Raw genomic sequence first — 115,343 nt, forward strand, 5'->3', positions numbered from 1 at the left:
GGTGGATCCGCCTCGAAAGGTGGAGAGGGTGGTGGTGGCGGTTCCGCTGGTTCCGTCTCCCTCGGACTCTCCTCACAGATTGCGGAACTCGCTATCCAAACCAAGGGCGACAACGCCCATGCCGTCTTCCTTCAGTCCATCGGTGGTGGTGGTGGTGCCGGCGGCCTCGTCAACAACGCCTCCTCCGGTGGCAACCTCAACGCCTCCTTCTCCATGGGCGGCACCGGTGGTTCCGGTGGTTCCGCTTCCAATGTCAACTTCTACGCCGACGGCACCTTCATCACACAAGGTGATGCCTCCTACGGCGTCCTCCTCCAGTCCATCGGTGGTGGCGGTGGTCAAGGTGGCTCCGTTACCTCAAACGTTGCTGCAGGCACTGGCAACAAAACCGCCAACTCATCCTTCACTCTTGGTGCCGCCATTGGCAAAGGTGCTTCCGGTGGTGGTGGTGGCAATGCAGGTTCCGTCAACGGCTCCATTGCTGGCGCCATTGCAACCACAGGTGCTGGCTCCGTTGGTTTCTTTGCTCAGTCCGTCGGTGGTGGTGGTGGTGCCGGTGGCTCCATCACCAACAGCGCTTCTGCAGAAGGGGAGGCCAAGTTTGCCGCCTCAGCCACCTTTGGCATGGGCGGTTCCGGCGGCAAAGGCGGCAATGCAGGTTCCGTCAGCTTCCAGGTTCCTCAAAAGCTGACCATCACCACAGGTGGAACAACGGCTGCTAATGCCTCCACCTCCATCGGTCGCATCGGTGCTGGTGGTGCTGGCGCCGGTGCCCATGGTCTCCTCCTCCAGTCCATCGGTGGTGGTGGTGGTAAAGGCGGCTCCATCATCGGTGCCAATTCAGCCACAACCACCTCCAACTCCTCCTTCTCCATGGGTGGATCCGCCTCGAAAGGTGGAGAGGGTGGTGGTGGCGGTTCCGCTGGTTCCGTCTCCCTCGGACTCTCCTCACAGATTGCGGAACTCGCTATCCAAACCAAGGGCGACAACGCCCATGCCGTCTTCCTTCAGTCCATCGGTGGTGGTGGTGGTGCCGGCGGCCTCGTCAACAACGCCTCCTCCGGTGGCAACCTCAACGCCTCCTTCTCCATGGGCGGCACCGGTGGTTCCGGTGGTTCCGCTTCCAATGTCAACTTCTACGCCGACGGCACCTTCATCACACAAGGTGATGCCTCCTACGGCGTCCTCCTCCAGTCCATCGGTGGTGGCGGTGGTCAAGGTGGCTCCGTTACCTCAAACGCCTCGGCATCCGCCAAGAGCGCGAATGCAAGCTTCACGATGGGTGCAACCGTGCCGATTGGTGCTGCGGGTGGCGGTGGCTCCTGGGGACAAACCGTTCAAGGCAGTATCTCCGGGGCGATCCAAACCTCAGGCGATAACTCGATCGGCTACTTCGCCCAATCGATTGGTGGTGGTGGCGGCGTTGGCGGCTCAGTCACTGGTACAGCAAAGGGTTCAGGCAACGCCAAGATGCAGGCCTCAACAGCGGTCAGCATGGGTGGTGCTGGCGGTTCCGGTGGCTCCGGCGGTCGTGTCAACATCAACGTGCCCAAGACCCTCACCATCGTCACCGGTAATGCCAGCACCGGTACCGGTGCTGGCGCCCATGGTCTCCTGCTCCAGTCGATCGGCGGTGGCGGCGGTCAGAGCGGCTCTGTTCTGAGCTCCAAAACCTCATCAGGGAACTCCCAGACGTCCTTCCAAATGGGAGCTTCCGGTGGTCTGACCAAAGCTGGTGGAGATGGCGGCAGAGCTTCCGCCGTCACCCTTGGCAGATCAAGCCAACTCGCTGATCTCGCCATTCAAACCGGTGGTGATGGCGCTCATGCACTCTTCCTCCAGTCCGTCGGTGGTGGTGGTGGTGCAGCAGGTTCGATCAACACCGGCGCTGCTGGTGGCAACGTCTCCGCCTCAATGGCCATGGGTGGTGCCGGCGGCACCGGTGGTGGGGCTGGCGCTGTCAACCTCTTTGCTGATGGCACCTTCATCACCAAAGGCGACGGCGCCTACGGCGTCCTCCTCCAGTCCATCGGTGGTGGGGGTGGTCAGGGCGGTTCGATCACCGCCAATGCATCTCCTTCTGCAACAGACGTCAACTCCAACTTCTCCTTTGGTGCAGACGGCACCAAGGCCGGGGATGGCGGCGCTGGCGGGCAAGCCGATGACATCACCGCTCGCCTCTCTGGAAACATCGTCACCACAGGCACCCAGTCCACAGGTGTCTTTCTCCAGTCCGTGGGTGGTGGTGGTGGCGCCGGTGGCTCTATCACGAACACCGCGACCAACAGCGGCAACGCCACCTACTCCGCTTCCGCCACATTCGCGATGGGCGGCAAAGGCGGTGGCGGATCCACCGCAGGCGACGTGTCTCTCACAACCAATCGCGCGAAAGCCCTGCGCGTCTCCACTACTGGGGAGTCGGCCAAAGGCATCCTGCTCCAGTCCATCGGTGGTGGTGGTGGTCAAGGTGGTTCCATCCACAACAAAGCCGCGAACAGCACCACCAAGGCGGAGCTCGGTGGATTCGCAGCCGGTGTCTCCGGAGCTGGCGGTGGCGGTGGCAACAGCGGTTCGGTCCGCCTGAACGCCAATGACCTCATCATCACCACCACTGGTAACAACGCCATCGCTCTGATGGCTCAGTCCATCGGCGGTGGCGGCGGTAGCGCTGGCAGCAACGTCAATAACGTTCAAGGCGGTGACGTCAGCGTCAACGTTGGCATCGGTGCCAGCGGTGGAGACGGCGGCAATAGCGGTGCCGTGTCGATCAACATCCAAGACGGCACCATCCTCACGTCTGGCGATAACGCCACAGCCCTTTACATCCAATCCGTCGGCGGTGGTGGTGGTAGCTCCAGCAGCTTTGTTGGCGGCACCTCCTCCTCCAAGATCTCCCTCAACGGAACCATCGGCGGCTCAGGTGGTTCCGGCGGCAACAGCGGCAGCGTCTCCATCACCAATGCCGCCGACATTCAAACCACAGGCGCCAACGCCATTGCCATCTACGCCCAGTCCGTCGGTGGTGGTGGTGGTGAAGCCTCCCTCGCCACGCCTTCATCCGCAGAAGGCAACACCATCAGCGGCACCCTCCAGGTCGGTGGCACCGCCGGTGGCGGCGGCAGTGCCGGCAATGTCTCCGTCACGAACAACGGCATCGTCATCACCAAGGGGAGCCAATCCCATGGTGTCTTCTCCCAATCGGTTGGCGGAGGTGGCGGTCGTATCAGCATCGCCACCCCAAGCGCCAGCGCAGGCACTGATGCCTCCATCAGCTTTGGCGGTTCCGGCGGCGACGGTGGTAATGCCAGCAACGTCTCCGTCACCAACTCCGGGGTCATCGATGTCAGCGGCAATGCTGCCTACGGCATCTATGCCCAGTCTGTCGGTGGTGGTGGTGGCTCCCTCTCCAGCACTGCTGCCATGAGTGCATCTCTCGGCGGATCCGGCGGATCCGGCGGTAATTCCGGCAACATCACCATTACCAACAACGCTGGTGCTGACATCGTCACCCGTGGTGACAACGGTATCGGTGTCTTTGCCCTCGCCATCGGTGGTGGTGGTGGCGACATCGGCAGCAGCCAAGACTCCCTCAGCCTCGGTGCATCCGGTGGTAAAGGCGGCAGTGCGGGCAACGTCACACTCACCAACGCCGGCAATATCACCACCTATGGCACCGGCTCCTATGGCGTCGTCGCGAAATCCATCGGTGGCGGTGGCGGACGCGCCACCGCCAACATCAATCAAGGCACCCTCAGCCTCGGCGGGTCTGGCGGTTCAGGTGGTGGCTCAGGCACCGTCACCCTGCGCAACAGCGGCGACATCCTCACCTTTGGCAGCTCCTCCATCCCCGTCTATCTCCACAGCGTCGCTGGTGGTGGTGGTGATGTCCAATCTGGCTTTGGCAACGCCACCCTCGGCAGCAATGGCGCCACCGGTCGCTCTGGAAAAACCGAACTCTTCAACACCGGCACCCTCCAATCCAACTCGGAGTTCTCCCCCGCGATCCTCTATCAAGCCATCGGTGGCGGTGGTGGTTCCGCTGACAGCGCTAAGGGCACCGTCCAAATCGGTTCAAGCAATGCCGCTGGGCTCCAATCCGCCCAGGCCATGGGCTTACGCAACGAAGGCAGCCTCATCACCCTCGCCCGCTATTCCCCCGCGATCTTCGCCCAGTCCATCGGTGGTGGTGGCGGTCGCATCGCCCAGACCTCTGGTGGCTCGGTCACCATCGGCAGCATTGATGCCGCAGCCTCTGCCGATCTCTCTGGCGGTGACATCAGAATCAATAACTTGGGGAAAATACTCTCCACCAAAGGCGATTACAGCCAGGCACTTTCCGCTCAATCCATCGGTGGTGGTGGCGGTTGGGTCGGACCCGTCGAAGGGAATCTGATCCTCGGCGCTCAAAACAGTGCTGCTCCCATGGATGGCGGTGACATCACTGTGATGAACCGGTCTGTGATCACCACCACAGGCAACACCTCACCAGGCATCAGCCTCCAATCCATCGGTGGTGGTGGTGCCTATACCGGACAAGTCGACGGTTCGGCTCAGTTCGGCAGCATCAGCAGTTCTGGTAGCCACAACGCAGGCAAGGTCTACCTCATCAACTCCGGCTCTGTTCAAACCAGCGGCAACTTCAGCCCTCTGATCAACGTTCAATCCATCGGTGGCGGTGGCGGCCGTGCCGGCGACATCGGCACCAGCCTCAACCTCGGTGCTGTCAACCTCATCGGCGCATCCGCCAATGGTGGTGATGTCACCGTGCGCAACAGCGCAAAACTGCTCATCAGCAAAGGGCTGAGCTCACCCGCTCTCCTTGCCCAGTCCATCGGTGGTGGTGGTGGTGCCAGCGCTGAAGTCACAGGCAACGTCACGATGGGTGCCAGCGGCACCGGCAGCGCCAACGCTGGTGCTGTGAACGTCACCAGCTCCAGCCTGATCCAGACCACCGGTAACAATTCCATCGGTCTGCTTGCCCAATCCATTGGTGGTGGCGGTGGTGTGGCTGGACTCTCCGTCGGTGATGCCGTCATCCTCGGCGGCTCCCTCGTTGGCAACGCCTCCGGTGGAACTGTCAACGTCACAAGCACCGGTGACATCACTACCACCGGTATTAATGCAGCTGCACTCCTCGCCCAATCCATCGGTGGTGGTGGTGGTGCAGCGGCCAAGTCCCTTGGCACCCTCAGCAGACTCGGTGCCAGCGCTGGCAACATCGCCAACGCTGAAAACGTCACCGTCACCAACAGGGGCATCCTCCAAACCGCAGGCAATGGCTCCCCAGCCCTGATGGTTCAATCCATCGCAGGCGGCGGCGGATACATCGCTGAGACGAACGCCCTTGCCCGCTACAGCGTCACTCTCGCGGGGAGCAACCTCACCTCCGCCAACGCAGGTGACGTCAAGCTCACAAACACCGGTCGGTCTCTTGTCACCGTGGGTGCCTACAGTCCCGCCCTCGTCGCCCAATCCATCGGTGGTGGCGGTGGTTGGTCATTGCTGCGCAGCACACCCAATGCCCAGCTCGGTAGTGAAGCTGGCACCAGCCTCAAAGGCGGCAATGTCACGCTGACGAGCACCAGCACGATCGGTACAGCAGCAAACTTCTCCACCGCTGCGGTGATTCAGTCAGTCGGCGGCGGCGGTGGAGTCACCGGCAATGCCCTCGGCAATGTCACCCTTGGCGCCTCCAAGGTGAGAGGCAACCTCAGCGCTGGTTCCATCAACGCCAAACTTACGGGCAACGCCATCACCGAAGGGCAAAACTCGGCTGCACTGGTGGTTCAGTCGGTTGCAGGTGGTGGTGGATTTGGTGCTGAAGTGAAAGGCAATGCCGTTCTCGGCATGACAAGCACAGCCAGCAGTGCTGCCGACGCAGGTTCAGTGACCTTCTTAGGTTCTGGAGAACTGGTGGTGACCAAAGGCATCGATGCCCCGGCGATTGTTCTTCAAACCATCGGTGGTGGTGGTGGTTGGATCGGAAATGTGGGCGGCAATGCAACGCTGGGAGCCACTCAGATTGGCAGTGCCAATGCAGGCTCCATCCAGGCAAGCATCAATTACAAATCGATTCAGACCATCGGAGAAAACTCCACCGGCATCTTGGCTCAGGCCATCGCTGGAGGTGGTGGATTTACCGGATCAACAAAAGGTAGCGTTCTGAATCTGGGTGGAACAATTGCGGGCAATAGCACAAGCAACGCAGGCGATGTGACGCTGACGAATAACGCCATAATCATCACTTCAGCTGGAACCGATAACATTTCAGGGATCAATTCGGCAGCAATCATTGCCCAGTCCATCGGCGGTGGGGGCGGTGCATCGGCCACGAGCAAGGGAGACGCTATCCGCTTAGGCGGCATCTCCACCGCCACAGAGTCGGGGAGTTTGCCAACAATCACAACAGGCAATGTGGAGATCACTAATAAGGGAATCCTGAGCACAAGTTCAGTAGGGTCAGCAGGTCTAATTGCCCAGTCCATTGCTGGCGGTGGTGGCTATATTTCACAAACTGGTGATTACGAAGAATACTCAGTCTCTTTTGGCAGCAATGGAGCGATCAATGCCAAAGCCGGGAACGTCAATGTCAACAACACTGGTGCTCAAATTGCAACATCAGCCAACTTCTCACCCGCACTTGTGGCTCAATCCATTGGTGGTGGTGGTGGATTCTCACTGCTAACAGCCAGCGGGAATGGAACAACACAACTTGGAAGCCTGAACAATTCTGGCAGTGCCAGCTCAGGCGATGTGCAGGTCACCGCTCGCTCCATTCTCTACACCCAAGGAGACTATGCATCAGCGCTGACGGCTCAGTCGATCGGTGGCGGCGGTGGTTACACAGGAAGTGCACTAGGAGATGCCAACTTCGGAGCCAAGCAAGTGAGCGGCAATCTCAGCGCAGGAAATGTTGTGGCCAATCTCACAGGAAATGTCGTCACTGAAGGAAAGAACTCTTCCGCCATGGTGATTCAATCGATCGCCGGAGGTGGCGGCTTTGGAGCTGAAGTCATCGGAAACGCCACACTTGGGATGACAAGCTCAGGGCCAGGAACTGCCAACGCCGGTTCGATCACCTTTACTGGATCTGGCAAAGCAGTAGCCACAGAAGGGAATGACTCACCAGCACTCGTGATGCAAACCATCGGTGGAGGTGGTGGCTGGATTGGAAATGTGGGAGGAAATACAACACTCGGCGCCACACAAATCGGCAGTAGCAATGCCGGGTCGATCGAGGCCAATATCAACTACACAACTATCCAAACAAAAGGAGACAACTCAACAGGAATCTTGGCGCAAGCAATTGCCGGAGGTGGCGGCTTCACCGGCACACAGACTGGCAATATTGCGACGATGGGCGGCACGATTGCAAGCAACAGCACGAGCATTGCCGGCGATGTCAAAGTAACCAACAAGGCAACGATCGCGACATTCGGAGTCAACTCTGCAGCGATCATTGCTCAATCCATTGGTGGTGGTGGTGGCTCTTCCGCAACCAGTGCGAGCAGTACCGTGCGAATGGGCTCTATTTCCACTGCAGCGGAGTCAGCAGATATCCCAGTCATCACGACCGGCAATGTCACGGTCAGCAACACAAGCAATCTCAGCACAACAAAGGTCGGGTCAGCAGGCCTCCTCGCACAGTCCCTAGCTGGCGGTGGTGGATACTTGGCTCAAACAGGCAGTGACAAAAAATACAAAATTACGTTTGGCAGCAGCGGGGAGCTCAACGCAACCGCAGGTGCCGTCACAGTCAACAACTCTTCCAAGGCAATTACTACCAAAGGGAATTATTCACCTGCTTTAGTCGCGCAATCGATTGGAGGTGGCGGTGGCTATAGCTTGCTGAATGCAAGTGGCTTGGGAGAAACACGAATCGGCGCCATTAACAACAACAGCGGCAGCGCCAACTCCGGCAACGTCACTGTGGAAAATAAGGCAATCCTCTGGACCACCGGTGCATTCTCCGCAGCCCTAACGGCCCAAACAATCGGAGGCGGTGGCGGCGTGATTAGCTCCGCCGCTGGAGATCTTGCGCTTGGCACTAAAAACCATCTTGCCGCTGCAGCATCAGGTGACATCAAGGTCACCAACACGAACCTTGTTCAAACCGATGGGAACTATTCGAGTGGAATCATTATTCAGTCGATTGGAGCCGGAGGCGGATACATTGCCGGGTCCTCAGGCGGAAAAGCGACACTTGGAGCAGTGAATGGCCTTAGCGATACGTTAGGTACAGCGGGCAGCATCACTCTCTCTTCAACAGGACAGTCGATCCAAACGTCAGGGATTGGTTCAACGGCAATCCTGGCTCAATCCATTGGCGGCGGTGGTGGATTCATTGGCTCTTCCAAAGATGGGGTGACATTCGGAGGTACTAATCTGAAGAACATCAACGCTGGCAATGTCAACGTCACCAATACCAGCTTGCTCAGCACAACAGGCGGTGCATCAGCGGCCCTTGTTGTTCAGAGTATTGGTGGTGGCGGTGGTGTCGTCAGCCTCACCAGCAATGAGACAATTCAGCTGGGGGGTGACAATATAATTGACTCCATAGCAGGCAATATCAATATCAAAAATAGTGGAAATATCTCTACTACAGGGGTTACATCACCCCTGATCATGGCGCAGTCCATCGGTGGTGGCGGTGGCTACGCCACCCTAAACAATGAAATCGCGAAGGCTGACAACACACAAACTCTGCAAATGGGTGATAACGGCTCTCTTCGTGCACGTAGCGGATCAATCACCCTCACCAATTCGGGCAATCTCTCATCCAAAGGCATCTCTTCGTCTGCGATGGTTGTGCAGTCGATTGGTGCAGGTGGCGGCAACGTGCGCCGGCTGGACCAAAAGGAGCTCGCATCCAATCTTCAATTGGGAGCGAGTACAACCGGCAATGGCTCAGGAGGAGATATCACGGTAAGCAACACCGGCAACTTCATCACAACTGAAGGCGATTATGCCAGAGGCATCCTGATCCAATCCATCGGTGGTGGTGGCGGTTGGCTGGCAGGGAGCACAGCAGAAGATACAACCGTCCAAGTCGGATCGCTCTCGCCATATGGAACTGTCAAAGGCGGAAACATTGACGTCATCAACAGAGCCAACATCACAACTACTGGATTGAGTGCAGGGGCTATTACTGTTCAATCCATTGGCGGCGGCGGCGGATTGATTGGCAATAAAGTTGGCACCCTTCAGTTGGGGATTGCCAAAGGGTCTGGACAGAGTGATTCGGGATCTGTAGACGTAACAAACTCTGGGTCAATTAGCACCAAGGGAGTTGATGCACCAGCTCTCCTACTTCAATCGATTGCTGGTGGAGGTGGTCGTGCCGATCAGTATTACGGCAATGTTCAGGTCGGACTCACAGGCCGAAACGGTACGCTCAGTGCGACCAGCGGCCTGGTTAAGCTTATCAATACTGGCAAGTCTATTTACACAGAAGGCAACAGCTCGCCTGGTATCGCAGCACAGTCAATTGGCGGTGGTGGTGGTTTCATCGGAGAAAATAGATTCACAGGAACACCACCTAGCTCATGGAAAGGGCATATGGGAAGTGGCGCCTATCAATGGGACAAACAAGGTTCTGTCGTTCCCGATGTCTATGGAGACATGGACAATGCCGGGAATATTGAGATCACAAACACGGCCTCAATCACTACAAAGGGGGAAATTTCACCCGCCTTGGTTGCACAATCGATCGGCGGTGGCGGGGGTTATGCCGGCAGCATGAATGCAGCAAAAATCTCACTCGGAGCAAATGGATTCATTTCTAGCGATGCTGGCAATGTTGTAGTTAACAACAGCGGAGATATCAGCACCACAGGGGCAGGCTCCGGTGGCATCCTTGCCCAATCAATTGCTGGGGGTGGTGGTTTCCTCAGCGCAAGAATCATCAGCCAAATGTTCCTGGGCTCTCTTTACACAGCCAGTTCCACCAGTGGGAAAGTTACCGTCACAAACTCCGGAAACATCAGCACAACGGGTCGAGGCTCCATTGGATTGCTTGCACAAAGCGTGGGTGGCGGTGGCGGTGTCAACGCCTATGCTCAATTAAAGGGGGATTTGCTTACCGATACTGAAGGGAGCTATCGCCTGTTCCTCTCTGGTCACAAAGCATTTAACTCAGGTTCAGAAGACATCACCGTTAAAAATACAGGTGATTTCATTACAACCACGGGAAGAGGTGCTCCAGCTCTCTTGATCCAAAGTGTTGGTGGTGGCGGTGGCTGGACGGACCTCCAATCTGCAAGCAACAGCAACTTACGCCTGGGCAGCCAAGATGGCTCTGTTGGCTTTGGTGGCAACATCGACGTCAACAACACAGCCAATCTCTCCACCACAGGAAATTATTCGCAAGCCATCCGCGTGCAAACCGTAGGCGGTGGTGGTGGTGCCGTGAGCGCCAAAGCAAATTCGGTACGGATGGGCGCCAAAGACATGGCTGGCAACAGTAGTGGTGGCGTCATCACATTCAGCAATAGCGGCAACATCTCAACAACGGGTGATGGCTCCACAGGCATCAACATCATGAGCTTGGGAGGAGGTGGTGGAACCATTTTCGGGACATCGACCGCCCTGGCAAACATGGGAATGAGCGCACAAAATCTCACCGTTGACGCCAGTGGCGGCAACGTCACTGTTGAAAATACTGGTAGCTTTATTACCACCTCAGGTGAAGCGGCAACTGCTATCACTGCTGTCAGCGGTGGCGGCGGTGGTGGATTCATCGCTGAAATCGGTGGCGATCTGTTGGTTGGTGCCAACACCAAAGGCAACACAACAGCAGGCAATGTATCTGTCACCAATACAGCCGTACTAAACACGCTTGGTGACGGATCAATTGGTCTTGCAGCTGTCAGCCATGGAGGAGGACAGGCACTCACAGGACCGGTAACAAAAGGGGAGAATCTGATATCAGTAGGAAACGTCGGCGGCTCCGATGGATCCGGTGGCGCAGTCACCGTCAACAACACCGGTGTCATCACGACAACTGGAGCTGCTGCACCGGCGATTCTTGTGCAATCGGCTGGTGGCGGTGGCATCTATGCACCAGTGGCATCTGATCCAAAGTTCTTCTGGCTTGGCAATGCCAGCACGAATACTGAAGGCAATGCCGGCAGCACAATCACCATTAACACCAAGGGAGACATCACCACTAAAGGCATAGGTTCACAAGCATTGATTGCTCAATCCATCGGTGGTGGTGGTGGCTTCTTAGGAGACATCACGCCTGCCAAAGGCGGATTGAGCGCTGCTCTTCTCGGAAGCCAAGGTCCACAAGGCATCGATAAGAAAAAGACAGCTATCGATTGGTACGAAGACTGGGAAAAAATAATCAATGAAGAAGCTGCTGGTGACAGTAACTACTTCAAATCGCTGGGAAAACTGGACCGAGTCGACGCGATGATCGTCAAAAATAAAACAGTTGGCATAGGTGGAGGCGGCAATGCCAATGCCGTCAATATCACAATCAACGCCGAGCAATACTACACACAAGGCGACAATTCGTCCGTAGTTCTTGCACAAAGCATTGGCGATGGTGGAGGGTGGCTCCTACTCGACCAAGGAAACAATTACTCCTTCCTCGGCTCAATCCAAGCCAATGGTGGAAAAGGTGGCGCCATCACCATTAACAGCAAAGTTAATTTGTTTAGCTTAGGCATCAACTCCCCAGCCCTTGTCGCCCAATCGATTGGCGGTGGCGGTGGTGCCACTGGTGACTCTCACAAATTTGCAAGGATCGGAACTCTGCAAGGACGAGGAGACACCAGCGCAGGCGATGTGACAATCAAGCAAACCGGCAATGTCAGCACCAAAGGCATCTACTCCAGCGGCCTGCTAGCCCAATCCATCGGCGGTGGCGGTGGGCTCGTCGGCATTGTTTCAGGCGCTGTCAGCGTTGGATCGATACAGTCCCGCGCCTCGCAGACATCGAGCGCAGGCAAGGTCAATGTCTCCACAGACGGGACGATTCAAACAACAGGCAACAACTCCCCTGCCTTAGTGGCGCAGTCCATCGGTGGTGGTGGTGGCTGGATCGGCCAGGCTGACGGCCAAGTTGACATTGGTTCGTTCGGCACACTCGCAAGCAACAACCAAGGGAATTCGGTTGCAGTCAGCACGAATGGTGCGATTCAAACTTTCGGCAGCAACAGCACAGGAATCCTTGCCCAATCCATCGGTGGCGGTGGCGGCTTCCTAGGCATCAACACAGCAAATGATTATCGAATGCTCCTAGGCGCCACTAACTCAACAGGCTCAAACAACTCTGCCGATATTTCAGTTGACAACAAAGGCGCTATTACCACAACTGGCAATAACTCAGCCGCCCTCATCGCGCAAAGCATCGGCGGTGGCGGCGGCTCAGGGGCCATCAACTGGGAAAAATCAGATAACCGGAACGGGAACGAATCAACTCCTCTATTCCTTCTTGGTGGGATCAATGGAAGATCTGCCAATTCAGGCAACATTACAGTCAACAATCAATCCAACCTGACCACGACCGGCCTGGGATCGCCAGCACTGCTCATGCAAAGCATTGCGGGAGGAGGAGGCTCCATCCAATCGTTGAATGATGCCTACGCTGGCCTAATTCAATTCGGCTACGACTCAGGCACCAGCAGCAACACTCAAGCCTCCGCAGGCTCGATCAACTTCAACTCCAAAGGTGGCAGCGTCATCTCAACATCTGGAGAGCGCTCAGCGGCTGCCATCCTGCAGTCGATTGGAGGAGGCGGTGGCTGGGGATTAGTAACTTCCAGGACACAATCCATGCTGGGCAGCGGATTTACTTTCGGGAAATATTTCACCGACACAAAAAATGTACGTTTTACGGGGATAGCAACAGGCGGACCAATCACTTCCAATGTCAGTGGAACCCTGCAAACCAGCGGCAATAACAGCCCTGCTTTTGTCGTTCAGACCATCGGCGGCGGCGGCGGGTTTGCAGGCAATGCAACAACTAATGGCTGGTTAGGGGCTTACATCAATGCTGCCTCCGTCGGCATCACCGGTTCGAGCAATCTGCCAATGCCGATCGCCTGTCGCTTCGGGTCTTGCGAAATTCAACCGGTTGAACAAACAGTTCTGGCTGATATTGAAGGTGACCTGATCACGCAAGGTTCCACATCCCCGGTCATGCTTGTCCAGGCCATCGGTGGTGGTGGTGGCCGTCTTGGCACTGTTGGCGGTAACGCCACCCTCGGCCTCGACAGCCTTGGTGTCAGCAAAGGAGATGGCGGTGCCATTCGCGTGGTCAGCAATGCCGGTGCCTCTCTCACCTCCCTCGGCAATGATTCCGCTGCTCTGGTGATTCAATCCATCGGTGGTGGTGGTGGCTCAGTCAATTCCATCGGCGGAAACGCCACTCTCGGCGGCTCGGGCACCGGTAGCTTCCGTGCTGGTGCCATCACCCTCAACGGACCCTTCACTGCTCTCACCAAAGGCATCAACAGCCCCGGTGTAGTGATGCAATCCATCGGTGGTGGTGGTGGTCTCGCCGCTAATGTGGATGGCGATCAAATCAACTTCGGCACCGTCAGCACAGGCAACACCTCAGCCGGTGATGTCACTGCCATCAGTCAGCGCTGGAATATCTCAACGCAGAAACTCAACTCACCGGGCCTCATCCTCCAATCCATCGGCGGAGGCGGCGGCGTTGCCTACACCTCCAAATCCTCCGTCAGCCTTGGCGGCGATGTAGTTGGCCAAACCAGCTCCGGATCGATCAGCCTCACCTCCAAGAGCAACTCAAGGATCCAAACCACAGGTGTTTCTTCCCCAGCAGTAATCGCCCAAACCATTGGCGGTGGCGGCGGTTACGTCGGTGGCGACGGCAGTGGTGATTCAGCTGCTGTGGAACTGGGTGGCAGTGGCCAAATGATCGGCAATAGCGGTTCGATTGATCTTTACTTCAGCAGTGCCAGCAACCTGGTTACCACGGGCGTGCAATCGCAAGGGGTGATTGCCCAATCCATCGGTGGCGGCGGCGGTTTCACCTCCCAAAGCGGAGACATCATGCGCATCGGCATGGATGGCGGTATCGCCAATGCTTCCGATGTGCTCATCACCCAACAAGGCACGATCATCACCACCGGCAAACACTCAGAAGGCATCGTTGCTCAATCAATTGGTGGTGGTGGCGGTAGCGCTGGAGCCAGCAGCACCAGCCTTGTGATGGGAGCCGCCAATGCCAGCGGTAATGCCGGCAACGTCACCCTCAACAACACCGGCGGAACCATTCAGACCACAGGCGATTACAGCATCGGTGTGGTCGCCCAATCCGTTGGCGCCGGTGGTGGTCGGATCGGCAGTGCCAGCGGCTCTCTCACCCTTGGAGCTAACGGAGCCAGCGGCAATGCTGGCAATGTCACCATCAACAACACGGGTGGAACGATTGCAACCAGAGGCAATTACGCACCCTCTTACCTGATGCAATCCGTCGGTGGTGGCGGAGGCATGGTCGGCCTTGGTGACAGCAACGGCAGCGGTACCGTCATCCTCGGTGGTGGCAGCAGCGGCACCGCCGGCTCCGGCGGCAAACTCACTCTTATCGAAGGCGGTGGCATTCTCCAAGCCACGGGGCAATTCTCACCTGGCGTGATCCACCAATCCATCGGTGGCGGTGGTGGCTGGATCGGCAGCGTTCCCGCTGGCACCGTCCAACTCGGTGGCCTCACCACCGGGACCTCCACCAGCGCTGACCTCGAACTCACCCTCCCCTTTGAGATTCTCACCACCGGCGCTGCCAGCCCTGGAGCCGTTCTCCAGTCCATCGCTGGCGGTGGCGGCATCGTCGCTGATGTGGGCGGCAACGTCACCATCGGTGGCACCCAGCAAGCCAATGTCGACGCCTCCGCTGGCTCCCTCAACTACACCCAGCTCTCCCGCAGCATCACCACCGGTGGTGCTGACAGCCCCGGTGTTGTCCTCCAGTCCATCGGTGGTGGTGGTGGTCTCCTTGGTGCCGTCGATGGCAGCGTCACCACCGGCAGCACCTCAGCTGCCGGCAGCGATGTCCGCGGTGGGGCCATCACAGCCACCAGCGCTGCTCCCATCACCACCATCGGCATCAGCTCTCCTGGTTTCACCATCCAATCCATCGGTGGCAGTGGAGCCCTCATCGGCAGTGCTCCAACCTCCGTCACAGCAGGCGGCAGCGGTTTTGGCGATAGCCGCTCAGGCGCCATCACCTTCACCAACTCCGGTGAGATCAAAACCGCCGGTCTCAATTCCACCGGTGTGATCCTCCAGTCCATTGCTGGCGGCGGTCTCTACACCACCTCAGCTGGCAGCAACGCCGTCAGTCTCGGCGGCTCGGTGATCGGCAACAACGACAGCGCTGCCATCACCTTCACCAACTCCGGAGCCATCACGACTGTCGGCAGCAATTCAGCAGCGATCGTCGCCCAATCCATCGCCGGTGGTGGTGGTGCTGTATTTGGCCTCGAAAACGCCACCGCCACATCCATCACGCTCGGTGGCGAAAACGCCAGTGAAAACAAGGCCAGCGCCCTGAACCTGACCATCACCGGAAACCTCACCACCACAGGCAATCTCTCCCCTGCTCTGCTCGCCCAGTCCATCGGTGGTGGTGGTGGCTATGCACCTCTGCCCTCTGCCAACGCCCGCGCCGGTGCCATCAACAGTCTCAACCTTGATGGCAGCAGTGTTGAGCTCAACCTGAGCGCTGATGTGCTCACGACGGGCTTTGGCAGCGACGGCCTGCTAGTCCAATCCATCGGTGCTGGCGGTGGTGTCGTGGGCTCCTCCACAAGCTTCCTCACCATGGGCGCATCGAACCTCGCCAACGGCGATGCAGCTGACGTCACCGTCAACAGCACAGGCACCATCAGCACCACCGGTGCACAATCCATCGGCATCTTTGCCCAGTCAATCGGCGCCGGTGGTGGACGCGCTGGCACCGCCGCCGGCAGCGTCACCCTCGGTGCCAACGGCGCCACTGGTGATGCCGGTAACGTCTCCCTCAACCTCGCCGCTGACGGCGGTAACGGTTCAATCATCACCACAGGCGCGCAATCACCCGCCTTTGTGCTCCAGTCCGTCGGCGGCGGCGGTGGCCTGGTCTTCCCAAGCACCGACACCAGCAGCGGCGATCTTCTCCTCGGTGGTGGAACAGAAGGCAGCCAAGGTTCGGGCGGTGTGATCAGCTTCACGGCCGGAGGGAACAGCGCCATCACCACCATCGGTGCAGGATCCAGCGGCCTCTCCTATCAATCCATTGGTGGCGGCGGTGGTTACACCGGCAGCACCAGTGCCAATGCCCAACTGGGCGGCCGATACCTCGGCACATCCTCCGCTGCTGATCTCAGTCTCAGCAGTCAGATCAATGCCGCCACCAATGGAACCGATGCGGCAGCCTTGATGCTCCAATCCATTGGCGGCGGTGGCGGCCGCGTTGGCGACGTTGGCGGCAACGCCAACCTCGGCGGTACATCCGGCCTGCTCGGTACTCCGGAAGGCACAGGTGGTTCCCTCAATCTCACCATCGATTCCAACCTCATCAGCTCTGGTGATCGCGGCGCCGGTGCCATCGTTCAAGCAATCGGCGGTGGTGGTGGTGTCGCTGGCGCCATCGGCGGCAATGCCATCCTTGGCGGACAAGGCCTTGGCAATCGCAGCGCAGGAGCGCTGACGCTCACGATCAACAACAAGGTGGGCTCCGCTGGCAGTCATGCCCCTGGCCTGATCGCCCAGACCGTCGGCGGCGGTGGCGGCAGCGTCGACACCGTGGCAGGAAACCTCAGCCTCGGCCGCACCTCTTCGGTCGCCAACACCGGCAACACATCCGCCGCTGCCATCGAGCTCACGATCAACTCCGGTGCACAGCTGTTCAGCACTGGTAGTACCAGCCCGGCACTGATGGCTCAGACCATCGGCGGAGGCGGCGGGTTTGCCGCATCCACCACTGGGACCGTGCAGCTGGGCAGCGGCGGCAGCGGCACCCTCAATGCCAATGCAAGCGCAGGCGGCATCACGTGGAGCAATGCAGCCGGAGGCGTCGTGACGGAAAACACAGCAACGGGCGTGAAGGCCACCGAAGTGCCTGGAATCTCAACCAGCGGCAATTTCTCTCCTGCCGTTGTGCTCCAATCCATCGGCGGTGGTGGTGGATACACCACCGGAGGTAGCAGCGTCAGCTTCTCCGCTGCTGACCATGGCGGCAGCTCCACAACCGCAGGTGACATCAGAGTCACCAATAGTGGTGTGATCACAACCAGCGGTGACAACAGCTTTGGCATGCTGATCCAAAGCATCGGTGGTGGTGGTGGTGTCGGCGGCTCCTCCTCGGGAGTGGTCAGTCTCAACAACACCAATAAAGACTCCAGCTCTGGCAACATCTGGCTCACCAACACCGGCACCATCCGCACTAGCGGCAAAGGCTCCCATGCTGTCGTGGCTCAGAGTCTTGCCGGTGGTGGTGGCTTCGTCTTTGGCGGCGTCAACAAGGCCAGTGCCCATAAAGCCTTGAGCACCCCAAGCGGGACATCAGGCAACCTCACCTACAACAACTCAGGCACGATCAGCGCCACCGGCGAGAACGCTGTGGCCTTGCTCTTCCAAACAGCCACAGGCGGCGCCTACCTCTACCAAAACCCTGATGGGACGGTGAGCAACATCACTGAAGGCAGCACCGATACGGTCCAGTACACCGATGAATTCACGTATGACGAACGTCAATACTTCGGTGCACGTGCCGGTGAAGTGAAAGTGATCAACACCGGTGTCATCATCTCCAGCGGGGAAGGTGGCATTGGCATCACCAAGAGCACAAGCGCCATCAGCGGCAACTTGAACGTTGTCAATGAAGCTGGTGCTGTCATTCAAGGTGGCACTGGCAGCGATGCGGCCGCCATCGTGCTGCCCACAAACACCGTTGAACGCGTCACCAATTACGGCACCATCATTGGCGGCAGTGATGGCAGTGGTGAAGCCATTCGAGGCCCAGGTGGTCCGGATGAAATCAAAAACTACGGCGAAATCTCTGGAGACATCATCATTCCAGGGCTCACCAAGAACATCTACAACGCCCCGGATGCACGCCTCGAGTCGAACCTCGTTCTAGCCAATGGCAATGTCACCCTTTATCAGCGTGGCGTTGTGAACCCCGGCGGTGAGTACCGCATCGGTGATCTCAAGGTCTACGCCAACTACGGAACCACCCACACCTCCCTCTACGAGGCAGACCTCGTTCTCCGCTCCGGCAAAACTGACAACCTCACCACCCACTACCGCGCTGATCTCAACGGCACCGTTGAACTCCTCGCCAACCAGGTCGGTCAGGCCATGCCTGGATCCTTCGTCTCAGAAGGCATCATCAATGCCCAAGAAGGCATCACCATCGGTGATCTCAAGCTGATCGCTCCCAAATCAGCCGTTGCCTCCTTTGACTTCGAGCTCACCAACAACAACACTGATCTCGCCTTCCACTACGACGTTGACTATGCACCAGGCGGACTGGATCCCAACTCCACCGCCGTCGGCAAGGCCGTCAACACCATCCAAGCCGCTGGCAGCACAGCAGACTTCAACGCCATTGCTGCGCTGATCTTTGCCAAGGAGACCAAAGGCGAGCTCAACAAGCTCTACCGTCAGCTCTCTGGTGCCACCTCCGCTGCCTTCCCGCAAGTGGCTCTCGCCACTGGCCAGGCCTTCCAGCAAGAAGTCAACACCAGCCTTGATTCCGCTGTTCTCTCACAGCTGCAGCGGTGCATCCTCAACGTCCAAACTCTCCAGCCTGGTGACACCTATACGGGTGATCCAAGCGACTGCGGCAAGTGGCGCACATGGGTGGAAGCCGGGGGTTCCGATGCATCAACACCTGGCAGCGGTAGCTCAGCCAAAGCCGGCTACAACACCTCCGCCTTCAAAACCTCCGTCGGTGCTGACACCCTCGTGGGTGACAACACCCTGATCGGTATCGCTGGTCGCTTTGACAACCTCTGGACCACCACCGATGAACCCACCACCTTCGGGAAAACCGAGGGCTGGAGCGGAATGCTCTATGCCAAGCAGCGCCTGTCCTCCTCCACCTGGCTCACTGGATCCTTCTCCGCTGGTGGTTTCGCAACCGACACCACCCGTCAGGTCAACATCCAGGGCTACCCCTCCACCGAGGAAGGTTCCTCCAGCAGCACCGCCATCGGCGGCAGCCTCCGCCTCAGTCATCTGATCAGCACCGGCAACCAGGGCAGCCTCACCCCAAGCCTCGGCCTCAGCTGGCTGCAGCTCAACCAAGCGAGTTACTCCGAGAGCACGACAACCAACAACCGCGCCTATATCCAGCCCGGTAACCCCCTGATCAAAACCGACGATCCAGGCAAAGCCAGTTACTCCCTTAAGTACGACGCCGCCACCTACAACTCCGTTCCACTCGAACTCGCCATCGCCTTCAAGCAACCCTTTAAGACCGGTAGCACCACCTTCATCCCCCGAATCAGCCTCGGCTATGCCTGGGATCTCGGTGATACCAACCGGGCCCTCACCGCCAGCTTCCGCTCGGCTCCAAAGGGCTCCTTCACGGTGGATGGCACACCGGCACCGACCTCCTGGTTCAACGTTGGGCTCGGCCTAGACGTCGCACTCAACAACCGCTTCTCGCTCTACTTCAATGGCCTTGGTCAGATTTCACCAGCTAGCACCCAATCCATCAACTACAACGGTGGATTTAGGTGGAGCTTCTGATTTCGATCCAAAAGAAATCTAGTAACAAGCAACCACTGTCTTTGCGAACAACTAAACCTCAACAAATCAAAACACTACCGCAATGGACAGAACATGAAGACAGCAAAAAGCCTATACACCACTACCACTACAACTACAACTGGAAACACCTTAAATAGCGACCAGATCGCCACTTATAGAAAAGACAAATATCGTAGCTAAAATCAAAACTAAAGCATATGAAAAACTTAAAAACCAAAATTGGATAACGACTTGAGAGTCTGTATAGGCAACTGAATCGGCTCGAAGCCTTGGCCAGTGTTCTCAAGGAGCAGAAAGCGGTAACCACCACTCTGCTTGGCAGATTAAAAGAAGGGACTCATTACCAGACCCTATAAACCAAACGTCCAAGCAGCTCCCGTAAAGCGCGGGAGCTTTCATCTAAGGCGTGTGCACTGGGGAACCACTGGGTAGGATCACGCCAAAGAGGACCGGCCCAACCTGCACGGGATTGAAAATCTACAGGGAAAGGCTGAACACCAAGACCCTGGCGTTGAAACACTCGCTGCGCTCGTTTCATGTGAAAGGCACTCGTGACAAGCAAAATCTTGGGAGGTGCAGAATTAGCGTGGAATGTCGGCGTGGAACTCTCATTCGCTTCGAAGAGATTTCGAATCTGGGAAGCTTCTTCTGCGGTATTAACAACGGCTGAGGTCACCACGATTGAATCTGATGAAATACCCTGTCTCTCGGCTTCCTTCCGATACAAATGACCTTCCAGGGGCTGCCCAGGTCGAAACGGGCTGGTTCCGCCAGTGAAAAACAATAGCGGCGCCTTACCAGCCCGATACAACTCCAAACCGGCCAGAAACCGATCAGGATCCTGCCATTCGCTAAAACGAGCCGAACCAAGTGCGGGGTGAAGTCCACCACTCAACACGACGATGGCATCTACATTTGACACTGCTTCTACACGTCTGCGCTGCCAGGGTGACTCCAAACAACGCCATAACATCTGGCTGACAAAACCAAGGGAAAAGAACCACAAAAGCAGCACAGCGGTGATCACAGGCCAGCGCCATCGAGCGATTAACCCAACCAGCAACAAGAGCAGGCTCAGCCCCAGTGGCAAAACCGCAAGGGGCATGATCTTACTCACGAAATAACCGATCACAGCAATCTCGAAGACTTCAGGTTGAAGGAGGCAGCCGACTTGCCATGGGACAATGTACTCAAAGCAATGTGGAAGAGCATAGTGAGCTTGTACTAAAATTTGGACGAAAGGAATCTAAGACTTTTGATTTGGATAAAACAATCTCAAAGCAGGGACGCCTGACATCCTGTAGAAGCAAAGAATCAACAATGAGAACACAGGGGAAGAAGAAGGCGGGATGAAACTCAACATCAGAAAAGAAAGAAAGAACCAAGAAAACAACTAGGAGGTTCGAAGTCATGATAAGATAGAAAAAAGCTCGGCAAATATCATGAGCAGTATTGAAAAAAAGGACAATTCTAGAATTGTATTCATTAGCGATAGCTACCCACCAAGCATTGACGCCACCTCAGCACTGAATGCTGACATTATAGAAAAGATATCAGAAAGGAATGAAATTACACTAATACTACCCTCGGAACTTAGGGAAACATTAACCAAAAAAACAAGTTTATTCAAAAGGGAGGGTAATAAATACACAAGGCTACTGCCGATACCATTTGCCAAAACTAAGAGCAAAGGACTTAAAATAATAAAATTTCTAGCATATGCAGGAGGCTGCTGGGCATACGTAATGCTAAAAAGGCATCCTAGAAACACGTATATAATACACTCTTCGCCACCAATAAACATACCGCTGTTCGCAATTCTGATAGCCTGCCGCAACCTTGTTTCACGCAAAAGGCGAAGGTCAATCGCCTACATACACGACCTGTATCCTGACATTGTGCAAGAACTAACAAAAACAAATGCAATGCTAAGGCTAATATATAGAGTCACAAAGAGAATATACAGCATATCCTACAACTCTTTCGACGCTGTGATAACTTGCTCAGAAAGCATAAGCAAAGTCATAAACAAGAATTACGACGTACCAAAAAGAAATATAATAACGATTTGGAACTGGAGCTTAACAGAAAGCGTAGAAGTAAAGGAAGTACCCATTCGATCTAGAGAAAAAGGTGGGAGGAACCCTATCTACTGCATAGGAAACTTTGGGATATTACACATGCCGGAAGATTCAATAGACTTACTTAGCACAATCGCCAAAAATACTGATCAGAAGATAAATTTATACTTGCGTGGAACACATGCAAGAAGATTGAACTCGAGGTTTAAGGAACAAAAAAACAATGTGCGAATATGCAAGTACATGACACTGGAAGAGCTAAAGCATACTTACTTAACCGAAAACCCGATTACATTTGTGTCACTGAATAGGAAATCATCTCTATACGCATTCCCCAGCAGAATAGCCACAGCTATATCACTTGGGTCACCAATAATATTCTTTAGCGATGACCATGAGCAAAATCCAATAAGCAGGATAATATGCAGAGAAAAAATAGGGGTATGCTTAAAGAAAACCGAAAGCAGTGCGGAGATCGAAAAGAAGATATTAGAAGTGAAGATCAACTACAAAGAATATTCTCTAAGATGCATTGAATACTATAAAGCGATTATGTGCAAAGAAAAGAACATAGAAAAAATAACAAGTCTAATAAAGAGCCTAGAATAACTTATTTATGCCAACAATAAAAATTGATATAGTCAATATAACCTAGAACAATTCTGAGCACTTTTTTAGAGACATTTTCAGAATGATAATCAGAAACGGTGCCGATTCTTGATTGAATAGAAGAAGATTGGGATAAAACAACTGATATATTATGTAAAACGGAGTCTGGGTCTAAGGAGGAAAGATATAACGTACCTGAATCGATTCCTTCAGGCCTCTCATGTGCTGAACGGACTGTGATTGATTTCAGGTTGAGAAGAGAAGTTTCCTCTGAAATAGTTCCACTGTCGGATATTATTAGCTTAGCAGACTGCTGAAGTTGGATATAGTCGGTGAAACCAAATGGCTTTAAAAAACGAATTAATGGACTGAGTTCTAGATCAGTATTGCAAGAAAGAAGCTTTTTTTTAGTTCGTGGATGAGTAGAGACAATAACTGGGAGGTTGTATTTATAAGCGATCGAGTTAAGCGAAGATAACAACATAGCTAAATTAGAAGGTGAATCAATATTTTCCTCTCGGTGAAGACTAACAAGAAAGTAAGAATCAGAGGAAAGGGAAAGTTCGCGAAGTATGTTTGAAGAATTAATTTTGTGCATATAAAAATCTAAGACTTCTTTCATGTGAGATCCTGTCTTAAATATAGTCTCAGGTCGAATACCCTCAGAAATCAAATAACGCCTTGCATGTTCAGAAAGTACAAGATTTACATCAGAAAGATGGTCTACAACTTTACGATTGAGTTCCTCAGGAACGCGTTGGTCAAAAGAACGGTTGCCAGCCTCCATATGGAATACAGGTATTTTTCGACGTTTTGCTGGTATAATTGAAAGGCAGGAATTTGTATCTCCATAAAGGAGAATAGCATCTGGTTTAACTTGGTCCATAATATTATCGGCTTTAGCAATAATTAGGCCAATTGTCTCTGCTACAGAATCACCGACTGCGTCTAAATAATGATCGGGCTGACGAAGCTCCAAGTCATCGAAAAATATCTGATTAAGTTCGTAATCATAATTTTGACCTGTGTGAACTAAAGTGTGGTCAGTAAATTTGTCAAATTCAGAGATTACGCGGGAAAGCTTGATAATCTCAGGGCGTGTTCCTACGATAGTAAGTATTTTTTTCATGAAATAAGAGACCTAATGAATGGAAGAGATGATAGCAGGTCTACAAGAGAGTCAATACCTAAGCGTGTTGTATTGTGAGAAGTGTAGTCAGATATTGGGTCTAACGATGAAGAACCATCGCTAAAATAAGAACTATAATTAAGATCACGTGTATCAGGGGGAATTCGATAATAGCGACCAATATCTACCGACTTTGCCATCTCTTCTCTAGAGACTAGGGTTTCATAAAGCTTTTCACCATGGCGAGTTCCAATGACCTTAAGTGGAACATTTTTGTCAAAAATAATTTTCAATGCATTGGCAATATGTTCAACTGTAGCTGCTGGTGATTTTTGGACAAACAGATCACCTTGGCCTCCATTGGCCATTGCATGGAGTACGAGATCTACAGAGTCATCAAGGGACATTAGAAATCTGGTCATTTTAGGGTCGGTAATGGTTAGAGGCTGACCATTGAGGATCTGGGAGGTAAATAATGGGATAACCGAACCTCTTGATGCCATCACATTTCCATATCGAGTTGAATTAAATATTGTTCTATCAGATTGATGGTGACGGGAATGTGCAATGAGAATTTTTTCAGCCATAGCTTTAGATAGACCCATGGCATTAATAGGGTAAACTGCCTTATCTGTACTGAGTAGAACCATACTTTTAGCAACACCAACGGCAGAGACTGCTCTAAGTAAATTTTCAGTTCCAAGAATATTGGTTTGAACAGCTTGTGATGGAAAGAATTCACAAGAGGGAACTTGTTTCAAAGCTGCGGCATGAAAAATATAGTCGACACCCTTGACGGCATCGTACAAACTATCAAATGAACGAACATCACCAAGATAAAAAGATACATTGCTAGTATTTATACTGTTGCGTAGATCATCTTGCTTTTTTTCATCTCTACTAAAAATTCTAATTTCGGAAGCATCATAATCATTAACTAATCTATTCAATAATGTACTACCAAAAGATCCCGTGCCACCAGTAATCAAAAAGACTGAATTAGAAAATTGCTTTGTGTCCATCGTCGTTATGGTGAGCATGCATGGCTTTAATCATGTTTAGCCAAGTAGGAGGATTGTAGCACAACAAACTTTGCAATCGCTTGGAGTTTAGACTCCTGTCGATAGAAACGGACGAGTCGGGCAGAATACAAATGTCTCGATTGTAAACGTTTTTGACTATATCTAATAGAGTGAATTTATCAATTTTTGGTCCGGCGAGATTTAACAGACCTGAGACACGTGATTTAGAGAGGAGATAAGTGTGCAAGAATTGAGAAAGTTCTAAGGTAGTAAGCCCGGAAAAAAAAGCATTTTTAAAACCATTACATTTGTCTTGTCTCAAGAACCATTCCAGCAAGCCATAAGAGGTAGAAAGCTCATGTCCGACTGTTGAGGTACGCAGGGTGAGCACATTGGGAATGTTGGATACTTCGCCTAAGTGCTTACTTTTACCATAGACATCTAACGCATCAGGAGAATCAAGCTCAGAATAATCACCACGTGATCCTGCGAAGACACAATCAGAAGAAATATGTATAAGATGAAAGCCAAATTCTATAGAGTTATTGGCAAGAAAATGTGGTAAATATGAATTAACTGGGCAAGCGTATTCAGTAAGACTGGAGTTTGGTAAATGCTTAGTTAATCCGGCACAGTTAATAACAACGTCAAAGGAATTGAATTTAAGATAGTCTCGCAGCTGATTAAAGTTAGTAGCATCAAGTTGAGCAGACCTGATTCGATCAGGTAGCCGCCGAGCAAGAATATCTGGTTTTCTGCAGATTGTGTGAAGATCGTAAATATTATGGTCAGCAAAAAAAGATAATATTGTAGATCCGATAAGTCCGGAGCCACCCAGAATGAGAGTTTTCATGGGTGAAAAAGAGTTGAAATAAAATCTGAGGTATCCATAATAAAAGGAGGTGAAGGTTTATGCTTAAGAAAGCGCATTACACAGTGAGCAATAGAGAGTGGGGAGCATGAATTAAAGGTGTCAAAGGGAATTGAGACATCATAGACGTAGTCAAGATCAGAGGAAAGGATGGGTAGCTTTTCCAAACTTGACTCTGCTAAGGGCATGCCGAAAGACTCTGTAGTAGATGGATATATAAGAGCATCAGAAAGCTGCATATAACATAGTACGTCGGATCTTGAAATAGACCCTAAATTGACAATATTTAAATCAGAGGATGAAGATGTATCGGATATTTGCTTGAATAATTTTGGGTAGTCAATTCGTGAAACAGTTAAATATAGGCAGGGGTTAAGGCCATAACTGGATAAAATTTTCCACGCAATAAGGAGATTAAGATGATTCTTATGATACTCACCAGAAGCAGGGTAGAAAAAAGAAAAACTATGACTTTTGGTTTTTGATGGAACCAAGTTTAAAGATTCGGAATTAGATTGAGAAACATGCATATATGGAATAAAAGGTCGGAGATGGACTGGATTGAAGAATCTAGGATACGCTTTCTTGAAAATATTAAACATCGTCTTTGATTGGACAAAGACTTGATCAGCATTTCGCAAAAAGAAAGCGAAGTGGATTCGTTCATATAACAACCTAGGAATAATTTTTAAGCGGCTGCTGAATAATTTGAGCAGCGAACAAACAAGCAATGAATTATGAAGATACAGTATTGTTTTACAGTCAAGCTTTAATATCGGCGGTAGATTTCCAAAACACAAACATACATCATAATAGCGAGAGATTCTATAAATACTATAATAGGAGAAAATACGATTAGGGAGTGAAGGATTGATTGGGTAAAAAACTATTTTTGAAGTAAGGCTAGCAGGGGGAATATAACGATTGTCGCATACAACCAGAATTCTAGAAATACAGCTATTTACATCTAGAGAGGTCAAAAGGGAACCCAGTAAGATATTAGCGCCGCCTGAATGGATGTTATTGGCAAACAATAGAAGAGAGTGGTTACTCATAGAGAATATGATGCTAGGAAAGAAGAAATATGGAATGATAAGGGAAATATTTTAAATGCTCATTACTATAAACTATATTAAAAGAGAGCATGGCAGGAAGAAAAACGAATAGAGCAAAAGAAAATTTGGTTTTTAGTGAAGAGGACCTCGCTAGGGCAAAGAGAAGCAGCAGAAAGACAACAAGTGAGGTACCTCTGGTTGCTAGAATTTGGTAACCAAACAAAATGGAGAATCCATACATCAAAACAATAAGAATAGAAGCAATTATATAGAATTTTTTTTCGTGGTAAAAGGGTGCACAACAAACCAAGAGTGAAATAATAAGTCTTTCGGCGAAACCAAAGAAACTAGCGCCAAAACTTAATGATTGATAAGTCGCAATGGAAGTAGAAAAGCGTGCATAAAATACGACAAATACTAGAAATAGTATAAAAAGAACTGGGATTATGTATGGAATAGAATGCATCAATCGATATGCCCTTAAACGTAGGGCAGAATAAAACAACAATATAGATGCAGATTTCTTAGTAAGGAGCTTGTTGAATAATGAAAGGCTGATATAGAAGAATAATGCGAAGCAAAAGGAGGGAATGTGGGCAAAAAATGCTGCAAATAATATGACATATCTAAAATCTGCAATGAACTTTGAAGGTTCTCGGAAACCTAAGGCAGAGCACCAAGAAACTTGAGTTGTTAAAAACAACAGGAGTAAGGTAAGTGATAAGGCTTCTTTTAGAAGACCGAACGATGGAACATATAGAATAAGGAAATAGAGTGAAGAAAAGAGAAGTGGAAAATAATGACGTGTGGAAATATAAAATATCAGCAGCGAAATTAAGAACAGGTAAAGAACCCTGTAAGATAAACAGTCGAGAAGAGAAAGATTTACCATATAACTTCCCAACGAATACAAGGAGCCCCAATCCGCAAGAACAAGATTATTAGAACATATTAATTGATAAGATTCAAAATCACTGCCTAGAAAGATAGAGGAGCCATAAACGAAGAAGAAAACAAGACTTGTGAGTATATTGAGATAATGAGAACGTGGGTAAAATATACTAAGTCCGCACAAAGTCCAGGCAAAAGAGTAAGGTAAAAGCATAACAAGGATGAATAAAACAATGGTTCAATTTCAAAATCTTGATGTAGAGAAACCTAAAAGATTAGATATCGATGAGGGGCTGCATTAATCTAGGAAAGAGGATTTTTGTCTTGAAGTAGGTAGCAAAAGAGGTGGAAAGCAGTACTTGGTGAATGCTACAAGCAAAAGACTATGATGACGTAATTCTGACAAGCAGCTCATTAATATCATACAAATGACAAGTTTGACAACTCAGATATCGCGTCGTCAAGTGGAAAATGATGATTACCGATGAACAAACCATAGTTGTGGATATGGTCGGCATTAGGTAATGCTGTTGGAACCTCGGCATGAAAATACTTCATGACATCATTCCTTGTAAAATTTCCAGCAACTATAGGACGACATTCGAATCCAAGTAGATTTAGTTTATCTAGCAAGTCCTTTCTTCTAACCGTTGAACCAGGACGGATAGTGAGGCTAAAGCCAAACCAACTACTCTGACCTATTTCTTTTTGTATTAATAAATCTGGATGACTTTGGAGTTTACGTTGAAACTTAATTCCATTTTCACGACGTTCCAGTACAATCTTTGGAAGCTTTTTCAATTGTTCCAGACCAATCGCACCAGATAACTCTAGTGGGCGGAGGTTATATCCAGGAAGTATGAATCTGAAAGATTCCATAAAGGGATCCTGATCATTTATTTGGCATAATTGATTATGACGGGGTAAATTACGTGTCCATCCATGGGCTCTGAGGCATTTCATTATGTGATATAGCTCCTCATCATCGGTGACGGTAAGTCCACCCTCCATTGTCGAAATGTGATGGGAGAAGAATGAACTAAATGATCCCATTATACCAAAACTGCCTGCTTTTTGATTCTTATATGTTGCCCCAAGGGATTCGCAATTATCTTCAATAAGGATGGCTCCAACATTGGAGGCTATTGATTCAATAACCGAAAAATTATTTGGATTTCCTAAAAGATTTACGCACATAATTAAACGTGTGTTCTCTGAAACAGCATTTGCTAGTTGGTCAAGATCATAGTTTAATGTTTCCAAATCAATATCAACAAATTTAAGCTTAAGCCCATATTGTAGCAATGGGGTGTAGGTAGTACTCCATGAAACAGCAGGTACAATGACTTCATCACCTTGCTTTAGTGGATTCTCGTTTGTAAAAAATAATGCTGCCACCATCAACAGATTCGCTGAGGAGCCAGAATTACTCATGACACAATATTTACTACCTATATATTGTGCAAATGACTTTTCAAACTGCTCAACATGATTGCCCATTGTGAACATGCGAGAATCAATAACACGCTTCATTGCATTGATCTCATCTGAATCCCAAGTCGAGAGTGCCAAGGGGAATTTGAAGGTCATCCGTTAATGGTGGAAAGGAAGTATTCGTAAGTTAATTTTATACCATCATTTAAACTAAACATGGGACGCCAGCCCCAGGCAATCTGTTTATTGGTTGAAACTTTTTTTCTCCTCATGCCTACTGGCATGTCAGTATTATGAACAAAGAAACCATCAAAGCCGATTATCTCCGCAGCTACTTCATAGTAATGGTTGATCGTGAAATCCTCACTTAAGCCTATGTTCATCAAAGGTGGTAATGAGTCATATCGATCAATACATTCAAATATACAATTGGCCAAATCTGTCGCATACATAAATTCTCTCTTGGCGAGTCCATCACCCCATATCTCAATATTTTGAACGCCAGATTGGACTGCTTTATGTATTTTATATATTATTGCTGGAATAAGATGCGACTTAGGAGGGAGGAAAGAATCATATCTACCATATATGTTGCAAGGGATAATCGTTTTGTACTGATAATTGGGATCCCTAGATATATATTGACAGAGACGTTGGCACATTATTTTGGCCAGGGCATATCCTTCATTGGTAGGCTCAAGTTCACCAGCGAGTATCATATCTTCAGTAAGTGGATCTTGACGACCTTTTGGATACATACACGAACTGCCTATATTTAGGAATCTATTAATGCCCAATGAGTGTGAAGCAAGGATAATATTCTTGCCTATATCAATATTTTGAACCAAAAAGTCTACGGGAGAGGCTATATTAGCCTGAATACCGCCAACTCGACCTGCGGCATGAACAACAATATCAGGTTTGCAATCGGAAATATATTTAAGTACTGATGAGTATTGAGTTAGGTCTAAGTCTGTTCGTCTTGGTGCAAGGATTTCGTGGGAATGATTACCACTAATTTCGAGTATGTTTGAACCGACAAGCCCACTGCCACCAGTCAAAAGGATTCGCATGACTAAAGATATTTTTTAATATAAAATGAAACGAAATGAGCAAGGCTGATTAAAAGCATTTTTAATTACAGGTATATAGTCAAATTTTTGGCGCATCGTTGAAACGTAACTAATACCATAATACACTATTAGCTATATAGAAGACTGCTTCTCTGGAGAAGCTAGGTGAGGATGCTGTAGCGACACAACCAATGATGTGTAGTGCTATTGGAAAACAGCAAGAAAGATGTGACATGCTCATTCTATTTCTTCTAGTGAGAAAGTTTTAGAGTGTTAGGTAGAATCAGGAGTTAGTAAAAAATTATTGAGATTGATTAGATATAAGGGGTAGGGGGGCAAGAGTTCAAGAGGGTGTTGGATTATAGTTACTTGTAAACTTATCTAATAAGTATTCGCTATATTGAGCAGCAGTGTAGGGATAATAAGGATTTAGCAGCAATATTTAGAGTGCAAGGTTCTTGCCTTAAGATAAAATGAAGTTAGTTTTTAGGGACTAAGGGCAATCGATAGAGATAATATTATCTAATTCATCTAGTAATCCACGACTACAATTGTACAATGTGCCACCCGAGGAGATGTGCAATGATGCAAGATACTCAAAGTCAGCTTTGATCGAATCACGATCAGCCATGAAGATTGATGCTTCAGTTTTTTTAATTAAAGGAAATTCAGGCAAGTAACGGATAGCTTGATTGATAAGAATTGTCAAAATATTCCTTGATGAGGTACGCAAAATAGCTTTGGATTTCGAAAATATATTGTCGTGATTGTAATAAGGTCCGCAAGAGCCATAAAGATGCACGGAATTGTCGGATAGATCCTTGTAAATATACTCTTTCTGATAGGAAGGAATTTCTACGCCAATAATAGTAATGGGGTTACACCCCATAAGGATTGCGAGGGCTAATGCATGCAGAGAGACTGTAGCGCCGGTTGAATAGGTGTTTCTGTAGCCATATGTCTTGGAGAGTAATGATTGAAGTGAGTTTTGAATACCAAGCAAAGCTCGTGCCTTCTCTATAGATTCTAATGATTTATTCCTCGGGCAAGATAATGAATTCTCTAGATGATGGTTATAGTAAATAAGGTTTCCATCAAAGTAGGAATAAGAAATTAGTAATTTACGAGAAATTGATCTAGGTGCTTGAAAGGCAAACGTCGACAAACCGACAAATACCTTTTTAGGTGAAATAGCCCTTATTGCAGCAGCGTGTTCAGTCAACCATGGTCGAATCCAATGTGGATTAGCAAATACCCAGTAATCTGTCTTGAAGTAGTTTTGGGCTCTTAAGGGAGTATCGCCAACAGAAAATATAACTCCATTAAATGTGCTATATGAATAATTAGCCCACGAAGGTGCGCCTCCAACAATTAAAGCAGGCTCACCAGAATGGGCACCGATAAAAGAATCTAATGTTGGATTGTCCATAATAGATAAATAATTTTATAATTAAGATAATCGAAAAGAGTAAAAGAAGATGGAATGTTCCTAAGGATCTAGATGAGATAACGTATAGACACTAGTTACCAGACACTCCTACCTCCATCCATAATCATATTATGCCCATTCATATAAGACGAGGCATCTGAGCATAAAAACTGTATAGCAGATCTATATTCACTATTATGGGCCATGCGACCAAGAGGAATTAGCGAAGATAAACGAGTAACAAACTCTTTGTTTTGATCGGTAAATACACCACCAGGTGATAATGCATTACATCGCACACCTTTATCGGCCCAATAAGTAGCTAGATATCGAGTTAAACCAATTAGTCCTGTCTTAATTACAGAGTAAGTCACAGGCTTAACGGCTTGCCTTTGCTCCTCTACGTCAGATTGTTGATACAAACGTTGATCAGGAGCTATTATAGATAAATCGGAGGCAATATTTAAAATAACTCCATCATCTGGACTTAATGCCATTTGATGACCGAAAATCTGACTACATAGAAAAGATCCAGTTAATCCAACCGCAATTTGTGAATCCCACTGCTCCCTCGGGAAATACTCAAAACGGGATGTATTTTCAATTAGATCATTTGCTTTTACCTTGGGATCAATAGCAGCATTATTTACAAGTATATTAATAGTCAGGGTAAGTCCTTCCACTTTTTGCTGGACGGATATAATTGAATCAATAGAGGTCACATCCATTAGAAAAGATAAGATCTTAGCTTGAGGAAATTCGAGTCTTAGTTTATAGAGTGCTTGATCAAGTGCATTGTGAGAAACATCAGTAAGGATTACACATGCACCACACTCCAGTAAAGCTGCAGCATGCTGCATTCCTAAAAGACCAGCAGCTCCAGTAATAAGAGCTGTTTTACCACGCAGATCAAAGGGCTTAAGCATAGCTTGAATAGGTGAGGGATTAGGACTTAGTTTGCCCACCATCAATAGTCCAGATAGCGCCAGTAACAAAATCTGCTTTTGGAGAGAGAAGATAATGAACAAGCTGAGCAATATTTTCGGGAGATCCGAATTTATTCAAAGAGACTTCTTTTTTTAACATGTCATAAACATGGACTTGATTCTCTTTAAGTTTAGATCTCCAGATAGAACCCTCAAATAGAATGTTTCCAGGTGCTATAGCATTAATTCGAACACCCTTTACGCCGAGGGGCCGAGCAATACCACGGACATACGCATTTAATGCGGCCTTTGCTGAGGAGTAAGTTACAGGTGCACCATTAACAACTTCTAGCCCACAGATTGAGGAAATACAGACTATAGACCCATTTGATTGGGTTAGAAGAGGAATTGAAGCTTCGACAACATTTGTAGTAGACAGAAAGTTATTGGCAAATACTCGTTTCCACTCATCAAAACTCTCCTCACCAGGTGGGACCGAGCGACCACTCCCAACATTGCAAACTAGAGAATCAAGACAGCCAAATTGCCGCTTAATATGAGTGATTAATCTTTCGGCTTCATTAGGGACAGAAACATCCGCAATATATCCGACAGAGCCTGGGAGAGAACGGACTGCTTGTTGGAGAGTGGTATTTTGGCGACCATTTAAGACAACATCATAACCCTCTGTATGCAGTTCTTTAGCAATAAAATATCCGATACCTTGGCTCGAACCAGTAACCAAGGCGACTTTTTTGGGAGTGAGTACATCAGAGGGAGGTGCCATAATTATTATAATTAAAAAGCCTTGGAGGATACGAGCAAACTAGAGATTGAATTAAAATACTGAGAGATTAAGTTAGCGTGATCACCATCTATTGAACGAGCAGTCTGAAGTATATAATTGCCATGATATTTTATCTTAGCCAACTCTAGAAAAACTAGATTGAAATCAGCATTCCCGGAGCCTAATGGAACAGTAGTTCCACCCAACAATCTATCCTTTACGTGTACATTCACAACTCGTTTTCCATATGTAGACAATTCCTCGACGGGATTATAGCCAAGAGAGGCACTGTTACCGATGTCATAATTGATCCCAAAAGAATGATGAGGGAAGCGACTAATAAAGCGACCTAATTCTTTAGGAGGGAGATCACTTTCGAATGCAACGCGTAAACCCTGGGCCTTGAAAAAATCTTCATATTTTACCATAAATTCAACAAAAAAATCTTCCTCTTTTGAGCTATTGATAGCACCATCATCAACTAGGGGTATAATTATTAGTTGAATTCCTAGCTTAGAACAAGCGCGAGCTATTGAAAAAAAATCCTTTATGAGCTCAGACTGTTCTACCCCTTTAGACTTCCAGAACGGTGCTTGCATAAAGCAATCTCCAGTCAAAGAAGGGATCGCCAGATCATAACATTTTGACAGATAAAGAATTTCTTGCTGGCCATCGAGTGTCATCAATGGGTTTTGATAGAGATAATCTTGATCTAAAGTCCATTCCATAAGAGAGATGCCAATATCTCTTGAGATGATGAATTCATCCCGCCAAGACTTCCAAGGGAATGCTTGTATTTTGCCATCTACAAGATCAGAAAGGCGACCTTGCATAAAACCAATTTCTTTAGCCATGATTCAACCTTATTAAACTTATAGAGGTGTACTTGGAATTGCCAAACATAGAAACATGTGGGGGGTGAGATGGTTGTAAGTTAATCTTAAATCATATAGTTTAATTTTCTGGAGTATCATCTTGTCCTTCACTAAGTGGCTGGGAGACTCAGACTTGGGAAAGTACATTGAAATATACACCTGGAGTAGCCGCACTAACTGTGTCATGATTTTAGTAATTCAACAAGTTCAAGGAGCACTCCTTCAGGACCTTGCGCATAAATCACTTTAACAAGTCCATCTGGAGAGTACTGAGGGGGCGCGGGAAAAATCACTTCTTCCATTCGAAGCTTTGAAACCAAGCTATCTAAATCAGTAACTGTTAAGGCTATGTGTGTCAAACCAATTGAGTAGGGTGTTCCTTTCCAAAAAGTGGCGTTATCATGAGAATGAAATTTAAGCAATTCGATCTGACCACTGACAGGGGCTGATAATTTGACAGTGGTGACATTCACATTTGATAAACCCATCATAGAATCAATATGAGTACCAGATTCTGTCATCTGTTTTACAATAGTAAAGCCAAGAATATCGCACCAAAAACGCAATGCTTTGTCGAGATCGTTAACCACAAGTCCAGTATGTCGAATCGATGTGATCATTTTGATGCCTCCTCAGCAATAGCATCTGCGAGTACATCAATTCCTTCCAGTAAAGCATCATCCTGAATAATAAGAGGTGGGCCTAACTTGATAGACTCACGGCCAGTATGTACAACAAGCAAACCCTTTTGCATACAACGCTCAGCGACTCGGCTTGTAAATGTACTATCAGCAGCACCAGTATCAGGGGAACGAAACAAAATGGCTGCGATTAAGCCCTTACCCAGCACTTCCGAGATGCGGTCGGGAAAACGGCGTTGGAGAGATCGTAAACCCTGAAAAAGCAGATTCCCCTTACGCTCCGCCTCATTCACTAAATCACGAGCCTCAAGCTCCTCTATAACAGCTAAACCAGCAGCACATACAAGTGGGTTAGCCGAGTGTGTACTACTCATATTTCCTATATCGGGTAAATCCATGACATCAGCGCGTCCAATCACCCCAGACAAAGGTACTCCTCCTCCCATTCCTTTTCCTGTGCAAATCAAATCTGGCATAACATCATAATGTTGGTAACCAAAGTTTTTGCCTGTACGTCCAAATCCAGATTGCATCTCATCGAAGGTCAATAGAATATTATATTTTTTACATATAGCTTCTATAGCTTTAACAAAATCATGAGGATAAAATACAGCACCCCAGCCTTGAAAGGTTTCAAGCATAAAACCAGATATGTCCTTGCTTATATCGATTCCTTGATCGAGAAGATGAGACAGTCCTCTCTGTAAGAACTCTTCCCCACAACCTTCATCCACAAGCCATGGATAAGGAAATGGGATATGATGTATATTTTGATCCTGATAGCCGATCCAATCACGCTGTTTGAAGTTACTACTCATCATCTGAGCACCAAGAGTTCGCCCATGCCAATTATTTTCTATACAAATTATCCCCTTTCGGCGCTTGTTGGAGCGCTGTCCATGCATGCGCATGAGTTTTAGTGCTGCCTCTGTCGCTTCAGTTCCTGCAGACAGCAAAAATGCTTTCTCAAAGGGTGTACCAGCAAATGAAACTAACTTTTCAAGATAAGCTGCTCGAATAGGATTGCAATAAGCATAACAGCTATATAGAGGTTGATCTAAAGAAGATTTAATGGCAGCAGAGACTCGCTCATTGGAATGACCAACGTTAGCTACAAAAATTGTTGAGGTGAAATCAATCCAACGATTGCCTGCAATATCTTCAACAAAAGAGTCTTTAGCCTTGGCCCAAACAATAGGGAGTTGGCCATGCATTGAACGAGATTCCACTTGATTTAAGCGCTCGAGAAGTTCAACAGTTCCAGGAGCTGGTATAGCTGTTTTAATAAGACGATAATCTGTATGAACAGTAGGGACTACTACAGGATTGACGGAGAAAACATGATCTGACATTCTCAATCCGGCCCAAATATAGATGACGATATACTAGGGTCTATTTCGATCAGTTGCTCAAGGCCGACAAAATCACTTTCTGTATCGATCTCAGGAGCTGGCGGGGTGAGAAAAGGTAGGACATAGTCTCCATGAATTATTTTATTGCGCAGGATAAAGCTCACAGATAACACATCGACATAGCCATTTGCAGAATAAGTATCGGGGAACACTTGTCGAGCATTATTTGCCATATCTAATTGTGTACTTTCGCTAAAAAGCCTCTTTAATCTTCCGTCCGAAGATAATTCAAACGTTTTATAGGCAGACTCAGACATTAAATGAACTGAACGAAGGGCAGTTGCTTGCTCTGATTCAATAAAAGCTTCTATTGCGTCATCAACTACGCGGGGATTACGAAAAGGTGTGGTTGGTCTTATATGAACGATGTATTCAGGCAATGTATTATTGGCGTCAAGCCATTCAAGGGCGTGCTTTATGAATTCATAATCTGTAGAAGTATCACCCGATATACTTGCAGGCCTAATAAATGGAACTTCTGCGCCTAAACCTATTGATAATGAAGCATACTCTGGAGAATCAGTAGAAACGATTGTCCTTTCAATTAGACGACTCTTTAGAGATGCTGCTATTGACCATTCGAGCAAGGAACGGCCCCCGAGAAGCCTAACATTTTTATTTGGTACACCCTTAGATCCAGACCTTGCTGGTATTAAAGCTATTATTTTTACCATAGATCATTAATGATTTGCTTCTAGCTCAAGGTGACCTCGAAGTTTTGCTGCTATAGGAACCTCAGCATCAATAACTCGTTTCTTACCATCTCCCATCGCTTTCTCAATCTTGCGGACTGCACCGACCAATTGGGTAAGACCAGAAGGCTCAATAGATGCAGATTGATCACTGCCATACATTGCACGATCTAGCGTAATATGTCTTTCAAGTGAAGTTATTCCCATGGCTGATGCCGCGTACGAGACTGCCAACCCAACTTCATGACCACTGTAACCTACATTACACTGATATCGCTCTCTCAAAGTATGTATCATGCGAAGATTGGCATCTTCATCCCGCATTGGATATGTAGAAACTGTATGCATTAGTTCAAAGGGGCAATTAGCGGCTCGAAAAATATCAACCGCATTTTGAATATCGTCATAGGTACTCATGCCAGTAGAAATAAAGGTATGTTTTTTTTCGTCTGCAACAAGCTTTAGGAGATCATCATAGACGAGCATTGCAGAGGCAATTTTATTGTACTTACAATTAAAATATCTTAAAAACTTTTGACTTTCTAGGTCCCATGCTGATGCAAACCAGTCAATATTTTGATCTTTACAGTGTTGAGATATTGCTTGAAAATTATCCTTGTCAAATTCTAGTGCTTGTTTTTGATCCCTTTGAGTATTTCCCCAAGGACTCACTCTTGGTTGACTCAAAAACTCCTCACCGTAGACTAGATTAATATCACGCTTTTGGAACTTAACTGCATCACAACCTGCTGCTGCTGCTACGCTCACTAATTCCTTTGCAATATCAAGATCACCGTTATGGTTGATCCCTACTTCAGCAATGATCGTGATACCCATGCATTCAAATTGGTTTACTTAATTTAAACCGATGACACGCCCAGATGTCAAGACAGCGCGCAAACCTCATCGACACTGAGATCACTAAGTTTTATTAATTTTTCAACAAAACTCCTGACAAAGCCGTTTCCACCATTCTTATCTATCGCTAAATCACAATACTGAAGGATCAGTGGATGTGCATCCTGGGGAGCAACAGAGAAGATTCCTTCTTTCAACATAATTGAGAGGTCATTTAGATCATTGCCAAGATAGATAGTGCCCAAGGGAGTCTTCGAGTGATTTATTAAATAGCTGCAGACGAAATCAAACTTATTGCTCTCAGATTGAAAACATTTAAGGTTTAGTTTTTGGCACCTTTTCTGCACGACGGGATTTGATTCCTTCGATAAAACAAAACAGTCAGGGATCCAATTGTTAATGACTGAAAAACGCCGTAGAATATCGAATGCTAACCCGTCAGATCGATCACACGCTACTGATTCAACACCGGTTTGATCTAGGTAAACTTTATTGTCGGTGAATACCCCGTCGAAGTCGAAAATTATGGTATGCACAATTTCCCAATGCGGTAACGAATTATTCATGAGAGACTAGGCCTAGATTTTTTTCTATCATATCGCATAGGATATGCGCCAATAAAATGTGTGTCTCCTGGACTCTTGCTGTTGAATAACTTGGAACAACTATTGAGTAATCAGCAATTGGTTTACAGACACCCCCATCTTTGCCAAGAAATGCCAGAGAAGATACTCCCATAGACTTAGCCTGTTGTATAGCAGCTACTACATTGGAACTATTTCCAGAAGTGGAAATTGCAAATAAAACATCTCCTTGTCGCGCAAGAGCCTCTACTTGACGCGAGAAAATATCCTCATAAGAAAAATCGTTAGAAATGCAAGTGATGGATGAGATATCTGATGCTAGGGATACTGCTCTTAATGGTTGTCTATTAATAGAAAATCTTCCCAGAAGTTCAGCCGCTATATGCTGACTGTCGGACGCACTACCACCATTTCCACATACAAATATCGTACCGCCTTTTTCAAGTGAGCTGACTAAAACGGATGAGAACTGTAAGAGAGGTTCCAGAGATAGATCAAGAGTGGATTTGATGACAGAAATATGCTCACAGAAATGAGCTTCGACAGCATGAGCACTGGTCATAAGGATAATAAGCGAAATGCTATTCTGAGAAGCCTATTTTTAAAGGAGAGAGCTGAATGGAACCATTGAAAGCATAATCATAAGAAAACAATTAGATCCAAGCAGAGGCACCTAACATAGCATAAAATCATAGTAAGAAATTAAAAGGCATGGAAGATTACTAATAAACCTTTAAGTCTGAAGGACTTTTGAGGGTGGGCCTTCATCAGTTATTTTACCTTCTTCAAGGTGAATAAGGCGATCACAATTCTCTACTGTGGTTAGGCGATGGGCAATCATAATTATTGTCATTTGCTCCTTAAGCTTACTCAAAGATTCAATAAGGAGCCTCTCAGTTCTATTGTCTAGTGCGCTTGTAGCCTCATCAAAAATTAGAATACTAGCCTGTTTATATAGCGCCCTAGCTATACCTATGCGCTGACGCTGCCCTCCACTTAATCGTATACCCTGTTCACCAACTACAGTATCGTAACCATACTCACAGCTCTCGATAAAACTTGATATCTGGGCTTGTTCGGCTGCCTTACGTACGCGCTCTAAGTTGACAAGGTGTTTAGGTACACCAAAAGCAATATTCTCTGCAATGGAGCTATCGACAAGATAAATTGACTGTGGTACATGGGCTATGGAAGCTCTCCAATCATAGAGAAGTTGAGGACAAGCAGAATCATAGAGATCAACACCATCTACCAAAATTGAACCAGAGGTGGGCTTAAGCAATCCCATTATAAGGTCCAGGGTTGTCGACTTTCCTGAACCAGTACTACCTATAAATCCAATACTTTCTCCAGATTTAATTTCTAAATTGAGATCATGGAGTATATAATTTTGATTAGGGTGATAGCGGAAGTCTACATTCCTGAATATCAACTTATTTTGAAGCTGTATAGTGTTTGCTTTAGCTGCACGGAGTGGCAAAGGCAGAGAGAGCATTTCAAGCACAGTTGCCATTGCTGCAGAGCAGGATTTTAAAACTGCCCACCCACTATAAATCTGTTGCAAAGCCGGAAGCAGGCGTTGAGCTCCTAAAGCAAGCGAGCCTAAAAGTGGTATGACAGATGCTCCACTTCCCCTTTGGAGAACAAGGAGGAAACCAAGGATTGCAATTGAAACCATGCATAAAGCCTCAAATGCATAACGAGGAAAGGAGGCTATAAAAACATTTTTGGCTTGAAACTGCCTACGAGGACGATCAGCATATCCATAAGATTTCAAATATGCATCTTGAGTGCCATCCAAAAGAACGTCTCTAATCGCACCCAAGCCTTCTTGAAGAGCTTTTAGTTGCTTAGCAGATGTCTCTTCAATTTTATGACCATTACTCCTTAATTCTCGACGTGCCACAAAGGCTAAAACCATATAAGCACAACCAAAAACAATCGTAGTTGCGAGAGCAACTTGAGCATCAATTAGCAATAGGCCAACTATAAGAGCAGTGGCAATTATAGATGCTGTTATTAGTTGAAGAGAAGCATTTAGAGCTGAGACAGCCAGATCCACTTGGGTAGATATACTAGTGATCACTTCACTACTGTTTCGCCGTATGTGGACTTCGTAGGGCTGATAAAGAGTTTTTTTATAAGCATCATGGCCTAAATCTGACCCAACCGCTGCAACCAGTCGACCATTGAGCCAAACATTTAGAAGTCTGATGCATCCTGCGAATACAGCAGTAGAGGCAAAAATAAGGGTTGCAAATAAAAGTAATTGATTGGGTCTGGTTAGGCCAATTAAACTTACCAAGTCCTGGACATCAGCACGTTGCAAAAGGACATCCGGCTCACTAAGCAAGGCCAAAAAGGGCAGCACTGCGCCTAAGGACAGTAACTCTGCAGCAGCACTTACAATCATTACGATTGAAAGCATTGCAAATTGAATACGTCGACGACGGCTGAGATGGTGCCAAATAGATGCCAACAAGCCAAGGGTTGATTCTGAGCGCTCTAGGTGTTGCATAGATTCTCTCATTGCTTATTGATTAGCGCAGACAACGAGTTAAGCTTGTTCTAATTTTTCCCAAAGTGCGCACATAGAAATGCATGAGGCCTAAAATCATGCAACAAGAGATCAAAAGAATGATATAATTTTATCACAGCCCAATGAATACGCCAACGCCTAAGGGCAATGCCTTAAATACTGACTTCTAACAGCCAAAAAAAACAATAGTCAACCATAAAAGGAAAATATATGCAATAATAGAATTACTTATATTTTTTAGAAGGACGTGAAATAATTACTCCCTTGCTCCAACAACAGAATAACCTCGTCTTTTTAAAAGGGCCTCCTTCCGAGCCTCATCTAAGTCAGAAGCTACCATCTCTGAAACAAGCTGCTCTAAAGTTGTATTAGGAGTCCAACCTAACTTTTCGCGAGCTTTAGCTGGATCTCCTAGTAGTGTTTCTACCTCAGCAGGTCGAAAATATCGAGGATCAATTTTTACAACTTCTTCACCTGTGTCACTTCGTTTGCCAACTTCATCTAAGTCCTTCCCTTCCCATAGAATTGAACCCCAACCAAGCTCAAGTGCTGCCAATTCAATAAAGCGTCGCACGCTCTCTTGCCTACCAGTAGCGATCACAAAATCTTCAGGTGGCCATTCTTGCTGGAGCATTCGCCACTGCATCTCTACATAATCTCGAGCATGTCCCCAATCGCGGAGGGAATCAAGGTTACCCATATAAATACATTCATCCAGTCCTGCTTCAATCCTGGCCAAGCCACGTGTAATTTTTCGAGTAACAAAAGTTTCACCTCTCCTTGGACTCTCATGATTGAACAATATCCCATTACAGGCATACATTTCATAAGACTCCCGATAATTTACTGTAATCCAATATGCATAAAGCTTGGCGACCCCGTATGGGCTACGTGGATAAAAGGGAGTACTTTCTTTCTGTGGCACTTCCTGCACTAAGCCGTACAACTCACTAGTACTTGCCTGATATATTCTAGTTTTATCAGAAAGTCCTAATATTCGAACTGCTTCCAATATACGTAGAGTACCAAGTGCATCGCTATTAGCAGTATATTCAGGTGCTTCAAAGCTAACGGCGACATGGCTTTGAGCACCCAAATTATAAATCTCGTCAGGCTGGACCTGCTGAATAATGCGAATGAGGTTTGTACTGTCAGTAAGATCGCCATAGTGAAGCACTAGGCTGGGATCCTTTTCATGGGGATCCTGATAAAGATGATCAATCCGAGTAGTGTTAAAACTGCTAGAGCGACGCTTAATGCCGTGAACTTTATATCCTTTCTCTAAAAGTAACTCTGCTAAATAGCTACCATCCTGTCCTGTAATACCTGTGATTAAGGCTGTCTTTGTCTTCATCACGCTTCGAAGGCTCGGGGAGAATTAGAGGGGATAACAACGTACAGACACTAGGAAAGTGTCTGTTGTCACAGCAAACGGAAGAAAAGGTCAACCGTCGAAACCATGACGTTTCTGAAAGAGTTTGCCACGGCTCTGCCAAAGACAACCCTTCAAGCTCATAGCTGGGAAAGTCTCTAGTGACTTGCAATGAGTAATTATCATAATGGCCAAAGGCATAAGCAACGCAACTGACACGTAATAGTGCCATATACGCTACGGAAAGGTCGGTCAGGGCTGATCACGAGAGTTTGCTCAGATCCAAATCAGTTCAATCTGCAAATGATTCGATCGCCTTGCTGGAAGAATCCACTCCATGCCCTGACCACTGACGGCCAGCGAACCTCGCTATTTGGCGTAAGTTTCGAAACATGAGAAGCTACCTCTTAAAGCCTGTGCAGCTCTACATACGCATTGCTTTGCTTGCTGGAGTTGCCTTAGGTACCACTTCAATGCTTAAGCCTGTCCAAGCAGAGGCAGTGGAAGGACTTCCAAGCGCTGGAAATTTCCCGAATAGACCTCATTCTGCTTCACCGATTAACGACGAATATATACTTGGGCCTGGTGATTCATTAGTCGTTGAACTAGTAGACATACCCGAGTACTCGGGCATTTTCACAATTGGCCCTGACGGGACACTCTATCTACCACGGATCAGATCTCTCTACGTAGAATCACTAACTGTGGAAGAGTTGCGGAATTTTTTAACTCAACAATTCAGTGCTTTCGTTCGTGATCCCCAAGTATACGTGAGCCCAGTCGCCTACAGGCCTATTCGTGTCTACATCGGCGGTGAAGTGCATCGTCCCGGTTTTTATTACCTCACTGGGCAGCAATCTACTACTAGCAATGTACCGTCAGGTGCTATGTCCCAGCCAAATTCAATTAACCTCTCTACTGGCATAGTAAACGTTTCTAAAACAGCAGCAGATGCCGCCTTGGCTGGCACAGAAGTGCTCAAAATTGGTGGAGTAAGAATTAATGAAGGCTTAAGGCTGCCAACCGTTTTTGATGCTTTGCGTTCTGCTGGTGGCGTTACTCCATTCTCTAAGTTGAGCAAAGTTTCTGTTACTCGAAAACGGTCCCTAAGCAGTGGTGGAGGCAAAATACGCACACATCTTAACTTTCTAAGCGTAATTATGGAGGGAAATGATTCTCAAAATATCCGTCTTTTCGATGGCGATACTGTTATCGTCGGCAGATCTCCTGTCGAACTTCGCGAACAGATCATCAAAGCAGGTCAAACAAATTTAAGTCCTGATTTTATTCAAGTATATGTTACAGGCCGTGTCCGCGATCCAGGCTCAAAAATATTACCACAGGGAGCCAGCCTTGACCAAGCTCTTGCATCTGCTGGTGGCCAAAAAGTCTTACGCGGCCAGGTAGAGTTTATTCGTTTTAATCGTGACGGCAGCACCGACAAGCGTAGTTTTTTTGTAGGAGGCACAACTTCTGCAGGTTCCTATAAAAATCCAATATTGATGGCAGGCGATGTGGTGCGTGTTAACGAATCCCCACTTTCGGCAACCTTAAGTGTTCTCAACGAAATCACTTCGCCTGCACTGGGAGTCTATTCCATCTACAGCATCTTCAAATAAGCTGATCCAGCCATGACAACATCCCAATCCCCCTCGGACAAAAGAGTTCAACAACTTGCCAGAACTGATGATGAGATAAATTTGCAAAATGCTGCTGCTGCAATGCTGCGACGCAAATATTGGATTCTGGGTGGTGGCGTTTTAGGGCTAATGATATCTAGCCTCTACTTGATTAGTTCCAAACCGGTTTATCAAGGTGAATTCAAAATAGTGCTAGCTGGGGAGTCAGCCGGAAGCGGCGTTGCCTCCTTACTCGCCTCTAATCCAACAATCGCAGCTATTGCTGGACTAAATGATAGTAGCAACGATTCGATAGGGACCGAAGTAGAGATCCTCAATAGTCCCTCAGTTCTTCTACCTGTATTTGAGGCTGTTAAAGCAAGCAAATCATCTGAAGATGCCAAAGGAATGCGCTTTCATAAATGGTCAAAATCTGCTATAACTGTCAAAGAAGAAAAAGGAACTACTGTTCTTAGCGTTGAATTTAGAGACCATAATAAAGAGTTAGTGCTTCCGATTACCAAAATGATCTCTGAAGCCTATCAGAGCTACTCCAACCGAGGTCGAGCACGCGAACTTAACAACCTAATTATCTATCTGAAAGAACAGATCTCGCTAATTAAACCAAAAGCAGATGCAAGTTCTCAGGCTGCTCTTGATTATGGCTATGAAAATGGCCTTGGAATAATTGATGGTCTACCTCTTGCTGGCAATGTTTCAGGTGCTGGCGCAACAGAAGGTTCAGGAGAAAAAGTTACCGGCAATGGCGGCAGCATCGAAGCTGAGCGCACCGCCACTCAGCAGAAAGTAAAAGCACTAGAAATCCAAATCCAGCAAGCCTCCAAAGCAGGAGGCGGGTCTCTTTATTTTGCCTCTCAACTAGCATCACTTACAGATAAATCGTCAACCTTCGACCAGCTCACAACTGTTGAAACTAAACTCGCCGAATACCGTTCACGGTTCAATGAAAATGATCCCTTAGTGCAGAAGTTAAATCGCGAGCGGAAAAGCCTAATCAGATACATCAATCAGCAAACTATTGCACTACTAAATGGTGAGCTGGATCTTGAAAGAGCTAATCTCACTGCACTCAACCGCCCCAAGCATGTTGTAGCCCGCCATCGCGAACTCACTCAACAGGCCCTTCGAGATGAGGCAACGATGGTAACTCTGCAAAACCAACTCAAACAGTTTGAGCTCGAGCAAGCCCGTTCAACAAGTCCCTGGGAGTTGATCTCCACACCCACACTCCTCGACAATCCGGTAAGTCCACGAAAACGTCGCAACCTTGCTTTTGGCTTATTGACAGGCCTGTTTCTCGGCAGTGGAGTTGCTCTGATGGTAGATCGTAAAAGCGGCAGGGTTTACAGCCTTGACGAACTGAAGCGCGATTTACCCGGTCCCTTACTTGAACGCCTTCCCTATCACAATGGGATTTCCGGTGACTCCTGGGCTTCTGAGATCCAATTGCTTGTTGAGGGCCCCCTAATTGGCAGTGGATCAGTCGCCTTGATTCCGGTTGGAGACATCGAAACGTCTGTGCTCGATTACTTTGCATCAAAACTGAACTTCTCTCTTGGCCTTGAACGTGACTTAATCGTGAGTCGGGATCTGCTCACCACGCGAAATGCCAATACCCAGCTGCTGCTGACCGCGCCCGGAGCTGCCAAACGCGAACAACTGCGTCAGCTGAGTGAACAGCTGGCTCTCCAGGGTAGGCCCTTGGCTGGATGGGTTCTCCTGGACCCTGAGCTTGAGGCTTGATACTTCCATGGCCCATGTTCTTATCACCGGCGGTGCCGGATTCATCGGCAGCCACTCCTGCGTGGTACTCCTTGAGAATGGACACGACCTTCTCGTTCTCGACAACTTCTCCAACAGCTCTCCCGTGGCGCTTAAACGCGTGCAAGAGCTGACCGGACGGTCGCTGGAGTGTGTGAAAGGTGATCTGCGCGATCCCGCATTACTTCAGAAGCTATTCGCCGATGCAAAAGCTGCGGGAGCACCGATCGAGGCTGTGATCCACTTCGCCGGCCTCAAGGCCGTGGCTGAATCTGTTGCCGATCCACTGCGCTACTGGGATGTGAACGTGGGGGGCTCGTGCGCCCTGCTCGCTTCCATGGACGCTCACGACTGCCGCACCTTGGTATTCAGTAGCACCAGCACTGTTTACGGAGAGTCAGAAACGTTTCCTCTCACCGAAACGACCCCCACGAACCCCATTCACCCCTACGCCCAGACCAAGAGGGCCGTAGAACAGATGCTGACTGCTCTCGCCCAAACGGGCACATGGCGCGTAGCGTCCCTGCGCTACTTCAATCCAGTGGGTGCCCATCCCTCCGGGCGCATTGGTGAAGACCCCCTTGGGATCCCAAACAATCTCTTCCCATTCATCACCCAGATCGCTGCAGGTCGAATGGACAAACTGAGGGTCTTCGGTAACGAGTACCCCACCCCCGACGGCACCGGCATCCGTGATTATCTGCATGTGATGGATCTGGCAGAAGCGCATGCAGCTGCCATCAATCATCTGCTGCAATCAGATGCCCCCCTTAGCCTCACCGTCAACCTCGGTACTGGCAAGGGATTGAGTGTGCTGGATGTGGTGCATGGCTTTGAGAAAGCCACAGGCATCACCATCCCTTACGAGGTGGTGAAACGCCGCCCCGGCGATGTGCCCAAGCTGGAGGCCTGCCCAAAGAAAGCCGCCAACGTGCTCGGTTGGAGAGCCAAACGGTCCCTCGCCGACATGTGCCGCGACGGCTGGGCCTGGCAATCGGCCAATCCCCATGGCTACCGGAAGGCGTCATGATTTCGCTTCACCCCATCTCAAATCCCAAGCGCCTATGGCTGCTCGCCGGCCTAGCGCCTCTCGTAATCGCAGCGCCATTGCATGGGCAGGCACAAGACCAAGTAATTTGGCAACCAGTCAGCGAAGAGCAGGCAGATCAGCTTCAGATCCTGGTGCCCTCAGACGATGGTGGAGCTAACAGCATCCAGCCCAGTCCCTCTGAATCGCAAGAAGCACCACAGCCCAGTGCACCCCAACCGATTATTTGGGAGGTGGTGCCAGATGCAGAGTCTTCAGATCCCTCCACCACCAACCCATCGCGCTCAACAGAGGTGGTGTGGGAGCAACTACCCAAGAACCCATCCGTCGCAGCTGATGGAGCCAACAACGGCCCAACCAGCTCCATCGTCTGGGAGGTGCTGCCAGACACGATTGCTCCAATCGCGCCTGAAGCAGCAGACACGATCGCTGGAGTTGAAAGTGTTGAGCCGCCAGGCGACTCCACCGCTAGCGCAAGCGAAGGGCCACCATCGGAGGTGATCGCGCAGGAAGCTGCCATGCCAGCCCGCATGGTGCCGGGCCCACCACCGCCGGCTCCCCTTCAAGCGCTCAACCGTTCGATTGCCTATGGCGATGGCTTAGTTGGACCTGACATCAGCCTGCGCATTCCCAACGGCTTCCGCTGGAGCCAGCGCTGGTTTGGCGATGTGTCGGTGCTGGGCTACGACTATCAAAATGGTCGCAACCCTGGTGATCCGTTTATCCCAGCCAGAGATTCTGGCAATCTTGATGGTTGGGCCATTATTCACGCCAATATCCTTCAAACCAAGAACTGGAGTGTTGCCCTCAACACCTCCTTCCGCAGCCTCCAGAACAACCCAGACATTCCCGGCGGCAGCACTGGCATTGAAGATGGCGTCAGCTCAGGATTTCGCATCGCCCGCTCCATCGGTGATACCAGTGGGATCGCTTTCGGTGGCGAACAAGTGATTCAGTGGGATGACAACACCGACACTGGCCGCAACCTCTATCTGATGGCCTCCAAAGGTTGGTGGCTTGGCCATAACGGCAAGGACTATCCCCTCTTCATCGCCAACGGCGGATTCGGAACCGGTCGTTTCGCCAGTCTGACTGACAAAGATGAATTCTTCAATTTCACTTGTATGCCGGTGGAACAGAACCGCAAAGTGGCTCAGATTGATGAAAACCTCTGCTGGGGTCCCATCGGATCTGTGAGCTTGGTCGTCAATGAATGGTGGGGAACTTTTGTCGAATATGCCATTGGCAGGGCAACATTTGGGGTGTCCAGCAACATCACAGGCGAAATTCCATTGCGCTTAACCGCCGGAGTTCACTTCGTTGAAAATGATGAGGTTGTAAGTTTCGACGAACTGCGCTGGATTGCACAGTTCAGCCTTGGCTTCTGACCATTTAATTCTGGCTGGCGGTGGCCACAGCCATGCCCTGCTGCTGAAACGCTGGGCCATGCAGCCACTTAAGCGACCTAAGGGACTGATCACTCTGGTCAGCAGCTCCAGTGCCTCGCTTTATTCAGGCTTGGTGCCGGCATACATCGCTGGCCTCAACACTCTTAACGGCATCAGCATCGACATTCGCTGGCTGGCACAACAGGCAGGAGTCGCCTTCATTCAAGCCAAGATCACCGGGCTGAATCCTGACGGGACACTCCTCCTACTCAATCGCCCGGCCCTGCCCTTTGATCGACTCAGCCTGAATGTGGGCGCGATCACCAATCCGCAAGGGTTCCGGCACGCCATCCCAATCAAACCTCTTCAACCAGCTTTAGAAGCCATCGCCATCGCCGATGCTGAGGCCAATAACGCGGCTGCAGATCCCTTCCAAATTGTCGGGGCTGGCCTCGCTGCTGTGGAAGTAGCCCTGTCGTTGCGACGCCGCTGGCCCGGTCGTCGCCTGCACTTGTACATCGGAGAGCATCAGCTTCGCCCCTCCATGGGGCAACGCCTGGACGAGGCCGGCATCGTGATCAAACGCACCACAGCTCCTGACACAAGCAGCACACTGCTATGCACCGGTAGCCATGCACCCCATTGGCTGGCAGCGAGCGGGCTCCCCTGCGACGCCCGAGGGAGGGTCCGCACCCATGCCAGCCTTCAGGTCGTAGGCCACCCCCAGCTGCTAGCTGCCGGTGATTCCGCCGTGATCGACGGAAACCAACGACCGCCATCGGGGGTGTGGGCTGTGCGCGCAGCCAAGCCCCTAGCTCGCAACCTCGAACGACTCAGCCACAACCAACGGCCCTTGTCGTGGACACCCCAGCGCCGGGCACTCCAGCTCCTGGGGTGTGCCGTTGATCGGAGACGCCCCTCCGCCTGGATGCTTTGGGGGCCATTCCTGTTCGGGCCCCATCCCTGGCTGTGGCGATGGAAACGCCATCTCGACCATCGCTTCCTGAAACGACTGCAACCTGATGCTTCCATGGCAGCGCACAGTCGCAACACAACCCAAAACGCAGCCATGGCGTGCCGGGGTTGTGCCGCCAAATTGCCCGCAGCCCCGCTTGAGCAAGCCCTACAATGCTCCGGTGTAGGCCAGCTGAGCCAACAACCGGAAGACGCCCAGACCCTGGGAACCACAGCAACCAACACCACGCTGCTCAGCTCCGTGGATGGATTCCCTGCGCTGATTGCCGATCCTTGGCTCAACGGGCGCCTCACAACCCTTCATGCCTGCTCCGATCTCTGGGCCTCTGGGGCTCGAGTGTCCACAGCCCAAGCCATCGTGACCGTGCCTGCCGTGGACAGTAGTCAGCAGGTGACCCTGCTCAGCCAAACCCTGGAAGGGATCCAATCAGCCCTAGCAGAGCAAGGAGCGACCCTGATTGGCGGCCACACCATGGAGTCTCGCCAAGCCTCCAATCCTCCAATGGCGCTGGATCTACAGCTCAGCCTCAGCGTCAGCGGCTGCACCGCTTCAGGCCAGGTCCCCTGGCGCAAAGGGCCGATCCAGCGTGGCGATCTGCTGTTGCTCAGCCGCAGCTTGGGCAGTGGCGTTCTATTTGCAGCAGCCATGCAAGGCCGCTGCGCACCCCATCATCTTGATTCCGCCCTGCAACAACTGAGCTGCAGCCAGCATCCCCGGCTCAACGAGCTACTAGCCCTCAGCCAACAGCAGCCAGAAGCCGTTCACTCCTGCACAGATGTGACCGGCTTCGGATTGCTGGGCCATCTCAATGAAATGGTGGCTGCCAGTGAGGCCATCAGCGTGAACCTCTTGGTGGATCAGATACCGAGTTTCGCCGGCGCCCTTGAATGCCTTGCGCAAGGGATCACCAGCACCCTGGCCCCCGCCAACCGCCGAGCCTTAGCCAGCTTGGGTACAAGCGTTCGCGTGCTGCGCGAGGGTCAAGACATCAGCCACAACCTCGAACCAGCGATCCAAGATTTACTGATCGATCCCCAAACCTGCGGCCCCCTGCTGGTGAGTTGCTCTGCCTCAGCGGCAGCGACGCTGCAAGACCTGGGATGGACAGCGATCGCCCGGGCTTAGCGACACGCCCGGGGATGGCAGGCCAGAAGGCGATTTTTCAGTTGCGCCTGCAGCAAGGGCCTCCCCGCCAGACGGGTGTATGGGATGCCAATACGTTGGAACCAATCCGGCGAGTGCTGCACACATTCCGCCAGAATTGTTTCTTCATCGTGGCCATAGGGCATGAGTGCAGCCCGTTCCGCCATGACGTTGAACAATTTCTGCAGAGCACTCCAACGCAGCCTGGGGCCAGAAAGGTACGACGCATTTAAAGGCAGGTGGCGGCCATATCGCCGCATCTCACTGCCGTAATGGCAAAAGCGATCAGGGTGATCAGCACTCAACCAAAAACGCCAATTCGATCGCCGCCCATTGAAACGCGCAATGGTGGCGTCAATCCACACCAAGTGGTCGTGGTCGACCTCTGAGGCCAGCGCTGTGATCAGATCAATCTTGCTGAGCCATACGGTGAGCATCTGGCGGAGAACCTCCGCACCGGCGCCCTTGTAATCGCGCCAGTAATGAATCACAGCTTTTTCGGCCCCAAACGCTGCAGGCTTCTCCAACAGATCCAGTTGCATGGCCCGACAGCCCTGCATCAGACGCTCCGCCAACGACCAAGCAGGAAGGCTGTGCAATGACCGCAGCTCCGCCTGCAACACAATCCCGTGCTGACGACACAGCTGTTCCACCAGACTGAGGATCTCTTCAGACGAGGAGTAGAACACCAACTGCTCGCCTTGAATCAGCCGCAGGGTCTGGGGAAGCAGAGTGGTGTAGTGAGAACCCGAGCGCTTTTGGTTACCCCGAACAGGCCAGTACCCAGAGGCGTACAGCTTGCTGCTCAAGGCCATCAAAACGCAGGGTTTGAGCGGAGCCTATTCCCCCTTCGACGAGGGAGCCAACGCCGTGCCTAGAAGCCATCACCGCCCGCGAAAGCCCCATTTCATCCTTGGGGTGGGGGCACAAAAAGCGGGCACGAGCTGGCTGCACAAGGAACTGAGCCGTTGCAAAGAGATCAATTTCGGATTTTGCAAGGAGTACAAAGCCTTCCCAAACCTCCAAGCCGCTCGCTCAACGTCCGCACCTGGATGGTTCAACCGCCAAAGCCAGTTCGACACCACGACATTCGAGCAACTCACCGATATCGAGAAGCTGCAGAGCATGAGGGAAGATCCGCGGTGTTACCTCCACTACTTCCGTGGCCTGATCGCCGATGATCCCACACTGCAGGCCACTGGCGATCTCTCCCCCCATTACGCAGAGCTCAACAGCCGGCAATTTCGGCAGGTGCGCCGCTTGCTCGAAGCTGGCGGGTTCGAAGTGAAAGTGATTCTGCTGCTGCGCGATCCGGTAGAGCGCATCTGGTCACAGCTACGCATGCTGCGGCGACAGAACCGCTTCCCTCAGCTCTGTGGTTACCGCCATGAAGAAACGGCTTTGGCCGTGCTCCATCACCACCCCCGTTTTGCCGCCAAAACGCAATACCACCAAACCCTCAAGGCACTGGAGCAGAGCTTTACCAGCGACCGCATTCACGTGGAGTTCTACGAACAGCTCTTCACCACCGAAGCACACATCCGACTGCGGAAATTTCTGAATCTTGAATTACCACCCGCCCAATTCAAGACACGGGTCAACGCCTCCCCGAAGCAGGCCAATCTGTGCCCAATGCTGGAGCAGACAGTGGCCCTCGCCTACCGGGATGTGTACGAAGCGATGATCGATCGCTTCGGGAACACAGTGCTCGACCTCTGGCCCCACGCCCGCTGGCTGCAAGCCAACACCTGCCGCTGAGACGACTAACCCGGCTGCCCCTCCTCCAACGCGTCAAGACTGGGCAAAAGTTTCGCCAACACCAATAACGACGTTGCGGGGTAAACGGGCAACTGGGGCAAAGAGGAGCGCAACAGCTCCCGATAGCGATTAAAAAGCGCTCGGCACAACTGTTCCTGCTGCAGTGAAATCCACCGTCGCAAGATCAGCTCTTCCAGATCGCCCTCCACCTGGCCAGCCACACCATCAAGCACCGGTAGATACCCCTGCTGCAACGAGAGGTAAGCCAACAGGCGCAAACGAATTGGCAATTCACCCGCATTGATCAATGCCAGTGCCCGATCGCAATCGGCACTTTTGGCATCCTCAAACCGGTTAAAGAGTGTTTTGAGCAAACAATCGCGAAAACTACGGGCCCAGCGATGGGTCAATGCCAAACCAAACAGGCCCACAGGCGCAGAAGCCTGACGATGGCTGGCCTGAGGATCATCCACGGCAAATCCGTGATCGAAAGCAATCGAGGCCATCCGGTTTGAACGCACCAGGGGCTTGCCGATATGTCCCCAAAAACCCAGCCGCTGAGCATCGGCAGCATCAACCAACGGGTGCATCAACCAAGGCAAAAACAGCTGGGCCACATCTGGGAACAAGGCAAACAACTGCTCGATCGACACATCGGTGCGCAAAGGTTGCAGATACTCATCAGCATCCACCAGCAAGGTGAACGGTGCCCGAGAGGCCAACAACTGCAGATCCAGGGTTTTCAATGCAGCCGCGGGAGTCAAGCTGGCGGGAAACCGATGCACCTCACAGATCAACCCATCCGGGGTGGGCATGTGTCGCAGCACCTGCTCATCTGCTTCGCTCTGAACACACACATGCATGAGGCGCACGCCAAGTGATGCGTAATGGCGAAGGAAAGCGGCCCAATAGGGCTGCTCGATGCAGCAGTAACGGGTAATCAGCTGCACATCCCGCAACAGATCGGTGCAAGAAGCCGCGGCAACACCCAAGGGTTGCTGGGAGCGCAACAGCTTCTGACCGCCGAAACCATTGCCGCCGTCGACCCCGACCCAGGGGTCTTTGCAACACAGCTCTTCAGGTGCTGGGCGACGGCCAAGTAGGCGACCGATCATCCGCCCCATCACCCCGCGCCGTGCCATTGGCTTCTCCCTAAATCGGCTCAATCGGAGCCAAACGCGGATCAAGAATTTTGGGCCCCATCCCTGGGAACTTCACCGCAATCGATACCTTTTCACCGCTGCCAAAGGTGTGGGTGATCTCGCCGACGCCAAAACTGGCATGGCTCACCTGATCGCCCACAGCCCAGCTCTTACCAGGGGCAGGACCGGCCTGTCGGCGCCGCACTGCATTGGCAGGCGCACTACCCGGTTTGGACCGATCAACGCGGGTCAGCCGCTCCAAGCGCTGCTCCCGCCGGATCGCCGCTCCACCGGACCGAGGGAGGTCTCCCTGCACCAGCGCTTCTGGCAACTCAGATAGAAAGACACTCGGCACAGCTGGTTCGCGCATCCCACCCCAGAGGCGCCGTTCGCTGGCGTGCGACAGGAATAGGCGCTCCTTGGCACGGGTGATACCCACATAACAAAGGCGACGTTCCTCTTCAAGCGAGGCGGGGTCATCAAGGGAGCGATAGCTGGGGAAGAGGCCCTGCTCCAACCCCACCAGGCACACCACCGGAAACTCCAGGCCCTTGCTGCTGTGCAAGGTCATCAAGGTGACGCGATCGGCCTCGGTGTCCTTGCTGTCAGCATCACTGGCTAAGGCAGCAGAAGCGAGAAAGCCCTCGAGATCACCCTCGTCGTTTTCTTCCTGGTATTGGAGAGCGGCATTCACCAGTTCCTGCAAGTTGCGGCGGCGTTCTTCAGCCTCATCGGTGCCCTCGGCAATCAACTCACTCACGTAGCCGCTCTTCTCAAGCACCTGTTGGATCAGCTCCGACGGCATCGTGTCGTGGATGTGCTGCTTGAGATCGTTGATCAGCTCACAAAACTGAAGCAGCCCTCGAGCAGAGCGACCACCAAGCGAACGTGCTGCTTCCGGATCACTGACCACATCCCAAAGGGGAATGCCCAGCTGATTGGCAGCATCAGTGCAGCGCTGGATCGTGGTCTTGCCAATGCCTCGCTTGGGCACGTTGATCACCCTCAGCAGGCTGACGGTATCGGCCGGGTTGATCAGCAGGCGCAGGTAACCGAGCACATCCTTGATCTCGCGCCGGTCATAGAAGCGCAGACCACCCACCACCACGTAGGGAATCCGCCAGCGCACCAGCGATTCCTCGATCGCCCGAGACTGGGCATTGGTGCGATAGAGGACGGCCATGTCGCCCCAGCGCAAGTCGGGGTTGGCTGCCTCCATCATTCTGAGCCGGTGTACGACCGCTTCGGCTTCGGCGATCTCATCATCACAGCGAGTGAGGGTGATCAGCTCGCCCTCGCCACGGGTAGGCCGCAAGACCTTGTCGATCCGCTCACTGTTATTAGCTATGAGGGTGTTGGCCGCCTCCAGAATCGTGGCGGTGGAGCGATAGTTCTCCTCCAGCTTCACCATCGTGCGCGTGGCGTCATCAGGCGCCTTGTCACCAAAGTCGTCCTGGAAACCCATCAGGATCGTGAAATCTGCAGCTCGGAAGCTGTAAATGCTCTGGTCGGCATCACCCACCACAAACACTGAGCGTCCCGCCCAGTTGTCGTAGACCTGGGGATCCTTTCCATCGGTGACCAGCAGCTTGATCAGGTCGTACTGAGTGCGGTTGGTGTCCTGATACTCATCCACCAACACATGGGCAAAGCGACGGTGCCAATAGGCGCGCACTTGCTCGTTCTGCTGCAACAGCTGCACCGGCAACAGCAAAAGATCATCGAAATCGAGGGCATTGTTGGCGGCGAGGGCCTTGCGGTAGCGACGGTAGACATCGGCAGTGAGTTTGCCGCGCTGCCCCTCAGCATTGGCCTCCAACTGATCCGGCAGCCAGCCCTGGTTCTTGGCATTACTAATCGCCCAGCGCACTTTCTTGGGTTCGAAGCGCTTGGGATCGAGCTGCAGCTCTTGGGTGACGATCTCCTTCACCAGACTCTGGGCATCGGCCTCGTCGTAGATCGAAAACTGCTTGGTCCAGCTCAGCCCCTCGACATCCTTGAATTTGTCGATGTCGAAGCGGAGCATGCGCGCGAAGAGGGCATGGAAGGTGCCGATCCACAGCTCCTTGGTCACCTCCCTGTAGATACGGGAGCGCAGCTGGCGCTGCTCAACTGGCGGCAGGGTGCTCCAGGGCTGCCCAAATTGACTCTGGGCCAAACGCTGGGCCAGCAAGAGCTCCAGCCTCTCCTTCATCTCCCGGGCCGCCTTATTCGTAAAGGTGACTGCCAGGATCTGAGCCGGATCGGCGCCATGCTCGCCAATCAGGTGGGCAATGCGATGGGTAAGGGCCCGCGTCTTGCCACTACCAGCTCCCGCCACCACGAGCAGCGGCCCCTCGTGATGATCGACCGCCCGGCGCTGGGCATCATTGAGGCCGGCGAGAAAACTCATGGCATGAGGCTATCGCTCATGCCCCGCAGTGGAACCCGGCGTAGCCTCCTGCTCACCCAGGCTGCACGAAAGGGCTTTCTGTGCACATTCCTCCTTCGCTGCAACCACCGCAATCCATGCGCTGGCTGGTGGTGAGCTGCGGGCTGATTGGTTTGACCGCCATTGCCATCACGGTTGGGCTGATGGTTGGCTTCAGCGCGCTTCCCTCACCGACTTCCTCGGCAGGTCAACAGCTGCTGCGCAACTACAACAACCTCTCCCATGGAGTGGTATTTGCCAGCGTCGGTCTAGGCCTGATGGGTCTTTTAGTATGGGCACTGAGCCAACCAGCAGACAGCGCACATCAGCCATCTCAGGAACACAAGCCGCTGGGCACACAAGCCATGCGCTGGTGTCGCCACCACCCGCTGCTGCTGATCGTGTTCATCGCCTACGGGGTGGTGATGGTGCAACACACCTCTGGCTTCTACCCGGAATTGCAGGGCTGGCTGAGAGACATCCACAACGGCCAACTGATCAACCCCTTCCAGCTACGCGATGGCTTGATCAATGAAACGATGCGGGCCAATAGCTTTCGCTTCTTTCCGCTCGCCCACCAGGACCTGCACTTCCTCAGTTGGCTCACGCCCTACGTGAAGGTATGGAGCCTGGTGAGCGTCCTGGAACTGGTGGCGATCGCGCTGCTGGCCAACCGAGCGGTGACCACACTGAGCGGAGGGAGCGAATCGCCTGGACAGCTTTGGCTGATCAGCTTGCTGCTGCTGTTCCATCCCGCCACCGGCTGGGCCTTTTTCCAACTGATCTACAGCGAACGGTTGCTCACCCTGTTGTTCAGCCTGTTCATCTGCGCGGTCCTGGAGCATCAACGCACTGAAAGTCGCCACTCTTTCGCGCTTGCTTTTGGCTGTGCGCTCGTGGGGCTGTTCGTCAAAGACATCGCCGTCATTCTGTTCGTAGCGCCTGCGATCTTCACGCTGATGCTGGCTGCCAGCGGGCGAGATACTGGGAAGCGACAGTCTTACTCCCTGGAGTGGTGGCTGTGTGGTCTCAGCGTCGTGACCATCGCCGCCTACCTGGTGCTCAGCCTGCTGCCAAGCCTGTATGGAGGAAGCCATGGCTTTGCCAACAGCGATCGCTTAACGCTGATCGCTGATTGGCGCCTACTGGCGCTGACCCTGTTCAGCCTCACTCGCTGGCTGCTGATCGTGCGTGACCGCTGCAAGGCCAACTTGCTTGATGCACTCAACCTCGGAGCTCTGGCTTACGCCGCCGCGCTATTCATCAGTGTGGGCTACCCCTACGAGAGCTTCTGGACCCTGCCAGTGCAGCTGGTCACCGTGCTGGATCTGGCTTTGATCTGGAGCCGATGGGCTGCACCGGCGCTGCACCGCAAAACCACACCAGCCTTCGTGGGTGCTTTTGGCATCGCCCTCAGTGCCGGGGTGCTGGCGCTGGAGAGCGGGCAAGCGCAAACCTTCAGCAAACGGATCGGCAAGATTCAGGTGAACCAGCAGAAATGGCGCACCACCTTCGAAGAGCTGGAAGCGCTCCTCAACGAACGGCGCAGAGCCGGAGAACCGCGCAACCTGATCTTCATGCAAACCTGGTTCGGACGTGCCGAATATGAGCGCCTTCCCTATGAAAGGCTGATCGAACTCGACCCAGTGACCCGCACCTATTCCGTGGTGGATGGCATCGGTCGTGGAAGGCGATACCGACCCCAGCCTGGGGATCTACTGGCCAACATCGACAAACGCAAGCTCACGGTGCTGGGAGACGAAAGTAGCCGTTACGCAGAGGTTTATCGCTTCCGGCCCGGGATGAACTACGGAGCCATTTATGAACGCCAACCCTGAACAGGGCTGGTCGCTCAAGGGAAGGGAGACACCCCCGGCTTGATCCAGAGCCGCAGCCTCCGAAACAACCAGGCGGAACGGAGACGCACAGGCAACGTCCATACCAACACCCCCATTTTCTGGGAGAACGAGAGTTGCCGGCGCCAGCTCTGATCCAGCCGAATCTGATCGGAATGACCAAACCGCATGTCATTGCCGTGAATGTCACGGCGAATCCCATCGCGCCACTGGAACTGCCCCTCTTCAAGAGGAAGCCCAAGCCATTCCATCACCCGCGCCATCTCTTCACGCGGTTGTGCAGCGAGCCGCTCGTAATACACCCTGAGCGCCTGAACACCATGCAGCCTTTCACGGGTGAGAAAAAACAAGCGGGTGTAGTTGTAAGCCGCGCTCCTGAGCTGATCTCCACGTTTCCGAGCACTGTTCATCGAGCCAAAGGGACCGCGATGAAGATGCACTGGATACAAGACAAAATCAGCGCCCTGAGCGTTGGCGTCGAGCAGGCGCGACAGTCGCGGCAGCGATTTGGAGGAATCAACGATCAATCCGATACCACTCACCGCCGCGATCGCAGTGAATAACGCCTGGTTGTGGCGGAGGAATGTGGCATCATCCCCGTCATCCCCGAGCACAAGCTGATCTAAAGGACGACCCACTGCCTCGATCACGTGCTGCTGTACCTGGCTCCAAAAGGGGCACTGATCCGGCGCCAAGCGATGGCAGCTACACAAACGCCTCGTGGGATCTGGATTCGTGAGCATCTTCAGCTCACCGGCACTCACCACCTGGCTGTGACCACTCACCAGCAACGACAACAGCGTGGAACCGCTGTGGCCTCGACTCGTGATGTAAAGCACTCGAGGCTTCTGGGACTGCTGGCGCAGCGGCGGCGTCACTTCCGGCATCGTCAGCGATGCTCTGAATGTAGAGGTGTGACCAGGCGGCAACGCTGCACCTGGGCATAGGGCGAGGCACCGACGTCGGCGATCTCTGCCGTTTGGCACCGGTAGCCAGCACCTTCAGCCCGCCTGCGCAACACGGTCAGCCGCGGCCGCGCCCCCTTGGCATCTCCACTGTCTGCTAGCCAGAGGTGGTGAGGCAATGCATCTGAGGCCAGCACTTGATCCAATTCTGAAGTCCCACCCCAGGAGCGCGCGGGCTGGGCCATCCGACCAGCCGCCACCTCCATCTGGTCACTGAGGTTGAACAGCCGCTCGCGCCGGGAGAAGCGATGGGACTCTTCAGCCAAAGCACGACTGACCAGTTGAAACTGATCGGCTTCCCTCGCTCCATGGCCATTCAGCGACGGATCCAACTCAGAGAAGCTGTGCCACCACCAACTGCACAACAAGGCCCCCAGAACTACAGAGGCGCCAACGCGGCCGCGAGCGTTGAACGGCAACGCCGCCAGTCGCACCGCAAGCCAGGGCACGAACGCCGGCAACAGCACCACGAAATAACGGCTGAAAGCAAGCGGTTTCCAGAAGGAGATCATCAGCACAGCCACCACCATCAACATTGAGGGGATCAAGCCGCTGGAATCCGCTAAGTCGATCTTCTGCCCAGCGTGTTTTTCCTGCTTCGGATCAGCCAGCTCTCGCTGCAATCCACAACAGGCAACCACAGCAGCCGCAAGCACCAACAGGGCAAGTTTGGGCAGAGGCCAGAACCCGAGTGCTCGAGCCAGGGTGTCTTCCAGGAGAGCGAAATCCGGTCGACCGATCCAGGCACCTGTGCCACTGCGCATCAGATAGGTCGATGCCTGCAGCATCCAGACCAGCGCAGGAATCAGTGCCAAGGCTGCGGAGAAGGCGGCACGGGGCCGTCGCTGCCAGGCGTCCCAGCAAACGGTGGCGGCGAAGAGAAACAGACCGTAGTAGTGGGTGAGTGCCGCCAAGGCCACGCTGAGGCCATAGGCCAGCCATTGGCTGCGCTGACGCCACCACCAGGCCAGGGCCACGAGCAACACCAACAGGGCATACCCCTTGCCCTCGATTGCAAAACGCACGGGGTAAGGAGAGCAAAAAGCCATCAGAGCCGCCGCGGCCAGCGCCAACCGTGGCCTTGCCCATGCCTGCTGGCGAGCCAAGGCGCCTGCCTGGGCCGTGATCACCAAACCCCCAAACACATAGGCCAGCCAAGAAAAGAGGCGAAGCGTGACCGCTGAAGGCGGCAGCAACTGGCCCCATAACCAGATCAACGTGTAATAGAGGGGGGGATGCGTGTCCTGACGGAGCATCGCCAGCAAAGCCTCATAACTGGGCTGAAAACTCTTGCCGATGGTGTAAAGCTCGTCGCTCCACAAGCCAGTGGAATCAATCAGGGCCAGAGCTCTCAAAGCAAAGGCGCTGCCGATCAGCACCACCAAACTCGTCCCCCAACGCAGCAGACCAGGGCGCGATGGCCTCGTCATCGCATCGCCTCCAATCGCTGCAAACGAGACCGACGCAGCGCCTCCCCCAATTGAGGGCCAGGCTGCAAGCCGGATGCGATCAACTCCCGGGCCGTCTGCGGCGGTTTCACATGGCGCCAGCGCCCCCACCAACGCAGCAACGGTCGCCAGCACGTTCCAGCCCGGGCCACCTCCAAGGCAACCACCTCCGGGCTCCACGGTTTCGCCTCCAGCGCTTCGCTCCATTGCGCAGCGCTCCAGCCTTGCCAAGGCTGTTGCAACACCTCCAGCGTCAACCAGTCTTGCAAGTGCTTCAGTTGCTCGAGCCAGCGTTGCTGTTGCAGGGGCAGTTGCAGGCGCTGGGCCAGGGCCAGAGGGGTCTGGCTAGCAGCGACGAACACGCACAACAACGGCAACCCCAAACGATCGGCCCTGTGCAAACGCCGCAGTAACAAGCCGTCGCTCTGCAACTGCGAATCCAGCAAAGTCAGAGCGCCCCAGCTCTGCAAATGCATCAGCGCCTGACGCCAGGGTTCGCGGCCAAACAACACATCAAGCTCCATGCGCAGGCGCGTGCCGAGAGCCGGCGGCACAGCATCAGGCCTGTCTCCAGGGCGCCAGGACCAGGGCCACTCCGCCACGGTGCGCTGCAGCTGTTCGACCGCCTGCGGCGCCAGGCGAAAGTTGAGACGGGCGGCATAACGCGCTCCTCGGAACACCCGGGTGGGGTCGTCCTGCACACTTCCTGCATGTAGGAAGTTCAGCTGCCGGATTGCCAAGTCACTCTGACCGCCATGGAGATCAAGCAACTCCGGTTCAGCTTCTGGCAGCGGCAGCACGAGGGCCATCGCATTCACGGTGAAATCCCGGCGGGCCAGGTCATCACGCAACAGCCCGGGCTCGACCAACGGATTCTCCCCAGGCGCGGGATAGCACTCACGACGGGCACGGGCCAGATCCAATAACACTCCATCCAGCACCATCTCGACCGTGCCGAAACTGCCATGCACCCGAAGCTCCGACACCCGCGCCTCGCCGAGGCGCTGACGCAGAGAGGTCGCCAATTGCTCACTGCAGCCTTCCACCACCAGATCAAGGTCCGGGAGGCTCCGCCATGGTTCAAGGTGGTGGTGATGCAACAGAGCATCACGCACAGCGCCCCCCACTAAAGCCAGACGTAAACCACCGAGAAGACGGGCTTGCTCTTGTAAGGCGTCGAGCACGCTCTCCGGGATGCCAGGCAAATGCACAGGCGGTTGATCAGCCATCCGATCGCTCCATGCTGCCTCCTATCAAGGATTGATCACAGAGCTGGCGCAGTTGCAAAGCCAGACGCTCAAACTGAGCCGCCTCCAGAAAAGCCTGGCGTGCAGGGGAACAGACTCCACTCCCCAAGTCTGGATCGGCTTGGGCAGCCAGCAAACAGGCCTGAATCTGCTCGCACCAGAGCGGCGCCTCTGCCTTCAGTGGCAAATGCCAGATGCCATCCACACCGGACTGAAAGTCAGCGGCAAATCCTGTGGCCACTGAGAGCATCAAACATCCACTGACCAGACCCTCCAGAAAGGACACAGGCCCCCCTTCTTGGGCCGACACCGAGCAGACCAGACGGGTCTGGCGATAAACCGCGCCGTAGTCGCTGTGGGGAGCATCGATCAGCTCAAGCGCAGCAGGCAGAGGATATTCACAGGCCTGCCAACCATTACCCAGCACAGCCACACGCAGGCCCTGGTGGCTGAGCAGACCAATCAGGTCACAAAGCAGCGCATAGCGCTTGCGCTGGTGGTAGTTGCTGTTGCTGGAACCTACGTAACGACCCACAAACAGCACATCAAAGCGACGCTGGGCCAGGGGCCGGCCAGGGAAAAACAAACGGGGGTCGTAACCGGCTGGAAAGCGATGCAAGCGCTCTGACTCCACCCCTTGCATCCTGAGCAACGCCTCCTCATGGGCATTGAGCGCCAGCACCCCATGCAGACGACTGAGATCAGGCAGACCAAGACCGATCCGCACATGACTCATGTAGAGGATCACGCGCTCCGCTGGAATGCCGTCTCGCAACAAGCGCGGGAGATGCCCTTGGAACATCACCAACACGAAGGCATCCGCGCCCTCCATCATTGACGCCAGGCTGTTGCGATCCGAGGCCACCAGCAGCTCAGGGGCCTCGCCATCTCGCCAAACGCTGGTGGCGGTGAGATCACGCCAGAGGAAGTCGAGGATCCAACCCTGAGACCCTCCGGTGAGATAAGCAATCAAGCGACGGGGACCGGTGCCGGCCAATGCGCACTGCACCAGCGGTGGTCTGCGCGGCGGGGCAAGGCAGCCCAAGGCAAGCCGCAGCAGAGCACGCAATCCCATTCAGCGATGACCCCACACCCAACTGGTCCGCCCAGACTCCCTGGCCACAGACTTGAGAGCCTGGTTCACGATCACAGAGGAGCTGATCAGAAGCCTAGAGGCTGCCTCCAGGGCCCAGAATCAACGGAAGCTCCGCTGATTAGCCGTTGTCTGCCCTCACCCGCTGCCTGCAAGAGGAAGCAGCCGCTATCTCCGCCGCTGCCGATCGTCTCAGCAGTCATGAGGTGGAACAGGCGCTGAACCTTCTGGAGCAGTGCGCCGATCGCAAAGCGAAGCTGGTGATTACCGGCGTGGGCAAAAGTGGCATCGTTGCTCGAAAAATCGCCGCCACCTTCTCCTCGATCGGCCTCATGGCCCTCTATCTCAATCCCCTCGATGCCCTGCATGGGGATCTCGGGGTGGTCGCTCCTGACGATGTTTGCCTACTTCTCTCCAACAGCGGAGAAACAAGCGAGCTCCTCGAGGTCCTCCCGCATCTCAAGCGCCGAGGCACCGCCCGCATCGCTCTTGTAGGCAGGGCAGATTCCTCCCTAGCGCGTGGCAGCGATGTGGTGCTGGAGGCGGTCGTGGACCGAGAGGTCTGCCCCCTCAACCTCGCCCCAACCGCCAGCACGGCGGTTGCCATGGCGATTGGTGATGCCCTTGCGGCGGTATGGATGGAACGGCGAGGTATCTCGCCCGCCGATTTCGCCATCAACCATCCAGCGGGCTCGCTTGGCAAGCAGCTCACCATGACCGTGGCAGATCTCATGGTGCCGGCCACCAAACTTCCCGCCCTGCAACCCACAACCCCCCTACCGGAGGTGATCAGCCAGCTCACCCAGGGAGCGATTGGCAGTGGCTGGGTCGAAGATCCCACCAAGCCTGGATGTCTGGCGGGCCTGATCACGGACGGTGACCTACGCCGAGCTTTGCGAGATCACAGCAGTGATGCCTGGGCCAGCCTCAAGGCCACAGACCTGATGACAGTCGATCCGATCACGGTGACGGCCGAGTTGATGGCGGTCGAGGCCATTCAGCGGATGGAGCACAACCGCCGCAAACCGATTTCGGTGCTGCCGGTGGTGCATCCTGACGGCACGTTAGATGGATTGCTTCGCCTCCATGACCTGGTGCAGGCAGGGCTGGCCTGATGAGAGCACTGCTGCGCTCCCTTCAATGGCGACGCCAGCGCCAAGCCCTGAGCCAGATCGAACTACTGGTCATGGATGTGGACGGTGTGCTCACCGACGGCGGCCTTTGGTTTGATCCCAACGGTCTGCTGCAAAAACGCTTTGACGTGCGAGACGGGTTGGGCATCCGCCTGCTGCAACAAGCCGGGTTGCAATTGGCCTTCCTCAGTGGCGGCAAAGGCGGCGCCACGGAAGTACGAGCACGGCAGCTGGGGATCAACCACTGCATGGTGGGCATCAAAGACAAACCCGCCGCCCTCGAGCGACTACAAAAGCAGCTCAATGTCACCGCCGCGGTCACGGCCTTTATCGGAGATGACCTCAATGATCTGGCCGTTCGCCATCAAGTGGGGCTACTGCTAACCCCATCAGATGCCTGTCGCGCGGTTCAATATCAAGCCAATGCTGTACTCAAGAGCCGCGGCGGCCATGGGGCCGTTCGCGAGCTGGCCGAGTACATCCTCAAGGCGAAAGGGCTCTGGAAAGAACTAAGCCACAATGGCTGGAGAGACCGCAATGACTGACGGTTGCCCACAGACACCAGGCGTCTTTCTGCTGGGGGTCGGTGCCCAGAAGGCCGGCACCTCCTGGCTGTATCAACAACTGCACAGCCGCCGTGATGCAGATTTCGGCTGCCTGAAGGAATATCACGTCCACGACGCTCGCACCGTGCCGGAACTGGCCCGATTCCGCAACATCCGGATCCAGCCCAACCAACCCAAAACCTGGATTCAGCCCCGCAGCTGGCTGCGTCAGTGGTTCATCCACAACCCCGAGCGCTACACCGACTATTTCGCCTGGCTGTTGACGCGCCCCAACCTCAGGGGAGCTCAGATCCACCTCACTGGCGACATCACCCCCTCCTATGCCCTGCTCAGCGCAGAGACCCTGCAAGAGATCAAAACCAGCTTTGAGCAGCGTGGCATTCCCGTAAAACCGGTGTTCCTGATGCGCGATCCAATCGAGCGCATCATCTCCAGTCAGCGCATGAAACTGCGCAAGCAAGGACTCCGAGATGCCGGCTTGGAAGTGGAGACCCTGCGGAAGAGAGTGGCCAAAGGGCGAGGTCTACGCAGCAACTACGGCCAGACCCTCGATGCACTCGATCAAGCCTTCGGGTTAGAGCACTGCTTCATCGGTCTCTTCGAAACCCTATTCACCCCTAAGACCTACGCCGACCTCTGCCGCTATCTGACAATCCCCTACCAGGAACCGGCGTGGACTGAGAAGGTGAATGTGAGTGCCACGGCCACGGTCATCCCCGATGACCTGCTTGCCCAGATAGGCAAGCTCCAGGCCAAGGATCTACAAAGGGCCACCAAAGTGCTTCCCGCTCTCGATTTCAATCACCTGTGGCCCACCACCAGCCGCTGGTGCAAAGGTTGAGTCCTCAGCCGTGAGCCGCCATCTGCCGGGCTTGCTCCAGCTGCTCCGCAGTATCCACCGACAGCGACGTGCCTTCCACCGAGAAGGTAGCGATCGTGTGACCTGCTTCGATCAAGCGCAACTGCTCAAGCCGCTCTAAATCCTCAAGAGGCGAGGCAGGCAACTGATCCCAAGCAGCGAGTACATCGGCGCGGAAGCCATACATGCCCACATGGCCCCAGTAGTGGGTGTGCTGATGCCAAGCGGCGGGATCAACATCGCGAACGTGAGGGATGGCGGAGCGTGAAAAGTAGAGAGCCCGACCGTCATGGGCCAATAGGGTCTTCACCACAGCTGGGTTGTGGATGGTGTCGGGTTTAAGCCGGTACACCGGTGTGACAACGGCTGGCACCGGATCGAGCCGCACAAATTCGGTCGCCATCGCACTGACCACCTCAGGATCAAGGAACGGCTGATCCCCCTGCACATTGATCACCGCCGTGCTGACCAAACGCTCAGCTCGAGTGGGGAGATCCCAGCGATCAGCCACCTCACCCCAAGCCATCGCCACCAGCTGATCAGCCACCGACGCGATCCGCTCACTGCCGGAACTGCAGTCTTCTGACGTCATCAACACAGGGAAACCCCAGCCTTCTGCCAGAGCCTGCAAACGCTGGCTATCGGTGCACAGCACCACAGCCGCAGGCCCATTGGCCTTGGCGCATTGCTCCAGCACCCGCTGAATCATCGGCTTGCCGCCGATGTCGGCTAGCACCTTGTCGGGCAGACGGGAGGAGGCCAACCGCGCCGGCACCGCGACCACAGAACGCTGAATCGTCATCAGTCCCACAGCTTCATGGCGTCATCTCTGGCGGAAAACCACTCAGCCGCCAAGGGACCTCCCATCGTGCGCTGCTCTCGGAACCAGGGTCCACCCAGAGTCCAATGCAGCATCGGCGATGCCTCCTCGGTCTCTGGTGGTGATTGCACATCAACGAGGTGATTCCAACCGCCATCAAGAGCACCGATCTCATGGTCACCTTCCAGCCAATAAAAGCGGTGCAGCTCCAGACCAGAGGCAGAATTCACATAATCAACTGTGAGCTTGGTGCAACGGCTGCAGTTGAGCAGCATCAACGAGCTCCAGTTCTTCTTGGGGTAAGCGCTCTGCACCTCCCCGAGAAATTTCACCGTCTCCCCAGGCACATGTTCGTGCTGCACACACATGGCGCCGTAGCGGTCATCCCGCTGATCCCAGAGCGCCTTGATGTCGGCGCGGCAAAGCATGTCGCAATCCATGAACAGCGCCCAGCCCTGGTAGCCCATCAGATGGGGCACCAGAAAACGGGTGAATGAAAAGGCCGTGCTCTGCTTTGGATCGCGCTCGCGCCGATACAACCCCTGGGCCTCCAGCTGCGGGGTCACCAGCGGCGTGATCGCCAGTGGCATCGAACTGTGCTGATACAGGCTGTCAATCAGCACATTGGTGGCCGCACGCTCACGCGGGTCGTATCCGATAAAAATCGGGATCGGAGCGATCGCCATTCGCCTGCACCAGGGCCAATGGAGGCAGCCTAAAGCCGCTCCAGGGGCCAGCCCTAGGCTTCAATCCACCTGAGCTCCACCCCCATGGCCGCCCGCAGCGTTGCGTTGGGCAACATCCACTTCGCCAACGATGCACCTTTCGTACTCATCGGTGGAGTCAACGTGTTGGAGTCGCGCGACTTCGCTGTTGATGTGGCCGGCCACTACAAATCGGTGTGCCAAGCCCTGGGCATTCCCCTGGTGTTCAAGGCCTCCTACGACAAAGCCAACCGCTCATCGATTCACTCCTATCGGGGCCCGGGCCTGGAGGACGGTCTCCAGATTCTCCAGGCGGTGAAAGACACCCATGGCATTCCGGTGATCACTGATGTGCACAGCCCAGAGGAAGCAGCGCCAGCCGCTGAAATCTGCGACATCATCCAGCTGCCTGCCTTCCTCGCTCGCCAAACCGATCTGGTGGAGGCAATGGCCCGCACCGGCGCAGTGATCAACATCAAGAAACCCCAGTTCCTCAGCCCATCGCAGATGGCGAACATGGTTGAGAAGTTTCGGGAATGCGGCAACGAGCAGCTGCTGATCTGCGAGCGAGGCAGCAACTTCGGCTATGACAACCTCGTCGTCGACATGCTCGGCTTCGGGGTGATGAAGCGGTGCTGCAGCAACCTGCCGCTGATCTTCGACGTGACCCATGCCTTGCAGTGCCGCGACCCAGGTGGTGCCGCCTCAAGTGGCAGACGCAGCCAAATCATGGACTTGGCCAGAGCGGGCATGGCCGTGGGCCTGGCGGGGTTGTTCCTGGAATCCCATCCCAATCCAGACAAAGCTCGCTGCGATGGCCCCAGTGCCCTGCCCCTGGAGCAATTGGAGGCCTTCCTAACCCAGGTGAAAGCCATCGATGACGTGGTGAAAGCAATGCCCGCGCTTGAGATCAACTGAACCATCGATGAACACTGACGACAGCCGTCGGCCGCTGCCCCTTCTGGCCTGGATCAATACCATCGCCAGCGTGCTGATCGGCCTAGGGCTCGGCGGCTGGCTGTGGCTGATGCAACACCGCAATCTCTTGCCCTCACCAGAGGTGAGCGCGGGTAAAACGCTGCTCAAGCAATACCAAGCCACCTCCCACGACCTGTTTCTGGCGCTGCTGGCCCTCAGTGTGCTCACGCTGGTGGTGCTGATCCGCCGTGCCCAGCATCAGCAAGAGCATTCCCTAGGAACAACCGACCAAACATCGCGGCCCAACCAGCTACTGCGCTTCACCCGTCAGCACCCCCTGGTGCTCGCTCTGTTCGCCGGCTACACGGTGGCGATGGTGCATGGCACCACCTGGATGTATCCCGAACTGGTGGGCTGGTTCAAGGACATCCCCGAAGAGCATCTCCTCAACAACTTCTCGTTCCGCCACGACTTCCTGCGCGAAACGATGCGACGCGACGACTACCGCTTCTTCCCGCTCGCCCATCAAGATCTGCACATCCTCAGCTGGTTCACCGGTTACGTGAAGATGTGGATGCTGGTGAGCGCCGCTGAGCTGTTCACCATCGTGGTGGTGAGTGCCCGGTTTGTACGCAGGCTCAGTGGACGTACCCAGATTCCGGCGCTGCTGCTGATCACCAGCTTGCTGCTGTTATTCCATCCCGCCACCGGGATGGCCTTCTTTCAGTTCTCCTATTGCGAACGCTTCCTCACGTTCATCCTTGCCCTCTACTGCGGCGCCTATCTGCACCATCACCAGCACCGCGACAAGGCTTCGTTTTATGCCGCCCTACTTTTCGGTCTCATTGGCATCTTCATCAAAGACATCGCCGTGGTGCTGTTCGTGGTGCCGCCCGCGGTGATGCTGATCGCTGGCAGCCTGGGGTTGGTGGAGGGCCGTCCCAGCTGGACCAGCAGCTCACGAGCGAAATGGGTAGAGGCCTATCGCCTCGAGCTCTGGCTTTGCTCCCTGGCTCTGATCTTTCTGCTGGCCTATGTGGTGCTCTCCCTGCTGCCCAGCGCCTTTGCCAACAAGGGCTCCTACAACAAAAACAAGGGCTTCCTGTTCGCCCCCGACTGGCGCTTCTGGTGTCTGATCGGCTTTTGCCTGGTTCGCGCCGCGTCCATCAGCCTGGGGCGCAGCCGCGTCACCCTTCTGGATGGTCTCAACCTGGCAGCTCTGAGTTATGGCGCCGGCTTACTGGTGTTGATCGGCTTTGAGTCGCACAAGTACCTCAGCCTGCCCGTGCAATGGGTGACGGTGCTGGATCTTTGCTTCATCTGGACCTGTTGGATCAGCCCTGCACTTGAGCGTCGCAGCTCAGCAAGGCTGGCTGGTGCTGTCGGATCGGCGGTCGTGCTGGGAAGCATCGGTCTCGACCACCTCCAGCCACCAAACGTCGCGGCCAGCGTGAGCACCATCAAGGTGCGTCAACAGTCGTGGCTGGAGGCATACCAAGCCATTGATGCCACCACTGCTCCGATCCGCACCCGGGGCGAAGCCATCAACCTGATCTACAGCAAACAATCGTGGTTCTCGGCCAAACGCCACCTTGGCCGCCTTCGCTTTGATCGCCTGATCGAATTCGACCCGCAGCGCAACCGCTTCAGCGTCGAGGAAGGCACGGGCAAAGGCGAGCCCTACACACCCCAAGTGGGCGATCTGCTGTTCACGATCGACAAAGACGCCAGCACGCTTCAACCGCTGCTCGAACGCTGGCCCACCCAACTGCTCTACCAAGACAACAACGGCCAGAAGAACGGCCGCATTTTCCGGATTCAGCCATGACGATGGCCATGGTGAACCGGCTGATGCTTTGGCTGGCGGGGATCTCCGGCGGAGTTCTGCTGATCGGGCTTGGCTTGTGCAGTTGGCTCGTGCAACACCGTCTGCAACTCCCTGATCCCCTGCTCCCCGAAGGATCTGCACTACTGGAGAACTACAACGGCCTGGCCCACGAACTCTGGCTGGTGGTGCTGCTGCTTCTGATCGGCCTCCTGATTCTGGCCATCAATCAAGCTCCTGCTCCAGCACAGGCATCGAGCCATCCCAACAGCCTGCTCAGCCAGGCCTGGAGGTTCATCCTTCGCCACCCGATCGCCTGCGGTCTGCTGACCGTCTACGCGCTGCTGATGGTGAGCGAGAGCAGCTGGTTTTACAAGGAGATCGTCACCTGGTTCGACGACATCCATAACGGGCTGCTGATCGACAACTTCGGCCCACGGCCCAGCTTCATCGGTGAAGCGATGGGCCGCAACGACTTCCGCTTCTTTCCCCTCTCCCACCAGGACCTGCACATCCTCAGTTGGTTCACGCCCTATCCCAAGGTGTGGGCACTGATCAGTGCCGCCGAACTCGTGGCCACCATTGGCATGAGCGTGGCCGTGGTGCAGCAAAGCCTCAGGCCCACCAAACCTCAAGCTGCCAAGGCTCCCGCAGTCCTGCTGATCGGCTGCAGTCTTTATCTGTTCACCAGCTCAGCGGCCTACAACTATTTCCAGTTCATCTACAGCGAAAGGCTTCTCAGCCTGCTGCTGGCGCTGTTCGCCTTTCACTGGCTTCAGCATCGCCAAACAGGAGACCGTCGCTCCGCCCTACTGGCCCTGATCTGGGCCCTGATCGGCAGCTTTCTCAAAGACACCGCCATCGTGTTGTTCGTGGTGCCAGCGATGGCATCCTTGCTCACCCATCCACCACGCCAATGGACAAATCAGAGGCGACTGGAACTCAACCTGCTCTGCCTGGTGCCCTTTTTTCTGGCGAGTGCCACCTGGTTGAGCCTGCTGCCGAGCCTTTACCTCGGCGTTCAGCGCTACGACTCCAGCCTGCGGTTCTCCGCCTTTGAGCTCGACATCCGCACCTTTGTGGTGCTGATGTTCATCCTGGTGCGTCTGGTCCAGTGGAGCCGCCAGCGCAGCGACTTCTCGTTCTCGGTGATCGACGGCCTCAATCTCGGAGCCCTCGCCTATGCCCTGGCCCTATGGGCCCTAGTGGGATTCAAAAGCACCAGCTATATGGCGCTGCCGGTGAATTTGGTGGCGGTGATCGACCTGCTGATGATCTGGGCCGTGGTCATCAGCCCGTGGCTGCTGAGCCGTTCCAGCCGCAGGATCACCGGGGCCATCGGCATGGGCCTCAGCCTCTCGATCGTGGCGGTGGAACACCGTTTCGCCCATCACTTCCAAGAGCGCTTCACCTCAATCCGCAACACCCAACGCTCCTGGCGCGCCACCTTTGATCAAGCCCAGGTCCTGGCGCGCCAGACCAGGAGGAGCGGTGAGCCGGTAAACCTGATCTTCTCGAAGTCGTGGTTCAAACACTCCGACTACCTGCGCACCCTCCCCTATGACCGCTTGATCTACCTCGACCCCGATACTGGCCTCAGCAAGGTGATCGATGGCATCGGCCGGGGCGAGCGTTATCAAGCGCAGCCGGGAGACCTGCTGTTGGATCTCGACTCAGGCAAGAAGCTCAAGAAATACGGCATTGATCTCAGTGGCTACCGGCAGATCTATAACTTCGATCCCGCCGTCAGCAACGGCCACATCTACCGGCGAGAAGCGGAGTAAACCAGCCGCCGATTGAGGGCAGCTAGCGGTGGCCAGGCCAAGGCGAGCTGAGCGATCCCGGCCCCATGGCTCATCCAAGCAGCGTCGTAGTGAATCGCCGCCCCTTTCTCGGCATCGAAGCGCACACGATTGCCAGAGAGGATGTGGCTACCCGACTGAGCCACCGGAGCCAGCATCGCAGGAGCGAAATCCAGCTCCAACCAGTCACAGAGGCGACGCAAGCTCTGCTCCGGCCGCAGGGCCAGCTCCTCGTAGCCGAGACGGAACACTGGCTTCCCGCACCTCTGCAGCTGCCGTTCATGGCGTGCACTGAGACGCCACCAGCGCAGCAAAGGCTGAAGACCAGGCAGCCAGCGACCCCTTTGACGACCATCGCGAGAGCGGGAATGCACCCAACTGCGCACATCCCTCGTGAGATGAATCACCCGGATCTCCAGAGCCGGATCCTCAAGCAAGGGCAGCACGAAATCGTCTTGATACGACTCCACCACCCATGAATTCATTCCTGGACCAGCCGCTGAGGGTTCGAGCGCCGCCAGCAAACGCTTGAGCTTCGCGGGTAGGGGTTGATCGTCATGGGCGGGGAGCCAGCGCAGGATCGGCCCCCACACTGGGCAGGCATCTGCCACCAGGCCGCAGGTGCACTGGCGCTGATAACGCAGAGCCCCGCGCAACTGGGCGGGCCCACGGTGGCTGTCTTTGGCTGCAGGTTTCTCCAGCAACCGCACCGCCTCACCCAGCCCCGTGATCTGGGGATGGGCACCCAAGGCCAAGTCGAGAATCGTGGTGCCGCTATGACCCAAGCCCCGGATCAAAAGAAGCCGTTGTTTGCCGCCGCTCATGCCACCCTCTCCGCCTTGGCATGGGTCTGGATCAAAAAGCGACTGAGATCCTCCAGATGCTGCTCCAGGGTGAACCCCTGCTCCACATGGCAACGGCCTGCAGCGCCGAACTGGGCGCACAACGTTGGATCCTGAAGCAACCGTTCGATCGCCGCGGCCATTCCCCTCACATCGCCTTCCTCCACCAGCACGCCGGTCTTGCCATCGATCACCACCTCAGGGATCCCGGCGTGGCGCGTGGCCACCACCGGCAAACCACTGAGTTGCGCTTCCATCACCGCCACGGGATTGCCCTCACTGTCGCCATCCGCTGCCACCAGGGAATGTTGGACGAACACCCGCACTTGCCGCATCAAGACCGCCACATCAGCCTGACTGTGCACACCGAGGAAACGGATCCGCGGCCCCAGATCCAGCTGCTCCGCCAAGGCTTTCGCTTCCGCCAGTAACGGCCCCTCCCCCACCATCCAGAGCTGGCCATGAGGCTGGGCAGCAAAGGCACGGATCGTGTGCAACGGGCCCTTCTTGGCCACAAAGCGCCCCACCGATAGACAGACAGGAGGCGCCACTGCCGGCTCACTGCTGTGGAACAGGTGGGCATTCGCTCCGGATGCACTGATCAAGATGCGATCTGCAGGCGCGCCCAACGCCTGCAGTGTCTCGGCCATGGGCTGGGATTTACAGATCAATCCTTCCGCCAAACCCATCAAGCGGCGGTAGCGGCCGCGTAACACACCGAGTTTGCTCTGCGCAGAGAGGTCCGAGCCGCGGAAATGCACCACCAGGGGCACCGCCATCACCGGGGCCGCCTCCATCACCCGCACGGCATGGAAACCAAACTCCGCCAAGACCAGATCGGGCCGATGGCGGGCGATCAAGCCTCGAGCCACCATGGCTGCCGGCCAACCCGCCAGGCGCAACAGCCCTAGGCGCGTGCAGACCTTGCTCAACAGCACCGCCAGGCCATAGGCCAGGCGAGCCGGTTGGTTCCAAGGGCGTTCATCACCGAAGTAGGCCTGCACCTCGAACGGCAACCCCGCCAGATTGGCGCGCACGAAGGTTTCCGATGCCGCCCGGCGGGTGGGGGCAAACACCAGCAACCGTTGCAGGGTCATGGCTGATCCACCAACGACTCCCAGATCGGACCGACCACAGGCCAATCCAACTGGCGCAAGGTGTCTCGCGCCGCAGCACCTAAGCGCTCCCGCAACTCGGGATCAGCACCCAAGCGATCAAGGGCTTCGGCCAGGGCGAACGGGTCATTGCTGGGGACCACCAATCCGCTGACACCGTCCTCCACCACCTCCAGCGGCCCGGGCGACGCATCAGTCACCACCACCGCAAGTCCCGCGGCCATCGCTTCCAACAAAGCATTCGGCATGCCCTCGAAGCGGGAGGGCAACACAAACACGCCGGCCTGCAGAAGAAACGTCTGAGGATCCGAGCGAAAACCGAGGAACTGCACCCGCTCCTGCAAACCGGCCTGCTGCACCTGCTGCTCCAACGCCTCCCGTTCCGGCCCATCCCCCACAAGGGTCAGCGTCCAGTTCCGCGCCGCGCCAGCGGTTTGAGTTAGAGCGCGAATCAGCACATCGATGCCCTTTTGCGGCACCAGCCGCGCCACGGTCACAAACCCTTGGCGATCTCCAGCCGACCCCACCGCAGCAGGCACCACCGGCATGGGAAGCGGGTTGGGAAGTAACGCCAACTGACGGGCCTGGAACAACGGCACCAGGCTGTCCATCACCCCAGCCGTGTTGGCCGTGAGCACGTCCGCCCTTCGGTAGAGCAAGCGGCGAAAGCGCGGCCAGGGGAACGGCAACTGTTGCTTGCGGAGGTCATTCCGTTCCGACACCACCAAATGACAATCTCGCGACCACAGGGCACTGCAGATCCGCATGTTGGTGCGGCTGAGAAATGACACCACCCGTGTGGGGCAGTGGCGATGCAGCAACCGCTCCAGCTCCCAGGAGGGCGGGCCGTCAATCCCATTCACACACCAGCGCAGCAGCTGAGAGCGCCAGTGGCGCTGGCCGGGCTGCACTGGCTCCAGCACCCCCAGCAGAGGCCCCATCAAAAGACGTGCAAGCAAGCGATGCAGCCGTCGCTTCGGGGCCAGAAAGCGGCGACCACGCGCCAACAGTGAACGATTCCAGTGATCCCGCTTCCAGAGGGCATCCACCGCTGGCGCAAGATCGGTAACCAACAGCCCCTCTGGGATCGCATGGGCTTGGGCAGGACCGGGCAGCATGGTCACTAGGCGCACGCGCCAGCCTTTGGCCATAAAAAAGCCGGCCGCAAGCAACGCCACTTTCTGAGCTCCTCCAGGTCCCAAGTGAGGCAACACCAGCCAAAGGTCATCGGCGTTCTCATGCGCGGCTTGCTGCATGTCAGTTCGCTGCCGCCTCCTGCATCACGCGTTCAAGAGCTTGCATCAACCGCTGCTGCAACGCCGCTGGGGCATACACCTTTCGCACGTCCACCGCTTGCGCGGCTAAGCGTTGCCGCTCCCCAGCATCCGCCAACAAGCCCGTCAGCACCTGCAGCCATTGGGCATCAGATGCCGTATCAGGCATCAAACGACCGTTCACGCCGTCTTGAATCAGATCAGCAGGCCCCTGAGGGCAATCGGCGGCCACGCAACAGCACCCCGCAGCCATCGCCTCCAACAACACATTGGGGAACCCCTCGTAGCGGGAGGAGAGCACGAAGAGCTGAGCTCGCGCGTACCAATCTGCCAAGTTGCCGACTCGGCCAGGGAAATGCAACCGCGCCTGCAGATCAGGCTGATCAACCAGCAACGTGCGCAGATCCGCCTGCTGATCGCGGCCATGATACGGAGCTTCATCTAAGCCCACGATCACCAACTGCAGCCGCGAATCAGCCTGCGCCAGAGACATCCACCAACGCACCAGACGATCGAAACCCTTCTGATCCGCTTTGGTTCCCACAGCCAACAGCAAAGGATCGGAGGCCTGGCAGCCCCTAGCGGCAAGCCAGTGCTGAGGCTCAAGGCTGGGATGGAAACGGGTCAAAGGCCACTGCACGGGATTGGGCAGCAACAACTGGCGATGGGCGCCCAGATGGGCTGCCATCCACGTCCCCACAGCACGGGTTTGAACCAGGTGGAGAGCCGCCCAGGGATAACTGAGCCGGCGCAGCCCACTCCAGAGCCGTCCAATCCGCTTCAGCGGGGGATAGTTGCGCTCCGACACCACACAAGGCACTCCCAACAGTCGCGCTGCAAAGAGCAACTTGATGGCTGGAAGCGACGTGACGCCAATCGCAAGCCCCACGTTCTGATCATCCAGCCAGCGCTGCAGACGCAGCACCCGGAAAGGGAATGCCAACAGGCCCAACCGCCGCATCCAGGAGGCATCCGCAGGCTCTACCGCCCGCACCACGCCAGCGGGCAGTGGATAAAAATCCCAGCTGAGGGGCTTGCGGGTCAGCACCAAGGGCTGCCATCCCGCCAGATGCAGCCAACGGGCCCAGGTCAGGGTGACTCGTTCGGCCCCTCCGAGTTTGAGGCTGTCGATGTAAAGCACCACGCGCCTCGGGGGACTCAAAGCGGCACTCCAGCGAGATAGGGCCTGAACAGAGGCAACACATGGTTCAAACGCTCCTGACGAATCGCTTCACTGGCCAGCTCCCGTTCACTCTTGAGCATGAGCAACATCAGGCTGGGCAGCGCCTCCTCAGCCGCTCTTACAGCATCGCTCTGGTGCTGAAGCTGCTCCAATCGCTGGACTCTCTCCAACACAGCATCGGCAAAACCGCGGTGATTCTCCTGGGCCGATTGCTGGTCAAACAGGCCGCGATGGCAGTGGTGGTGCACGCGCTCAATCACGCGTGCTGTGCGTTGCATCAGCGCGGAATCACGCTGAGTCCACGCTTCCAACACGTTGATCAACAACACCCGCAGGATGTTGCGGGTAAGCCGGTAGGAGGTATCGGCATCAATCGCTTCCAAATCCAACCGCTCGGCCCAGTCCAGGCAGCGCCGGCCCAGAACCGCCAGGTCGTCAAACTGTTGCAGCCCCAGCTGTAAGCGCAGAAGCGTGGCGTAGCACGACACCAACAGCTTGCTGCGGTTACGGCGATTCGAGCGCAAGCACAGAAGTGTGCCGGGATCCTGCTCGAGAGCGGAGGCCATCGCGGCAATCGCCAGGGCCGACTGGCGCATGCGCACTTCATCCTTCACATCCACACAGCGATGCGCCAACACCACCTGGCAGTAGTTGAGGGCATAGAGAGGGAGCACCGTGCTGGTGACCAGTTCCTCAAACAGCAACACCTGCTCATAACGCTCCGATGGGCGATTGCCACGGCGAAACAACAGCTGCTTGAGCTCCCCCACATGGCCATAGCCATGCCAGAGCTGCTCCATCACCAACCTGGCCTGGCGGTACTCGCCGCAGCGCACGAGCGGTAACACGAGCCCTCCTTTCAGAAGGCAATCGCCCCATCGGCTCTTGGCTAGCCCCTGCAGCACCTTCACTGCAGCACGAGGGTGGCCGGCACGCATCAGGCGATGACTGATGGCCACCAACACCCGACTGGCAAGGCCTCTCACCAAGAGCCCTAAACGCTGAAGCAACGAAGGCTCGATGCCCAGCGGATCAGATTGATTGCGCTGGGCTTCCGCCAGAAGGCCCACACGATCCAAATAGGCCAACATCGAAGCGGTGCGCGCTTCATAGGTCTGGGTTGCCGCCCGCTCCAGACGCTGCTGGAGGCTCGGACCGTCTCCTGCTAAGGCCGCCTGGATCGATTGCTCAAACATCGTTGTCTCAGGCGGGCACAGCCAGGCCACATCACCGTGAGCATCAAGTGCCGGAATCGCGGTGGCCACCACCGGCAGGCCCGACGAGAGGTATTCGAAAAACTTCATCGGGAACATGTGGCGGGTGTAGCCGTTCAGCTGCAACGGCAGCAGAGCCAGGTCGGCATGCGCCAGCCAGCCAGGCAACTCGCCGTAAGCCACAGATCCCACCAACTCCACGTTTGGGCAAGCCTTCAGCGCAGCCACATCAGTGGAGGGATCGCACTCCCCCACAGGGCCGATCAGCACAAACGTCCATTCTTGGTGGCGCTGGGCGAGCTGAAGCAGCAAGACCAGATCGAGCTTGTAAGCATCGATCGCCCCCATGAACAAAAGCCTCGGCCGGGGGAGCGCCTGAAGTCGCTCAGGACAAAGCCAAGGACGGTTGTCATCGCCCAGGCGGGCACGACTGAAATGGGAGTGGTCCGCCACATTGCCAAACAACAGGGTGTGGTGGTTCGAGTGCTTGTGACTGATCTGCAGTTGCGGCGATGTGGCAAACACCACATCCACAGCACGCGACAGAGCCTGCTCATTGGCCTCGATGCGGGCCACGGGCATCCCGGGCTGATCCTGAATGCGATCAACGCAGTGATACACGCTGCCCGCGAAGCTCTCGGGGTCGAGATAAAGGGTGGTGAGGGGGTTGTAGGTCCAGAGGATCGGGTTGCTGAAGCCCAACCAACGGCAAGCCAACTCGAGCCCGCCTTGCAGAAACTGGCGATTGAGCTTGAGAGCCGTGCCGCTGTGACCACCAGGCAACACAGGTGGCGACCACACCCACAGCCGTTCACGCCGTTGACGGGGGAGTTGCAGCAATCGCCGAAGACGCCGGACGATGCGTGTGCGATCAGCAGAGCCCACCCGCGGCGGGCGAATGCCGAGCGATTCCACATAAAGCACGCGGTGTCCAGCCTCCGCCAAAGACAGTGCGGTGTGCTGCTTGTTCGTCCAGAGCGGATGGTCCCAGTCTGCAGTGGCGAGAACGATGAAATCCGCCATTGCTCTCTTATTCGCCCTCAATCAAGGCCATCTCACGGAACGAAGAAGAACGTTCCTGCAACTGCTGAAAATCACCGCTTGCAATGATTTCACCTGCTGCCATCTCATAAATCAGATCGCACTTTTTCACCGTGGAGAGACGATGGGCAATCACGATCGTGGTGCAACGGCGACCGACGATATCGAGAGCCTGCATCACATCATGCTCAGTCTTGTTATCAAGAGCACTGGTGGCTTCATCCAGCACCAACACCTTGGCACCCCGGAAGAAAGCACGAGCCAGCGAGAGCCGCTGACGCTGGCCTCCAGACAACTTGATGCCGTTCTCTCCGATCATCGTGTAGAGGCCATAGGTCATACCCGCGACGTACTCATCAAATTGAGCAGCCTCCAGAGCACTCCATACAAGATCATCATCAATCGTGTCGCTGTCGCATCCGAAGGCAACGTTGTCACGAATGCTTCCATCAATTAAACGAATCGTTTGAGGAACAAATGCACAATTGGCCTGCCATGCAGGAACCTCCTGATCAGTCACTTCAATACCGTCGAGTAGAAGTTGGCCTGAGGTGGGCTGAAACAGTCCCAGCATTAAATGCGCGAGCGTGGTCTTGCCACTACCAGTGCGACCAACTAAGGCGATCCGGGCACCGATTGGGATCGAGAGATTGATGCTGCTAATCACAGGGTTGGCATCTGGCGCATAGGCAAAACTCACATCCTTGAGCTGGATATAACGACGGGGCATCACACCCTCGGGAGTGGGTACTCCTGGGGAACTGATCAGATAGCGCTCGGGCTTGAGACTAAGAAGCTCGAGGGCATCGGCAATCTCAGGCAGTCCTCCGCGAAGACGATTAATGCTGCGGAACATCGACTGCAATGGCCCAGAGATACGCAGCAATGCCACAAGCACCGCCGACAGCGCAGGAATGGCATTTTTGACTCCCTGGGAATCACCGCTCAGCAAAGCAGGAACGATTCCGACGACAAACAAAATCGTGATGCCAGCCGGTTCGATCACGAGTCGCGGCACATCTGGGAGCAAACGACCGATACGGTCGTAGCGCTTGGCAATCACGCCATCGCGAGCAAATCGGGAAACAAAATAATTTTCAGCTGAATAAAGCTGTACCTCACGCATCGAGCGCAGAGATTCCATCAGCAACAGATTAATCCTTCGCCCATAGCGAATACGCTGCTTCGTGGCAAGGCGTAGATAGGGAGTAATAATCTTAGAAGCCAACACATAGGCCAGAAGCATCAAAGCAAATACAGCCAATGCCTTCGTGCCAAGCACCAAAACTACGCCGATTAAAAGCGAACTAATCGAAACCACATTGCCCGCGATCAGAATGATCGGACTAATCACTCCCGTAGACACACTATTGAGGATACGGTTAAACTTTTCAGACAGATTAGCCGTGCGCTGACGAATAAAGAACCCATACTTCTGACGCATCAGATTGTCATACACCTTGTTGACAAGATCATTCCAAACCTCAGCACTGAGCAGGCTTTGCATCAATGCCACAGCAAAACGGATCCCCGATGCCAACCAGAAGGAACCGATCAGCAATGCCACCAACCAACCAGATTGATCAAGCAAACCGCCGCCGAACACCTTGATGCCTGGCAGATAATCCTCTAATCGCGCTCCCGCCAGTAGACCAACAAGACGCGCCAGCAGCGCCACCAGAAACACATCCAGCAAACCCTGAAACAGGGATGCAATCAAAACGATCACCAACAACCGAAGACGCCGTCGTGGCAACTCGCGAAGCAGCTGGCTGAGATTGCTCCAGGTCTGACTTTGCAAGGGCATGAAGGCCGTCAGAGACTGACCTTGCAGCTCACAAGGCAGTCAGAATTCAGATGAAATGACCTTAGACCGCTCGCACCCTCAGGGTTTCCGCCCCACAGGCCAGCCAGGCAACCGATTGACCACCCGCCTCAACCCCCGCCACTGACGACTGAAGCGCAGACGCCAGAGCGGACGAGAGCGCAACACCGACTGCTGCTGCAGGGCCGGCAACAATCGATCCAGCGTGACCAGCAACGCCTGCCAACGCTGCTTGAGGGCCGATTCCGAATAAGCAATGAGGAATTGATCAAGTGCAGGCCCGGAGCAGCGCCAAGCAGCCTGATCTGCCACAGCAGCAGAGATCCTCTCCAGATCATGCTCAAGGCTGCCGCAACCGATCTGATGGCCGAGCTCACCAGGGGTGAGGGTGTCGGCGAGGGCGTGATTCAGGCTGCTGAATACCACGCAACCGCAGGCCATCGCTTCAAGAGGCGGCAAGCCGAAACCCTCACTCACACCAGCAGCACGCCAGTGTTCTGCGGAGTCATAGAGATAAACGCTGGCACTGTTGAACAAATCCACCAGATCCTCCACCCAGCCGTTCTGCACCTCCACCCGCAAACCACGAGCACGCAGTGCTGGGACTAACTGCTTGAGCACGTAATCACTGCTCTTACGCTGCTGCACCAGTACATCAATCACCCTTGGGCCACCGGCCCCGTAGCGATCTCCTCGCTCGAGCCACTGAGCTTCCAGGGCATTGGGCAACAGAAACAAAGGGTTTCTTGGGGCGCGATCCCCCCAGTAGCCGAGAGTGTTGCGACTGACCGCGAGCACAGGCACCCCTGGCGGCAGATCAAAGCCATAGCCGCTGCTATGGGCTTGATAAATCACTGAACGCCCCCGAAGCCGCCGCAACAGCACCGGCACATCAAAACCCCAGCTCACCAGCCAGAGGGAGGAGCCTGGAGCCTTCTCCTGCCGAAGCAGGTCATCCAGAAAAGGATGATCATCCTGCCGCTGGCGATAGGTGACCACTTCAGTGGGACGCAATGTGGAAAGCAGACGGGCTGTCTGCATGGCCACACTCAAACCACCACAACGAAAACGGGTTCCGGTGCCTGGCACCAGAACCCTGATCGGAGAAAGGCCAACGCCTGAGGGCTCAGAGCCGTTAGCAATCAGCACTGCATCACAGAAGGGGTGGATTCAATCCAGAGGAATCAAGCCGCAGCCGCCTCAGTACTCCCTGTGCGCTCACGACGGGTCAGGAAGCCGAACAGAACCTTGCCAATCGCAGCCACAAGATTGCCCTCCAGTTCCTTGAACATGTTCATATTCAGGTGGAAGGCATGGTTGGCTTCCTCAACAATGCGATCGGCCGTGGCCTGGTCGATCGGCAGCTCGTCCATGGTGGCCCGATAGGTTGTCTTGAAGGCCTTCTCATCGGCGATGTCCTCAAAGACGTAGAAGCGCAGGCCGTCGTCGCCCTTCATATTCATCGCTTTCTGGGCGATGTTCTTGAGGATCTGACCACCAGAGAGATCACCCAAATAGCGGGTGTAGTGATGTCCCACCAGCAGTTCAGGGGACTCCTTGGCCACAGCGTGAATGCGCTCGACGTAAGCGGCAGCAGAGGGTGAAGGCTGAATCTGTTCCTTCCAGCCCTCGCCGAAGTAGTAAGTCAGATCCTGCTCAAGAGACTCACGGCGGTTGAGCTGCTCCATCGCCACAGGACCAACCACGGGATGGTCCTCCAGCTTGCCGATCTCCTCCTCCATGGCGGTGTACACGAAGTAGAGGTCAGTCACCAACTTGCGGTAGCTGCCCTTGTCAACAACACCTTTGAGGAAGCAGCTCACAAAGCCGGTGTTTTCGGCCATGGTGTGCGACTTCTTGGTGCCTTCACGGAGCTGGGCAGCAAGAGCGACAGACATGGGTAAGAAAGGCGTAGCACAGACGAGAACCATAAAAGCCCTCTCCGGTCTGAGGGCCTCAGGGGTTGCGAAGGGTTACGAGACGGTGCTGAACAGAGCATGCAAATCACGACAAATCTGCTGTAGATGCAGCACCTGATCGGGCTGAGGCAGGTGCCGTCCACTGGGCTGCCAGTCCCCGACGGTGGCCAGGCGCCAGCGTTCGCCGTCGTAGGTCATTCCTCGCATCAGCACACCAAGAAGGGGTGAACTCTGCTTTCGCGGATCGGCCTGTAGGCGCAATTGCAACAGCAGGCTGCGGCACTCCAGCCGGGGACTCCAGCCGGGGAAATGGAAGGAGAAATCCAGGGTTTCCTGCTCGGTCCACTGACGGGTCTGAGGGTCGTCCCGCCAAGGCCGAAGGTTGGGCTTGGCAGCAGGGAAGTGCTGACGCACCAAGGTCACCGATGAAGCCAAGGCCTGGGCCTGAGGCACGCTGTGAATGGCTTCAGCTGCGTTCACACCACCGTCCAATCACCTATCGGTAAGGATGAATGCTTCCTGGTCTGTCTGCCAGCGGCCGTTACGGTTGCGACCGAGGTGTTCAGACCATGGCTTTCCGCTCGATCAGCACCCGCCTCAGCCTTTACGGAATGGTGGGCATCGTTGCCGCTGCTGTGCATTACGGCGTGCTGATTGCACTGCGATGGGCCATGCCCATCTGGCTAGCCAATCCTCTGGCGTTCTTGGCGGCCTCGTTGACGGGATATCTAGGCCACGCCCGCTTCACCTTCCGGCCGGAGACAGGCGGGGCCCGGTTCGCCCGCCGCTGGTTGGTGGTGCAGTACGCCATCAATCTCACCGTTTGCGGACTGCTACCGCTTGCACTGCCCGCAGCAACCTTGGCAACCCTGATCGGGACCAACGCCTCGATAGCAGTGCTGGACACCATTTTTGTCTTCACTCCCACGGTGCTCAATGCTCTGATCTGGTCGAGAGCGGCACGCTTCAGTCAACGACGGCGAAGCCATGGCCAGAGACCGCGCCTGCATGCCGACGACCTCGGACTAAGTCAGGCCACCAACGAAGCAATCCTGGGCCTGATCGAAGCCGGACAGCTGGATGGTGCCAGCCTGCTAGTCAACGGTCCGGAAACAAGGCCAGCCCTGGAGCGCTGGCATCAACTCGCCACCCTGAAACCAAACCAGCAGCTCTGCCTCCATCTCTGCCTCACTGAAGGGCCGTCGAGTGCGCCATGCGATGCCGTTCCAGACCTGGTCAACAACCACGGCCATTTCAATCTCTCCTTCGGACAATGGCTGCTTCTATCGCTCCTGCCGCGGAGCCATCGTCGCCGCCGCCTCGTGACAACACAACTCCGCCTCGAAATCTCAGCCCAGATCCAACGCTTCCGTCAACTCTGTGGATCCGATGCCATTGCCCTCGACGGCCACCAACACATCCATCTGGTGCCCCTCATTCACGACACGCTGCTCAGCCTCGCCGCTGAGCAGCGGATCACCTGGATGCGTAGCACCGCCGAACCATTGCCCACAGGGCTACCCCTGTGCTGCTGGTGGGACGCCATCCGCGGCGCAGGGTTACTCAAGTGGAGCGTGCTGCAACTGCTCAACGCAAAAGCCAGCAGACGACAGCGCCGACAGGGCATTGCCAGCAACAGCAGCTTTGCCGGAGTGCTCTTCACAGGCCAAATGAGTGGGGCACCGCTGCAAGCCTGCTGGCAGGAGCTGTGCAGCCGCAAGCTCCCTGACGACAGGTTGCAGACACCAGCGCAGCTGCTCGTGCACCCTGGTGCCCCGCTTGATTGTGATCTCAACGTTGCCGGTTTTGCCGTCTCAGCTCCTTTCGCCAGCTCCCCCTGGCGACAGCGGGAGTGGAGAGCGATTCAGCAGTTGATGCAGACCACAGGCACAGCCAACTGAAACCATCGCCAACCCCACTCAGCCATCTCGGTGGATGGTGCGGATGAAGTAGTGGGGACGAGCCTTCGCCTCGACATAGATCCGACCGATGTATTCACCGAGCACACCGATGCCGATCAGCTGAATCCCGCCAAGAAAGAGAATCGCCACGATCAGCGTGGCGAAACCTGGGGCATCCACTCCCGTGAACAGGGTGTCGAGAACGATCACCAGGGCATAGATCAAGCTCAGAAGGGAAACCACAATTCCGATCCCGCTCCAAACCTTCAACGGCAGCACCGAAAAAGAGAAGATGCCGTCAAGGGCATAGCTCCACAGTTTGAGGGGACTCCAGGAGGTGGTGCCACCGCTGCGACTCACCCGCTGATAGGGCATTTCCAGACTGCGAAACCCGGTCCAAGGCAACAAGCCCTTAGAGAAGCGGCTCGACTCACGCAAACTGGTGAGCGCCTCCACCACCGGTGCATCAAGCAAGCGGAAATCACCGGCCCCTTCCTTCAACTGGATCGAATCCACCAGCTTGTTGAACACCCGATAGAACCATGAGGCACTGGCCACCTTCAAGCGTGACTCTTGATCCCGGTCATCACGCACGGCAGTGACAACCTCCGCACCCTCACGCCACGCCTCGATCATCCCCTCAATCAACTCAGGTGGATGCTGAAGATCGGAGTCGATCAGCACCGCTGCAGAGCACTGACCACAGGCATGGTCGAGACCCGCGAGCATTGCCGCCTCCTTGCCGAAGTTGCGAGTGAGTTCCAACAGGGTCACTGCCCCATCACCCTCGCGCTGCCGGTCTTGCCGCTGAAAGGCTCGAATCTGGTCGACGGTGCCATCGCGAGAGCCGTCATCAATCAGCACCAAACGCTCCACACCCGGAACTGCCAACACCCGTTCAATGAAATGGGTGATCACGGCCTGTTCGTTGAAACAGGCAGCCACCACCCAAACACCTGCAGGTTTGGCCATGGGTCGTGGGGGCGGATCAGATCGAACTTTAGGGATCCCCCCCGAGTCATAGGCTCGCCCCAGCACAACGTCGCCATGCGGCACACCCCATCTATGGCCCAGTTCGAGAAGCTCACCGCCCCCACTCAGGGCACGCCAATCCGCTTCGAGAACGGCCAGCCAGTGGTAGCCGACAACCCGATCATTCCCTTCATCCGCGGCGATGGCACCGGCGTGGACATTTGGCCGGCCACCCAGAAGGTGCTGGATGCCGCCATAGCCAAGGCCTATGACGGCAACAAAACGATCGAATGGTTCAAGGTCTATGCAGGCGATGAGGCCTGCGACCTCTACGGCACCTATCAATACCTGCCGGAGGACACCCTTGAAGCGATCCGTACCTATGGCGTAGCGATCAAAGGCCCGCTCACCACACCTGTTGGCGGCGGCATCCGCTCCCTGAACGTGGCCTTGCGTCAGATCTTCGATCTGTATTCCTGTGTGCGCCCTTGCCGCTTCTACGCGGGCACCCCTAGCCCACACCGGCGTCCTCAGGATCTAGACGTGATCGTCTACAGGGAAAACACAGAAGACATCTATATGGGGGTGGAATGGGAGGCCGATGATCCTGTCGGGCAAGAGCTCCGCAAACATCTCAACGACGTCGTGATTCCCGCCAACGGCAAGCTGGGGAAACGCCAGATCCCTGTGGGTTCTGGCATCGGCATCAAACCGGTGAGCAAGCACGGCAGCCAGCGCCATATCCGCAAGGCGATTCAGCACGCCCTGCGCCTCCAGGGCGATAAGCGCCACGTCACCCTGGTGCATAAGGGCAACATCATGAAATTCACCGAGGGGGCGTTCCGCGACTGGGGCTATGAACTTGCCACCAGTGAATTCCGCGATGTGTGCATCACTGAACGGGAGAGCTGGATCCTCGGCAACCTCGAACAAGATCCAAACCTGAGCGTGCAGGCCAATGCCCGCATGATTGAGCCTGGCTACGACAGCCTCACCCCTGAGAAGACAACCGCCATCGACGCCGAAGTGCAGAGCGTGATCGACGCCATTGGCTCCAGCCACGGAAACGGCAAGTGGAAGCAGATGGTGATGGTCGATGACCGCATCGCCGACAGCATCTTCCAGCAGATCCAGACCCGTCCCCAGGAGTATTCGATCCTCGCCACCCTCAATCTCAACGGTGACTACATCTCCGATGCCGCCGCGGCCATGGTGGGGGGGCTTGGCATGGCCCCCGGTGCCAACATCGGTGAAACAGCGGCCATCTTCGAGGCCACCCACGGCACAGCACCGAAACACGCCGGCCTCGACCGCATCAATCCCGGTTCCGTCATCCTCAGTGGCGTGATGATGTTGGAGTTCCTGGGTTGGCAGGAAGCCGCGGACCTCATCACCAAAGGTCTAAGCACCGCGATCGCCGACAAGCAGGTCACTTACGACCTGGCCAGGCTGATGGAACCTCAGGTGGAGCCGGTGAGTTGCAGCGGCTTCGCCGACGCCATCATCAACCGATTCTGAACGAGGCGTCCCGCCCGCGACGTTTCACCAGTCATGTCAGCCCCGATCCCAACACGCTCAGCAGCCCTTGAGGCCGTGCTGGCGGGGGATCTGGCACTAACCCGCTGGCATCCCAAGCTCGACCATCTCGCCATCTCCGAGCTCTGCCGACAACTGAGAGTGCCGAGTCACGACAAGGCCTGGGCCACCACACCCTGGGGCCGCACCCTGCCACGCAGCTGCGTGGGTACGGCCCCAGATCGCTACCGCGGCACTTTGGCGCTGCAGCCCATGCCTTTGCTGCAACAGATGGAGGAGCTGTTCTTTCAACCGATCGCAACTCTCTTCAGCGATCACTTCGGCACACCGCTCAAGGAGCTCGAACTTGAAGATGGCACGCGTGTTCCGGGCTGGGCTCTGCGGGAGATGGCAAACGGAGGCGGCATCCCCGAACACTGCGAACGGGACTGGAATCCTGTGAACCTGATTGAAAATGGAACCCTGCTGCCTGCAGCCTTCGAACCACGCTTTCAAATGAGCTTTCTCTATGGCGTGGATTCAGCCACTACAGGCGGCGAGTTGCAGATCAGCACCAGTGGCGATCAGGTCAAACTGAACCCTGGAGAACTGCTGCTGTTCAACGCCGGCTACCACCGACATCGGGTGTGTCCCACAGGCGGCCCGAGCCAACGGGTGGTACTGGGAGGATTCCTACGTCTTCATCGCAGACACACGCACCTGCATTGCTACGTCTGACGCCACCAATCGGCGCGGTCGCTCTATGCGAATACCGCCTCAACGATCCAGAGAGAGGCATGGATCTATCAGTCCCCCTTCCCCCGCCTGGCCAACGCCAGCAGTGGGAGCAATGGCAAGAGGTCTGCGCACGCATCGACCGTGCCCTGCGAGGGGCAAAGGGGGTGCTGCGGGAACCCTGGCTTGAATTCGACCATCCCTTCCGAGACGCCCCTGGTGTGTTTTTCCGTTTGGATCACCGCCGCGGACCACGCCAGCAAGGGGTGCTGGAAGCGCGCCGACAGTTGCTACCAAGCCTGACGACCACCTGGCTCATACCGGAGCCAGGCGGAGGTGATCTGGGCATCAGCCATTGCGGTTTTTTCCCAGGCCGTCCCAGCCATCAGCAAGGCAGGATCCGACTCAACCTCACCGGACCCCACCAATGGTCCTGGCTGCAGAAGCAGGCTTCTGATCTGTGCACGCCAGGCCTGCATCGCTTGCTCAATCAGGCCAGCCTCTGCTGGTCAGCCACCCTCGATTGGGGGGGAGAAGGCCTCGACCAACTCGGGTTTGAACTGTTCCCTGCCGGACGACTGCAACGAGGAAGCGCCGCTGATGCTCCGGAAGTACAGGCCCTCCTCCACACCCTGGCTCCCTGGTGCCCTGCAGCGGCAATCGAGCACTGCCGTCGCCGCCATCACAACTGGCATCAAGAGGTGGCACCGGGCCATACCGAAGGATTCAGCCACATCAAACTGAGCCCCCATAGCGATGGCACCTGGTCCATGAAGCTCTATCTGCTGAGCCATGCAACTGGCTGACGCCACATTTGAACGCGATGGTTTCGCGCTGGTGCCCCAACTCCTCGATGGCGCAGCATGCAACCAATTGCTTGCACTCATCCCGAAGATCTTGAAGGCGGCCGAACGATGGCAGAGCGTAGGTGTGCCGCTCTGGTTTCTGCAGGATGACCTACCCGAACTGACGGCCCTGCTCCAGCAGCCCACTCTGACCACAAGGCTTCAAGCATGCTGCGGTCTCGATGAGACCGCCCTGCAGCTGCTGGCGGTGACGCTCTACAACAAACGACCCGGAGACCCTGGCACCGCCTGGCACCAGGACGCCCGTTACATCCCAGCGGATCAGCTGGCCGCCCTGACCCTCTGGCTGCCGCTGCAGGCGATCGACTCCAGCAACGGACCGATCCAATTCGTGCCGGGAAGTCAGAACCACTGTCTGATATCACAACCGCAACCCGCCAGAACCGCTCCGACCGGACTGTCCCAGGCCAAGCCCAGCGTGGCGGCACCGATGGCCTTCGGGGATGGCACCGTGCACACGCCATGGACGCTGCATGGATCCAGAAGCAATCGCTCCGCAGCCACACGCCGCGCCCTGATCGTCAATTACCTCAGCGCCCCACTCCGACTGAATCGCAAGCCAAAACTGCATGGACAGTGCCATCCAGAGGTCGTGAACCAGCTGAGGGAAATCAACCACCAGACCCTCTCGCAGCGGCTCCAACGCCCAGAGATCCAGCCCAGCCCATCAGAATGGAACTATGGCCAGCTCTGATCCCTCCGACCCCTGCGTGCATTGCGGCTTCTGCCTGCCGACATGCGCCAGTTACCGGGTGATGGGAACGGAGATGGACTCTCCCCGCGGCCGCATCCATACCCTCAAAGCGATTGACGCCGGGGAACTGGAGCTGGATGCCACTGTGGCCTCCCATTTCGACAGTTGCCTCGGCTGTTTCGCCTGCGTCAGCGCCTGCCCATCGGGAGTGCGCTACGACCAACTGATCGAAGCCACCCGTCCCCAGCTGAACAAACCCGAACTGCGCAGCTGCTGGCAGACCCGTTTTCGCCAACTGCTGCTGCAGGTGCTGCCCTATCCGAAACGCCTGCGGGCCCTGCTCACTCCCCTCCGGGCCTACGCCGGCACTCCTATCCAAGACCTCATGCGCCGCAGCGGTTTCGTGCGCCTGCTTGGGCCGCAGCTGGAAGCGATGGAGTCGCTCCTGCCCAAGTTGGCAGAGGAAGGCTTCCGCGATCAGTTCCCTCACATCAACCCGGCCCAGGGAGAGCAACGCGGTCGTGTAGGCCTAGTGCTTGGCTGCGTTCAACGCTGTTTTGACCCGGCAGTCAATGCGGCCACCGTGGCTGTGCTCCAGGCCAATGGCTACGAAGTCGTGATCCCCTCCAATCAAGGCTGTTGCGGTGCGGTGAGCCATCACCAAGGCCAGATGGAACAGACCAGAGATCTGGCAAGCGCCCTGGTGGAGAGCTTCACGAGCGACCAGATCGATCCACCACTCGATGCCGTGCTGGTGGCTGCCTCCGGCTGTGGCCACACCATGAAGGCCTATTCAGAAATCTTGGACGGTGGATCTCAAGCCGATGGCTTTCACTGCCCGGTTCAAGATGTTCACGAGTTCCTCTTCACCAAGGGACTCTCCAAGCCATTCCAGCAATCCCTGCAACCTCTGTCCCATGCCAACGGGCAAAGGGCCAGTGCCGATCAACCGCTCGTGGTGGCGTATCACGATGCCTGCCACATGATTCACGGCCAAGGCATCAGCCATCAGCCTCGCCAGCTCTTAGAAACCATTCCCCACCTCCAACTGCGCGAAGCCACCGAGGCAGGCGTCTGCTGCGGCAGCGCCGGCATCTACAACCTGGTTCAGCCGGATGAAGCCGCCGAACTGGGCCGGATCAAGGCTGCTGATCTCAGCGGCACCGGCGCCAGTGTGATCGCCAGCGCCAACATCGGTTGCAGCCTGCAGCTGCGGCGTCATCTACCTGCCACCAGTCACACAGCGGTGGTCAACCACCCGATGGAACTGCTGGCCCGCTCAGCCTCCCTGATCGGAGCCAAGACTGAAGGTGTGGTTTAGGCGTCGCCTTGCATCAGTCTCCAGGCCTCGAAAAGGGTGTTGTCATCACCAAGATTCCCAGGGAAGGTCACGATCGGCAAACCTGCGACAGCGCTGGAGGCCCCGTCCTTCATCGGACGCACGAGCGACAACCCTGGCAAGAGCTGGCCCTCCAGCTGCATGGCAGGCAACTGCAATCCCTCTGCCAGCAAAGTGCCGGTCGTTATGCCCCCCTTGCTGATGACGTACCCGAGCTGGTTTGCCACGGCGGCCACCAGGCGCCCCATCAATCGGGCAAGAGCCATCCCGAAGTGCAATCTGCGAGCGGCGGCGGCCTCTCCTGCGCCGAAGTGCAACTCACCACGGCTGGTGTAGAGCACCGGCGTACACCCCGAGAGCAAAATCTGCTCTAACTGATCTCTCCATTCCGCCTCGAGGTCAGCCAGCAGCCATTCGGCCTGCCCCCCATCCAACACACGGGCAATCCTGGCGACAGGAAGCTCCACACCAAGGCAGCCTGACTCCTGCAGCAATCGCCGAAGCTGCCGATCAGCCAAAGGCACATGGGAACCGAGCAAGACCAAGCCTGGAAGTGCGCCACCATTGGGTCCTGACGCGACCCGTCGCAGTCCGGCTAGCCCGACTGCATCCATCGGTTGCGGCCCTAACGGCTCAGGGCCACCATCCACCAGACCATTGAGCAAACTGGCAGCAGAGCGGAACAAAAAGCGTTTGCGACCTTGCAACTGGCGCACCGCCACTCCCAGTGCCTGCAACTGTTCCGGCCGAATCGCATCCACCACAACCGCACGGTTGTGCTCCATCCCAGTCAGCCGAGCCACCAAGGCCCTTAAGCCGGAGGGACCCCCTTCAGCACAGACGGAAGCAGCGGCGCCATCCAAAAGCTCCAAATCCAGCCGGACCACGGAAGCTGCCGAGATCCGTCCGGCGCTCTTCTCCTCCAACCAAGCCGCCAAATCGCTGGTGCTGTAACCAAACAGCCGATCCTGAGCGAAGGCCGTCGTATGTACAGGCTCACCATGGAGCAAATGCACACCATTGATGGTGGTGCGTCCCCCCGGAAGGAAAGCAGGGACATGAAGGGTGGCATCCACAGGTTCAAAGCGGGCCTGCCATTCCTGTGCCAGCACCTGTGGCTCCAGCACCCCATGGCCCCGCAGCGTGGAGTCACCGCGGCTTACCAGCAACACCTCCTGAGCAGCCAGGTTTTCCAACTGCATCGCCTCCGCCAAAGCCACCACAATCTCCCGATTTCGAGCCTCTGCCTCTGGGGCCGTCAGAGCCCGGGTGTTCGCCAGGACAAACAACAACGGCGAAGGGTGGCGCAAACCACGCCGCAGCGTCTCGACATCCCAACGCAGCAGCAACGGACAGCTGTGCACCGTCTGAGATCCGGTGGGATCATCATCGATGACAACGATCGTTCCAGCTTGCCGCGGTGGCACAGGCGAGGTCATGGCACGATCATCTTCCGCACCACCCCAGCACCATCAGCCGTTCCGCCGCTCACCACGAACCCACCGCTTTGCCAACACCGCTGACACCCGACAGCCTGGCGGACTTGCAGACGATGGTGCGAGAGCTCTATGCCACCAGCAGCCCCTGGATCCCCTCCGGACTGGGCACCCGGATGCACTGGGGAGCAGCCCTGCAACCGTCCCCTCTGATCAGCCTGCGCCAGTGCAACACAGTGCTGGACCATGCCGTTGATGACCTCACGATCAGTGTGCAGGCAGGCCTGAGCCTGACGGATCTGCAAGCAGTGCTGGCGGAACAGAACCAGTGGCTGCCCATCGACTGGCCCTGGGGCAGTAGCCACCAGCCCACGACAGCCGGCACGGTGGGGGGGCTGGTGGCTAGAGGTCTGACAGGGGGGCTGCGCCATCGGCATCTTGGTGTGCGTGATCAAATCATCGGCATCGGCCTGATCCGCAGTGACGGTGTCGAAGCGCATGCCGGCGGCAGGGTGGTGAAGAATGTGGCTGGCTACGACCTGATGCGCCTGCTCTGCGGCAGCTGGGGCAGCCTTGCCCTGATCAGCGAACTCACCCTGAGGGTGCAGCCGATTCGACCAGCGCGGGCCCTCCTCAACCTAAAGGGGGATCTGGATGCCCTCGAAGCCTGGCGAGCGGAGGTGGTCGCGAGCACTCTCACCCTGGAACTGCTCAACTGGCAGCAAGATCCCATCCAGGGGCTAGGCATCCAAGCGGGGATTGCGAGCGTCAGCGATGCAGCGGTCACAGACCAGCTCAACCGCCTCGAGTCGCTCGCAGAGTCCCACCGATTGAAAGCGGAACGACACCCCTGGGATGGACCATTGCCACCGCCTGCGGCACGACCAACTGACGCAGGCGATCAAGGTTCTCAGCAGTGGCTGCTGCGCATCAGCCTGCCTCCCAGCCAAGCGCAAGCTCTGTTCAGCAGCCGGGAAACACAAGCACTGAGAGATTGGCATTGGCTCCTAGCTGCAGGGGCTGGATGCGGCGATGCCTGGAGTGATCAAGCGAGCACAAGGGCGCAGGTGCAGGCCCTGCGCAGGCGCGTGGAAGCTCTGGGCGGCCGGCTCAGCGTTTTGATTCAGCCCGCCAGCCAGCCTCCAGAAGAAACGCTGCCGGCATGGACGGATGCCCCATCACGGCCCCTGATCGAAGCGGTGAAGCGCCAGTTCGATCCCCGCCTGCAACTCAGCCGCGGCCGCCTACCCGGCGTGGCCAAACCTGTCACCATCGCTTGAGCCTTCAACCTCCACTGACCCTGTAGGTGCAGCGAAGCTCCAGGCTCTCACCTGCCGCAAGCTGCAGTTTGCAGTCACCACTGAGCAGCGCCTGCCGAGGTCCAGTCCAAGGCTCCAGACAAATCATGGGTCGAGGTGGCTCAGTCCAGATCACGGTGAGGTCCATCGGTGCAGGCTGCTCAAGCTGCACCTTGATGCCAGCCCGTTGATCGATGAGAGTCACCGGACCCTCTGCGTCGCGACAGAGAAAATCCACACCCTCAGGCAGGCGGGCCAGCTGCGAGGCCGTGTCCTCCTCCGCCATCTCCAGATGATTCAGGCAGCGAGGGGGCAGGCCCTCGAGGCGGGAACAGCCCAGATCAGTCACCTTGAAATAAGGATGGAGACCGAAGCTAAAAGGCATCACCCCAGAGCCATTGCCCGTATGGGTCACCGTGGTTCTGATCTCCAGCGCCTGAGCTAACGGCCGAAGCGCCATCACAACCTGAAACGGGAAGGGAAATGCCGCTCGCGTTTGCTCGGTATCCGTGAGCGTCAGCTGAATACCGCTCTGATCATCAAGCAGCTGGAGCTGCCAGGGCAAATCCCGGGCAAAGCCATGCTGTTTGAGGGTGTGATTCACCCCATCCACCGGAAGCATATCCCCGGGAAGATTGCCGCAAATCGGAAACAACACCGGAATGCCACCCCGAATGCTCTTGCCAGGATCGGCGAAGCGGGTCTGATCGAAATACAGCAACTCCCGACCATCGCAACACCACGCGGTCACCAATCCGCCCCGTTCAGGAACAATCCGCAGGCGATCACCGTTGCTGGGATGGACAAACTCCCAGTGGGGATAGGGCAGGGACTGCTGGATCAGCGTCATGGCCATCAGCTTGGGCCATCCAAGTGTGGCGCGGCCGTTCGTTCCAATGACAGACCTTGCAACCAGTCCAGCATTGCCCGATTCACCTGTTCTGGCACCTCGTCATGGGGGCAATGACCAGCCTCCAACACCACTTCAGTGGTGGCCGCAGGCGCATGGCGCTGAAAACTGGCTCGCCGCCCGGCGGCGTTGATCCAGGGGTCGCGGATGCCCCAAAGCAGCAAGAGCGGCGCTTGCAGCTGGGAGAAGAACGCATCCAGCGGCTGGCCCTTGGGGATGTCAAAGACGGTGCGAAAGACCCCGAACGCCCCAGGGTCACAGGAGGGCACCCGGATCGCCTCGACCAGCTCATCATCGACATTGGTGGGGTCGAGATACACCTGATTCAGGGTGCGCCTGATCGTGGCCGGTCGACGCATGTTTTCAAACAGCACCCTCTGAAGCAAGGCACTGCGCAGTAAGGCCATGCCAATGGTCTTACGGGCAATCGCACCCCACCCCTCGGGCTGCCTCTGTTCATCGCTGAAGGGGCCGGCCGCATTCAGCAGCACCACACCAGCGCAGTCGTCACCAAGGGCAGCACCGGCGGCAAGAGCCGCAAAGCCCCCGAGAGAATTACCCACAATCACGGTGGGACGGCCAATCCGCTCGCGGATGTAGGCGATCAGCTGATCACGCCAGAGCGCACCGCCGTAGGTGAGACCTGCCGGCTTGGCACTGCGACCAAAGCCAAGGAGATCCAGGGCATGGACCTCATGTGTTCGAGCGAGGACGGGAACGTTATGGCGCCAATGGTCGGTGGAGGCACCGAAGCCATGCACCAACAGCACAGCAGGATTCTGTGCCGCAGCTCCTGCAAGCTCTGAATCCCTCGGGCCACAACACAGGCAATGCACCGCATGGCCGAGGTGAGACCAGGGATCGCGGCGGACATCCGGCAGGCGCAGGCTGACCAGATCCTCATGGTGACCATCGCCAGCAAGGTCGTGCACTTGATCCGGAACCCTTTCTGGAGCCATGGTCACGTCAGATCCCACCTGGGGCAGTGATGCTATAGAGCCTCTCCAGCACTTGTGCCGTGGACGCGTTCACCCTTGGCTATGGCCCCCTCAACGATCCGGCCATCCTGCGAGGCTCGCTGTTCTGGGCGTTAGCTCTGTATCTCCCTCTGAGCAGGCCACTCGGCCGCTTTGAATCCAGCCTGATTGATGGCCCACTCAATAGCCGCTGGCAACAGGTGGCACTCTTGGCGAGCAGCCTGCTGCTAGCTCTCGCTGTCGGATTAGGCGTGCAGCTGCTGCTCAGCTGGACCCTTGGGCCAGGGTGGGGCTCCAGCCTGGCACTGATCACCGTGGGTTGGAGCCTGTTTCTGCTGGTGGCGAGCAGCCAACAGCAAGATGAGCGCTGAGGATTAGACCAAGCCGACGGGATCAGCGGCCACCGTGTCATCGACTGTGTCGCCACCGTCGGGCTTGTCACCACCGAGTACCAGCCGCAGCAGGACCGGAGCCAGAAAAGTGGTGCCAATCACCATCAACAGGATGGCGGCCTCCAGCGAAGGGGAGAGCAACCCAGCGCTCGTACCTAAGCCAAGAAAAATCAAGCCCACCTCGCCTCGGGGCATCATTCCCAGGCCAACCACCAGTCGCTTCGTGGGCTGATCGCTCACAAAAGCCCAGCCGGCCGCAATCTTGCCAACGATGGCAATCACGAGGAGGAAACCTGCAACGACGAGTGCCGAACGACTTGCGGGATCGATCGGATTGATCACTGAGAGATCCATCCCAGCACCAACCAACACGAAGAAAATGGTGGCGAAGAGGGTGACGATCGGCAGCACTGCCTGCTGAATCGCGTGATTGTGCTTCGACCCACTGAGGATCAGACCGGCTGCGAAGGCTCCCAATGCCGCTTCCAAACCAATCGCCGTGGCGGCGAAGCAGCTGAAAGAGAGAATCACAAAGGAAGCCACTAGAACCTCGCCTGGGGCTTTGAGCTGGTCGATCAACCAGTCAAAGGCTGGTGCTGCGGTGCGGCTGAGGCCAACGGCAGCCACCACAAAAATGATCGCTGCCGCCACCAGCTTCAGGATCGGTGCGATTGAAAAGGAACCGCCGGCCGCCAGTGATACCACCACCGCCAAGATGACGATGCCGAGGATGTCATCGAGCACAGCAGCACCGATCACGATCTGGCCCTCTCGCGTCTTGAGGTAACCCAGCTCACCGAAGACACTGGCAGTAATCCCAATGCTGGTGGCAGTCATCGACGCACCTGCAAAGACCGCCGGGATCAGATCGACATCGAAGAAGACCATCAGACCGGCGGTACCCAAGGCGAAGGGCAACACCACACCGGCCACCGCCACAGTGAAGGCCTGACCGCCAACCGCCACCAAGTCATCCAACTCACTTTCGAGACCGGTGAGGAAGAGCAGGGCGTACAGGCCGAGAGTGGCCACCGCCTGCAGCGATGGGAATGTTTCGTTGTAGATCTCAGGGATCGATTCCGGTGGAATCGAAGCCAAGCCAGCGATCAGGGCATTGAAACCCTCACTGAGATGAACCTGGGTTTCCGGAGGCACAACCAAATGGAGTCCGGACGCACCAATGATCACGCCTGCGACCAGTTCCCCCAAGATCGTGGGCAACTGAAACCGCACCAGGATCTCTGCCAGTGTGCGGGCCGCCACGAAGATGAGCAGAAAGCGGATCACCCCGATCAACGTCTCCGCGACCTCGATGTCGTGGCTGCTGAGATCGCTCAGCTGCGCCGAGAGCTGGGCCAGCTCAAGCGGGATCAACATCAATGAAAGACTCCTGAATGATTGGGAGATTAAGGGAAGTCCTGGCCGCCAACTGCTCTCGATGGGCAGCCCAGGGAGACGAATCAACCATGGCTCCGTTCCGCACAGTGGACAAGATGCCTGGGCCAGATACTCACGACTCGGTCACAGTTCCTGCACCGTCTGAAGCAGGCATCGTCCAGGGCCTTCACACTTGGGTCATCTCTCGACCAAGTGATATTCCCAACCATGACGATCTCCGAGCCCCTCGATCTACGTCTGCCGACCCCAAGTTGCTACGCCGACCCTGAACGTGCCGGCCTGGATGCCGACGCCGTCTTCGCTGGCATGACCGAGCACCTGTTTTTCACGCTCGGGAAATTGGCGCCGACCGCCAGCCGCCATGACCTCTACATGGCGCTGAGCTATGCAGTGCGCGACCGACTGATGACTCGGTACCTGGCCAGCCTGGAGGCCATCAGGGCTCGACCGCAAAAAACGGTGGCGTACCTCTCTGCGGAATTCCTCATCGGTCCACAACTCAACAACAACCTGCTCAATTTGGGCATCCAGCAGGAAGCGGAGGAAGCGGTGCGCCGCTTCGGGGTTGAGTCGTTGCAGCAGATTCTTGACGTCGAGGAGGAGCCCGGACTGGGCAATGGCGGGCTAGGGAGACTGGCCGCCTGTTACATGGAATCCCTCGCCAGCCTGCAGGTGCCGGCCACGGGCTATGGCATTCGCTACGAATTCGGGATCTTCGACCAACTGATCCGTGATGGCTGGCAAGTCGAAGTCACCGACAAATGGCTGAAAGGCGGATGGCCCTGGGAACTACCCCAACCGGACGAGGCCTGCTTTGTGGGCTTCGGTGGCCGCACCGAGAGTTACACCGACGACAAGGGCAACTACCGCTCCCGCTGGATTCCGGCAGAGCACGCGATTGGAGTGCCCCACGATGTACCAGTGCTGGGCTACAGGGTCAACACCTGCGACCGCCTACGTCTCTGGCGCGCTGATGCCACGGAAAGCTTCGACTTCTATGCCTTCAACATCGGCGATTATTACGGCGCCGTGGAAGAGAAGGTTGGTAGCGAAACCCTCTCCAAGGTGCTCTACCCGAACGATGGCACGGATGAAGGCCGCCGCCTGCGCCTGAAGCAGCAGCACTTCTTCGTGAGCTGTTCCCTACAGGACATGCTACGCAGCCTTGATCAGCGCGGGCTGGCCGTGGAGAACTTCGCCGACTACTGGACGGTGCAGCTCAATGACACCCACCCCGCAATCGCCGTGGCCGAGCTCATGCGGCTACTGATCGACGATCGCCACCTAACCTGGGAGAAGGCCTGGGAAATCACCACCCGCTCAGTGGCCTATACCAATCACACGCTGCTGCCCGAAGCTCTTGAGAAGTGGGACCTAGACCTGTTCTCCAATCTCCTACCCCGCCACTTGGAGCTGATCTACGAGATCAACAGCCGCTTCTTACAACAAGTGCGCCTGCGCTTCCCTGGCAATGACGCCATCATCCGCAAGCTGTCCATCATTGATGAGGACGGCGGCAAGGCCGTGCGCATGGCCCACCTGGCCACCATTGGCGCTCACCACGTGAACGGTGTGGCCGCACTCCACTCCGAACTGGTGCGCACCCAACTGTTGCCAGAGTTCGCCGCCCTCTGGCCCGAGAAGTTCACCAACGTCACCAACGGCGTTACACCACGGCGCTGGGTGGCCCTGGCCAATCCCCCCCTGTCCTCCCTGCTCGAGCAACACGTGGGTAGCGACTGGATCTCCAACATGGAGAACCTGCGCAAGCTGGAAGCCCATCAAAACGACAGCGGCTTCCTCGAGCAGTGGGGCAACACCAAGCTGACCGTGAAGCGCAAACTGTCGAGCTACATCCATCGCCATACAGGCGTCTTGGTGGATCCCGCCAGCCTGTTCGATGTGCAAGTGAAGCGGATCCACGAATACAAGCGCCAGCATCTCAATGCGCTGCAGATCATCACCCAGTACCTGCGGATAAAGAACGGCCAGGCCGACGGCATGGCGCCTCGCACCGTGATCTTCGGGGGCAAAGCTGCTCCGGGCTATTACATGGCCAAGTTGATCATCCGCTTCATTAACGGCATCGCCGAAACGGTGAACGCTGATCCGGACATGGATGGCCGTTTGCGCGTGGTCTTCCTCCCCAACTACACCGTGAAACTGGGCGAGCAGGTGTACCCAGGATCCGACCTTTCCGAGCAAATCTCCACCGCCGGCAAGGAGGCTTCAGGCACCGGCAACATGAAGTTTGCCATGAATGGAGCGCTCACCATCGGCACCCTCGATGGTGCCAACGTCGAGATCCGCGACCAAGTCGGTGCGGACAACTTTTTCCTGTTCGGTCAGACGGTTGAGGAAATCGCTGCACTCAAACGCAGTGGCTATCGCCCATGGGAGGTGATCGACTCAAGCCCCGAGCTTTCGGAAGCGATTCATCTGATCCAGACCGGCCACTTCAGCAACGGCGACGCCGACTTGTTCCGGCCCCTCATCGACAACCTCAGCAACAGCGACCCCTTCTTTGTGATGGCCGACTTCGCTGACTATCTACGGGCCCAAGATGCCGTTAGCCAGGCATGGAGTGATCGCAGTCAGTGGAATCGGATGTCTGTGCTGAATGCCGCTCGAAGCGGGTTCTTTTCCTCCGATCGTTCGATCCAGGAATACTGCGACCACATCTGGAAGGTGAAGCCACTCAAAGTGGATATCACCTGCGACGTGCGCTAATCGAACTCCTCAGTCGTCCTGGATGCTGGCGATCGGAGCACCTCAGCGAGGTGATCATCCGCGTCAGCTCCAACTTCAACTCTTAAGCCAAGGATCAAGACTCAGCTGAAAAGCCCCTCGCAGGCTCATTGGTGGATGGATCGAGACCGATCTGTGATTCAGAGCGCTCAGATCCAATGGGATCAGATCAGCTGCGATCAGGCAGATCAGGCGTCTGGTGCAGCAGACGATTCAAGCGCAGGCGATCTGCATTCAGAGGATCAGGGGCGAGCTCGCCAGCCAGTTCACGGAACTTCTGTTCGATCGCTTCAGGTACGCGCACGTCGAAGATGCGTTCCATCAACGCCTCAATCGAGAACAGGTGAGCGTTGATGTTTTCCAGATCAGCCATGGCCTGATGCAGGGCGTCTGCTGGCTCCTCGGTGGGGCCCACTGGAGTTGCATGGGTCTGAGCTTCAGCCGGACGTGCTCCATGCTGCTTTTGAAGATCCTCCAGCACACGACCGGAGAGCGTGCGGAAGGCCTGAAGAGCAGCCCAACTGAGTTCTTGCTGCTGACGCAGAGTCGGTGATTCCCGAATCAGGCGATCGTGCTCGCGGTAGAAGCGCTGGCAGTCAGGGCATTGACAGGGCTCTTCAGGCACGTCAGACCCTCAAGATCAATCCCCATCATGACATCTGGTTAAGCAGCCAGAGGCGGCTCCCCGGAAAATCCATCGGAATCCGACGGGAAATCAGACAAACCATCGCCACCGTCCTCATCTCTGAGATCAGACATGGCCGGAAGAGGAATCTCAATCGACGACACCACTTGGATCACGTCACGAAGGCGCATCGAATCGGCAAACCATCCCATGGCCTGCTCGGTATCACCACGCCGTTCCGCATCACTGGCCTGATCTTCATGGGCTTCGGCCAAAAGCGCTAACCAGCACAGGCAGCGGGCCTGAACGACTGAGAGATCGAGGTCTGTGGGCTGGGAATCAGCGATGCGCTCGCTTTCCTGCTGCACCAAAAGTCGGAGCCGCAGATCGTGAAGCTGGGTCATGGAACCGGGTTCACTACAACAACGCTAGCGACAGAGTGAGGGAACGCCACCCCGCTAGATGTAGTGGCGGCTACGGGATCACAAGGCAATCATCACGGGGCTGGCGGGACTCGAACCCACGACCTACGGTTTAGGAAACCGTCGCTCTATCCGGCTGAGCTACAGCCCCATTAACAGCCATTATGGGGTTTGAAAGCAGGCGAGGTGGTCGCGATCAGGGCATGCCTGCCTTCGGGCAGACATGGGCCTGGTTGAGGAAAGTCCGGGCTCCCCGATGGCCAGGCTTGCTGGGTAACGCCCAGTGCGGGTGACCGTGAGGAGAGTGCCACAGAAACACACCGCCGATGGCCGGTTCGCCGGCACAGGCAAGGGTGCAAAGGTGCGGTAAGAGCGCACCAGCAGCATCGAGAGGTGCTGGCTCGGTAAACCCCGGCCGGGAGCAAGGCCGAGGAACGACGGTTGGCCATCTACCCCGTTCCGCTTTAGTGCGCCGCTAGAGGTCGTCGGCAACGGCGATCCCAGATAGATGACCGCCCCCTTCCAAAGGAAGGAGAACAGAACCCGGCTTATGCCCTGCTTTCAACCAACCACCACGCAAAGCGTTGGGTCTTTCAGATCCACGCCAGTGGTGGGATTTTTAAATACGACAGCACCGGCTTTTTTGGCTTTTTGAATCCAGCAGTAGTAGTCGGCTGCAAAGGATATGTCCAAGCGGCTAGTCCTTAAAGCAATCATCTCTATGGCGTTCTCTGAGCACTACTCCACACAGGCCAGCCGCGTTGGCCGCGCCTCGATCACCTTCTTTGTCAAGGAAGGTTCTAAGCCGATGATCCGCGCCGCTCTGGCTGATGGAGGCTATGGGACTAGCTACCAGGAAGGCCTCGTGAACATGCTTAATGACCTAATAGAAAGTCAGGACCGCAAGAGGGTGGCTTAAGCCAGTTGGCACTCGTCACAGATCTGACCTATTGAAGAAGGAGCGGAAGGCAATGCGCCCAGCGGGCCATGGGAGCTCCAAACAACAAACTCATTGGCCTACGGCAGGAGTCGTACTCAGGAGCATGCGGAAGCTGTGCTGCGGCTGGCCAAGACCTATTTAAAAAATCAAGCCAAGGCAGAAGACCTCACCCACGATGTCTTTGAACGACTGTGGCGCAGCAACAAGTACAAGGAAGACAAAGGCAGCCTGCGCAGTTATCTGCTGCTGATGACGCGCTCAATGGCGCTGAATCGGCTCAATCAGACCAAGAACCGCCGCTCGATCCTGGAGCGCTGGCGCGGCGAATTCAAACAGGAAACGCCATCACCTGAATCGGACGTTCAATCCAGTGATCGCGCCGCCAAGCTGCAGCTCTGCCTCGCCAAGCTCAGCAACAAACAGCGCTTGATTATTGAGCAGTGCTACCTACACGGCAAAACCCAGCAGCAAATTGCAGAAGAGCTGGCGATGCCCTTGGGATCTGTGAAAACCAAGGCGCGGCGGCTTTGGCGATGACACGATCTCCGGTTTGGCTGGTGATGACATTATCTACACCGCTTCTGGCAACGACAAAGTAGAAGCTGGCGCAGGCAATGACCTGATTATCGGCGGCGATGGTGCTGGTGATGATGTCTATGACGGCGGCTCAGGTGTTGACACCGTTAAATACACTTCAGCCACCGATGACATCACGGTTGACCTTTCCAAAGCCACTGCAACCTCAACCCATGGAGGCGACAAGGCGGGAATTGGTAACGACAAACTTTACAAGATTGAAAACGTCATTGGTGGTCATTACAACGATCAGCTGATTGGTGATACTGCGGATAACACCTTTACTGGTGAGAAGGGCAATGATGTGATTGATGGTGGAGCTGGTAGAGATGCTGCTGTCTTTAAAGGCAAGCTTGAGGACTACACGATCAATCACTCAGGTGCTGCTATTCAGATCACGGATAAGCAAAGTGGAAGAGATGGAAGTGACACTTTGCAGAGCATCGAATCCTTCTCCTTCAGTGATTGGGATGTAGATGATCTAAGAGGATCAATCAATCTGCTGAAAGATTCCTCTGGATTCGGTTACGCCCAGAATTCCGCAGGTCAATCCTCATCGATCACTGCTGCCAATGGCACCCAATGGGGAGATAACACGTGGGCTGGCTGGTCGCTGCGGGGTGCTGAAACTCTCGATGGGGTCAATGCTTCAGCCTGGGAGCACTCCAGCGGCAAGCTCTGGATTGCTCAGCACAACAGCGATTGGACTTACATAGCAAGTGGCGGTTACGTCTCCAGCGGATCAGATGCTTATTTCCAGGCTGAATCTGACTTCGATCAGGACTTCAATGATGACTTGATGGTCGGTGCCGATCCCTTGGCCTGATCTCTCTCAGGTTGCTGGATCAGCTGGGTGCCAATGAGCTGAGGGGCCAGAGAATATTTGGAGTAGTACTGAGGTGCCCCAGAAGTATGCCGACCAGTTGAGGAGGGGGCAGAGCATCGCTCTCGTTTTCCATCAAAAACTGCTTGTACAAGTGAAGGAACGTCAGAAGAAGCAGATGCATCGCTATTAGAAGGCAGGCATCAAAGAAGATCCAACCCTGCTCTCATGACTATCGAGTTGAACCCGGACAGTTCCAACAGGTAGGAACTTCAGTGGTTTACGTCAGCCTCCTTCTGTTTATTAGCTAACATACTTTTCGATAAGTGGAGTTTTTGATGCAATTAAGGCATCCACAATCTCAAAATCATCAATCCCATCTATATCCATGGCACAGAGCCTGTGAATCGGAAGAGCAAGGATACGCTCTCCCAAGAATAGCTCCCCTTTAACAATATTTTTATACCAAAAGATATCCGTATGAAAAACCTTATATGTAGGCGGAAACTCCTGCCTACGAATCATAGAGCGTCCACCATCGTCAAAACAAGGCGATAGAAAACCGTTTCTTACTTCGTAAAGGCGTGGCTCACCCGTGGTTACCATTCTTACAGAATCAATATCTTTGTTTAACATTGAGACGGCTTCTGTTAGATCATCAGTTGATCTGAATGGAAACGTAGGCCTTAGCCAAACAATTATATCCGGCGGACTTATATTGTGAATCTTAAGTTTTTCATCGAGATCTTTCAACACATGCTCTTCCATGCTGTCATCCTGTGCTGCATGCGAGCCACGCAGGAAAGGTACCCATGCTCCATACTCTCGCCCAATTTCTGCATATTGGTCAGAATCAGTAGACAGCAGTATCTTCTCAAAAATATTGGCTTGAACCGCAAAATTTATTGCATGGGCTATTAATGGCTTTCCCGCTAGATTTCGCACATTTTTATCTAATAGCCCTTTTGATCCTGCTCGAGCAGCTACGATTGCCCATATTTTTGCATTGAGCATATTCATCTCGACCTCTTCGAGTACTTATGGTGTTCACTTGAGTTTGTTTTTTTATCTTCAACTCCCAGAACTATTTCTGCCTCTCTAATTTTTTCAACATACTCTCTAAAATCTTCTTTCGTCAAATCTAGAGCTACAGAATCATAGTGAGCCCACTCCGTATTTCCCAGTTTTACGTGCTTCTCCACCATTTGAGCACCAGCTGCCACCGCCATGGTAGATGCAAACCAACCAGTGTCATGGCTCGAGTAGGCAGGAACAAGATAGGGATACCGATAACTGAGATCACGATAGTGTCGAATGACTCCAACGGTGCAGTGATGCTTGGGAGTGGGATAGGCTGAATTACATTGCATCAGGTAAAGCTTGTTGCATTCTGTAAATGTCTCCAGAATATACTTTTCATAGGCTATATCGGTCATACCAGTAGAGAGCACAACACTCCCAGTGTAATGCCGGGCTACATAGCTAAGGTAATCATTATGTTCTGAAATGGTGCTGGGGATCTTGATTAAGTCTGGACTGAACTGCTGTATGAAGTGATACGAAGGTTCATCAAGAACGGAGGCAAACCAACCTATTCCCAGCTGTGAGCAGAGTTTGTCAATATAACAAAAATCTTCCTCGTCCAACTCAAGAGCATTTCTGTAATCTCGAAAAGTTGATCCGAACGGTGATTTGTATTTCCCATCCAGTTGTTCTTGGCTGTAAAAGGTTTCTACGTTGCGTTTTTGAACCTTGACATAATCAGCCCCAGCCGCTCGTGCCGCTCGGATCATCCTTTCTAATCGGTGTCGTTGGCCAAAGTGGTTAGTGGTCAGTTCAGCAGTAACCACTACTCGAGGGCCAAGTTCATGTTCTTCATTGATTGGATTTTTTGGGAGAAACTGATCATTTAGTTCTCCAGTAGATAGAGCAGAAAACTTACGCGACCCCACATGCTTGAGAATCAGTTCCGAATCTCGCAACAAGTACAGAGAATTAACAAAGTAAAACTCTTGAGGCGATATGGCAAGAGCACGTTCCTCGGGGCTGTTGGGCGCGTAATCACGTTCAATAGATTTTGAGTATCCCTTATCAGGGGTAAAGTCGAATCCCACCATATATATTGTTTGTGGCTTCTTGCGAATTCCTGCAAGAATTCTGGCAAGGCGAAGAGCGGAAAGAAATAATACTTCTTCTATCACAAAGCTTTCGGAGGGATCTTCAGTAAGCAAGCGCTGCATCATCACATCACTTTCATTCCCTGAAGATCGAGTACATGGCATATTCACGACGTCTCCCCGTAATGGGGTAAATCCAGGGGGACAAACATACAAACGTGATTTGTATCCATTGCTAGCTACTGATTCCTTTACCCAATCAGCATGGAAAATAGAGATATCAACTGGTACAATTCGCTCAGCATCGTTAATGCCAATCACCATAGAGTTGGCGAAGACCTCTGGATTAATTTCATCAACCGAGGGCCCCTTACCTAGAATGAAGATCGTATCTGTGCCGAATATCGACCCGATATCTTCCAGATGGCTCGAGAAAGTGTCCTTGATAGGGCTTTCCATCGACATGTACTTCGCAGCAGTGCTCCAAGGCTAGTATTAACCCTGGTAAAAGATCCCACGCGTAGGCGCCACGTGGATTGCTGAATCTGGCAAAGCTTCCGGTGATCACGCTGTACATATTGAAAACTGCACACCCCATGAGCCTGCTTTCTTCGGCGTCACCCATCCCATCCAGTATCTCCTGACACATTGAGGAGGAAAACCCGTTGATTCGTGAGTGAACAGGGCGTATAACGTCGCCGGTCATTAGGCGGTCACCAAGCTCAGGCAGAAAAAGTAGGCTGATCAGGTGCTTGCGACTGTGCCAAAGAGTAAAAGAAACGCCCCAAATTTTGAGGCCAGAACAGAAATTTTCAGTACCATCGATTGGATCGAGGATAGCGTAATAGCCTTCCTCATGAGCAGCATCAGTTTGTGAATAACTCTCTTCTCCAGCAAACGCAATGCCAGGAAACTTTTCTCTTAAAAAGCCGTGAATTAAATTCTCTATCAACACATCCGAATTGGTCACTGGACTACCGTCTGGTTTCCAAGTAATTTCATATCGGTGGCTTTGGATTTGATCCATTTGAGAGAGGATCAAGCTGCACATCTCATCGACTACGGAGCGTAAAAAGGGAAGAGTTGGCTGGTTTTTGATGACACTAGTCATTCTTTTTAATTGCAATTTTATGCCCCGGATGCTGATCTTTGCCAAAAGTGCATAGGACAGCCCCTCCAGTACATTTGCGTTGGGCCAGAATAGCCTTGCATTATACCCCCCCAGGATCAACATCAAAAGCCAGTTTCAAACCAACGATGAAAGAGAAAGAAAAGAAGCAGCACATGCCTAAGCGTTGATCACGCGCGGTGTTTTTGTTGCAGCGGGCAATGCTTTAGGAAGTTGCCTCCTACCAATGACCCTCGACAATCAGATGACGCTCGCTCTGTTTCAGGAGCTGCTTATGGCACTAAGGGCTAACGACGCTGATAGCTATCAAGGCATGGCTGGCACTTGGCATTGAACATCTTTGAAGGGATGTAGCTGTTGAGGTCGAGTGTGACTGGATGGTGCCGTTACTGGCGGAGGATGAGAGAGGCAGGCTGATGGCATGGCAACTGGGCGTAAGCCTCTAACCCTTATTGCGAAAGCAGAACAGCAAAACTGAACTGTGCCCATCGATCTGGCCACTGCCTCCACCCCCACCCCATCACGCAGCGATCAACTTCGCTGCTTCTGCGAGGTGCTGGGCGTGAACACCGCCGACAGCCCGGATGAACCCCGCACCCTGTCCCTCCTGGATGAAGCCCTCACCCACACATCAGCGGGACTAGCCATCCATCACGAACGCCTGGAATTTCTCGGCGATGCGGTTCTGAGACTTACAGCCAGTGAATTCATCGAACAGCACTACCCCCAGCTCCCCGTGGGAGAACGTTCAGCGCTCCGGGCCCAGATTGTTAGCGACCGTTGGCTAGCGCAGCTTGGAAAGCAGATCGGGATCGACGCAATGCTTGTGGTCGGCGCCAAGGCCAGGGGAGATGACGCCGGCCAAGCCACGCTGCGGGCGGAAGCCTGCGAAGCCCTGATCGGCGCGATCTATCAAGCCTGGGGGTCTCTAGAACCGGTGCATGCCTGGCTCACACCGCACTGGCAGCGCACCAGTGCTGCGGTACTGGCTGACCCTCACAAGGGCAATGCCAAATCCGCCCTACAGGAGTGGAGTCAAGCCCGCAAGCTAGGGCTGCCCGTCTACAACAGCCTTGAAACCAGTCGACGCCATGGCGACCCACGCCGCTTCCACTGCCAGGTTGAACTGAAGGGAAAGACGCTGGCTGAAGGATGGGGCGGCTCCCGCAGGGACGCAGAGCAGAAGGCGGCTCAGGCGGCCCTTCAAAACGTTGAGGGAGACGGAGCCGAGCGTTGATGCTCGGCTCGTTCACGCTTCGGCAACTCTGCTCCACAGCGATCGCAGAAGCGAGCACGGTTGCGATGACTGACCTGACCGCAGTCAATGCAGCGTATGGCCTGCAAGCTTGCTCGAGCTCCGGACCGACGCAGACCCTCAACAGTGACGATGCCCGTGGGGATGGCAATGATCCCAAAGCCAAGCAGCATCACCAACGCCGCGAGGATTCGGCCCAGCGCCGTCTGGGGCACGATGTCGCCATAACCAACGGTGGTCATGGTCACGATCGCCCAATAGACCCCCTGGGCAACGCTACGGAACTGACTTTCGGGGTGAAAACTCTCCACCACCACCATCACGTAGCCCAAAACAACCTGAAGGATCAAGACAAACAGGATGAAGACAGTGATGCGACGGGCGCTGGCCCGAAGCGCCGCGCCCAGAGCGCGGGCTTCATCCATGAAGCGCAGCAATTTGAACACCCGCAGAATGCGGCCGAACTTGAACACCCACAACACCAAACCACTGCTGATCTGGGGCACTGCAAAAAAGAGCACGGCGCAGAGATCGATCAAGCCATAGAAACTCCGCAAATAAGCCAATGGCCTAGGACTGGCCATCAGATGCAGGGCTAAGTCAGCCGCAAACACCGCCAAGGCAATGCGATCGATCAGATCGACCCAAGCGGGAACAGCACCCTGAACTGACCCGGGCAAAAGTGGTGCGGGCTCGAACATCAAGCCCACAACACTGAGCAGGATGGCCCCGAACACCACAAGGTTGTAAAGACGACCCGCCGTTGTGTCGGAGTCGAGCACCACCCGCGCCAGGCGCCCGCGGATGGTGGTCTTGTCCATCAGCCGGCCTGGAGATCGCGCAGACGCAGGGTGACGAGCTTGTCCCAGTTACCGCCCTCAAACAGCACCGCAGCGCGATCTCCACTGATGCGCTGCACAAACCCGGTGTAACCGTTGTAGATCGAGGTGACATCCACCACCTTCACCGTGGCGCCGGGAAGGATCGGAGCACTGGTGGCCATGACAGGAAAATGATCAGAGCCTCAGTATCGCGTGACGCCATGATCAACAGACTTCTGCACGAGCGGCCATGGCCGGCCACGGCACCACCACTTCAAGCGATCCGGCTGAATGGCTCACCGTTGGCAAGGTCGTAGGCGTTCAAGGCCTGCGAGGGGAGCTGCGCATTAACCCCGCCAGCGATTTCCCGGAGCGTTTCACGGAACCCGGTGCCCGCTGGTTGCAAGCCAAAGGCAACCCGCCCAAGCCAGTGGAGCTCAAAAGCGGCCGTCAGCTGCCGGGGAAGAGCCTGTTCGTGGTGCGTTTTGAAGGCATCAATGACCGCAGCGGCGCCGAAGCCCTTGTGGGGCAAAGCCTTGTCGTACCAGCCGATGACCGACCCGAACTGGCTGAGGGTGAGTTCCACCTCCTCGACCTGGTGGGCCTGGAGGCCCGTCTCGGCACCGAGGGCACGGTGATTGGCACCGTCACCGACCTCACCAGCGCCGGGAACGACCTGCTGGAAATTGAACGGGACGATGGACGCCGCCTCCTGATCCCTTTCGTGGAAGCGATTGTGCCGGAGGTGCACCTCAAGGAGGGCTGGCTGCTGCTCACCCCGCCACCGGGACTGCTGGAGCTTTGACCTCCAAGGGCTGACAGCGATAGGGACGTGGGGCAGGATCGAGCCATCACGCGTCCAGGCTTCGGTGAGCACCCCCTTAATCCCTGTGATTCTTTGCGGAGGCACAGGAACCCGTCTCTGGCCTCTTTCCCGCGCCAGCTACCCAAAGCAGTACTGGCCGCTGGGGGACAGCGGTGAGGAGACCCTGCTGCAACAGACCCAGCAACGCCTGGAGGGGCTGGACGATCTGCAGGATCCGCTGCTGATCTGCAATGACGACCACCGGTTCATCGTGGCCGAGCAGATGCGCCAAATCGGCGTGAAACCTGGTGCGATCCTGCTGGAACCAATGGGTCGCAACACCGCACCCGCCGTCGCCATCGCCGCCCTGCAGGCAACGGTCAAGGGAGAAGACCCGCTGCTTCTAGTGCTCGCAGCCGACCACGTCATCCGTGATGGCGAGCGCTTTCGCGCCACGGTTCAAGCCGGCCGGAGCGCAGCGGAGGCTGGCCGATTGGTGACCTTTGGGATCGTGCCCACGGCACCCGAAACCGGCTACGGCTACATCGAAGCCACTGAACCTTTACAAGCAGGAACTCTGAGCCCAGCCCCAATTGCACGCTTTGTAGAAAAACCAGACCAAGCCACCGCTGAGCAGTTCCTCACCACCGGCCGCTTCACCTGGAACAGCGGCATGTTCCTATTCCGGGCCAGCGCCATGCTGGCGGAACTGGAACGACTCGCCCCCGAGGTGGTGAGCTGCTGCAGGTCGGCACTGGAGCAAGACCATCCCGACCTTGACTTCCGTCGCCTCGACCACCATGCGTTCGCCCGTTGCCCCGAGGTGGCCATCGATGTAGCAGTGATGGAGCAGACCCAATTGGGCAGCGTGCTCCCCCTCGATGCTGGATGGAGTGATGTGGGGAGCTGGAGCGCCCTTTGGGACACCTCCAACAAGGACGCTGACGGCAACGTGCTGCGCGGCCGTGTCATCAGCGAAAACAGCCGCAACTGCTACCTACGCAGCGAGCACCGTCTCGTGGTGGGCCTAGGGGTCGAGAACCTTGTTGTGGTTGAAACCGATGACGCCGTGCTGATCGCCAATCGTGATCAGGCCCAGAACATCAAGAAAGTGGTCGCCCAACTGGAGGCTGACGGCAGCCCCGAGGGCAAGGCCCACCGCAAGATCTACCGACCCTGGGGCCATTACACCGGCGTGATGGAGGGCAGCCGTTGGCAAGTCAAACGCATCTCCGTGAAGCCAGGCGAGAGCCTGTCACTACAGATGCACCATCACCGAGCTGAGCACTGGGTCGTCGTGCGCGGTACAGCTTTGGTGGAGCGCGACGGCGATGAACAACTTGTGGGCGAAAACCAGAGCACCTATATCCCGATGGGCTGCCACCACCGCCTCAGCAATCCCGGACGCATCCCTGTGGAGATGATCGAAGTGCAGAGCGGCGAGTACCTCGGCGAAGACGACATCGTGCGCTTCGACGATGTGTATGGGCGCAGTGATCAACAGCTAGATCCAAGCGAAAAAGCCGCCTGAACCCGCTTTGGATCACTCCACCGTGACGCTCTTGGCCAGGTTGCGGGGCTGATCCACATCGAGGCCGCGATGCGCAGCGATGTGATAGCTGAGCAACTGCATCGGCACCACGGTGAGCAGGGGACTGATCCATTCGCTCACCTTGGGAACTGCCAGCAGATCATCGAACAACTCAGTATCCGGGCCTTCAGGAGCTACACCAATCAAACGCGCATCCCTGGCCTTCGCTTCCTGGGCATTGCTAAGCACCTTCTCAAAGACACTCCCGGGCACTGCGATCGACACTACGGGCACATGGGCATCGAGCAAAGCAATCGGACCATGCTTCATCTCTCCGGCGGGATACCCCTCGGCGTGGATATAGCTGATCTCCTTGAGCTTCAGAGCACCTTCCAGAGCGATCGGATAGTTGATGCCCCTACCGAGGAAAATCACATCCTGCGTTTCTGCAAAACGGTGGGCAAGCGCCTCTGACTGCTTGTCGTGCGCATCGACCAGCTGACGCAACTGGGTCGGAAGCTGGCGCAACTCCTGTACCAAATCATGAATCTCCGCATCGCTGCGATGACCCCGACGGGCTGCGAAGGCCAACGCCAAAGCGTAAAAAGCGAGCAACTGGCCGAGAAAAGTCTTGGTGGCAGCCACACCAACCTCAATACCGGCGCCGATGTCGAGGATCGCGTCCACCTGGCGCGCCAGGGAACTTTCCGGTCGATTGGTGATCCCCAACTGGCGGCTGGCATAGGCAGGATCTAGATGGCCAGCACGACGGTCCGACTCCATGGCCAGAGCAGCCAAGGTGTCGGCTGTTTCACCCGACTGGGTGACGCCGATCGTGAGGGTGTTCGGTGCCAACGGAGGCGGGGCATAGCGAAATTCACTGGCGTAGAAAACGCTTGTGGGGAGGCCAGCGAACTGCTCCAGCAGATAGCCCCCGACCTGGGCAGCATGGCGACTGGTGCCGCAGGCCAGGATCTGGATGCGCTCGACCCCGGCATAGAAGTCTTCATCAAAGGGCAAGGCGACAGGATTGCCGGCCGTTAAGCCAGCAGGTAGATGGCGTGCCACCCACAGTTCAGCTGTTTCCGGTTGCTCATGAATCTCCTTGAGCATGAAGTGGCGGAAATCACGCTTATCCGCCACTCCCTCCTGGTTACTGAGCACGGTGGGCGTGCGCTGCTGGCGCTCTCCTTGCGCGTTATAGAGCTCGATGCCGAGAGGACTGAGCAGAGCCACCTCCCCGTCTTCCATCGGCAAAATCGTGCGGGTGAAACCGGCCAACGCAGGCGTATCACTGGCGCAGATGAATTCCCCCTCCCCCAGGCCGATGAGCAGCGGCGCGGCGCGGCGCGCCACCACCAGGGCCCCAGGCACCTCCGCCCAAACCACTGCCAGCGCATAGGCCCCTTGCAGTGCGGGCAATACCGCTTGAAGAGCAGTGAGCAACAGGGCACCACTGGGCTGCTCACCAGCAGCAACAAGACGGTCCAACTCGGCTCCCACCAGATGGGGAATCACCTCGGTGTCGGTCTCGGACTGAAAAACCACCCCAGCCGCTGTCAGCTCGTCCCGCAGGCTTCGGTGGTTCTCAATGATGCCGTTCTGCACCACCGCCACCCGTCCGGAACCGTTGCGATGGGGATGGGCGTTGTGTTCCTCCGGCTTGCCATGGGTCGCCCAGCGGGTATGACCGATGCCGCACAGCCCAGGGGCTCCCTCCTGGTCGACACGGGCAGTGAGATTCACCAGCTTGCCCTTGGCCCGAACGCAGTGCAGCTCACCGTTCTCAACGGTGGCCACACCGGCTGAGTCATAACCGCGGTATTCCAGCTGACGCAGACCCTCCAACAGCAACGGGGAAGCGTCCCTAGAGCCGATCACCGCAACGATTCCGCACATACAAAAAAAGCCCGGCTGAAGCCGGGCTGAGCTTATTGCTTTTCAGAAGTGATCAGTAGGCCAAGCCCATGCTTCGGCTGGTCTCATCACCAAGATAAACACGGATGCTGAGGAAGTCCGTGGGACAGGCGGTTTCACAACGCTTGCAACCGACGCAATCTTCAGTGCGAGGAGATGAAGCGATCTGACCGGCCTTGCAACCGTCCCAGGGCACCATCTCAAGAACATCGAGAGGGCAGGCACGCACACACTGTGTGCAGCCGATGCAGGTGTCGTAGATCTTGACGGCGTGGGACATGCGTCCGGTCCTGAACAAATGGCTTGGCGCCAACGTACCCGCCATCAACGCAGCTGAACCACACTCACGCTGGGGCCTTCACCGTTGTTAACGACAGTGGGGGCTTGAAGAGGGGGCCAAAAGCAGGGGTCACTGAGGCCAGCCCGTAAGATGCGTCGTCCCGTCTTCACGGCTATGTCCCAGGAAGCGATCCTAGAAAAAGTCCGTTCGATCGTGGCGGAGCAGCTCAGCGTCGATGCCGGCGAGGTCAAGCCGGAGTCGAATTTCCAGAACGATCTCGGCGCCGACTCCCTCGACACAGTTGAACTCGTGATGGCCCTGGAAGAGGCCTTTGACATCGAAATCCCCGATGAAGCTGCTGAGGGCATCACCACCGTCGGTGACGCCGTCAAGTACATCGAAGACAAGCAGGCCTGAGGATTGGCATGGTGAAGGGTCTTCAACGCGTTGTGGTCACCGGCCTCGGCGCGGTGACACCGATTGGCAATACCGTTTCCGACTATTGGAACGGTCTCGCTTCGGGCTGCAATGGCGTAGCGGGCATCACCCTGTTCGATGCGTCAGCTCATGCCTGTCGGTTCGCTGCAGAGGTCAAGGACTTTGACCCCACTGGATTCCTTGAAGCCAAGGAAGCGAAGCGCTGGGATCGGTTCTGCAAGTTCGGTGTGGTGGCAGCCAAACAAGCTGTTGCTGATGCCGGCCTCGAGATCACCGAGGCCAATGCTGATCGAATCGGTGTCAGCATCGGATCGGGCGTGGGTGGGCTGCTCACGATGGAGACTCAGGCCCATGTGCTTGACGGCAAGGGCCCTGGACGGGTCAGTCCGTTCACAGTGCCCATGATGATTCCCAACATGGCCACTGGCCTGGCGGCGATCGCCCTTGGCGCCAAAGGTCCCAGTTCAGCTGTTGCTACCGCCTGTGCAGCTGGCTCCAACTCAGTGGGCGATGCCTTCCGGCTGCTGCAGCTAGGTAAGGCCGACGTCATGATCTGCGGTGGTGCTGAATCCGCCATCACGCCACTTGGAGTGGCTGGTTTCGCCAGCGCCAAGGCATTGTCTTTCCGCAACGATGACCCAGCCTCAGCAAGCCGACCCTTCGACAAAGAACGCGACGGCTTTGTGATTGGCGAAGGAGCCGGCGTGCTGGTCCTCGAGACCCTGGCCCACGCGGAGGCTCGAGGCGCCACGGTACTGGCCGAAGTGGTGGGTTACGGCACCACATGCGATGCCCATCACATCACCGCACCGACCCCCGGTGGCGTTGGTGGTGCAGCAGCAATCCGCCTCGCCCTTGAGGACGGAGAGATCAGTGCTGAATCCGTGGATTACATCAATGCCCACGGCACCAGCACCCCAGCCAACGACAGCAACGAGACCGCTGCGATCAAGAGCGCCCTTGGCTCTCGTGCTCTCGCAATTCCAGTGAGCTCCACCAAGTCGATGACAGGCCACCTCCTAGGAGGATCCGGCGGCATCGAAGCGGTGGCCAGCGTGCTGGCAATCCGCAACGGCGTGGTGCCTCCCACCATCAACTACGCCAATCCCGATCCCGACTGTGATCTGGATGTCGTGCCCAACACGGCCCGTGAGCACACACTGGGAACCGTGCTCTCCAACTCCTTCGGCTTCGGCGGCCACAACGTCTGCCTTGCCTTCCGTCGCATGCGCTGAACCAGCCGATAGGTGGCACGCTTTCGTGCCGCCGACCCGTTGTTTCAGACTGACGGCATTCTTTACCGCTTCTCCACTCGTACGCCATGGTCGCCGCGCCCGCTTCTATCGACACGCTCTGCGTCAACAGCATCCGCATGCTGGCCGTTGACGCCATCAACAAATCCAAGAGCGGTCACCCCGGCCTTCCCATGGGCTGCGCTCCGATGGGCTATGCGCTATGGGACAAGTTCCTGAAGCACAACCCCAAGAACCCCAAATGGTTCAACCGCGACCGCTTCGTGCTCTCCGCGGGTCATGGCTGCATGTTGCTCTATGCGCTGCTGCACCTCACCGGCTACGACTCGGTGTCGATTGAAGACATCAAAAACTTCCGCCAGTGGGGCTCCAAGACCCCAGGACACCCTGAAACCTTTGAAACCCCGGGTGTGGAAGTGACCACCGGGCCTCTCGGTGCGGGCATCTCAAACGCAGTGGGCCTGGCGATCGCCGAAACCCATCTCGCTGCCAAATTCAACAAACCCGGTTCAACCCTTGTCGACCATTACACCTATGTGGTGATGGGTGACGGCTGCAACCAGGAAGGCGTCGCATCGGAAGCCGCGTCCTTGGCTGGACATTTGAAGCTGGGCAAGCTGATCGCTCTTTACGACGACAACAGCATCACGATCGACGGACGCACCGACGTGTCCTTCACCGAAGACGTTCTCAAGCGCTACGAGGCCTACGGCTGGCATGTGCAGCATGTGGCCGAAGGCAATACCGATGTGGATGCCATCACCAAGGCAATCGAAGCCGCCAAGGCTGTGACCGACAAGCCTTCGATCATCAAGGTCACCACCACCATTGGCTACGGCTCACCCAACAAAAGCGACACCGCAGGTGTGCACGGTGCCCCTCTGGGAGAAGACGAAACAGCCCTGACCCGTCAGCAGCTGAACTGGAACTACGGCGCCTTTGAAGTCCCCCAAGAGGCCTATGACCAGTTCCGCCAGGCCATCGAGCGCGGCGCCAGCCTCGAGGCCGAATGGAACCAAACCCTGGCCACCTACCGCACCCAATATCCAGCTGAGGCCGCAGTCTTCGAGCGGATGCTCCGGGGTGAACTCCCCGAGGGTTGGGATAAGAATCTGCCCACCTACACCCCTGAGGACGGCGGACTGGCAACCCGCAAGCACTCTCAGATCTGCCTTGGTGCCCTCGGCCCCAACCTTCCCGAACTGATTGGTGGCTCGGCCGACCTCACCCACTCCAACTACACCGACATCAAGGGCGAAACCGGCTCCTTCCAACCCGAGAGCCCCGAGAAGCGCTACCTCCACTTCGGTGTGCGTGAACACGCCATGGCCGCGATCCTGAACGGCATTGCCTATCACAACAGTGGCCTGATCCCCTACGGCGGCACATTTCTGGTGTTTGCCGACTACATGCGCGGCTCCATGCGCCTGTCAGCCCTGAGTGAGCTGGGTGTGATCTACGTGCTCACCCACGATTCCATCGGTGTGGGCGAAGACGGTCCTACCCACCAACCGATTGAGACCATCCCCTCGCTTCGTGCGATTCCGAACATGCTGGTGTTCCGTCCAGGCGACGGCAACGAGACCAGCGGTGCCTACAAGCTGGCGATCGAAAACCGCAAACGCCCCAGCGCCCTGTGCCTCAGCCGCCAGAACATGGCCAACCAGGCCAACTCCTCGATCGACAAAGTGGCCCTCGGTGGCTACATCCTCGAGGACTGTGACGGCACTCCTGAGCTGATCCTGATCGGCACAGGCTCCGAACTGGACCTCTGCGTTCAGGCCGCCAAACAGCTCAGCAGCGAGGGCCGCAAAGTACGCGTGGTTTCGATGCCCTGTGTGGAACTGTTCGACGAACAGAGCGACGCCTATAAGGAGCAGGTGCTTCCCTCTGCCGTGCGCAAACGGATCGTGGTCGAAGCCGCCGAAACCTTCGGCTGGCATCGCTTCATCGGTCTCGATGGCGACAGCGTCACCATGCACCGCTTCGGCGCTTCGGCACCCGGCGGAACCTGTATGAAGGAATTCGGTTTCACCGTGGACAACGTGGTGACCAAGTCGAAAGCTCTGCTGGGCTGATCCTCGACTGAGATAGGAATGACCTTCGGGTCCATTCAACCAAGCGTCCGAGCCCTCCTAACGGGGGGCTTTTGCATGGCATGGCCCCTGGAGCAAGACGCATCGCATGCGCAGCGAGGCAGAACTGGTCTGCCAGCACACCCAAAAGAAGCAGTCCACAACACAAAAAACCCCGGTGTCACCACCGGGGCAAAAAGACGATCAGCGCAAAGGAGTCGTC

General features: G+C 55.1%; 83 protein-coding genes, 1 tRNA gene and 1 other RNA gene. 33 read left to right on the plus strand and 52 right to left on the minus strand.

All coding sequences use genetic code 11. The features are described from left to right. Positions 1-213: 213 nt before the first annotated feature. A complete protein-coding gene (locus DXY16_RS14515) occupies positions 214-19,716 on the plus strand; it encodes an autotransporter outer membrane beta-barrel domain-containing protein (protein WP_206749537.1) in 19,503 nt (6,500 codons plus the stop codon). Between the two features lie 361 nt (positions 19,717-20,077). Here the strand turns inward: DXY16_RS14515 and DXY16_RS00705 are convergent, their stop codons facing one another. After that, positions 20,078-20,842, minus strand: coding sequence for a YdcF family protein (locus tag DXY16_RS00705; RefSeq protein WP_244281472.1), 765 nt, complete (start codon positions 20,840-20,842; stop codon positions 20,078-20,080). Positions 20,843-21,179: 337 nt separating this feature from the next. Between DXY16_RS00705 and DXY16_RS00710 the strand changes: the two genes are divergently transcribed. Then, complete coding sequence (locus DXY16_RS00710; protein ID WP_115118565.1) at positions 21,180-22,427, plus strand: glycosyltransferase; 1,248 nt, start codon at positions 21,180-21,182, stop codon at positions 22,425-22,427. A 1-nt stretch (position 22,428) separates the two neighbouring features. Here the strand turns inward: DXY16_RS00710 and wecB are convergent, their stop codons facing one another. The 17 genes from wecB to gmd form a co-directional block, all read right to left on the minus strand. Then, positions 22,429-23,556 carry a non-hydrolyzing UDP-N-acetylglucosamine 2-epimerase gene (gene wecB, locus DXY16_RS00715; RefSeq protein WP_115118567.1) on the minus strand — a complete coding sequence of 376 codons (1,128 nt, stop codon included), beginning with the start codon at positions 23,554-23,556 and terminating at the stop codon, positions 22,429-22,431. Next, positions 23,553-24,578: a polysaccharide biosynthesis protein gene (locus tag DXY16_RS00720; protein ID WP_115118569.1), complete on the minus strand. Its 1,026-nt coding sequence runs from the start codon at positions 24,576-24,578 to the stop codon at positions 23,553-23,555. The genes wecB and DXY16_RS00720 overlap by 4 nt, the downstream gene beginning before the upstream one ends. Continuing rightward, a complete protein-coding gene (locus DXY16_RS00725) occupies positions 24,556-25,431 on the minus strand; it encodes an SDR family oxidoreductase (protein WP_115118571.1) in 876 nt (291 codons plus the stop codon). Before DXY16_RS00725 ends, DXY16_RS00720 begins: the two co-directional genes overlap by 23 nt. Continuing rightward, positions 25,428-26,504 carry a glycosyltransferase gene (locus DXY16_RS15340; protein WP_115118573.1) on the minus strand — a complete coding sequence of 359 codons (1,077 nt, stop codon included), beginning with the start codon at positions 26,502-26,504 and terminating at the stop codon, positions 25,428-25,430. The genes DXY16_RS00725 and DXY16_RS15340 overlap by 4 nt, the downstream gene beginning before the upstream one ends. A gap of 1,311 nt (positions 26,505-27,815) precedes the next feature. Then, positions 27,816-28,985 (minus strand): DegT/DnrJ/EryC1/StrS aminotransferase family protein, encoded by a 1,170-nt coding sequence (locus DXY16_RS00735; protein ID WP_115118575.1) that lies wholly within the window; start codon positions 28,983-28,985, stop codon positions 27,816-27,818. After that, positions 28,982-29,902 carry an NAD-dependent epimerase/dehydratase family protein gene (locus DXY16_RS00740; RefSeq protein WP_115118577.1) on the minus strand — a complete coding sequence of 307 codons (921 nt, stop codon included), beginning with the start codon at positions 29,900-29,902 and terminating at the stop codon, positions 28,982-28,984. The genes DXY16_RS00735 and DXY16_RS00740 overlap by 4 nt, the downstream gene beginning before the upstream one ends. A 493-nt stretch (positions 29,903-30,395) precedes the next feature. Further along, positions 30,396-31,331, minus strand: a complete 936-nt coding sequence (locus tag DXY16_RS14240) for a hypothetical protein (RefSeq protein ID WP_137006991.1) — start codon at positions 31,329-31,331, stop codon at positions 30,396-30,398. Between the two features lie 95 nt (positions 31,332-31,426). Beyond that, the gene (locus DXY16_RS00745; RefSeq protein ID WP_244281473.1) at positions 31,427-32,299 is read right to left on the minus strand and encodes an SDR family oxidoreductase; all 873 of its coding nucleotides are present in this window, start codon (positions 32,297-32,299) and stop codon (positions 31,427-31,429) included. After that, entirely contained in the window at positions 32,277-33,044 is a 768-nt protein-coding gene (locus DXY16_RS00750; RefSeq protein ID WP_115118581.1) for an SDR family NAD(P)-dependent oxidoreductase, read from the minus strand. The genes DXY16_RS00745 and DXY16_RS00750 overlap by 23 nt, the downstream gene beginning before the upstream one ends. An 11-nt stretch (positions 33,045-33,055) precedes the next feature. Next, positions 33,056-33,898, minus strand: coding sequence for a sugar phosphate isomerase/epimerase (locus tag DXY16_RS00755; RefSeq protein WP_115118583.1), 843 nt, complete (start codon positions 33,896-33,898; stop codon positions 33,056-33,058). 203 nt (positions 33,899-34,101) lie between these two features. Continuing rightward, positions 34,102-34,539, minus strand: a complete 438-nt coding sequence (locus tag DXY16_RS00760; RefSeq protein WP_115118585.1) for a VOC family protein — start codon at positions 34,537-34,539, stop codon at positions 34,102-34,104. Beyond that, entirely contained in the window at positions 34,536-35,912 is a 1,377-nt protein-coding gene (locus DXY16_RS00765; protein ID WP_115118587.1) for an aspartate aminotransferase family protein, read from the minus strand. The genes DXY16_RS00760 and DXY16_RS00765 overlap by 4 nt, the downstream gene beginning before the upstream one ends. Before the next feature lie 2 nt (positions 35,913-35,914). Then, positions 35,915-36,646, minus strand: a complete 732-nt coding sequence (locus DXY16_RS00770; protein WP_115118589.1) for a cytidylyltransferase domain-containing protein — start codon at positions 36,644-36,646, stop codon at positions 35,915-35,917. A gap of 6 nt (positions 36,647-36,652) precedes the next feature. Next, entirely contained in the window at positions 36,653-37,501 is an 849-nt protein-coding gene (locus DXY16_RS00775) for an N-acetylneuraminate synthase family protein (protein ID WP_115118591.1), read from the minus strand. A gap of 579 nt (positions 37,502-38,080) precedes the next feature. Beyond that, positions 38,081-38,668 (minus strand): SIS domain-containing protein, encoded by a 588-nt coding sequence (locus DXY16_RS00785; RefSeq protein ID WP_115118595.1) that lies wholly within the window; start codon positions 38,666-38,668, stop codon positions 38,081-38,083. Positions 38,669-38,839: 171 nt separating this feature from the next. Next, complete coding sequence (locus DXY16_RS00790) at positions 38,840-40,585, minus strand: ABC transporter ATP-binding protein (protein ID WP_244281474.1); 1,746 nt, start codon at positions 40,583-40,585, stop codon at positions 38,840-38,842. 316 nt (positions 40,586-40,901) lie between these two features. After that, complete coding sequence (gmd, locus tag DXY16_RS00795) at positions 40,902-41,999, minus strand: GDP-mannose 4,6-dehydratase (RefSeq protein ID WP_115118599.1); 1,098 nt, start codon at positions 41,997-41,999, stop codon at positions 40,902-40,904. 410 nt (positions 42,000-42,409) lie between these two features. Here gmd and DXY16_RS00800 point away from each other — a divergent pair, with 410 nt between their 5' ends. From DXY16_RS00800 to selD, 5 genes are read left to right on the plus strand one after another with little or no spacing between them, the layout of a single operon-like run. Then, a complete protein-coding gene (locus tag DXY16_RS00800; RefSeq protein ID WP_244281475.1) occupies positions 42,410-43,636 on the plus strand; it encodes a polysaccharide biosynthesis/export family protein in 1,227 nt (408 codons plus the stop codon). Between the two features lie 12 nt (positions 43,637-43,648). Then, complete coding sequence (locus DXY16_RS00805; RefSeq protein ID WP_115118601.1) at positions 43,649-45,400, plus strand: Wzz/FepE/Etk N-terminal domain-containing protein; 1,752 nt, start codon at positions 43,649-43,651, stop codon at positions 45,398-45,400. Between the two features lie 7 nt (positions 45,401-45,407). After that, on the plus strand, positions 45,408-46,448 hold the full coding sequence (gene galE, locus DXY16_RS00810; RefSeq protein ID WP_115118604.1) for a UDP-glucose 4-epimerase GalE: 1,041 nt from the start codon (positions 45,408-45,410) through the stop codon (positions 46,446-46,448). Then, positions 46,445-47,854 carry a hypothetical protein gene (locus tag DXY16_RS00815; protein WP_115118606.1) on the plus strand — a complete coding sequence of 470 codons (1,410 nt, stop codon included), beginning with the start codon at positions 46,445-46,447 and terminating at the stop codon, positions 47,852-47,854. The genes galE and DXY16_RS00815 overlap by 4 nt, the downstream gene beginning before the upstream one ends. Continuing rightward, positions 47,844-49,955, plus strand: a complete 2,112-nt coding sequence (gene selD, locus DXY16_RS00820) for a selenide, water dikinase SelD (RefSeq protein ID WP_115118747.1) — start codon at positions 47,844-47,846, stop codon at positions 49,953-49,955. The genes DXY16_RS00815 and selD overlap by 11 nt, the downstream gene beginning before the upstream one ends. Here selD and DXY16_RS00825 read toward each other — a convergent pair. Next, a complete protein-coding gene (locus tag DXY16_RS00825) occupies positions 49,952-50,788 on the minus strand; it encodes a hypothetical protein (RefSeq protein ID WP_371410843.1) in 837 nt (278 codons plus the stop codon). The two genes, selD and DXY16_RS00825, sit on opposite strands and share 4 nt — an antisense overlap. Between DXY16_RS00825 and DXY16_RS00830 the strand changes: the two genes are divergently transcribed. After that, positions 50,772-51,731: a sulfotransferase gene (locus tag DXY16_RS00830; protein ID WP_115118608.1), complete on the plus strand. Its 960-nt coding sequence runs from the start codon at positions 50,772-50,774 to the stop codon at positions 51,729-51,731. The genes DXY16_RS00825 and DXY16_RS00830 overlap by 17 nt on opposite strands. A 5-nt stretch (positions 51,732-51,736) precedes the next feature. Here DXY16_RS00830 and DXY16_RS00835 read toward each other — a convergent pair whose 3' ends face one another. Continuing rightward, positions 51,737-52,873, minus strand: a complete 1,137-nt coding sequence (locus DXY16_RS00835) for a hypothetical protein (protein WP_115118610.1) — start codon at positions 52,871-52,873, stop codon at positions 51,737-51,739. A 10-nt stretch (positions 52,874-52,883) separates the two neighbouring features. Next, positions 52,884-55,265: a UvrD-helicase domain-containing protein gene (locus tag DXY16_RS00840; protein WP_115118612.1), complete on the minus strand. Its 2,382-nt coding sequence runs from the start codon at positions 55,263-55,265 to the stop codon at positions 52,884-52,886. Between the two features lie 80 nt (positions 55,266-55,345). Here DXY16_RS00840 and DXY16_RS00845 point away from each other — a divergent pair, with 80 nt between their 5' ends. After that, positions 55,346-57,121 carry a hypothetical protein gene (locus tag DXY16_RS00845; protein ID WP_137006993.1) on the plus strand — a complete coding sequence of 592 codons (1,776 nt, stop codon included), beginning with the start codon at positions 55,346-55,348 and terminating at the stop codon, positions 57,119-57,121. 14 nt (positions 57,122-57,135) lie between these two features. Here the strand turns inward: DXY16_RS00845 and DXY16_RS00850 are convergent, their stop codons facing one another. The 4 genes from DXY16_RS00850 to DXY16_RS00865 are packed head-to-tail and all read right to left on the minus strand — an operon-like array spanning position 57,136 to position 61,874. Continuing rightward, on the minus strand, positions 57,136-58,026 hold the full coding sequence (locus DXY16_RS00850; RefSeq protein WP_115118616.1) for a sulfotransferase: 891 nt from the start codon (positions 58,024-58,026) through the stop codon (positions 57,136-57,138). Between the two features lie 2 nt (positions 58,027-58,028). Continuing rightward, positions 58,029-59,534 (minus strand): hypothetical protein, encoded by a 1,506-nt coding sequence (locus tag DXY16_RS00855; RefSeq protein ID WP_115118618.1) that lies wholly within the window; start codon positions 59,532-59,534, stop codon positions 58,029-58,031. Continuing rightward, a complete protein-coding gene (locus tag DXY16_RS00860; protein WP_115118620.1) occupies positions 59,531-60,781 on the minus strand; it encodes a CCA tRNA nucleotidyltransferase in 1,251 nt (416 codons plus the stop codon). Before DXY16_RS00860 ends, DXY16_RS00855 begins: the two co-directional genes overlap by 4 nt. Then, a complete protein-coding gene (locus DXY16_RS00865; protein ID WP_115118623.1) occupies positions 60,774-61,874 on the minus strand; it encodes a hypothetical protein in 1,101 nt (366 codons plus the stop codon). Before DXY16_RS00865 ends, DXY16_RS00860 begins: the two co-directional genes overlap by 8 nt. Before the next feature lie 146 nt (positions 61,875-62,020). Here DXY16_RS00865 and DXY16_RS00870 point away from each other — a divergent pair, with 146 nt between their 5' ends. Genes DXY16_RS00870 through DXY16_RS00880 form a run of 3 tightly spaced genes read left to right on the plus strand, consistent with a single transcriptional unit; the run spans position 62,021 to position 64,432 of the window. Further along, positions 62,021-63,007 (plus strand): SIS domain-containing protein, encoded by a 987-nt coding sequence (locus DXY16_RS00870; protein ID WP_115118625.1) that lies wholly within the window; start codon positions 62,021-62,023, stop codon positions 63,005-63,007. Continuing rightward, the gene (locus DXY16_RS00875) at positions 63,007-63,570 is read left to right on the plus strand and encodes an HAD family hydrolase (RefSeq protein WP_115118627.1); all 564 of its coding nucleotides are present in this window, start codon (positions 63,007-63,009) and stop codon (positions 63,568-63,570) included. Before DXY16_RS00870 ends, DXY16_RS00875 begins: the two co-directional genes overlap by 1 nt. Beyond that, positions 63,563-64,432 carry a sulfotransferase family protein gene (locus DXY16_RS00880; protein WP_115118752.1) on the plus strand — a complete coding sequence of 290 codons (870 nt, stop codon included), beginning with the start codon at positions 63,563-63,565 and terminating at the stop codon, positions 64,430-64,432. Before DXY16_RS00875 ends, DXY16_RS00880 begins: the two co-directional genes overlap by 8 nt. 4 nt (positions 64,433-64,436) lie before the next feature. Here the strand turns inward: DXY16_RS00880 and DXY16_RS00885 are convergent, their stop codons facing one another. Both DXY16_RS00885 and DXY16_RS00890 read right to left on the minus strand, forming a co-directional pair. Beyond that, positions 64,437-65,252 carry a manno-octulosonate cytidylyltransferase gene (locus DXY16_RS00885; RefSeq protein WP_115118630.1) on the minus strand — a complete coding sequence of 272 codons (816 nt, stop codon included), beginning with the start codon at positions 65,250-65,252 and terminating at the stop codon, positions 64,437-64,439. Next, the gene (locus DXY16_RS00890; protein ID WP_115118632.1) at positions 65,252-65,956 is read right to left on the minus strand and encodes a hypothetical protein; all 705 of its coding nucleotides are present in this window, start codon (positions 65,954-65,956) and stop codon (positions 65,252-65,254) included. The genes DXY16_RS00885 and DXY16_RS00890 overlap by 1 nt, the downstream gene beginning before the upstream one ends. Positions 65,957-66,040: 84 nt before the next feature. Here DXY16_RS00890 and kdsA point away from each other — a divergent pair, with 84 nt between their 5' ends. The 3 genes from kdsA to DXY16_RS00905 are packed head-to-tail and all read left to right on the plus strand — an operon-like array spanning position 66,041 to position 70,501. After that, positions 66,041-66,892, plus strand: a complete 852-nt coding sequence (kdsA, locus tag DXY16_RS00895; protein WP_115118634.1) for a 3-deoxy-8-phosphooctulonate synthase — start codon at positions 66,041-66,043, stop codon at positions 66,890-66,892. A gap of 7 nt (positions 66,893-66,899) precedes the next feature. Next, the gene (locus tag DXY16_RS00900; protein WP_115118636.1) at positions 66,900-68,720 is read left to right on the plus strand and encodes a hypothetical protein; all 1,821 of its coding nucleotides are present in this window, start codon (positions 66,900-66,902) and stop codon (positions 68,718-68,720) included. Further along, a complete protein-coding gene (locus tag DXY16_RS00905; RefSeq protein ID WP_137006994.1) occupies positions 68,717-70,501 on the plus strand; it encodes a hypothetical protein in 1,785 nt (594 codons plus the stop codon). The genes DXY16_RS00900 and DXY16_RS00905 overlap by 4 nt, the downstream gene beginning before the upstream one ends. On the opposite strand, the gene DXY16_RS00910 is transcribed toward DXY16_RS00905, so the two are convergent. From DXY16_RS00910 to DXY16_RS00950, 9 genes are all read right to left on the minus strand, one after another. Beyond that, positions 70,480-71,343: a sulfotransferase gene (locus DXY16_RS00910; RefSeq protein ID WP_115118640.1), complete on the minus strand. Its 864-nt coding sequence runs from the start codon at positions 71,341-71,343 to the stop codon at positions 70,480-70,482. The genes DXY16_RS00905 and DXY16_RS00910 overlap by 22 nt on opposite strands. Next, positions 71,340-72,458 carry a glycosyltransferase gene (locus tag DXY16_RS00915; RefSeq protein WP_115118642.1) on the minus strand — a complete coding sequence of 373 codons (1,119 nt, stop codon included), beginning with the start codon at positions 72,456-72,458 and terminating at the stop codon, positions 71,340-71,342. Before DXY16_RS00915 ends, DXY16_RS00910 begins: the two co-directional genes overlap by 4 nt. Further along, the gene (locus DXY16_RS00920) at positions 72,455-73,732 is read right to left on the minus strand and encodes a glycosyltransferase (RefSeq protein WP_115118644.1); all 1,278 of its coding nucleotides are present in this window, start codon (positions 73,730-73,732) and stop codon (positions 72,455-72,457) included. Before DXY16_RS00920 ends, DXY16_RS00915 begins: the two co-directional genes overlap by 4 nt. A gap of 1 nt (position 73,733) precedes the next feature. After that, entirely contained in the window at positions 73,734-74,912 is a 1,179-nt protein-coding gene (locus tag DXY16_RS00925) for a glycosyltransferase (protein ID WP_244281477.1), read from the minus strand. Then, positions 74,909-77,170: a glycosyltransferase gene (locus DXY16_RS00930; RefSeq protein ID WP_115118649.1), complete on the minus strand. Its 2,262-nt coding sequence runs from the start codon at positions 77,168-77,170 to the stop codon at positions 74,909-74,911. The genes DXY16_RS00925 and DXY16_RS00930 overlap by 4 nt, the downstream gene beginning before the upstream one ends. A gap of 7 nt (positions 77,171-77,177) precedes the next feature. Then, positions 77,178-78,995 (minus strand): ABC transporter ATP-binding protein, encoded by a 1,818-nt coding sequence (locus tag DXY16_RS00935; RefSeq protein ID WP_115118651.1) that lies wholly within the window; start codon positions 78,993-78,995, stop codon positions 77,178-77,180. 78 nt (positions 78,996-79,073) lie between these two features. Next, the gene (locus DXY16_RS00940) at positions 79,074-80,162 is read right to left on the minus strand and encodes a glycosyltransferase (protein ID WP_244281478.1); all 1,089 of its coding nucleotides are present in this window, start codon (positions 80,160-80,162) and stop codon (positions 79,074-79,076) included. A 35-nt stretch (positions 80,163-80,197) separates the two neighbouring features. Beyond that, positions 80,198-80,911 carry a heme oxygenase (biliverdin-producing) gene (locus DXY16_RS00945; protein WP_115118756.1) on the minus strand — a complete coding sequence of 238 codons (714 nt, stop codon included), beginning with the start codon at positions 80,909-80,911 and terminating at the stop codon, positions 80,198-80,200. Between the two features lie 75 nt (positions 80,912-80,986). Further along, complete coding sequence (locus tag DXY16_RS00950; RefSeq protein WP_115118757.1) at positions 80,987-81,412, minus strand: hypothetical protein; 426 nt, start codon at positions 81,410-81,412, stop codon at positions 80,987-80,989. A gap of 32 nt (positions 81,413-81,444) precedes the next feature. Between DXY16_RS00950 and DXY16_RS00955 the strand changes: the two genes are divergently transcribed. Continuing rightward, positions 81,445-82,833, plus strand: a complete 1,389-nt coding sequence (locus DXY16_RS00955; protein ID WP_371410844.1) for a ChbG/HpnK family deacetylase — start codon at positions 81,445-81,447, stop codon at positions 82,831-82,833. An 18-nt stretch (positions 82,834-82,851) separates the two neighbouring features. Here the strand turns inward: DXY16_RS00955 and DXY16_RS00960 are convergent, their stop codons facing one another. Beyond that, entirely contained in the window at positions 82,852-83,805 is a 954-nt protein-coding gene (locus DXY16_RS00960; RefSeq protein WP_115118653.1) for a glycosyltransferase family 2 protein, read from the minus strand. A 93-nt stretch (positions 83,806-83,898) separates the two neighbouring features. Between DXY16_RS00960 and DXY16_RS00965 the strand changes: the two genes are divergently transcribed. The 5 genes from DXY16_RS00965 to DXY16_RS00985 are packed head-to-tail and all read left to right on the plus strand — an operon-like array spanning position 83,899 to position 88,936. Then, positions 83,899-85,323, plus strand: coding sequence for an NADP-dependent isocitrate dehydrogenase (locus tag DXY16_RS00965; RefSeq protein ID WP_115118655.1), 1,425 nt, complete (start codon positions 83,899-83,901; stop codon positions 85,321-85,323). 33 nt (positions 85,324-85,356) lie between these two features. Continuing rightward, a complete protein-coding gene (locus DXY16_RS00970) occupies positions 85,357-86,058 on the plus strand; it encodes a 2OG-Fe(II) oxygenase (RefSeq protein ID WP_244281479.1) in 702 nt (233 codons plus the stop codon). 59 nt (positions 86,059-86,117) lie between these two features. Continuing rightward, complete coding sequence (locus DXY16_RS00975) at positions 86,118-86,861, plus strand: hypothetical protein (protein WP_115118657.1); 744 nt, start codon at positions 86,118-86,120, stop codon at positions 86,859-86,861. Further along, positions 86,848-87,615, plus strand: a complete 768-nt coding sequence (locus DXY16_RS00980; protein WP_115118659.1) for a phytanoyl-CoA dioxygenase family protein — start codon at positions 86,848-86,850, stop codon at positions 87,613-87,615. The genes DXY16_RS00975 and DXY16_RS00980 overlap by 14 nt, the downstream gene beginning before the upstream one ends. Next, complete coding sequence (locus tag DXY16_RS00985; protein WP_115118661.1) at positions 87,602-88,936, plus strand: (Fe-S)-binding protein; 1,335 nt, start codon at positions 87,602-87,604, stop codon at positions 88,934-88,936. The genes DXY16_RS00980 and DXY16_RS00985 overlap by 14 nt, the downstream gene beginning before the upstream one ends. Here the strand turns inward: DXY16_RS00985 and DXY16_RS00990 are convergent. Next, a complete protein-coding gene (locus DXY16_RS00990) occupies positions 88,933-90,393 on the minus strand; it encodes a four-carbon acid sugar kinase family protein (RefSeq protein WP_115118663.1) in 1,461 nt (486 codons plus the stop codon). The genes DXY16_RS00985 and DXY16_RS00990 overlap by 4 nt on opposite strands. Between DXY16_RS00990 and DXY16_RS00995 the strand changes: the two genes are divergently transcribed. Then, the gene (locus DXY16_RS00995) at positions 90,375-91,670 is read left to right on the plus strand and encodes an FAD-binding oxidoreductase (RefSeq protein ID WP_371410845.1); all 1,296 of its coding nucleotides are present in this window, start codon (positions 90,375-90,377) and stop codon (positions 91,668-91,670) included. The genes DXY16_RS00990 and DXY16_RS00995 overlap by 19 nt on opposite strands. Positions 91,671-91,674: 4 nt before the next feature. On the opposite strand, the gene DXY16_RS01000 is transcribed toward DXY16_RS00995, so the two are convergent. Next, the gene (locus tag DXY16_RS01000) at positions 91,675-92,544 is read right to left on the minus strand and encodes a galactose mutarotase (RefSeq protein ID WP_115118664.1); all 870 of its coding nucleotides are present in this window, start codon (positions 92,542-92,544) and stop codon (positions 91,675-91,677) included. Continuing rightward, on the minus strand, positions 92,544-93,563 hold the full coding sequence (locus tag DXY16_RS01005; protein ID WP_371410846.1) for an alpha/beta fold hydrolase: 1,020 nt from the start codon (positions 93,561-93,563) through the stop codon (positions 92,544-92,546). The genes DXY16_RS01000 and DXY16_RS01005 overlap by 1 nt, the downstream gene beginning before the upstream one ends. 53 nt (positions 93,564-93,616) lie before the next feature. Between DXY16_RS01005 and DXY16_RS01010 the strand changes: the two genes are divergently transcribed. Continuing rightward, positions 93,617-93,946, plus strand: coding sequence for a hypothetical protein (locus DXY16_RS01010; protein ID WP_115118668.1), 330 nt, complete (start codon positions 93,617-93,619; stop codon positions 93,944-93,946). A gap of 3 nt (positions 93,947-93,949) precedes the next feature. On the opposite strand, the gene DXY16_RS01015 is transcribed toward DXY16_RS01010, so the two are convergent. Further along, complete coding sequence (locus DXY16_RS01015) at positions 93,950-95,344, minus strand: cation:proton antiporter (RefSeq protein WP_115118670.1); 1,395 nt, start codon at positions 95,342-95,344, stop codon at positions 93,950-93,952. A 228-nt stretch (positions 95,345-95,572) separates the two neighbouring features. On the opposite strand from DXY16_RS01015, the gene DXY16_RS01020 reads away from it, so the two are divergent. Next, positions 95,573-98,095 (plus strand): glycogen/starch/alpha-glucan phosphorylase, encoded by a 2,523-nt coding sequence (locus DXY16_RS01020; RefSeq protein ID WP_115118672.1) that lies wholly within the window; start codon positions 95,573-95,575, stop codon positions 98,093-98,095. A gap of 187 nt (positions 98,096-98,282) precedes the next feature. On the opposite strand, the gene DXY16_RS01025 is transcribed toward DXY16_RS01020, so the two are convergent. The 3 genes from DXY16_RS01025 to DXY16_RS01035 all read right to left on the minus strand — a co-directional run bounded on the left by DXY16_RS01025 (position 98,283) and on the right by DXY16_RS01035 (position 99,311). After that, positions 98,283-98,738 carry a hypothetical protein gene (locus DXY16_RS01025; protein WP_115118674.1) on the minus strand — a complete coding sequence of 152 codons (456 nt, stop codon included), beginning with the start codon at positions 98,736-98,738 and terminating at the stop codon, positions 98,283-98,285. Positions 98,739-98,776: 38 nt separating this feature from the next. Continuing rightward, positions 98,777-99,142, minus strand: coding sequence for a hypothetical protein (locus tag DXY16_RS01030; RefSeq protein ID WP_115118676.1), 366 nt, complete (start codon positions 99,140-99,142; stop codon positions 98,777-98,779). 95 nt (positions 99,143-99,237) lie between these two features. Next, positions 99,238-99,311 (minus strand) — tRNA-Arg (locus DXY16_RS01035). A 23-nt stretch (positions 99,312-99,334) separates the two neighbouring features. On the opposite strand from DXY16_RS01035, the gene rnpB reads away from it, so the two are divergent. After that, positions 99,335-99,726: RNase P RNA component class A (gene rnpB / locus DXY16_RS01040), an RNA gene on the plus strand. On the opposite strand, the gene DXY16_RS15230 is transcribed toward rnpB, so the two are convergent. After that, positions 99,722-99,853, minus strand: a complete 132-nt coding sequence (locus tag DXY16_RS15230) for a hypothetical protein (RefSeq protein ID WP_256359579.1) — start codon at positions 99,851-99,853, stop codon at positions 99,722-99,724. The two genes, rnpB and DXY16_RS15230, sit on opposite strands and share 5 nt — an antisense overlap. A gap of 319 nt (positions 99,854-100,172) precedes the next feature. On the opposite strand from DXY16_RS15230, the gene DXY16_RS01050 reads away from it, so the two are divergent. Both DXY16_RS01050 and DXY16_RS01055 read left to right on the plus strand, forming a co-directional pair. Continuing rightward, a complete protein-coding gene (locus DXY16_RS01050) occupies positions 100,173-100,637 on the plus strand; it encodes a sigma-70 family RNA polymerase sigma factor (RefSeq protein ID WP_170953778.1) in 465 nt (154 codons plus the stop codon). Positions 100,638-100,650: 13 nt separating this feature from the next. After that, on the plus strand, positions 100,651-101,502 hold the full coding sequence (locus DXY16_RS01055) for a M10 family metallopeptidase C-terminal domain-containing protein (protein WP_115118682.1): 852 nt from the start codon (positions 100,651-100,653) through the stop codon (positions 101,500-101,502). A gap of 300 nt (positions 101,503-101,802) precedes the next feature. Here the strand turns inward: DXY16_RS01055 and DXY16_RS01060 are convergent, their stop codons facing one another. Genes DXY16_RS01060 through DXY16_RS01070 form a run of 3 tightly spaced genes read right to left on the minus strand, consistent with a single transcriptional unit; the run spans position 101,803 to position 104,850 of the window. Continuing rightward, positions 101,803-102,519, minus strand: coding sequence for an acylneuraminate cytidylyltransferase family protein (locus tag DXY16_RS01060; RefSeq protein WP_115118684.1), 717 nt, complete (start codon positions 102,517-102,519; stop codon positions 101,803-101,805). Continuing rightward, positions 102,516-104,081 (minus strand): N-acetylneuraminate synthase family protein, encoded by a 1,566-nt coding sequence (locus tag DXY16_RS01065; RefSeq protein WP_115118686.1) that lies wholly within the window; start codon positions 104,079-104,081, stop codon positions 102,516-102,518. Before DXY16_RS01065 ends, DXY16_RS01060 begins: the two co-directional genes overlap by 4 nt. Further along, complete coding sequence (locus tag DXY16_RS01070) at positions 103,987-104,850, minus strand: inositol monophosphatase family protein (RefSeq protein WP_115118689.1); 864 nt, start codon at positions 104,848-104,850, stop codon at positions 103,987-103,989. Before DXY16_RS01070 ends, DXY16_RS01065 begins: the two co-directional genes overlap by 95 nt. A 376-nt stretch (positions 104,851-105,226) precedes the next feature. On the opposite strand from DXY16_RS01070, the gene rnc reads away from it, so the two are divergent. Next, positions 105,227-105,982: a ribonuclease III gene (gene rnc, locus DXY16_RS01080; protein ID WP_115118691.1), complete on the plus strand. Its 756-nt coding sequence runs from the start codon at positions 105,227-105,229 to the stop codon at positions 105,980-105,982. Here rnc and DXY16_RS01085 read toward each other — a convergent pair. Both DXY16_RS01085 and DXY16_RS01090 read right to left on the minus strand, forming a co-directional pair. Continuing rightward, positions 105,949-106,821 (minus strand): ion transporter, encoded by an 873-nt coding sequence (locus tag DXY16_RS01085; protein ID WP_115118694.1) that lies wholly within the window; start codon positions 106,819-106,821, stop codon positions 105,949-105,951. The two genes, rnc and DXY16_RS01085, sit on opposite strands and share 34 nt — an antisense overlap. Further along, entirely contained in the window at positions 106,821-107,003 is a 183-nt protein-coding gene (locus DXY16_RS01090; protein WP_115016600.1) for an NAD(P)H dehydrogenase subunit NdhS, read from the minus strand. Before DXY16_RS01090 ends, DXY16_RS01085 begins: the two co-directional genes overlap by 1 nt. A gap of 68 nt (positions 107,004-107,071) precedes the next feature. Here DXY16_RS01090 and rimM point away from each other — a divergent pair, with 68 nt between their 5' ends. Both rimM and DXY16_RS01100 read left to right on the plus strand, forming a co-directional pair. Further along, positions 107,072-107,626 (plus strand): ribosome maturation factor RimM, encoded by a 555-nt coding sequence (rimM, locus tag DXY16_RS01095; protein WP_115118696.1) that lies wholly within the window; start codon positions 107,072-107,074, stop codon positions 107,624-107,626. Positions 107,627-107,690: 64 nt separating this feature from the next. Continuing rightward, positions 107,691-109,157: a mannose-1-phosphate guanylyltransferase/mannose-6-phosphate isomerase gene (locus DXY16_RS01100; RefSeq protein ID WP_115118698.1), complete on the plus strand. Its 1,467-nt coding sequence runs from the start codon at positions 107,691-107,693 to the stop codon at positions 109,155-109,157. A gap of 12 nt (positions 109,158-109,169) precedes the next feature. Here the strand turns inward: DXY16_RS01100 and glmS are convergent, their stop codons facing one another. Both glmS and psaC read right to left on the minus strand, forming a co-directional pair. Continuing rightward, positions 109,170-111,056, minus strand: a complete 1,887-nt coding sequence (glmS, locus tag DXY16_RS01105) for a glutamine--fructose-6-phosphate transaminase (isomerizing) (RefSeq protein ID WP_115118700.1) — start codon at positions 111,054-111,056, stop codon at positions 109,170-109,172. A 52-nt stretch (positions 111,057-111,108) separates the two neighbouring features. Then, entirely contained in the window at positions 111,109-111,354 is a 246-nt protein-coding gene (psaC, locus tag DXY16_RS01110) for a photosystem I iron-sulfur center protein PsaC (RefSeq protein WP_007099573.1), read from the minus strand. A gap of 174 nt (positions 111,355-111,528) precedes the next feature. Between psaC and acpP the strand changes: the two genes are divergently transcribed. From acpP to tkt, 3 genes are all read left to right on the plus strand, one after another. Continuing rightward, positions 111,529-111,771, plus strand: a complete 243-nt coding sequence (gene acpP, locus DXY16_RS01115; protein ID WP_007099572.1) for an acyl carrier protein — start codon at positions 111,529-111,531, stop codon at positions 111,769-111,771. A gap of 8 nt (positions 111,772-111,779) precedes the next feature. Continuing rightward, positions 111,780-113,027 (plus strand): beta-ketoacyl-ACP synthase II, encoded by a 1,248-nt coding sequence (gene fabF / locus DXY16_RS01120; RefSeq protein ID WP_115118702.1) that lies wholly within the window; start codon positions 111,780-111,782, stop codon positions 113,025-113,027. A gap of 86 nt (positions 113,028-113,113) precedes the next feature. Continuing rightward, positions 113,114-115,123 (plus strand): transketolase, encoded by a 2,010-nt coding sequence (gene tkt, locus DXY16_RS01125; RefSeq protein WP_115118704.1) that lies wholly within the window; start codon positions 113,114-113,116, stop codon positions 115,121-115,123. Positions 115,124-115,343: the final 220 nt, after the last annotated feature.

It is taken from the genome of Synechococcus sp. UW105, from assembly GCF_900473935.1.
Taxonomy (GTDB): domain Bacteria; phylum Cyanobacteriota; class Cyanobacteriia; order PCC-6307; family Cyanobiaceae; genus Synechococcus_C.

Coding starts and splice junctions, on each gene's coding strand:
- DXY16_RS14515 (WP_206749537.1), top strand. CDS start 214: ATGGGCGGCACCGGTGGTTCCGGTGGTTCCGCTTCCAATGTCAACTTC.
- DXY16_RS00705 (WP_244281472.1), bottom strand. CDS start 20,842: ATGCCCCTTGCGGTTTTGCCACTGGGGCTGAGCCTGCTCTTGTTGCTG.
- DXY16_RS00710 (WP_115118565.1), top strand. CDS start 21,180: ATGAGCAGTATTGAAAAAAAGGACAATTCTAGAATTGTATTCATTAGC.
- wecB (WP_115118567.1), bottom strand. CDS start 23,556: ATGAAAAAAATACTTACTATCGTAGGAACACGCCCTGAGATTATCAAG.
- DXY16_RS00720 (WP_115118569.1), bottom strand. CDS start 24,578: ATGGACACAAAGCAATTTTCTAATTCAGTCTTTTTGATTACTGGTGGC.
- DXY16_RS00725 (WP_115118571.1), bottom strand. CDS start 25,431: ATGAAAACTCTCATTCTGGGTGGCTCCGGACTTATCGGATCTACAATA.
- DXY16_RS15340 (WP_115118573.1), bottom strand. CDS start 26,504: ATGAGTAACCACTCTCTTCTATTGTTTGCCAATAACATCCATTCAGGC.
- DXY16_RS00735 (WP_115118575.1), bottom strand. CDS start 28,985: ATGACCTTCAAATTCCCCTTGGCACTCTCGACTTGGGATTCAGATGAG.
- DXY16_RS00740 (WP_115118577.1), bottom strand. CDS start 29,902: ATGCGAATCCTTTTGACTGGTGGCAGTGGGCTTGTCGGTTCAAACATA.
- DXY16_RS14240 (WP_137006991.1), bottom strand. CDS start 31,331: ATGGACAATCCAACATTAGATTCTTTTATCGGTGCCCATTCTGGTGAG.
- DXY16_RS00745 (WP_244281473.1), bottom strand. CDS start 32,299: ATGGTGGGCAAACTAAGTCCTAATCCCTCACCTATTCAAGCTATGCTT.
- DXY16_RS00750 (WP_115118581.1), bottom strand. CDS start 33,044: ATGGCACCTCCCTCTGATGTACTCACTCCCAAAAAAGTCGCCTTGGTT.
- DXY16_RS00755 (WP_115118583.1), bottom strand. CDS start 33,898: ATGGCTAAAGAAATTGGTTTTATGCAAGGTCGCCTTTCTGATCTTGTA.
- DXY16_RS00760 (WP_115118585.1), bottom strand. CDS start 34,539: ATGATCACATCGATTCGACATACTGGACTTGTGGTTAACGATCTCGAC.
- DXY16_RS00765 (WP_115118587.1), bottom strand. CDS start 35,912: ATGTCAGATCATGTTTTCTCCGTCAATCCTGTAGTAGTCCCTACTGTT.
- DXY16_RS00770 (WP_115118589.1), bottom strand. CDS start 36,646: ATGGTAAAAATAATAGCTTTAATACCAGCAAGGTCTGGATCTAAGGGT.
- DXY16_RS00775 (WP_115118591.1), bottom strand. CDS start 37,501: ATGGGTATCACGATCATTGCTGAAGTAGGGATCAACCATAACGGTGAT.
- DXY16_RS00785 (WP_115118595.1), bottom strand. CDS start 38,668: ATGACCAGTGCTCATGCTGTCGAAGCTCATTTCTGTGAGCATATTTCT.
- gmd (WP_115118599.1), bottom strand. CDS start 41,999: ATGAAGACAAAGACAGCCTTAATCACAGGTATTACAGGACAGGATGGT.
- DXY16_RS00800 (WP_244281475.1), top strand. CDS start 42,410: ATGAGAAGCTACCTCTTAAAGCCTGTGCAGCTCTACATACGCATTGCT.
- DXY16_RS00805 (WP_115118601.1), top strand. CDS start 43,649: ATGACAACATCCCAATCCCCCTCGGACAAAAGAGTTCAACAACTTGCC.
- galE (WP_115118604.1), top strand. CDS start 45,408: ATGGCCCATGTTCTTATCACCGGCGGTGCCGGATTCATCGGCAGCCAC.
- DXY16_RS00815 (WP_115118606.1), top strand. CDS start 46,445: ATGATTTCGCTTCACCCCATCTCAAATCCCAAGCGCCTATGGCTGCTC.
- DXY16_RS00825 (WP_371410843.1), bottom strand. CDS start 50,788: ATGGCCTTGAGCAGCAAGCTGTACGCCTCTGGGTACTGGCCTGTTCGG.
- DXY16_RS00835 (WP_115118610.1), bottom strand. CDS start 52,873: ATGGCACGGCGCGGGGTGATGGGGCGGATGATCGGTCGCCTACTTGGC.
- DXY16_RS00840 (WP_115118612.1), bottom strand. CDS start 55,265: ATGAGTTTTCTCGCCGGCCTCAATGATGCCCAGCGCCGGGCGGTCGAT.
- DXY16_RS00850 (WP_115118616.1), bottom strand. CDS start 58,026: ATGCCGGAAGTGACGCCGCCGCTGCGCCAGCAGTCCCAGAAGCCTCGA.
- DXY16_RS00855 (WP_115118618.1), bottom strand. CDS start 59,534: ATGACGAGGCCATCGCGCCCTGGTCTGCTGCGTTGGGGGACGAGTTTG.
- DXY16_RS00860 (WP_115118620.1), bottom strand. CDS start 60,781: ATGGCTGATCAACCGCCTGTGCATTTGCCTGGCATCCCGGAGAGCGTG.
- DXY16_RS00865 (WP_115118623.1), bottom strand. CDS start 61,874: ATGGGATTGCGTGCTCTGCTGCGGCTTGCCTTGGGCTGCCTTGCCCCG.
- DXY16_RS00875 (WP_115118627.1), top strand. CDS start 63,007: ATGAGAGCACTGCTGCGCTCCCTTCAATGGCGACGCCAGCGCCAAGCC.
- DXY16_RS00880 (WP_115118752.1), top strand. CDS start 63,563: ATGACTGACGGTTGCCCACAGACACCAGGCGTCTTTCTGCTGGGGGTC.
- DXY16_RS00885 (WP_115118630.1), bottom strand. CDS start 65,252: ATGACGATTCAGCGTTCTGTGGTCGCGGTGCCGGCGCGGTTGGCCTCC.
- DXY16_RS00890 (WP_115118632.1), bottom strand. CDS start 65,956: ATGGCGATCGCTCCGATCCCGATTTTTATCGGATACGACCCGCGTGAG.
- kdsA (WP_115118634.1), top strand. CDS start 66,041: ATGGCCGCCCGCAGCGTTGCGTTGGGCAACATCCACTTCGCCAACGAT.
- DXY16_RS00900 (WP_115118636.1), top strand. CDS start 66,900: ATGAACACTGACGACAGCCGTCGGCCGCTGCCCCTTCTGGCCTGGATC.
- DXY16_RS00905 (WP_137006994.1), top strand. CDS start 68,717: ATGACGATGGCCATGGTGAACCGGCTGATGCTTTGGCTGGCGGGGATC.
- DXY16_RS00910 (WP_115118640.1), bottom strand. CDS start 71,343: ATGAGCGGCGGCAAACAACGGCTTCTTTTGATCCGGGGCTTGGGTCAT.
- DXY16_RS00915 (WP_115118642.1), bottom strand. CDS start 72,458: ATGACCCTGCAACGGTTGCTGGTGTTTGCCCCCACCCGCCGGGCGGCA.
- DXY16_RS00920 (WP_115118644.1), bottom strand. CDS start 73,732: ATGCAGCAAGCCGCGCATGAGAACGCCGATGACCTTTGGCTGGTGTTG.
- DXY16_RS00930 (WP_115118649.1), bottom strand. CDS start 77,170: ATGGCGGATTTCATCGTTCTCGCCACTGCAGACTGGGACCATCCGCTC.
- DXY16_RS00935 (WP_115118651.1), bottom strand. CDS start 78,995: ATGCCCTTGCAAAGTCAGACCTGGAGCAATCTCAGCCAGCTGCTTCGC.
- DXY16_RS00945 (WP_115118756.1), bottom strand. CDS start 80,911: ATGTCTGTCGCTCTTGCTGCCCAGCTCCGTGAAGGCACCAAGAAGTCG.
- DXY16_RS00955 (WP_371410844.1), top strand. CDS start 81,445: ATGCTTCCTGGTCTGTCTGCCAGCGGCCGTTACGGTTGCGACCGAGGT.
- DXY16_RS00960 (WP_115118653.1), bottom strand. CDS start 83,805: ATGGCCAAACCTGCAGGTGTTTGGGTGGTGGCTGCCTGTTTCAACGAA.
- DXY16_RS00965 (WP_115118655.1), top strand. CDS start 83,899: ATGGCCCAGTTCGAGAAGCTCACCGCCCCCACTCAGGGCACGCCAATC.
- DXY16_RS00970 (WP_244281479.1), top strand. CDS start 85,357: ATGTCAGCCCCGATCCCAACACGCTCAGCAGCCCTTGAGGCCGTGCTG.
- DXY16_RS00975 (WP_115118657.1), top strand. CDS start 86,118: ATGGATCTATCAGTCCCCCTTCCCCCGCCTGGCCAACGCCAGCAGTGG.
- DXY16_RS00980 (WP_115118659.1), top strand. CDS start 86,848: ATGCAACTGGCTGACGCCACATTTGAACGCGATGGTTTCGCGCTGGTG.
- DXY16_RS00985 (WP_115118661.1), top strand. CDS start 87,602: ATGGCCAGCTCTGATCCCTCCGACCCCTGCGTGCATTGCGGCTTCTGC.
- DXY16_RS00990 (WP_115118663.1), bottom strand. CDS start 90,393: ATGACCTCGCCTGTGCCACCGCGGCAAGCTGGAACGATCGTTGTCATC.
- DXY16_RS01000 (WP_115118664.1), bottom strand. CDS start 92,544: ATGGCCATGACGCTGATCCAGCAGTCCCTGCCCTATCCCCACTGGGAG.
- DXY16_RS01015 (WP_115118670.1), bottom strand. CDS start 95,344: ATGTTGATCCCGCTTGAGCTGGCCCAGCTCTCGGCGCAGCTGAGCGAT.
- DXY16_RS01020 (WP_115118672.1), top strand. CDS start 95,573: ATGACGATCTCCGAGCCCCTCGATCTACGTCTGCCGACCCCAAGTTGC.
- DXY16_RS01030 (WP_115118676.1), bottom strand. CDS start 99,142: ATGACCCAGCTTCACGATCTGCGGCTCCGACTTTTGGTGCAGCAGGAA.
- DXY16_RS01060 (WP_115118684.1), bottom strand. CDS start 102,519: ATGAATATGCTCAATGCAAAAATATGGGCAATCGTAGCTGCTCGAGCA.
- DXY16_RS01065 (WP_115118686.1), bottom strand. CDS start 104,081: ATGTCGATGGAAAGCCCTATCAAGGACACTTTCTCGAGCCATCTGGAA.
- DXY16_RS01070 (WP_115118689.1), bottom strand. CDS start 104,850: ATGTTGATCCTGGGGGGGTATAATGCAAGGCTATTCTGGCCCAACGCA.
- DXY16_RS01085 (WP_115118694.1), bottom strand. CDS start 106,821: ATGGACAAGACCACCATCCGCGGGCGCCTGGCGCGGGTGGTGCTCGAC.
- DXY16_RS01090 (WP_115016600.1), bottom strand. CDS start 107,003: ATGGCCACCAGTGCTCCGATCCTTCCCGGCGCCACGGTGAAGGTGGTG.
- rimM (WP_115118696.1), top strand. CDS start 107,072: ATGGCCGGCCACGGCACCACCACTTCAAGCGATCCGGCTGAATGGCTC.
- glmS (WP_115118700.1), bottom strand. CDS start 111,056: ATGTGCGGAATCGTTGCGGTGATCGGCTCTAGGGACGCTTCCCCGTTG.
- psaC (WP_007099573.1), bottom strand. CDS start 111,354: ATGTCCCACGCCGTCAAGATCTACGACACCTGCATCGGCTGCACACAG.
- acpP (WP_007099572.1), top strand. CDS start 111,529: ATGTCCCAGGAAGCGATCCTAGAAAAAGTCCGTTCGATCGTGGCGGAG.
- fabF (WP_115118702.1), top strand. CDS start 111,780: ATGGTGAAGGGTCTTCAACGCGTTGTGGTCACCGGCCTCGGCGCGGTG.
- tkt (WP_115118704.1), top strand. CDS start 113,114: ATGGTCGCCGCGCCCGCTTCTATCGACACGCTCTGCGTCAACAGCATC.